Annotated in this window: 98 protein-coding genes, 1 tRNA gene and 2 pseudogenes (2 of these 101 running past the window's edge); 56 read left to right on the top strand and 45 right to left on the bottom strand. The window is 71.1% G+C overall.

Translation table 11 applies throughout. The features are described 5' to 3' along the window. Nucleotides 1–753: the 5' portion of a hypothetical protein gene (locus ACIBI9_RS17360; RefSeq protein WP_397223320.1), read on the bottom strand. It extends 51 nt beyond the left edge of the window; 753 of the gene's 804 nt are visible here — the first part of the coding sequence; it begins with the start codon at nucleotides 751–753; its stop codon lies beyond the left edge, outside the window. 274 nt (nucleotides 754–1,027) lie between these two features. Next, a pseudogene (locus tag ACIBI9_RS17365) lies at nucleotides 1,028–1,348 on the bottom strand (protein kinase); the annotation flags it as partial. On the opposite strand from ACIBI9_RS17365, the gene ACIBI9_RS17370 reads away from it, so the two are divergent. The 3 genes from ACIBI9_RS17370 (at nucleotide 1,251) to ACIBI9_RS17380 (ending at nucleotide 3,308) form a co-directional block, all read left to right on the top strand. Then, nucleotides 1,251–1,571, top strand: a complete 321-nt coding sequence (locus ACIBI9_RS17370) for a hypothetical protein (RefSeq protein ID WP_397223321.1) — start codon at nucleotides 1,251–1,253, stop codon at nucleotides 1,569–1,571. The pseudogene ACIBI9_RS17365 and the gene ACIBI9_RS17370 overlap by 98 nt on opposite strands. A gap of 291 nt (nucleotides 1,572–1,862) precedes the next feature. Continuing rightward, nucleotides 1,863–2,720, top strand: a complete 858-nt coding sequence (locus ACIBI9_RS17375; protein WP_397223093.1) for a protein-L-isoaspartate O-methyltransferase — start codon at nucleotides 1,863–1,865, stop codon at nucleotides 2,718–2,720. Between the two features lie 51 nt (nucleotides 2,721–2,771). Further along, nucleotides 2,772–3,308: a GNAT family N-acetyltransferase gene (locus ACIBI9_RS17380; protein WP_397223094.1), complete on the top strand. Its 537-nt coding sequence runs from the start codon at nucleotides 2,772–2,774 to the stop codon at nucleotides 3,306–3,308. 39 nt (nucleotides 3,309–3,347) lie between these two features. On the opposite strand, the gene ACIBI9_RS17385 is transcribed toward ACIBI9_RS17380, so the two are convergent. Next, nucleotides 3,348–3,791 (bottom strand): DUF6194 family protein, encoded by a 444-nt coding sequence (locus ACIBI9_RS17385; protein WP_397223095.1) that lies wholly within the window; start codon nucleotides 3,789–3,791, stop codon nucleotides 3,348–3,350. Between the two features lie 94 nt (nucleotides 3,792–3,885). Here ACIBI9_RS17385 and ACIBI9_RS17390 point away from each other — a divergent pair, with 94 nt between their 5' ends. Then, a complete protein-coding gene (locus ACIBI9_RS17390) occupies nucleotides 3,886–4,194 on the top strand; it encodes a hypothetical protein (protein WP_397223096.1) in 309 nt (102 codons plus the stop codon). On the opposite strand, the gene ACIBI9_RS17395 is transcribed toward ACIBI9_RS17390, so the two are convergent. Continuing rightward, on the bottom strand, nucleotides 4,128–5,651 hold the full coding sequence (locus ACIBI9_RS17395) for a M48 family metalloprotease (RefSeq protein WP_397223097.1): 1,524 nt from the start codon (nucleotides 5,649–5,651) through the stop codon (nucleotides 4,128–4,130). The genes ACIBI9_RS17390 and ACIBI9_RS17395 overlap by 67 nt on opposite strands. Nucleotides 5,652–5,732: 81 nt before the next feature. Between ACIBI9_RS17395 and ACIBI9_RS17400 the strand changes: the two genes are divergently transcribed. Both ACIBI9_RS17400 and ACIBI9_RS17405 read left to right on the top strand, forming a co-directional pair. Continuing rightward, complete coding sequence (locus tag ACIBI9_RS17400; RefSeq protein WP_397223098.1) at nucleotides 5,733–6,953, top strand: deoxyguanosinetriphosphate triphosphohydrolase; 1,221 nt, start codon at nucleotides 5,733–5,735, stop codon at nucleotides 6,951–6,953. A gap of 66 nt (nucleotides 6,954–7,019) precedes the next feature. Beyond that, nucleotides 7,020–8,177: an NAD(P)/FAD-dependent oxidoreductase gene (locus ACIBI9_RS17405; RefSeq protein ID WP_397223099.1), complete on the top strand. Its 1,158-nt coding sequence runs from the start codon at nucleotides 7,020–7,022 to the stop codon at nucleotides 8,175–8,177. Here the strand turns inward: ACIBI9_RS17405 and ACIBI9_RS17410 are convergent. Beyond that, nucleotides 8,143–9,051 carry a M23 family metallopeptidase gene (locus tag ACIBI9_RS17410; RefSeq protein ID WP_397223100.1) on the bottom strand — a complete coding sequence of 303 codons (909 nt, stop codon included), beginning with the start codon at nucleotides 9,049–9,051 and terminating at the stop codon, nucleotides 8,143–8,145. The genes ACIBI9_RS17405 and ACIBI9_RS17410 overlap by 35 nt on opposite strands. Before the next feature lie 142 nt (nucleotides 9,052–9,193). On the opposite strand from ACIBI9_RS17410, the gene dnaG reads away from it, so the two are divergent. The 4 genes from dnaG to rpoD all read left to right on the top strand — a co-directional run bounded on the left by dnaG (nucleotide 9,194) and on the right by rpoD (nucleotide 14,569). Next, nucleotides 9,194–11,035, top strand: coding sequence for a DNA primase (gene dnaG / locus ACIBI9_RS17415; protein WP_397223101.1), 1,842 nt, complete (start codon nucleotides 9,194–9,196; stop codon nucleotides 11,033–11,035). A 225-nt stretch (nucleotides 11,036–11,260) separates the two neighbouring features. Beyond that, a complete protein-coding gene (locus ACIBI9_RS17420; RefSeq protein WP_397223102.1) occupies nucleotides 11,261–12,247 on the top strand; it encodes a YncE family protein in 987 nt (328 codons plus the stop codon). After that, nucleotides 12,244–13,125, top strand: coding sequence for a hypothetical protein (locus ACIBI9_RS17425; RefSeq protein WP_397223103.1), 882 nt, complete (start codon nucleotides 12,244–12,246; stop codon nucleotides 13,123–13,125). Before ACIBI9_RS17420 ends, ACIBI9_RS17425 begins: the two co-directional genes overlap by 4 nt. A gap of 340 nt (nucleotides 13,126–13,465) precedes the next feature. Next, complete coding sequence (gene rpoD / locus ACIBI9_RS17430) at nucleotides 13,466–14,569, top strand: RNA polymerase sigma factor RpoD (protein ID WP_185072039.1); 1,104 nt, start codon at nucleotides 13,466–13,468, stop codon at nucleotides 14,567–14,569. Nucleotides 14,570–14,635: 66 nt separating this feature from the next. On the opposite strand, the gene ACIBI9_RS17435 is transcribed toward rpoD, so the two are convergent. From ACIBI9_RS17435 to ACIBI9_RS17465, 7 genes are read right to left on the bottom strand one after another with little or no spacing between them, the layout of a single operon-like run. After that, a complete protein-coding gene (locus ACIBI9_RS17435; RefSeq protein WP_397223104.1) occupies nucleotides 14,636–15,442 on the bottom strand; it encodes a transporter substrate-binding domain-containing protein in 807 nt (268 codons plus the stop codon). Beyond that, nucleotides 15,439–16,824 carry a hypothetical protein gene (locus ACIBI9_RS17440; RefSeq protein WP_397223105.1) on the bottom strand — a complete coding sequence of 462 codons (1,386 nt, stop codon included), beginning with the start codon at nucleotides 16,822–16,824 and terminating at the stop codon, nucleotides 15,439–15,441. The genes ACIBI9_RS17435 and ACIBI9_RS17440 overlap by 4 nt, the downstream gene beginning before the upstream one ends. After that, nucleotides 16,821–17,450: an FHA domain-containing protein gene (locus ACIBI9_RS17445; protein ID WP_397223106.1), complete on the bottom strand. Its 630-nt coding sequence runs from the start codon at nucleotides 17,448–17,450 to the stop codon at nucleotides 16,821–16,823. The genes ACIBI9_RS17440 and ACIBI9_RS17445 overlap by 4 nt, the downstream gene beginning before the upstream one ends. Then, nucleotides 17,450–18,736: a VWA domain-containing protein gene (locus tag ACIBI9_RS17450; protein WP_397223107.1), complete on the bottom strand. Its 1,287-nt coding sequence runs from the start codon at nucleotides 18,734–18,736 to the stop codon at nucleotides 17,450–17,452. Before ACIBI9_RS17450 ends, ACIBI9_RS17445 begins: the two co-directional genes overlap by 1 nt. Further along, entirely contained in the window at nucleotides 18,729–19,550 is an 822-nt protein-coding gene (locus ACIBI9_RS17455; RefSeq protein ID WP_397223108.1) for a protein phosphatase 2C domain-containing protein, read from the bottom strand. Before ACIBI9_RS17455 ends, ACIBI9_RS17450 begins: the two co-directional genes overlap by 8 nt. Before the next feature lie 11 nt (nucleotides 19,551–19,561). Next, the gene (locus ACIBI9_RS17460; protein WP_397223109.1) at nucleotides 19,562–21,694 is read right to left on the bottom strand and encodes a tetratricopeptide repeat protein; all 2,133 of its coding nucleotides are present in this window, start codon (nucleotides 21,692–21,694) and stop codon (nucleotides 19,562–19,564) included. After that, entirely contained in the window at nucleotides 21,691–22,857 is a 1,167-nt protein-coding gene (locus tag ACIBI9_RS17465; protein ID WP_397223110.1) for a hypothetical protein, read from the bottom strand. The genes ACIBI9_RS17460 and ACIBI9_RS17465 overlap by 4 nt, the downstream gene beginning before the upstream one ends. A 179-nt stretch (nucleotides 22,858–23,036) precedes the next feature. Here ACIBI9_RS17465 and ACIBI9_RS17470 point away from each other — a divergent pair, with 179 nt between their 5' ends. From ACIBI9_RS17470 to ACIBI9_RS17480, 3 genes are read left to right on the top strand one after another with little or no spacing between them, the layout of a single operon-like run. Further along, nucleotides 23,037–23,195: a hypothetical protein gene (locus tag ACIBI9_RS17470; protein ID WP_350725179.1), complete on the top strand. Its 159-nt coding sequence runs from the start codon at nucleotides 23,037–23,039 to the stop codon at nucleotides 23,193–23,195. A 32-nt stretch (nucleotides 23,196–23,227) separates the two neighbouring features. Next, nucleotides 23,228–24,502, top strand: coding sequence for an amylo-alpha-1,6-glucosidase (locus ACIBI9_RS17475; protein WP_397223111.1), 1,275 nt, complete (start codon nucleotides 23,228–23,230; stop codon nucleotides 24,500–24,502). Then, nucleotides 24,499–24,975: a hypothetical protein gene (locus ACIBI9_RS17480; RefSeq protein WP_397223112.1), complete on the top strand. Its 477-nt coding sequence runs from the start codon at nucleotides 24,499–24,501 to the stop codon at nucleotides 24,973–24,975. The genes ACIBI9_RS17475 and ACIBI9_RS17480 overlap by 4 nt, the downstream gene beginning before the upstream one ends. 70 nt (nucleotides 24,976–25,045) lie before the next feature. On the opposite strand, the gene ACIBI9_RS17485 is transcribed toward ACIBI9_RS17480, so the two are convergent. Beyond that, entirely contained in the window at nucleotides 25,046–25,363 is a 318-nt protein-coding gene (locus ACIBI9_RS17485; protein ID WP_397223113.1) for a YtxH domain-containing protein, read from the bottom strand. Nucleotides 25,364–25,489: 126 nt separating this feature from the next. Here ACIBI9_RS17485 and ACIBI9_RS17490 point away from each other — a divergent pair. The 3 genes and pseudogenes from ACIBI9_RS17490 to ACIBI9_RS17500 all read left to right on the top strand — a co-directional run bounded on the left by ACIBI9_RS17490 (nucleotide 25,490) and on the right by ACIBI9_RS17500 (nucleotide 26,042). Beyond that, nucleotides 25,490–25,561, top strand: a tRNA-Asn gene (locus tag ACIBI9_RS17490). Between the two features lie 152 nt (nucleotides 25,562–25,713). Beyond that, nucleotides 25,714–25,866, top strand: a pseudogene (locus tag ACIBI9_RS17495) (flavin reductase family protein); the annotation flags it as partial. Between the two features lie 32 nt (nucleotides 25,867–25,898). Continuing rightward, complete coding sequence (locus ACIBI9_RS17500) at nucleotides 25,899–26,042, top strand: hypothetical protein (protein ID WP_397223322.1); 144 nt, start codon at nucleotides 25,899–25,901, stop codon at nucleotides 26,040–26,042. Nucleotides 26,043–26,064: 22 nt separating this feature from the next. Here ACIBI9_RS17500 and ACIBI9_RS17505 read toward each other — a convergent pair whose 3' ends face one another. Further along, the gene (locus ACIBI9_RS17505; RefSeq protein ID WP_397223114.1) at nucleotides 26,065–26,241 is read right to left on the bottom strand and encodes a hypothetical protein; all 177 of its coding nucleotides are present in this window, start codon (nucleotides 26,239–26,241) and stop codon (nucleotides 26,065–26,067) included. Nucleotides 26,242–26,316: 75 nt separating this feature from the next. On the opposite strand from ACIBI9_RS17505, the gene ACIBI9_RS17510 reads away from it, so the two are divergent. From ACIBI9_RS17510 to ACIBI9_RS17525, 4 genes are all read left to right on the top strand, one after another. Then, nucleotides 26,317–27,459, top strand: coding sequence for a sensor histidine kinase (locus ACIBI9_RS17510; protein ID WP_397223116.1), 1,143 nt, complete (start codon nucleotides 26,317–26,319; stop codon nucleotides 27,457–27,459). Continuing rightward, nucleotides 27,447–28,487: a response regulator gene (locus ACIBI9_RS17515; protein WP_397223117.1), complete on the top strand. Its 1,041-nt coding sequence runs from the start codon at nucleotides 27,447–27,449 to the stop codon at nucleotides 28,485–28,487. Before ACIBI9_RS17510 ends, ACIBI9_RS17515 begins: the two co-directional genes overlap by 13 nt. Before the next feature lie 213 nt (nucleotides 28,488–28,700). Beyond that, nucleotides 28,701–29,834: a nitric oxide synthase oxygenase gene (locus tag ACIBI9_RS17520; RefSeq protein ID WP_397223118.1), complete on the top strand. Its 1,134-nt coding sequence runs from the start codon at nucleotides 28,701–28,703 to the stop codon at nucleotides 29,832–29,834. A 42-nt stretch (nucleotides 29,835–29,876) separates the two neighbouring features. Next, complete coding sequence (locus tag ACIBI9_RS17525) at nucleotides 29,877–30,650, top strand: enoyl-CoA hydratase-related protein (RefSeq protein WP_397223119.1); 774 nt, start codon at nucleotides 29,877–29,879, stop codon at nucleotides 30,648–30,650. A 5-nt stretch (nucleotides 30,651–30,655) separates the two neighbouring features. Here the strand turns inward: ACIBI9_RS17525 and galK are convergent, their stop codons facing one another. Then, entirely contained in the window at nucleotides 30,656–31,768 is a 1,113-nt protein-coding gene (galK, locus tag ACIBI9_RS17530; protein WP_397223120.1) for a galactokinase, read from the bottom strand. Nucleotides 31,769–31,811: 43 nt separating this feature from the next. On the opposite strand from galK, the gene ACIBI9_RS17535 reads away from it, so the two are divergent. After that, nucleotides 31,812–32,612, top strand: a complete 801-nt coding sequence (locus ACIBI9_RS17535; RefSeq protein ID WP_397223121.1) for a 1-aminocyclopropane-1-carboxylate deaminase/D-cysteine desulfhydrase — start codon at nucleotides 31,812–31,814, stop codon at nucleotides 32,610–32,612. On the opposite strand, the gene ACIBI9_RS17540 is transcribed toward ACIBI9_RS17535, so the two are convergent. From ACIBI9_RS17540 to ACIBI9_RS17550, 3 genes are all read right to left on the bottom strand, one after another. Beyond that, nucleotides 32,585–33,256 carry a DUF6766 family protein gene (locus tag ACIBI9_RS17540; protein WP_397223122.1) on the bottom strand — a complete coding sequence of 224 codons (672 nt, stop codon included), beginning with the start codon at nucleotides 33,254–33,256 and terminating at the stop codon, nucleotides 32,585–32,587. The genes ACIBI9_RS17535 and ACIBI9_RS17540 overlap by 28 nt on opposite strands. Nucleotides 33,257–33,335: 79 nt before the next feature. Further along, nucleotides 33,336–33,716, bottom strand: a complete 381-nt coding sequence (locus tag ACIBI9_RS17545; RefSeq protein ID WP_397223123.1) for a hypothetical protein — start codon at nucleotides 33,714–33,716, stop codon at nucleotides 33,336–33,338. Nucleotides 33,717–33,749: 33 nt separating this feature from the next. Next, nucleotides 33,750–34,298, bottom strand: coding sequence for a hypothetical protein (locus ACIBI9_RS17550; protein WP_397223125.1), 549 nt, complete (start codon nucleotides 34,296–34,298; stop codon nucleotides 33,750–33,752). Nucleotides 34,299–34,427: 129 nt separating this feature from the next. On the opposite strand from ACIBI9_RS17550, the gene ACIBI9_RS17555 reads away from it, so the two are divergent. Beyond that, nucleotides 34,428–39,383: a tetratricopeptide repeat protein gene (locus tag ACIBI9_RS17555; RefSeq protein WP_397223126.1), complete on the top strand. Its 4,956-nt coding sequence runs from the start codon at nucleotides 34,428–34,430 to the stop codon at nucleotides 39,381–39,383. Nucleotides 39,384–39,428: 45 nt separating this feature from the next. On the opposite strand, the gene ACIBI9_RS17560 is transcribed toward ACIBI9_RS17555, so the two are convergent. Continuing rightward, the gene (locus tag ACIBI9_RS17560; RefSeq protein WP_397223127.1) at nucleotides 39,429–39,989 is read right to left on the bottom strand and encodes a TetR/AcrR family transcriptional regulator; all 561 of its coding nucleotides are present in this window, start codon (nucleotides 39,987–39,989) and stop codon (nucleotides 39,429–39,431) included. A gap of 90 nt (nucleotides 39,990–40,079) precedes the next feature. Between ACIBI9_RS17560 and ACIBI9_RS17565 the strand changes: the two genes are divergently transcribed. Both ACIBI9_RS17565 and ACIBI9_RS17570 read left to right on the top strand, forming a co-directional pair. Then, a complete protein-coding gene (locus ACIBI9_RS17565; RefSeq protein ID WP_397223128.1) occupies nucleotides 40,080–42,017 on the top strand; it encodes a fumarylacetoacetate hydrolase family protein in 1,938 nt (645 codons plus the stop codon). Further along, nucleotides 42,014–42,439, top strand: coding sequence for a DUF6463 family protein (locus ACIBI9_RS17570; protein ID WP_397223129.1), 426 nt, complete (start codon nucleotides 42,014–42,016; stop codon nucleotides 42,437–42,439). Before ACIBI9_RS17565 ends, ACIBI9_RS17570 begins: the two co-directional genes overlap by 4 nt. Here the strand turns inward: ACIBI9_RS17570 and ACIBI9_RS17575 are convergent. Then, nucleotides 42,423–44,063 (bottom strand): bifunctional metallophosphatase/5'-nucleotidase, encoded by a 1,641-nt coding sequence (locus ACIBI9_RS17575; protein ID WP_397223130.1) that lies wholly within the window; start codon nucleotides 44,061–44,063, stop codon nucleotides 42,423–42,425. The two genes, ACIBI9_RS17570 and ACIBI9_RS17575, sit on opposite strands and share 17 nt — an antisense overlap. Before the next feature lie 113 nt (nucleotides 44,064–44,176). Here ACIBI9_RS17575 and ACIBI9_RS17580 point away from each other — a divergent pair, with 113 nt between their 5' ends. The 12 genes from ACIBI9_RS17580 (at nucleotide 44,177) to ACIBI9_RS17635 (ending at nucleotide 55,872) form a co-directional block, all read left to right on the top strand. Next, entirely contained in the window at nucleotides 44,177–45,040 is an 864-nt protein-coding gene (locus tag ACIBI9_RS17580; protein ID WP_397223131.1) for a MurR/RpiR family transcriptional regulator, read from the top strand. A 9-nt stretch (nucleotides 45,041–45,049) separates the two neighbouring features. Then, nucleotides 45,050–46,282 carry an extracellular solute-binding protein gene (locus ACIBI9_RS17585; protein ID WP_397223132.1) on the top strand — a complete coding sequence of 411 codons (1,233 nt, stop codon included), beginning with the start codon at nucleotides 45,050–45,052 and terminating at the stop codon, nucleotides 46,280–46,282. Then, nucleotides 46,273–47,157: a carbohydrate ABC transporter permease gene (locus ACIBI9_RS17590; protein WP_397223133.1), complete on the top strand. Its 885-nt coding sequence runs from the start codon at nucleotides 46,273–46,275 to the stop codon at nucleotides 47,155–47,157. Before ACIBI9_RS17585 ends, ACIBI9_RS17590 begins: the two co-directional genes overlap by 10 nt. Further along, nucleotides 47,154–47,957, top strand: a complete 804-nt coding sequence (locus ACIBI9_RS17595; RefSeq protein WP_397223134.1) for a carbohydrate ABC transporter permease — start codon at nucleotides 47,154–47,156, stop codon at nucleotides 47,955–47,957. The genes ACIBI9_RS17590 and ACIBI9_RS17595 overlap by 4 nt, the downstream gene beginning before the upstream one ends. An 11-nt stretch (nucleotides 47,958–47,968) precedes the next feature. Continuing rightward, nucleotides 47,969–48,715, top strand: coding sequence for a sugar isomerase domain-containing protein (locus ACIBI9_RS17600; RefSeq protein ID WP_397223135.1), 747 nt, complete (start codon nucleotides 47,969–47,971; stop codon nucleotides 48,713–48,715). After that, nucleotides 48,712–49,737 (top strand): hypothetical protein, encoded by a 1,026-nt coding sequence (locus ACIBI9_RS17605; protein ID WP_397223136.1) that lies wholly within the window; start codon nucleotides 48,712–48,714, stop codon nucleotides 49,735–49,737. Before ACIBI9_RS17600 ends, ACIBI9_RS17605 begins: the two co-directional genes overlap by 4 nt. Next, on the top strand, nucleotides 49,734–50,651 hold the full coding sequence (locus ACIBI9_RS17610) for an N-acetylglucosamine kinase (RefSeq protein WP_397223137.1): 918 nt from the start codon (nucleotides 49,734–49,736) through the stop codon (nucleotides 50,649–50,651). The genes ACIBI9_RS17605 and ACIBI9_RS17610 overlap by 4 nt, the downstream gene beginning before the upstream one ends. A 34-nt stretch (nucleotides 50,652–50,685) precedes the next feature. Continuing rightward, nucleotides 50,686–51,669: a MerR family transcriptional regulator gene (locus ACIBI9_RS17615; protein WP_397223138.1), complete on the top strand. Its 984-nt coding sequence runs from the start codon at nucleotides 50,686–50,688 to the stop codon at nucleotides 51,667–51,669. A gap of 64 nt (nucleotides 51,670–51,733) precedes the next feature. Continuing rightward, entirely contained in the window at nucleotides 51,734–52,453 is a 720-nt protein-coding gene (locus ACIBI9_RS17620) for a TetR/AcrR family transcriptional regulator (RefSeq protein ID WP_397223139.1), read from the top strand. A gap of 1 nt (nucleotide 52,454) precedes the next feature. Next, nucleotides 52,455–54,929: a PEP/pyruvate-binding domain-containing protein gene (locus ACIBI9_RS17625; RefSeq protein ID WP_397223140.1), complete on the top strand. Its 2,475-nt coding sequence runs from the start codon at nucleotides 52,455–52,457 to the stop codon at nucleotides 54,927–54,929. 56 nt (nucleotides 54,930–54,985) lie between these two features. Continuing rightward, nucleotides 54,986–55,135, top strand: a complete 150-nt coding sequence (locus tag ACIBI9_RS17630) for a hypothetical protein (RefSeq protein WP_397223141.1) — start codon at nucleotides 54,986–54,988, stop codon at nucleotides 55,133–55,135. A gap of 107 nt (nucleotides 55,136–55,242) precedes the next feature. Further along, on the top strand, nucleotides 55,243–55,872 hold the full coding sequence (locus tag ACIBI9_RS17635; RefSeq protein WP_397223142.1) for a phosphotransferase family protein: 630 nt from the start codon (nucleotides 55,243–55,245) through the stop codon (nucleotides 55,870–55,872). Here the strand turns inward: ACIBI9_RS17635 and ACIBI9_RS17640 are convergent. Then, complete coding sequence (locus tag ACIBI9_RS17640; protein ID WP_397223143.1) at nucleotides 55,772–57,754, bottom strand: amino acid transporter; 1,983 nt, start codon at nucleotides 57,752–57,754, stop codon at nucleotides 55,772–55,774. The two genes, ACIBI9_RS17635 and ACIBI9_RS17640, sit on opposite strands and share 101 nt — an antisense overlap. Nucleotides 57,755–58,051: 297 nt before the next feature. On the opposite strand from ACIBI9_RS17640, the gene ACIBI9_RS17645 reads away from it, so the two are divergent. Then, nucleotides 58,052–60,043: a GTP-binding protein gene (locus tag ACIBI9_RS17645; protein WP_397223144.1), complete on the top strand. Its 1,992-nt coding sequence runs from the start codon at nucleotides 58,052–58,054 to the stop codon at nucleotides 60,041–60,043. Here the strand turns inward: ACIBI9_RS17645 and ACIBI9_RS17650 are convergent. Then, complete coding sequence (locus ACIBI9_RS17650; protein ID WP_397223145.1) at nucleotides 60,040–60,936, bottom strand: intradiol ring-cleavage dioxygenase; 897 nt, start codon at nucleotides 60,934–60,936, stop codon at nucleotides 60,040–60,042. The two genes, ACIBI9_RS17645 and ACIBI9_RS17650, sit on opposite strands and share 4 nt — an antisense overlap. Before the next feature lie 108 nt (nucleotides 60,937–61,044). Next, entirely contained in the window at nucleotides 61,045–61,836 is a 792-nt protein-coding gene (locus ACIBI9_RS17655) for an intradiol ring-cleavage dioxygenase (RefSeq protein WP_397223146.1), read from the bottom strand. 327 nt (nucleotides 61,837–62,163) lie between these two features. Between ACIBI9_RS17655 and ACIBI9_RS17660 the strand changes: the two genes are divergently transcribed. Next, complete coding sequence (locus tag ACIBI9_RS17660) at nucleotides 62,164–63,552, top strand: glycoside hydrolase family 43 protein (RefSeq protein ID WP_397223147.1); 1,389 nt, start codon at nucleotides 62,164–62,166, stop codon at nucleotides 63,550–63,552. Next, entirely contained in the window at nucleotides 63,549–66,788 is a 3,240-nt protein-coding gene (locus ACIBI9_RS17665; RefSeq protein ID WP_397223148.1) for a discoidin domain-containing protein, read from the top strand. Before ACIBI9_RS17660 ends, ACIBI9_RS17665 begins: the two co-directional genes overlap by 4 nt. A gap of 301 nt (nucleotides 66,789–67,089) precedes the next feature. Here ACIBI9_RS17665 and ACIBI9_RS17670 read toward each other — a convergent pair whose 3' ends face one another. Further along, entirely contained in the window at nucleotides 67,090–69,285 is a 2,196-nt protein-coding gene (locus tag ACIBI9_RS17670) for a pectinesterase family protein (RefSeq protein ID WP_397223149.1), read from the bottom strand. Between the two features lie 249 nt (nucleotides 69,286–69,534). Between ACIBI9_RS17670 and ACIBI9_RS17675 the strand changes: the two genes are divergently transcribed. After that, nucleotides 69,535–72,564 carry an endo-1,4-beta-xylanase gene (locus ACIBI9_RS17675; protein ID WP_397223150.1) on the top strand — a complete coding sequence of 1,010 codons (3,030 nt, stop codon included), beginning with the start codon at nucleotides 69,535–69,537 and terminating at the stop codon, nucleotides 72,562–72,564. A gap of 257 nt (nucleotides 72,565–72,821) precedes the next feature. Here ACIBI9_RS17675 and ACIBI9_RS17680 read toward each other — a convergent pair whose 3' ends face one another. Both ACIBI9_RS17680 and ACIBI9_RS17685 read right to left on the bottom strand, forming a co-directional pair. After that, complete coding sequence (locus ACIBI9_RS17680; RefSeq protein WP_397223151.1) at nucleotides 72,822–73,751, bottom strand: inositol monophosphatase family protein; 930 nt, start codon at nucleotides 73,749–73,751, stop codon at nucleotides 72,822–72,824. Between the two features lie 17 nt (nucleotides 73,752–73,768). Beyond that, the gene (locus tag ACIBI9_RS17685; protein ID WP_397223152.1) at nucleotides 73,769–74,560 is read right to left on the bottom strand and encodes a hypothetical protein; all 792 of its coding nucleotides are present in this window, start codon (nucleotides 74,558–74,560) and stop codon (nucleotides 73,769–73,771) included. A gap of 787 nt (nucleotides 74,561–75,347) precedes the next feature. Between ACIBI9_RS17685 and ACIBI9_RS17690 the strand changes: the two genes are divergently transcribed. Together ACIBI9_RS17690 and ACIBI9_RS17695 are read left to right on the top strand one after the other, a co-directional pair. Beyond that, nucleotides 75,348–75,560: a DUF397 domain-containing protein gene (locus tag ACIBI9_RS17690; RefSeq protein WP_397223154.1), complete on the top strand. Its 213-nt coding sequence runs from the start codon at nucleotides 75,348–75,350 to the stop codon at nucleotides 75,558–75,560. Between the two features lie 181 nt (nucleotides 75,561–75,741). Then, nucleotides 75,742–76,053 carry a hypothetical protein gene (locus tag ACIBI9_RS17695; RefSeq protein WP_397223155.1) on the top strand — a complete coding sequence of 104 codons (312 nt, stop codon included), beginning with the start codon at nucleotides 75,742–75,744 and terminating at the stop codon, nucleotides 76,051–76,053. 354 nt (nucleotides 76,054–76,407) lie between these two features. Here the strand turns inward: ACIBI9_RS17695 and ACIBI9_RS17700 are convergent, their stop codons facing one another. Beyond that, nucleotides 76,408–77,130, bottom strand: coding sequence for a TetR/AcrR family transcriptional regulator (locus ACIBI9_RS17700; protein ID WP_397223156.1), 723 nt, complete (start codon nucleotides 77,128–77,130; stop codon nucleotides 76,408–76,410). A 115-nt stretch (nucleotides 77,131–77,245) separates the two neighbouring features. Between ACIBI9_RS17700 and ACIBI9_RS17705 the strand changes: the two genes are divergently transcribed. Beyond that, nucleotides 77,246–78,526: a hypothetical protein gene (locus ACIBI9_RS17705; protein ID WP_397223157.1), complete on the top strand. Its 1,281-nt coding sequence runs from the start codon at nucleotides 77,246–77,248 to the stop codon at nucleotides 78,524–78,526. A gap of 133 nt (nucleotides 78,527–78,659) precedes the next feature. Continuing rightward, nucleotides 78,660–79,682 (top strand): LacI family DNA-binding transcriptional regulator, encoded by a 1,023-nt coding sequence (locus ACIBI9_RS17710; RefSeq protein WP_397223158.1) that lies wholly within the window; start codon nucleotides 78,660–78,662, stop codon nucleotides 79,680–79,682. A gap of 417 nt (nucleotides 79,683–80,099) precedes the next feature. Here ACIBI9_RS17710 and ACIBI9_RS17715 read toward each other — a convergent pair whose 3' ends face one another. Next, complete coding sequence (locus tag ACIBI9_RS17715; RefSeq protein WP_397223159.1) at nucleotides 80,100–81,416, bottom strand: S41 family peptidase; 1,317 nt, start codon at nucleotides 81,414–81,416, stop codon at nucleotides 80,100–80,102. Between the two features lie 87 nt (nucleotides 81,417–81,503). Between ACIBI9_RS17715 and ACIBI9_RS17720 the strand changes: the two genes are divergently transcribed. Together ACIBI9_RS17720 and ACIBI9_RS17725 are read left to right on the top strand one after the other, a co-directional pair. Next, nucleotides 81,504–82,157: a response regulator transcription factor gene (locus ACIBI9_RS17720; protein ID WP_397223160.1), complete on the top strand. Its 654-nt coding sequence runs from the start codon at nucleotides 81,504–81,506 to the stop codon at nucleotides 82,155–82,157. Beyond that, the gene (locus tag ACIBI9_RS17725) at nucleotides 82,154–83,257 is read left to right on the top strand and encodes an ATP-binding protein (RefSeq protein ID WP_397223161.1); all 1,104 of its coding nucleotides are present in this window, start codon (nucleotides 82,154–82,156) and stop codon (nucleotides 83,255–83,257) included. Before ACIBI9_RS17720 ends, ACIBI9_RS17725 begins: the two co-directional genes overlap by 4 nt. A gap of 1,042 nt (nucleotides 83,258–84,299) precedes the next feature. On the opposite strand, the gene ACIBI9_RS17730 is transcribed toward ACIBI9_RS17725, so the two are convergent. The 4 genes from ACIBI9_RS17730 to ACIBI9_RS17745 all read right to left on the bottom strand — a co-directional run bounded on the left by ACIBI9_RS17730 (nucleotide 84,300) and on the right by ACIBI9_RS17745 (nucleotide 92,107). Then, a complete protein-coding gene (locus ACIBI9_RS17730) occupies nucleotides 84,300–84,716 on the bottom strand; it encodes a prevent-host-death protein (RefSeq protein ID WP_397223163.1) in 417 nt (138 codons plus the stop codon). 459 nt (nucleotides 84,717–85,175) lie between these two features. Beyond that, nucleotides 85,176–86,228: a LacI family DNA-binding transcriptional regulator gene (locus ACIBI9_RS17735; RefSeq protein WP_394492308.1), complete on the bottom strand. Its 1,053-nt coding sequence runs from the start codon at nucleotides 86,226–86,228 to the stop codon at nucleotides 85,176–85,178. A 159-nt stretch (nucleotides 86,229–86,387) separates the two neighbouring features. Then, nucleotides 86,388–90,710 (bottom strand): caspase family protein, encoded by a 4,323-nt coding sequence (locus tag ACIBI9_RS17740; protein ID WP_397223164.1) that lies wholly within the window; start codon nucleotides 90,708–90,710, stop codon nucleotides 86,388–86,390. 146 nt (nucleotides 90,711–90,856) lie between these two features. Continuing rightward, complete coding sequence (locus ACIBI9_RS17745; RefSeq protein ID WP_397223165.1) at nucleotides 90,857–92,107, bottom strand: C39 family peptidase; 1,251 nt, start codon at nucleotides 92,105–92,107, stop codon at nucleotides 90,857–90,859. A 95-nt stretch (nucleotides 92,108–92,202) separates the two neighbouring features. Between ACIBI9_RS17745 and ACIBI9_RS17750 the strand changes: the two genes are divergently transcribed. Then, a complete protein-coding gene (locus ACIBI9_RS17750) occupies nucleotides 92,203–92,856 on the top strand; it encodes an adenylate kinase family protein (RefSeq protein WP_397223166.1) in 654 nt (217 codons plus the stop codon). Between the two features lie 4 nt (nucleotides 92,857–92,860). Here ACIBI9_RS17750 and ACIBI9_RS17755 read toward each other — a convergent pair whose 3' ends face one another. Continuing rightward, nucleotides 92,861–93,595 carry a class I SAM-dependent methyltransferase gene (locus ACIBI9_RS17755; protein WP_397223167.1) on the bottom strand — a complete coding sequence of 245 codons (735 nt, stop codon included), beginning with the start codon at nucleotides 93,593–93,595 and terminating at the stop codon, nucleotides 92,861–92,863. Between the two features lie 192 nt (nucleotides 93,596–93,787). Between ACIBI9_RS17755 and ACIBI9_RS17760 the strand changes: the two genes are divergently transcribed. Beyond that, nucleotides 93,788–94,963 (top strand): hypothetical protein, encoded by a 1,176-nt coding sequence (locus ACIBI9_RS17760; protein WP_397223168.1) that lies wholly within the window; start codon nucleotides 93,788–93,790, stop codon nucleotides 94,961–94,963. 3 nt (nucleotides 94,964–94,966) lie between these two features. Here the strand turns inward: ACIBI9_RS17760 and ACIBI9_RS17765 are convergent, their stop codons facing one another. Continuing rightward, nucleotides 94,967–95,425 carry an Lrp/AsnC family transcriptional regulator gene (locus ACIBI9_RS17765; protein ID WP_397223169.1) on the bottom strand — a complete coding sequence of 153 codons (459 nt, stop codon included), beginning with the start codon at nucleotides 95,423–95,425 and terminating at the stop codon, nucleotides 94,967–94,969. Nucleotides 95,426–95,580: 155 nt separating this feature from the next. Between ACIBI9_RS17765 and ACIBI9_RS17770 the strand changes: the two genes are divergently transcribed. From ACIBI9_RS17770 to ACIBI9_RS17780, 3 genes are all read left to right on the top strand, one after another. Further along, nucleotides 95,581–98,931, top strand: coding sequence for an indolepyruvate ferredoxin oxidoreductase family protein (locus tag ACIBI9_RS17770; protein WP_397223170.1), 3,351 nt, complete (start codon nucleotides 95,581–95,583; stop codon nucleotides 98,929–98,931). After that, a complete protein-coding gene (locus ACIBI9_RS17775) occupies nucleotides 98,928–100,067 on the top strand; it encodes an acyl-CoA dehydrogenase family protein (protein ID WP_397223172.1) in 1,140 nt (379 codons plus the stop codon). Before ACIBI9_RS17770 ends, ACIBI9_RS17775 begins: the two co-directional genes overlap by 4 nt. A 395-nt stretch (nucleotides 100,068–100,462) precedes the next feature. Next, on the top strand, nucleotides 100,463–100,939 hold the full coding sequence (locus ACIBI9_RS17780; RefSeq protein WP_397223173.1) for a GPGG-motif small membrane protein: 477 nt from the start codon (nucleotides 100,463–100,465) through the stop codon (nucleotides 100,937–100,939). A gap of 128 nt (nucleotides 100,940–101,067) precedes the next feature. Here ACIBI9_RS17780 and ACIBI9_RS17785 read toward each other — a convergent pair whose 3' ends face one another. After that, entirely contained in the window at nucleotides 101,068–102,306 is a 1,239-nt protein-coding gene (locus ACIBI9_RS17785) for a benzoate/H(+) symporter BenE family transporter (protein WP_397223174.1), read from the bottom strand. Nucleotides 102,307–102,403: 97 nt separating this feature from the next. Between ACIBI9_RS17785 and ACIBI9_RS17790 the strand changes: the two genes are divergently transcribed. Further along, nucleotides 102,404–102,946, top strand: a complete 543-nt coding sequence (locus ACIBI9_RS17790) for a helix-turn-helix domain-containing protein (RefSeq protein ID WP_397223175.1) — start codon at nucleotides 102,404–102,406, stop codon at nucleotides 102,944–102,946. Between the two features lie 210 nt (nucleotides 102,947–103,156). On the opposite strand, the gene ACIBI9_RS17795 is transcribed toward ACIBI9_RS17790, so the two are convergent. Further along, nucleotides 103,157–103,624 carry a hypothetical protein gene (locus ACIBI9_RS17795; RefSeq protein WP_397223176.1) on the bottom strand — a complete coding sequence of 156 codons (468 nt, stop codon included), beginning with the start codon at nucleotides 103,622–103,624 and terminating at the stop codon, nucleotides 103,157–103,159. A gap of 286 nt (nucleotides 103,625–103,910) precedes the next feature. Between ACIBI9_RS17795 and ACIBI9_RS17800 the strand changes: the two genes are divergently transcribed. The 3 genes from ACIBI9_RS17800 to ACIBI9_RS17810 all read left to right on the top strand — a co-directional run bounded on the left by ACIBI9_RS17800 (nucleotide 103,911) and on the right by ACIBI9_RS17810 (nucleotide 106,598). Further along, nucleotides 103,911–104,084 (top strand): hypothetical protein, encoded by a 174-nt coding sequence (locus ACIBI9_RS17800; protein ID WP_394492336.1) that lies wholly within the window; start codon nucleotides 103,911–103,913, stop codon nucleotides 104,082–104,084. 103 nt (nucleotides 104,085–104,187) lie between these two features. Further along, on the top strand, nucleotides 104,188–104,718 hold the full coding sequence (locus ACIBI9_RS17805; protein ID WP_397223177.1) for a TlpA family protein disulfide reductase: 531 nt from the start codon (nucleotides 104,188–104,190) through the stop codon (nucleotides 104,716–104,718). Beyond that, nucleotides 104,715–106,598, top strand: a complete 1,884-nt coding sequence (locus tag ACIBI9_RS17810) for an ABC transporter ATP-binding protein (protein WP_397223178.1) — start codon at nucleotides 104,715–104,717, stop codon at nucleotides 106,596–106,598. Before ACIBI9_RS17805 ends, ACIBI9_RS17810 begins: the two co-directional genes overlap by 4 nt. Here ACIBI9_RS17810 and ACIBI9_RS17815 read toward each other — a convergent pair. The 9 genes from ACIBI9_RS17815 to ACIBI9_RS17855 form a co-directional block, all read right to left on the bottom strand. Next, a complete protein-coding gene (locus tag ACIBI9_RS17815; RefSeq protein WP_397223179.1) occupies nucleotides 106,523–107,002 on the bottom strand; it encodes a S26 family signal peptidase in 480 nt (159 codons plus the stop codon). The two genes, ACIBI9_RS17810 and ACIBI9_RS17815, sit on opposite strands and share 76 nt — an antisense overlap. A gap of 582 nt (nucleotides 107,003–107,584) precedes the next feature. Further along, on the bottom strand, nucleotides 107,585–108,331 hold the full coding sequence (locus ACIBI9_RS17820; protein WP_397223180.1) for a sulfite exporter TauE/SafE family protein: 747 nt from the start codon (nucleotides 108,329–108,331) through the stop codon (nucleotides 107,585–107,587). A 66-nt stretch (nucleotides 108,332–108,397) separates the two neighbouring features. Beyond that, nucleotides 108,398–108,601: an alpha/beta fold hydrolase gene (locus tag ACIBI9_RS17825; RefSeq protein ID WP_397223181.1), complete on the bottom strand. Its 204-nt coding sequence runs from the start codon at nucleotides 108,599–108,601 to the stop codon at nucleotides 108,398–108,400. After that, nucleotides 108,598–109,158, bottom strand: coding sequence for an alpha/beta fold hydrolase (locus ACIBI9_RS17830; RefSeq protein ID WP_397223182.1), 561 nt, complete (start codon nucleotides 109,156–109,158; stop codon nucleotides 108,598–108,600). Before ACIBI9_RS17830 ends, ACIBI9_RS17825 begins: the two co-directional genes overlap by 4 nt. 33 nt (nucleotides 109,159–109,191) lie before the next feature. Continuing rightward, complete coding sequence (locus ACIBI9_RS17835) at nucleotides 109,192–110,154, bottom strand: branched-chain amino acid ABC transporter permease (RefSeq protein ID WP_397223183.1); 963 nt, start codon at nucleotides 110,152–110,154, stop codon at nucleotides 109,192–109,194. Next, complete coding sequence (locus ACIBI9_RS17840; RefSeq protein ID WP_397223184.1) at nucleotides 110,151–111,011, bottom strand: branched-chain amino acid ABC transporter permease; 861 nt, start codon at nucleotides 111,009–111,011, stop codon at nucleotides 110,151–110,153. The genes ACIBI9_RS17835 and ACIBI9_RS17840 overlap by 4 nt, the downstream gene beginning before the upstream one ends. After that, the gene (locus tag ACIBI9_RS17845; RefSeq protein ID WP_397223185.1) at nucleotides 111,008–111,667 is read right to left on the bottom strand and encodes an ABC transporter ATP-binding protein; all 660 of its coding nucleotides are present in this window, start codon (nucleotides 111,665–111,667) and stop codon (nucleotides 111,008–111,010) included. The genes ACIBI9_RS17840 and ACIBI9_RS17845 overlap by 4 nt, the downstream gene beginning before the upstream one ends. Further along, complete coding sequence (locus ACIBI9_RS17850; RefSeq protein WP_397223186.1) at nucleotides 111,664–112,419, bottom strand: ABC transporter ATP-binding protein; 756 nt, start codon at nucleotides 112,417–112,419, stop codon at nucleotides 111,664–111,666. Before ACIBI9_RS17850 ends, ACIBI9_RS17845 begins: the two co-directional genes overlap by 4 nt. 3 nt (nucleotides 112,420–112,422) lie before the next feature. Continuing rightward, on the bottom strand, nucleotides 112,423–113,604 hold the full coding sequence (locus ACIBI9_RS17855) for an ABC transporter substrate-binding protein (protein WP_397223187.1): 1,182 nt from the start codon (nucleotides 113,602–113,604) through the stop codon (nucleotides 112,423–112,425). A gap of 107 nt (nucleotides 113,605–113,711) precedes the next feature. On the opposite strand from ACIBI9_RS17855, the gene ACIBI9_RS17860 reads away from it, so the two are divergent. Further along, on the top strand, nucleotides 113,712–114,491 hold the 5' portion of the coding sequence (locus ACIBI9_RS17860; protein ID WP_397223189.1) for a PaaX family transcriptional regulator C-terminal domain-containing protein. It continues 12 nt past the right edge of the window; the window shows 780 of its 792 coding nt (coding positions 1–780); the start codon lies at nucleotides 113,712–113,714; its stop codon lies beyond the right edge, outside the window.

Consider the following 114,491-nt stretch of genomic DNA (forward strand, 5'->3'; position numbering starts at 1 on the left):
CCCGCACAGCCGGTCCATGGGGCGCGAACCGCCGACCACGAGGCGTACCTTCTCGACCGCCGTCCGGCCGTCCTGATCGGTGTACGAGCGGAACACCACCTCGAGCTCGCACGTCCGGTCCTCCCGGTCCGGCCGGACGAAGGCGCGGTAGCCGTTGATCCGGGTCGCCGTCCCGTCCTCGGCGGTGGGCGGCTGGTCGCGGTCGAAGTCCAGGTCCACCCAGGTGTCACTGGTGGTGCTGTCCCACTCGCAGTCCCAGCCGCCGAACCCGACGTCCGGGTCGGCGGCGTCGATGCCCGGGACGGCCTCCAGGGCCCTGCCGGACAGCAGCGCGCAGGCGTCCCGCTGCGCCAGCGACGTGGCCGGGAGCGGCGGGGCACGGCGCTTGAGCGGGCCCCGGCCGAGCGCCTGCGCCGCGACGGTGGCGGCGTCGTCGGCCATCTCGCAGAGCTCGGCCTTGCCCTCATCGTCCTCCCACCGCGCCCGGACTTTCACGATGACGTCGTCCACGCCGGGCAGCACGAGCGTCCGCGAGCACTCGCCGCTCTCGGCGGGGTCGTCGGCCACCGTGATCCCGGCCACGGTCCGCGCCGTCCCGAGCTGCTCGGGAGGCGCGTCGTGGTTGAGGTCGACCATGACGTCCACGACTCCGCCGCCCGGCGGGGACACTCTGACGTCGCACCGGTCGAAGTTCCCGTAATCGCGGTCGAGTTCGGTCCTGCCGAACCGGCCGAGCGCGGTGGCGTCGGTCATGGCGCAGGGGTGGGCGGTGCGGGGGTCGCCGAGCACGAGGTCCGCCGTCGGCGCGGGGGCGGCGGGGGGTCGAGGCTCTGGGCGGCGGTGTGCCGCGCTCTCCGAGGACGGACACGGCGGTGATCAGCAGCGCCGCGGCGGCCACTACGGCCGCGAGGAGCGGCAACCGTCGCCATGAAGGGGGCGGCAGGGGTGTTCCGGCGATCTCGGCCAGCCGTTTCCGCACCTCCTCGACCCCTGGCCGCTCCCGGAGGTCCAGCCGCAGCATCTCCCGGAGCAGCCCCTCCAGCGGCCCCACGTCCGCCGTCAGCGAGACGTCCGAATGCGCGGCCCGCCACGCCACGACGTCGGCGTCCGACTCCGCCTCGCCGGCTCCCCGGCGCGGCGGAGGCCCGGTGACCAGCGCGTAGAGGGTGGCCCCGAGGGAGAACACGTCGGACCCGGGGCCGGGCTGCCCCCTGATGACCTCGGGGGCGGCGTAGGCGACGGTGTAGCTGATGGCGCCGTTCGACGTGATCGTGTCGCGGCCCCCGACCCGGTACGCGGCGCCGAAGTCGGCCAGCTTCACGACGCCGTCGCCGGGCACGTGCTCCATCACGAGCCAGAACGTGCCCGTCTCCGGATCGTCCACCGTGTCGTGCAGCGTGACCACGTGCCGGTGGTTGAACGCGGCGAGGGCGCGCGCCTCGGCGCGTAACCGGCTGGAGCCGGGGCTGTCGGCCAGCAGGCGTTTGACCACGACCTCCCGGTTGAGGCCCAGGTCCAGAGCCAGCCAGACCTCGGTCGCGCCGCCGCCCAGGCAGGTGACCAGCCGGTAACGCCCGCCGATCGCCGAGCTCCCGGGCACCCCGATTCCCCCTCTACCGGTGTTTGGCGCGATGGTTCCGAATTTACTGGGTGATCGGAGAGATACGCAGCGTTTTGCTGGTGCTTTTGACGGCATTCCTTCACTCGGCGCGAGACCCGGGTGTCAGCGCGCCCACTTCGCGGAAAAACCTTGCCCCATCCGGATCGTAGTCGTACCGTCACGGATAGCGTTTCCCGAGGTGTGGAGGTGGAGCTGTGGGGAGGCACGAATGCGGGCATCCTTTCGCGAACGGGGAGGTGTGATGTTCACGCACATCGCGTGGCGGCTCGACGCGATGATCGCGGCGATCACCGACCACCGCCCGCCCCTCGCCCGCCCGATCGAGCAGGCGCTGCGGGCGGTCCCGCGCCACTGGTTCGTGCCGCCGGTGGGTGAGTCGATCGAACACGACGGGCGTGGCGCGCCGATCGACCGGGACGCCGACCCGCCGGCCTGGTGGGACGCCGTTTACGCCGGGCGCCCGATCGCCGCCGCCGACGGGTGCTCGTGTCCCGCGCCCAGCGCGGTCGCCGACCTGCTGGAGCTGCTCGGGCCGGCGCCGGGCCAGAGGGTGCTGGAGGTGGGCACGCGTACGGGATGGACCGCCGCCCTGCTGTGCCGGCTGGTCGGGCAGTCGGGGAGCGTGACCTCCGTCGAGGCGGACCCCCCCGTGGCCGAGCAGGCCGCCAAGAACCTGGCCGCCGCCGGCGCCCTCCCGCACCTGGTCGTGGGCGACGGCACGGCGGGCTGGGCCGAGCGGGCGCCGTACGACGGGGTGCACGCGACGTACGCGGTGCGCACCGTGCCGTACGCCTGGATCGCGCAGACCAGGCCGGGCGGGGTGGTGGTCATGCCGTACGGCGACGGGCACGCCCTGCGGCTCGTGGTCGGCCCCGACGGCACGGCCGGCGGCCGGTTCTCCCCGCTCACGACCATGACGTGGACGCGGCGCGACACGCCGCCGGGCGCCGTCCTGGCCGAAGACGTCCTCGACGATTCGGGTGACGCCCGCCGGACGTGGGCGGGCTGGGGCGAGCCGGAGCGGGAGCGGTTCGGCGTGACGATCACGCCTGACGGGCAGCGGGTCTGGCTGGACAGCCCCGAGCGAGTGATCGGCTGACCCGCTGAAATTCGATTGACCCCGCGCGGATTCCGTCAGAAGGATGCGGGGGTGCATATCGAGTTCACGCGATTCTCCCCGGACGACGTCGAAGCGCTCGTCGGCTTCCTCACCGGGCAGGAATGGCCCTTCCACGCGGGTGTCCAGGATCCGGAGACCGTGCGCAAGCGCGCCGCGGACGGCCTCTACGACGACGAGGAGTCCAGGACGTTCTGGGTGCTCGCCGACGGGGAGCGCGCGGGCCTGGTGCGGCTGCAGGACCTCGCCGACGACACCCCTCTGTTCGACCTGCGGATAGGGCAGGAATGGCGGGGCCGGGGCCTCGGCACCGCGGCGGTCGCCTGGCTGACCGGATACCTCTTCGCCGAGCTCCCGCACATCACCCGCATCGAGGGCACGACCCGCCAGGACAACCACGCGATGCGAACGGTCTTCCGCAGGAGCGGCTACGCCAAGGAGTCGCACTACCGGGAGTCGTGGCCGGGCCTGGACGGCGCGGTCCACGACGCCGTCGGCTACGCGATCCTGCGTCGCGACTGGCTCTCCGGCACGGTGACGCTCCCCGACTGGGACGACGAGCCCCGCTGACCGCGGTGCGCCTGGCCGGAGACCGGCCAGGCGCGAGGGTCAGGAGGTCTTGCGGGGGCGGTGGCGGGCGACGGCGCGGGCGTGGGCCTCGGTCAGGAGGGGGCGGGCCTGCTCGCCCGGGTTCACGATGGCGATCCAGCCCTGGGTCGCGTACTTGGGGTGGGGGAGGACGCGGTCCTCGGCCGTGTAATCGACCTCGGAGTCGTCGCCGACGAGCCGCTGGAGGGTGGCGCGCCCGACGGCGATGTTGAGCCGGAACACGCCCGGCCTGTTCAGGTCGGAGAAGGTGTCCCAGTCCGGGTAGTCCTTGATGACGATCGTGGCGAACGGCTGCCGGGGATGGGTCTCCAGGGTGCCTTCGGGGTCGTAGAAGAAGAACGTGTCGCCCCAGGCCACCTCGGGGGCCTCGCTGTTCTCCTCGACGGTCTGGGTCACGACTCCGGGGAAACCGGACACGAGCTGAATGATGTCGTTCTCAGTCATACCTTCAAGTGTTTCATTGCACCGCCCTGTGAGACTTTGCATGCTGAACAGGCCCTCGACCACAGAAAAGCTTCAAACCGCGAGTCTGGAGACCATGTCCGGGACACGCCTTCCTGGGGGTTTCGTCAATGCTGTCGTCCGCGTCGGCGACACCGTCCGCCGCGCGCCCGGGCAGCGGGCCGCGTACGTGCACGAGCTGCTGCGCCACTTCGAGCGGAGCGGGTGGGCGGGCGCGCCCCGGCGGGTGCGGCTGATCTGCGACGCCTACGGGCCGCAGGTGCGCGCCTGCCACGACCGGGTCGCCGAGCACCGCGCCGCGTTCGAGCGGGCGCTGCGTCAGAACGAGGGCGTCGCGGCCTGGGCGGCTGGATGCCCGGGGGAGGGCTCCTCGATCGGGACGTAGTCGTGGCGCATGCCGTGGTCCCCCAGCCACCGCCGGAGCCCGGCGACGGCCTCCGGATTGGCCGACACCTGGGCCGCGTACTCCGACAGCGCCACCTCCTCCCCGTCGTCGAACAGCAGCCGCGCCGGCCCCGACCACGACAGCGTCCACTTGGCCTCGCCGAGCTGGATCAGCACCGCCTCCAGCGCCTGCCCCAGCACCCCGGCGAGCAGGGTCTCCGACGTGTTCCAGCCCTGCTCGCGCAGGACGGCCTCCAGCTCCGCCTGCCGGCCGCGGGCGATCGCCTCGAAGGCGGCGTCCAGGTACGGCCGCGCGGCCCCCATCACCCGCTGGCCGGCGACCGCCAGGTCGTGGAGGGCGTCGGCGTTGCGGCCCGCGTACATGGCGTGCGCCACCAGCTCCTCCCATGACACCGGCCGCAGCCCGGTCAGCGCCTCCGGCGTCCACATGGCCTGCTCCACGGCCTGCACCGCCACGTTCGCGTCGCGCAGCAGCGTCAGGGCCGAGCGGGGATCGGGGACGTGCGGCGGCTCCGGCAGGTGCTCGATGGCGGCCAGGCGCTCGGCCAGGCTCGGATGGGAGTCGTACGGCGAGACCTCCTGCGGCTCCTCGCCCAGCTTGGCGATCTCGGCCTGCCGGTCGCCGTCGCTCATGAGCGCGTGGAAGCCCCCGAACACCGAGGCCGGCCTGGTGCCGCCCGCGCCGGTGAGCGACAGGTAGTTGTCGACGTAGACGTCCCAGCCGGTCGCGGTGGTCTGGATCTTGCGCAGCGCCCCCGCCATGGCCTGCCGCCCGCCGATCGCGACCGCGAACTGGTCGGCCTCCAGCTCCTGCTTGCGCGAGACGGCCTGCGAGACCCGCAGGTAGAACTTGGCGTACCAGGTGAACAGGCGCTGCACGAACGGGTGGTTGCGCAGCCCCTGGACGGTGGCGAGGAGCGAGACCCGCCCCCGGTAGACCGGCGCGCCGAGCCGCGTGTGCGCGCCGCTGTAGTGGCCCAGCTCGTGACCCAGCACCGCGCGCATCTCGTCCACGGTAAGCGTCTGCAGCAGCGGCAGCCCGATGAACATCCGCCGCCGCGTCGCCTTCATCCCCAGCCAGCGCGTGTCCTCCGAGACGGCCGCGTTGACCTCCGCCACCAGCCGGATCTCGTCCGGCGGCGCCGTGCGCACGCGCTGGGCGAGCTCCTCGACCGTCTGCCACAGCACGGGCTCGTGCTCGCGTCCGATCGGCACGCCAGGCTGGTCACCGCCCTGGCGGCGGCTCACCACGAACAGGGCCCGTACGAGGGCGCCCGCGACCAGGGTGAGGACGATCGCGGCCTTGAGGGCGTTGGCGTGGAAGTCCACGAGGAGCAGGACGTCGAAGAAGATGGCGGCGACCAGGAAGAGGCCGACCAGAACATAGAAGCCGGCGAGCAGGATGAAGGCCAGCACTGCTCGGAACGCTGTCGTCATGGGGTGAGGGCTCCCGGGGAAGGGGTTCTCGCGAGGCTTGACCTTAGCGGAGACCGGAAACTGGATAAAATCACCAAAGCAATGCCTTACTACGACGACCATGATCAGGAGCGTTGGGTTCCGGAACCTCCCGGCAATCCTGAACGCTCCGCGTTCGAGCGCGACCGCGCCCGGGTGCTGCACAGTGCCGCCCTGCGCAGGCTGGCCGCGAAAACGCAGGTCGTGGGCCCTGCCGAGTCCCTCGGCGGCGGCCAGCACATCCCGCGTACGAGGCTCACGCACTCCCTCGAATGCGGTCAGGTCGGCAGGGAGATGGGCGCCACGCTCGGCGTCGATCCCGACCTGGTGGAGACCGCGTGCCTGGCGCACGACCTGGGGCACCCGCCGTTCGGCCACAACGGGGAGATGGCGCTCAACGCGCTGTCGGCCTCGTGCGGCGGCTTCGAGGGCAACGCGCAGAGCCTGCGCCTGCTCACCAGGCTGGAGGCCAAGGTCCTCACCGAGGACGGCCGCAGCGCCGGGCTCAACCTGACGCGGGCGGCACTCGACGCTTCCATCAAATATCCCTGGACATGCGAAAAATCCGCAAAATTCGGCGTATACGACGATGATCTACCCGTGTTCCGGTGGATCCGGGATGGCGCGCCGGACGGGCGGGTGAGCTTCGAGGCGCAGATCATGGACTGGGCCGACGACGTCGCCTACTCCGTGCACGATCTCGAGGACGCGCTCCACTCCGGCCACGTCACCCCCGAGGCGCTGCGCTCGCCCGCCGAGCGCACGCTGGTGTGCGAGACCACCCGCACCTGGTACGCCCCCAACGCCGACCTCGGCGAGCTGGAGGAGATCTTCGCCAGGCTGATCACCGATCCGCTCTGGCCGCGCCGCTTCGAGGCCACGCTCGCCGACCTGGCCGGGCTCAAAGCCCTCACCAGCGGCCTCATCGGCCGCTTCTGCCGCTCGGCCCAGACCGCCACCAAGGAGGTGTACGGCTCCCGCCACCGCGCCGACCTCGTCGTGCCCCACGCCACCCGCCTGGAGTGCGCCCTGCTCAAAGGCGTCACCGCCCACTTCGTCATGGCCACCAGGGACCACAACGCCAACCAGGCCAGGCAGCGCGAGCTCATCACCGAGCTGGCCTCGATGATCACGCTGGGCGCGCCGGGCACGCTGGAGCCCGCCTTCAGACCGGCGTACCTGGGCGCCGCCGACGACGCGGCCCGCGTCCGCGTGGTGATCGACCAGATCGCCTCGCTCACCGACACCTCCGCGGTGGCGTGGCACCGCAGGCTCTCCCGCTGACCAAGTTTCCCCATGAGCTGGGACACCCGGCTTTCCCCGTGACCCGCGCGGGCGGATACTGCGGCCATGGCCACATATGTGATCGTCGGAGCCGGACTCGCGGGGGCCAAGGCCGCGGAGACGCTGCGCGAGGAGGGCTTCGACGGCGAGATCGTGCTGATCGGCGCGGAGAGCGAACGGCCCTACGAGCGACCGCCCCTGTCCAAGGAGTACCTCCAGGGCAAGAGCGAACGAGAGACGATCTTCGTCCACGGCCCGGAGTGGTACGCGGACAACGCCGTCGATCTGCGGCTCGGCACGCGCGTCACGCGCATCGAGCTCGACAACCACCTGGTCAGGCTCGGCGACGGGTCGCGCCAGCCGTACGACAAGCTCCTCATCGCCACCGGCGCCACGCCGAGGCGCCTGCCGGGGCCCGCGTACTACCTGCGTACCGTGCACGACAGCGAGGCGCTCAAAGAGCGCCTGGCCGGCGCCGGCAGCGTGCTCATCGTCGGCGCGTCCTGGATCGGGCTGGAGACCGCGGCGGCGGCCCGCGCGGCCGGCTGCGAGGTCACCGTCGTCGAGCCCGAGTCCACCGCGCTCAACCGGTCGCTCGGCAACGAGCTCGGCGACCTGTTCGCCCGCCTGCACGTCAGCAAGGGCGTGGACCTGCGCTTCGGCACCGCCGCCGCTGAGATCACCGAGACCGGGGTGCGGCTCAGCTCGGGCGAGCGGCTCGCCGCCGACTTCGTCATCGTCGGCATCGGTGCCGCGCCCGAGGTCGGGCTCGCCCGCGACGCCGGGCTCGACGTCGGCCAGGGCATCCTCACCGACGCAGCCCTGCGCACCTCGCATCCCGACGTGTTCGCCGCCGGTGACGTGGCCGAGCCCTTCCACCCCCTGTACGGGCGCCGCCTGCGCGTCGAACACTGGGCCAACGCCCTGCACGGCGGCCCCGCCGCCGCCCGGTCGATGCTCGGCCAGGACGTGGTCTACGACCGGATCCCGTACTTCTACACCGACCAGTACGAGCTGGGCATGGAGTTCTCCGGCGACATCGAGGGCTACGACGAGATCGTCTACCGCGGCGAGCCCCAGAGCCTGGAGTTCATCGTGTACTGGCTGCGCGAGGGCCGCGTGATCGCCGGCATGAACGTCAACGTCTGGGACGTCGTGGACGAGATCCAGGAGCTCATCAGGTCACGCGTCATTGTTGACCAAAAGGAGCTATCGACGGGGTGACGGTGACCACGCCGTCGTCGGTGTGCTTCGGCTTCGGTCCCTGGGTCTTGCCGGCCTGCGGGACCTTCTTCGACCCGCACTGCACGGCGCATCCCGGCGTCTCGCCCAGCTTGCCGCGCAGCGCCAGCGTCTCCTCCCTGGGCGAGTACGTGCGGTTGCCCGTCGCCCAGGCGTCGAGGTAGTCCCACGGCTCGACCATGCCCCTGCGTACCCACCAGAAGGCCGGGCCCGTCTTCCACGAGATCGCGAAGTACAGGTTGGGTCCGGTGTCGCGGGCGTTGCCCGTCCGGCCCACCCGTCCGAGCAGCTGGCCCGCCTTGACCCGGACGCCCGGCCTGACGCCGTCGGCGATCGCGTCGAGGTGGCCGCCGAGGTAACGCACGCCGTCCTCACCGATGATCGTGACGAACCTGCCCTCGCGGGCGGCCCCCGCGTCGGTGGACGCGCGCCACTTGTCCTGGATGTTCACCTCGTCCACGACGCCGCCGATCGGCGCCACGAACGAGCACCCCTGCGCCGCCCAGATCGTCGTCTTGGGCAGCACGAGGAGTTTGCGCTGGTAGGTCGTCTTGCAGCCCTTGACCGGGAAGGTGTACTCGTACTTCGACAGCTTCGGCGGCGGCACCTTCACCGGGTCGTCGCCCTTGGGCGGCTGCTCGGCCGCCTGGTGCTCGGGCTCCGGCTCCGCCGACTCGCCGGGCTGCGTGGCGGCCGGCGGGCTCGTGGCCGGCGGGCTGGAGGGCGACGTCGCGTTGACCCCCGCCAGGCCGGTGGCCTGGGAGCAGGCGCCGGTCAGCAACAGGGCGGCCGTGACGGCCGCCCATCGTCCGAGATGCCCCGTACGCATGATCTCCACCCGTGTCACCGTTTCCACCGACAACCTTTACCTTTGTAGCCGACCGGGAGCCCCCGCAGAGCCGGTTTCCCCCTTTAGCAACCGACAGGTAATGCCCGCCTATCCCCGTACCGCGCCTGGAGGGGCGGAACCGTCGGTGGGGCGGAATAGACTCACCGGCGTGGCTGGCCGGATCCGTGATGTCGACATCGCGCTCGTACGTGAGCGTTCACCCATCGCCGACGTGATCGGCGAACACATCCAGTTGCGCAACGCGGGGGGCGGCAACCTCAAGGGCCTGTGCCCCTTCCACGACGAGAAGAGCCCGTCGTTCAACGTCACCCCCGAGCGCGGGATGTACTTCTGCTTCGGCTGCTCCGAGGGCGGCGACGTGATCACGTTCGTCGAGAAGATCGAGCATCTGTCGTTCGGCGAGGCGGTCGAGCGGCTGGCCCAGCGGGCCGGGATCACACTGCAGTACGAGCAGGGCGGTTACGTCCCCAGGCGCGACCACGGCGAGCGGGCCCGGCTGATCGAGGCGCACAAGGCGGCGGCGGAGTTCTACGCCGACAAGCTGCTCGTGCCGGACGCGGCGCCCGGGCGGCGGTTCCTGTCGGAGCGGGGCTTCGAGCGGGCCGACGCCGAGATGTTCGGGGTCGGCTACGCGCCGGCCGAATGGGAGGCGCTGACGCGGCATCTGCTGGGGCGCGGGTTCACCGCCGAGGAGCTCGTCAAGGGCGGGCTGGCCAAGGAGGGCCGGCGGGGGCCCATCGACCGCTTCAGGGGGCGGCTGATCTGGCCTATCAGGGACGCCACGGGCGATGTGATCGGTTTCGGCGCGCGGAAGTTGCTCGATTCCGATGATGGTCCGAAATATCTGAATACGCCTGACTCGCCGCTTTACAAGAAGAGCCAGGTGCTTTATGGGATTGATCTCGCCAAACGGGAGATCTCCAAGCGGGCTCAGGCCGTGATCGTCGAAGGCTATACCGATGTGATGGCCTGCCATCTGGCCGGTGTGCCGACGGCGGTGGCCACCTGCGGCACGTCGTTCGGCGAGGAGCACATCAAGATCCTGCGCAGATTCCTGCTCGACCAGGCCGAGTTCCGGGGCGAGGTGATCTTCACCTTCGACGGCGACGCGGCCGGGCAGAAGGCGGCGCTGCGGGCGTTCGCCGACGAGCAGAAGTTCGTCACCCAGACCTACGTCGCGGTGCAGCCCGACGGGCTCGACCCGTGCGACCTGCGGGTCAAGCAGGGCGACGCGGCCGTGCGGGACCTCATCGCGAGCCGCGAGCCGCTCTTCCAGTTCGCGATCAGGAGCACGATCTCCCGCTACGACCTGCGCAGCAACGAAGGCAAGATCGCCGCACTAGACGCCGCCGCGCCGATCGTGGCCGGGATCAAGGACGTCGGGCTGCGCAAGCGCTACGCCATCGACCTCGACCGGTGGCTGGGGTTCATGGACGAGCGGTTCGTGATGCAGCGCATCGCCGAGGTGGGCGGGGCGCAGCAGGGCCGCCCGCGCCGCGCGCCCCAGGCGGCGCCCGTCGATCCGAGCGTGCGGGTGGAGGGGGAGCTGCTCAAGCTCGCCGTCCAGCGCCCCGCGCTGCTCGGGCCGCGCTTCGACGCGCTCGATCCGCAGGCGTTCACGGCTCCCGACCATGTGACGCTGCACAAGGTCATCGTCGCCGCGGGCGGCGTGGTGGCCGGCGCCTACGGCGGGCGTGAGTGGGTCGACCGGTTGCTGGAGCACGCGCACGAGGAGGGGGCGCGGGGGCTGGTGACCCGCTTCGCGGTGGAGCCCATCCAGGCGGACGCGCACGCCGAGGAACGCTACGCCGGCGCCATGCTGGCGGCCATCGAGGCCATCGCGGTCGACCGGGCCATCGCGCAGGCGAAGTCGCGGATGCAGCGGCTCAATCCGGTGGAGGAGCAGCAGGAGTACAACAAGCTCTTCGGGGAGCTGGTGGCGCTGGAGCAACAGCGCCGCGTCCTCCGCGACCGCGCCGCCGGCAGCTGACCCCCGCGCCGCCTGCCCGGCCGTGGTGCTGCAGGTTGTCGCGCGACCGTGGGCCCGCATGATGCGCTCCATGCGCGATGCCCGCTCGGCGGCGACGTCCGCGTCTGGCCGGTCGTGGGGCGCAGCTGCCAGCCGGCGCTTGCCGCTTGCCGGGGTGCGGGCAACGGCGGGCGGTGTGATGTGTTCGTGATCAACCTTTGCGGCGGTGAAGCGGTCTAAAACGGCGTGAGAGTCAAGATCGCGTCGGCCCTTGGGGCGCTGGCGGCCGTGGCGATGGTGGCCGGAACGGTTGGTGCGGCGGGGGCGAGTGCGGCCGAGGGGGCGCCGGTCCGGGCCGTTCATCTGCCCAACTGCGGCGGTGACTACTTCATGCCGTGCAAGAAGGCCCCCTGGTACCTCTACCTCCGCGACGGCCGCTGGGTGAAGTTCCCCGACGCCGCCCGGTACGCCACCGAGGCCGACGGGGCGCGGGCCGACGAGGTGGAGGACGATCCGGCGCCGTTCGAGGTCAGCGGGGACGGTGGCACCATCGCGTACGTCAGGGCCCGCGACAACCGGGTGGTCGTCGAGCGGTGGCCCGGCGGCAAGGCGACCGTGCTGCCCTCCTACGGCAAGGGCGTGGGCACCAAGTACGTCGACCTGTTCCTGTCGCCCGACGGCCGCCGCCTGCTGGTCGGCTTCGCGGAGGCGGCGAAGAAGCGGGCGGCGCTGGTGGTCGACGCGGCGACCGGCGAGACGGTCAGGACGCTGCCGGTGAGCGACGTGCCGAAGGGGTTCGGCGCCGACGGCGATGAGGTGCTCGCGACCAGGGCGAAGGACGACAACACGATCGAGGTGCTCGCGTACCCGCTGGACGGCGAGCCGGTCGCCGACACGCCGCCCCAGGAGGTCGTGTCCAGGAACTCCGAGCTCGCGCTGGCGGCGGACGGCCACACGCTCCTGGTACGGCTGCCCACGGCGGGCAAGCAGCCCGAGCGGGTGCGGACGTACGACCTGCGGGCCCGCGCATGGGCGGGCAAGGCCAAACCGGTCAAGGCGAAGCAGGGCACGTCGAGCCTGGCCTGGGGGCCGGGCGGGCGGCTCGAGCTCCGCCGCGACGAAGGCTCCGACGAGGAGGGGCAGTGGACCACCTGGGTCTACGCGCTCGACGCCGCGACGGGCGCCACCAAGCTGGTCGACAAGTACACGATTCGCGCGGGGGTGCCGAAGTGAGAGTGAGCCACCTCGCCGTCGTGGCCGCCCTGCTGGCGCCGTTCGCGGTCATGCCGGCCGCAGGGGCCGCTGGCGACCCGATCCGCTACGCGGAGGCGCTCAAGGGCCGGACGCTCCAGGTCGTGCTCCGCAGCGGCGCCACGCGCACGCTGAAGGCGCTGGGGGAGGGCCACCGGCCGGTCGCGGTGAGCGCCGACGGGGCCCGGATGGCCTACTTCAGGGCCGGGGACAGAGCGCTCGTCACCTACCCGTCGGGCAAGCGCGTGGGATCGGTCAAGCAGCCCAGGAACGAGGTGGGCGCGGACGAGACGACGCTGATGCTGTCGCCGGACGGCCGCCGGCTGGCCTATTACGGCAACGACGGCACCAACCGGGGCCGCGTGTTCGACGCCGTCACCGGGAAGAGGATCGGCTCGCTCCCGGCCCCCTTCGACTGGAACCCGGCCGGCTTCAGCGGCGACGGCGGTGAGATGCTGCTCGTCCGGAGCGCCTCGACGACCGACCTGGCCGTCACGGACCTGCGCGGGCGCGTGCTCCGCCGCGACACGCCGCCCCAGATCGTCGGCTTCAACCTGCCCGAGTGGCACGGCGACGGCAAGGTCGCGGCGCTGGCGGCCGACGGGCGCAGGATCGCCGTGTACGTGCCGGGCCAGGCCCCGGGCCTGGTGGTGTACGACCTGGCGAGCAGGCGGGTGAGCGAGAAGATCGCCGTACAGAAGCCCGCGGCCGCCACCTGGACGGGGGAGCGGGAGGTGACGATCCGTGTGGACGGCGGAGGCCGGACGCGGCAGGTCCGCATCGATGTGGACTCCGGCGCGAGCCAGGTCGCGGACGACTACCAAACCCCTGTGAAGCGGGCATACCACGCGGGCGGTTGATAACAGTTCGGCCGCGATGACAAGCGGCATACCAGGGCGGTTGACCAGGGAACCTGGCTCGGTCCAATAAGCGACAAAGAGGATGTGCAACGACTTCGGGGCAGCGAAAGAGTTGCGTCCGACCGGGGGGTGTCGCCGGGCGCCGGGAATCCAGACCGCGTAATTGACTTTACTTTCCTGATCAAACTCCGGCTAAACCTTTAAACGATCTCAATTCGGTAAGGACGTTCGCCTTACCTTCGGTGACAAAAATGGGTCTGCCATTTGATGGAACCAATACTGCAGACTGTCTCCCGTGGGTGCATCGGTGCTGCCAAGCAGTCCGCCATCGGTAGATCAGGTGGCGGACCTCGTCGCGAAGGGAAGAGAGCGCGGGAGCGTAACCGTCGATGACGTCGCAGCCGCGCTTGACCGATCCGAGTTGCCGTCCGACGCGCTGGAACGTGTCGTGCGCATGCTCGCCGAGAACGGCGTGGAGGTCCTCGAGCCCCAGGGCGACGAGGAGACCACCCGCGCCGATGAGGAAGACGTTGGCAAGCGGGCGCCGACCAGTGATCTGGTCCGTATTTATCTACGGGAGATCGGCCGTGTGCCTTTGCTGACCGCAGAGGAGGAGGTGGAGCTCGCCAAGTCGATCGAAGCCGGTCTGTTCGCCGAGGACAAGCTGGGCAGCGGGGTCTCGCGCCTGGCCTTCCCGGAGTTCAGGGAGCTCGTCTGGCAGGGCACCCGGGCCAAGCAGCGGCTCATCGAGGCCAACCTCAGGCTCGTGGTGTCGATCGCCAAGCGGTACGTGGGCCGCGGCATGCTGTTCCTGGACCTGATCCAGGAGGGCAACCTCGGGCTCATCCGGGCGGTCGAGAAGTTCGACTACACGAAGGGCTACAAGTTCTCCACCTACGCCACCTGGTGGATCAGGCAGGCGATCACGAGGGCCATCGCCGACCAGGCGCGGACGATCCGCATTCCCGTGCACATGGTGGAGACCATCAACAAGCTCGTGCGAGTGCAGCGCCAGCTCCACCAGGACCTCGGCCGCGAGCCGATTCCCGAGGAGATCGCCAAGGAGATGGACCTCCCTGTCGATCGCGTGGTGGAGATCCAGCGCATCGCCCAGGAGCCCGTGTCCCTGCAGTCGCCGATCGGTGAGGAGGACTCCGACCTCGGCGACTTCATCGAGGACGCCGACGCTGTCGTGCCTATGGAGGCCGCGGCCTTCATCATGCTGCAGGACCAGCTCGACGACATCCTGGCCACGCTGTCCGACCGCGAGCAGCGCATCATCCAGCTCCGCTTCGGCCTGGCCGACGGCCATCCGCGCACGCTGGAGGAGGTGGGCAGGGAGTTCGGGGTCACGCGTGAGCGCATCCGGCAGATCGAGTCGAAGACCCTGGCCAAGCTCCGCCACCCGACGCGGGCGCAGATGCTGAGGGACTATCTGGACTGATCCGGAGGGATCCCAAGGGAACGGGCCCGGGCCTGATCGCCCGGGCCCTTCCCATGCCGAAAGCCGTCAGGAGCAGCCCTCGAACTGCGGCACCGCGACCGTCGACAGGTCCAGCCCCGACTTGCCGAACCACTGGTGCAGCAGCCGCCCGGCCGTCCCGTCCTGGTACATGTCGGTGATCGCCCGGTTGACCGCCTCGCACCCGGCCACGTCGCCCCTGCGCATGCCCACCCCGGTGCGCTGCTCGTTGAACTGCGCGTTGGCCAGCTTCAGCCCCGTCCCGTCCTGGTTGGCCAGCCCCGCCAGGATGACGTCGTTGGTGGTGACCGCGTCGACCTGCTTGCTCTTCAGCGCCGTCAGGCACGCCTTGTAGTCGTCGAACGGCACCAGCTCCGCCGGCACCTCGCGCTCCTGCACGACCCGCTGGGCCGCGTTCGAGCCCTTGACCGCGCAGATCTTGCGGCCCTTGAGCTCGCGCACGTTCTTGATCGTCTCTTCGGGCCGCTGCAGGATGTCCTGGTAGGAGATGTGGTACGGCCCCGCGAACAGCACGCCCTTCTTGCGCTCCTGGTCGATCGTGAACGTGGCCAGCACCAGGTCGGCCTTGCCGTCCGTGAGCACCTTCTGCCGGTCGGCGGCCAGCACGGGGATGTAGGAGGCCTGCTTGTGCAGCTTGCGCGCGATGTAGGCGGCCACGTCCACGTCGAAGCCCTCGAACCCGCCGTCGGGGCGGCGGAACCCGACCGACGGCAGGTCGGGCCGTACCGCGATGACGATCTGGTCCTTGTCCAGGACCGATTCCTGCCCGTCCGTCCCGCAGCCCGCGACGACCGTCGCGAACAGGGCCAGCACCGCTGCCAACGCCCGCTTCACCGGTACTCCTTGAGTCGTGGCCACACCCCTGCGATCACCAGCAGGCCGATCGCGCCGATGGCGAACGGCAGCAGCCGCCACAGGTTGTCCAGCGAGCCTTCGCCGGTCTGGATCGCCCGCGTGAACACGGCCTGGTGCCCGGCGGACAGCGACACCAGCGCGCGGTCATAGGCGTCGAACGCCTGGGTCACCGGCCCGAGCCGCTCCGCGACCGCCTCGTTGGTCCTGCCGCCGGCCACCAGCTCGCGGAACTTCCCGTCGGCGGCCTGGAAGCTCCGGTACGCCTCCATCGCCTGGTCGCCCTGCTCGCCGACGAGCTCGGGCCCCAGCAGGCCGAGGACGTCGTCGCCGCCCTTGGCGACCTGGTCGTGATAGGTCCGCAGGTTGCCCGCCGTGAGGTAGACGACCGACATCGCCTTGTCCAGGAACGTGTGCTCGTAGGTGTCGGCCCACTCCTTGTCGAGCAGGTAGCGGCTCTGGTCGCCCTGCATGCTGTTGCTGATCGAGCGCGCCTTGGCCAGCGTCAGCACCGAGTCGAACCCGGCCGACTTCGCCGTGCGCAGCGCGTTCTCGTCCTGCGCGAGCACGTTCATCCCGGAGATCAGCGCGACCGCGGTCGTCACGGTGGCGACCAGCAGCGCGGGACCGAACACCCGGCGGAAGCGCCGCGCGAGGAAGACCTGCAGCCAGATCAGGCAGCCCAGCGCGAGCAGCCCGGCCAGCACCACGGCGACCCGCAGGAGGGGCACCATGACGGCTTTCTCGTCGTAGGTGGCACGCACGATCGTGCCGCTCTCCAAGGTCAGGTTGTACGCCTGGGGCAGCAGCTGGACCCGCATCAGCTTGGTGGCCTCGCGGTAGGTGAGCACCACGTCCTGGGGCGGCGGCCCCGGCGCGTGCTTGGAGCGCTCGTCCAGCAGCAGGGCCTGGCCGGTCAGCCGTTCGTAGCGGCCCAGCCGGTCGAGCACCGAGTGGACCGTCTCCTGTTCGGCCTTGGTGTCGGCCAGCGAGAGCGCCTGCATCAGTGCCTGGTTGGCCCTGGAGCGCGCCGCCTCGTAGCGGTCGAGCGCCTGCGCGCGCTGCGGCGCGTACTGGTCGCCCATCACCAGCACGTTGGCCACCTGCGCGTCCATGTCGCTCAACGCCAGGTAGAGATCGGCGGTGGCGACCACCTGCGGACCCGCGTCACGCCCGATGACCTGCAGGCCCTCGCGGGCGGTCATGCTGCCGACCGCGATCGCCCCGAACAGCAGCGCCAGCGAGGCGACGGTGATGCCGGTGATGACCCGGATCCTGCCGGGCACGCTCCGGCGCGCCGGCGGCGGGCCGCCCGCCGCCTGCACCGCGGGCGCCTGGGGCGCCTGGGGCTGTGCCAGGGTCACGGCGTGCCCTCCCTGATGGTGATGACGGTCCACGCGCCCAGGTGGATCCTGTCGCCCGCGCCGACCCTGACGGGCACGTTGACCTTGACGGGCTTGCCGTTCACCTGGGTGCCGTTGGAGGAGCCGGGATCGACCAGCATCCACGAGCCGTCCGGCTGCGCCAGCAGCACGGCGTGCAGGTGGGAGACGCCGGGGTCCTCCGGCGGCCCGGTCAGGTCGATCTCGGGGGCCAGGCTCCTGGCCCTGCTGCGCCGCCCGATGCGTACCTGCTCGCCCATCAGCGCGAACGAGCGCTCAGGGCAGTAGGGCGGGAACGCCATCGTCGCCGCGTCGGGCCCGCCCTCGGCGACGACCTTCTCGTAGTAGGTCCGGTCGGCCGCCGTGACGGCCTCGAACCGGACCCCTTGCACGGGGACCGAGACAGGCGCGCTGCCGCCGGTGTAGTCGTGCCCGCACACCTCGCAGAACTGCCCGGCACGCGGCGTCTGGCAGACCGGGCACGCCTCGGCCGACGGGCCCGGCGCCTGGGGCTGGGGCGCCGCCGCGGGCGCGCCCCCCATCTGGGCGCCGCAGACGTCGCAGTAGTCGTCGGCGCCTGACGGGTGCCCCTGCGGACAGGTGGCCATCAGTTTCCTTCCTTGCGCAGCCGGCTGGTACGGATGGAGTCCGTGTCGAGCTCGAGCTCGTCGGCCTTGCCCACGTTCCTGCGCAGCCTGGCCGTGCCGGTGGCCGGATCGACCTCGACCACCTTCTCCAGCAGCCTGGCCGTGTCCTCGCGGCCCGACTGGGCGGCCAGCTGCTGGGCCTTGGCCAGGCGGGCGGTCGCGGTGTCGACGTCGCCCATCGCCCGGGCGCTGAGGCCGTCCTGGATGAGCTCGTGCAGCTCGGCCTGGCCGGTGTAGTGGGCGACCTTGCCGTTGATCCGGGTGGACTGCGCCAGGTCGTCGGTCCACTGGGCGAGCACGTTCCCGCTGGCCACGACCTCCTGGGTGTCGGGGCGTACGAGCTTGACCCAGCCGGCCCTGATCTCGTGCCCGATCTGCCCCGGCGGCACCTCCACGCAGATGTGGTACTCGCGCTCCTCCGCGCCCCAGGAGCCGGTCGGGTAGTCACCGGTCAGCGGGTTCACGTCGGTGCGCTTGCCGGTCAGGTCGAGCAGCGTGGGGGAGACCTGCTTGACGAACTTCAGCGTCGCGGTCTGCGGCACCCACACCCGCAGCGACAGCTCGGCCACGGTCTTGCTCATCGACGTCTGCGTCAGCCTGCGGAAGTACTCCGACAGATCCCCTTGGTTGCGTACGAAGTCGAACGAGCCGAGCATGGCCTCCGCGACCTTCCGCAGCTCGCCGGGCACCCAGTCCTCGCCGATCCCCAGGGAGTCGCACACGAACTTGCCGCTCCAGCCCGCCAGCACCGAGGCGAACACCTCGGGCCGCTCGTTGTTCTGGCCGTCGGTCATCAGCAGCGCGTGCCGGATCGCCGACGGGTGCGCCGAGAGGAGGTGCCCCGCCAGCTTCAGCCACTCGCCCATGGCGGTGCCGCCGTGCGCGCTCAACCGGCTGATCGCCCGCTCGGCCTCGGCCCTGGTGGCCGAGCTCGCCTTGGCCAAATTGGTGTTGCCGCCGGGGTAGACGACCTTGGCCCGCTCGGTGCCGGCGACCACCGCGAAGTAGACCCCGTCGCGCAGGGTGTGGACGGCGGTTGTGGCCGCCTGCCTGGCCTCGCGGATCTTGCTGCCGCTCATCGAGCCGGACGTGTCAATGATGATCACTTCGGCGGCCTCGGCGGCGACCGACTGGGTGGTGACGCCGCCGCTGGAGCTGACCGTGAGGATGGCGTGCACGTCGCGGCCGTCGGTGGAGAGGTACTTGTTCTGGTCGATGGTCAAGGTGAAAGTCGGCTGGTCACCCATGCGTCACTCCTAGGGGGATCAAGGCAATGGTCACGTTGTCCTGGCCGCCGGAGTCGAGCGCGTGGCGCAGCATCTCGCGGGCCATGTCGATGGGGGTCCCGGAGCCGGGGAAGGCGTAGCCGTCCAGATAGCGCCACAGGCCGTCGCTGCAGACGAGCAGCAGGCCCGGCTCCTCCGGGGTGAGGGTGCGTATGTGGAGCGGGACGTCGACGGCGTCGGCGCCCAGCCAGCCGGTGATCTCGCCGGTCTCGATCGCGTCGTCCACGGTCAGCATGACGCCGGGCCGGCCCGCCGGGGCCGGCAGCCAGTAGGCCCTGGTGTCGCCGGCCCAGCCGAGCGTGATCCGGCCCCGCTCGACCACGGCGGCGATGTACGTACAGGCGGGGGCGTCGTCCACGGACGTGGCGAGCTTGGTCACCGCGCGCCCGGCCAGCTCGAACGCCTCCTCCTGCCCCAGCCCCCTGGCCAGCGCCGCCGAGGCGGTCTCGACGGCCACCGCGGACGCCTCGTCGGCCCTGGGCGAGCTGCCCACGCCGTCGCAGACCACGGTCACGATCGCGTCGCCGGACGTCAGCAGCGCCACGGCGTCCTCGTTGCGGCTGCGGCGCAGGCCCTTGTCGGTCACGGCCGCCGCGCCGCCGTCGATCACGCTCTCCGCGTGGTCCCTGTCGGTGGGCTGGCGCAGGCCGCACCGCTCGCAGTAGCCCTCGGCGTCCACGGCCGCCGCGCCGCACGACGCGCAGGTCGGCGCCCCCAGGGTGTGCCCGCACGCCTCGCAGTACGTGTCACCCGCGAGCACGGGCGCCTCACACACGGGACAACTCATCAGACCCACGTCCTCGGCCGTACGGCGTTCGCCTGGTCGATGAGGGCGTGGCGCTCCTGGCGGGACTCGGCCGCGACGGCCAGCTTGCGGAAGATCGACTCCAGCCGCCTGCGCAGCCCCTGCTCGGTGAACGGCGCCTCGGCCAGCCGCGCGCCCTTCGGCGGCGAGCTGCTCTCGAGCCAGGTCAGCGCCGAGGTGAGCAGCTCGGCGGTCAGCACGTCGCGGCGGCGCGGGTCGAGGTCGGCCTGCTTGGCCAGCCGGTCGGCCGAGCCCACCAGGTCGTCCGTGGTGAGCCTGCTCAGGTCGGCCCCCCGTACGACGGAGACCGCCAGCGCCACCTGCGCCCGCGCCCGGTAGACCGAGTGGGTGGGCACCTCGTCGAGGACGCTCATCCGGCCAGACCTGGCCAGCCCGAACACCGCGCTCACGTACGAGTGGTCGGTCCGCCAGACGGCCTCGTACCAGCCGGCGGCGGGCTTGCCCGCGCACTCCAGCGCTAACGCCAGCGCCAGCTTCGGCGCCAGCTCGCCGGGCAGCGCCGACAGGCACGCGTCGAACATCGCGACGGCCTCCTCGGGCCGCCCCGTGGTCAGCGCCAGGACTCCGCGGTACCAGGTGACCCGCCAGTCGCGGGGCAGCTCGATGTCCAGCTCGTGCAGCGCGACGGGGGCCTCGGCCGCGGCCCCCTCGGCCAGCAGCCTGGCCCGCATCAGCTTCGTCTCGGGCGTCTTCGGCAGCGCGGCGAGCTGGTCCATCAGCTCCTTGCCGTCGCTGCCCAGCAGCCCGGCCAGCGCGCCCGCGGCCGCGTCGGCGGGGTCGACCAGCGGCACCGGCAGCGCCTGCGCGACGGCCACCGGGTCGAGCGGCCCGAACACCACGTCGCTCTCCTCCGCCAGCGCCGTGCCCACGGCGGTCCGCTCGGGCCCGAACATCGGCGAGGGCGCCGGGTACGGGACCTTGTCCTCGATGGCACAGACCTCCCGCAGCACCCCGACGAGCTGCTCCTCCATCTCCTCCGCGCTCTGGAACCTGTCGGCGGGATTGACGGCGGTGGCCTTGCGCAGCAGCCGGGTGAACGACGGGTGCCCGCAGTCCTCGGGCAGCGGGTTGGCCACGCCGTTCGCGTACGGGGAGAAGCCCGGGATCGCCAGCACCGCCAGCGTCCTGGCCACGGTGTAGAGGTCGGCGGTGGCGGCGGCGGCGTGGCTCTCCACCTCGGGGGCGTGGTAGCCGGGCGTGGCCCAGCCCGAGCCCGGCGGCGCGCCGATGGGCAGCACCGCGCCCAGGTCGATGAGCTTGAGCCGCTTGCCGACCCGGATCACGTTGGCCGGCTTGAGGTCGCAGTAGACAATGCCGCGCTCGTGCAGGTAGGCGAACGCCTGCAGGATCTCCCGGCCGTACATGAGGGTCTCGCGCAGCGGCAGCGGGCCCTGGCGGCGCAGGTCGAGCAGCGACTGGCCGCCGACGTACTCCATGACGATGTAGCCGAAGCCGCCGGAGCGCTGGAAGTTGAGGATCTTGACGATGTTGGGGTGGTCGACCGTGGTGAGGAACTTCCGCTCGGCCTCCGCCGACTTCAGCGCCTCGGCGTCGTTGGTGTTGAGCAGGCCCTTGAGCACGACCCACATGCCGTCGAGGTTCTCGTCGGAGGCCAGGTAGATCCAGCCGAGCCCGCCGTGCGCCAGGCAGCCCAGCACGCGGTACTGGTCCCCCACCAGGTCGTCCTTGTCCAGCTTGGGGGTGAACGAGAACTGCGTGCGGCAGTGCGGGCAGAACCCGTCCGCCAGCCCCGGCCGGCCCTCCCTGGAGCGCCCGACCTCCTGCTCGCATGCCGGATTGGCGCAGAACCGCTTGTTCTCGGGCACGACGGGGTCGGCCATCACGGCGGTGGCCGGGTCGCGGTAAGGCACTGACGGCAGGTCGGCGATGGTGGCCAGCACGCCGGCCCGCGACCTGCCGCTGCTCACCGGAGAGGTGACGGATCTGCTCACCGGCTGGGTCTGCACGGGAACAGAGGCAGGCCCGGAAGCAGACACCGGCGCCGGCGCCGGGGCGCTCGCCGAGTGGCCGCACAGGTCGCAGTAGCCGTCCTCGATCGTGCCCGTGCAGCCCGGCTGCGCGCAGCGGGTCATGGCTTACCTCCGTGAATCGCGCGCTGGTACGTCTCGACGGCCGCCGCCGCCCTCGTCAGATCGCAGGGCGCGGTCCACAGCAGCACGCGCGCCCGTTCGAACAGCTCGGAGGCCGCCGGGTCCTCCGCCAGCCCCTTCCGCACCGCCATCACCTGGCAGGCGCCGAGCCGCCCGCGCAGCTCGTCACGCCTGCTGACCAGGCCGTAGAGCGCCTTGGCCGTCATCTGCGACTGCTCGGCGGCCTTGCGGGCCTCCTCCTCCAGCGCCGCCAGCCGCTTGGCCCGCAGCACCCAGGTGTCGGCCGAGGCGTCGAGCGCGTCCAGATCGGCGGCCAGGGACTCGGCCCGGCCGCGCGGCTGGGCCTGGGGCGGCAGGGCGATCTTCACGACGACCGCGCCGTGGGCCAGCCTGGCCTCGCTCTCGGCCGCCCGCACCCGGTCGAGCGCGGCCACGAGGTCCTCCCGCCGCCTGCCGAACTCGTCCTTGACGGTGAGCGCCAGCTCCAGCTCCGCGCGGGAGCCGGCCAGCAGCCGGGTCAGCCGGTCGAGGTCCGGCTCGGCGGAGGGGCCCAGGGGGTCTTCGAGCACCGAGCCGCGCAGCCGCTTCAGCTCGGCCTCCTGCGCGGTCAGGTCGGCACCCTCGCCCAGTTGGCGTTCGAGGTCGCGGATGTGGCGCAGGTCGCTGTCGGCGCCGTCGAGGCGGGGCAGCACGGCGTTCCACACCGCGTCGATGTCGTTGAGGGCGGAGGTGACCTCGCGGAAGGCGGCGTCCATCCGCGTCAGGGTCTGGTCGAGGGTCAGCCGCTCGTCCTTCTGGGGGAGCAGCGAGCGCTGCTCGACCGGCTTGGCGGTGGCCCGCAGCACCACGGACGGGCCCACGAGCAGCTCCGTCAGCCGGCTCAGCTGTTCGGGGGTCACCCTGGCGCGCGTGGCCCTGATCTGCTCAGCGTCGCGCAGCACCCCCCGGTACGCGTCGTTCAGAGACCACAGCGTGACCAGCGACTCCTGCGCCGCGGCCCATCTCCGCTGCGTCTCCCCGCGTAAGGAGGCTCCCTTGAGCAGCTGATAGGTGGTGTGGGATTCGAGATCGAGCAGGTCGCCGGAGACGCGGTCGCGTTCGTCGGCTCGAGCGCGCAGCGCGTGCTCGACGCCCTCCCTGCTCATAGGTGGTCCCAGGCTCATCACGCTCCCCGTGAAGCAGGCCGCCCCCGAACCCTTGCTCCTACCGGCACAACGGGGGGATCGGCCGGTTGGTTCCAAGAGTAGGGGTGACCCCTGACTTGTCCCTGATTCAACCCTGCATCGCCTGCAATTCGCTTAAAGGATCTTTTACCGTTGCGGGCATGGGACGAATTCTGCTGATCATCGCGGCCGTCGTGGCCGCACTCGTACTCCTCGGCCCCCTTGTGGGCTTCGCTCTCACGCTGCTCAAGTGGGGACTGATCATCGGTGCCGTGGCGTTCGGGGTCATGCTCCTGTCGAAGTGGGTCAAGAGGACATAGCGTCCTGGCGTTTCCCCAGGCATAGTTGTGTGATGGAGGCGCGGCCCGCGGTCGACGATGCCGCGCTCGGGCGCGAGGCTCTGGCCGTGCTCGAGGCGAACTGGACAGGCACGGGCACCGTGCCCGCGCCAGGTCTCTATCCGCACCAATGGAGCTGGGACTCCGCGTTCGTCGTGATCGGCCTGGCCAGGCACCGGCCGGACCGGGCCCGCGACGAGCTGCTCAGCCTGCTGCGGGGGCAGTGGGCGACCGGCATGGTGCCGCACATCGTCTTCCACACGCGCGAGGCGTACTTCCCGGGGCCGTCCGTGTGGCGCTCGCAGGAGCACGAGGCCGCGCCACGTGTGCTCACATCGGGGCTCACCTCGCCGCCGCTGCACGCGCTGGCTCTCTGGTGGTTCTACCGGCACACCGGCGACGTCGCGTTCGTCAGGAAGGCGTACCCGGCGCTGGTGGCCCAGCACGCCTACCTCTCCTCGGCCCGCGATCTCGGCGGCGCGGGCCTGGCGGCGATCGTGCACCCCTGGGAGTCGGGCATGGACGACAGCCCCTCCTGGGACGAGGCCCTGAACGCGCTGCCCGCGATCAGGTACGGCTACCGCCACGTGGAGCTGGAGGAGCGCCACCCCGACAGCGACCACGACCGCTACGTCTGGCTGGCCATGCGCTACCGGGACGCCGGGTATCGGGCCGAATACCTGCGGGACGAACATCCGTTCGCCATTGAGGACCCGATGTTCAACGGGATCTGGCTGGCCTCCTGCCAGGCCCTGGCCGAGCTGGCGCCGCTGGCGGGCGCCGACCCCGTACCCCACGCCGAGCAGGCGGACCGCATCAGGCAGGCCATGCTCGACCGCCTGTGGGACGGCTGCTTCTACGCCCGCGACCTGCGGACCGACCGGCTGATCCGGGTCTGCACGGTAGGCGGGTTCGGGCCGCTGCTGGATCCCGGGCTGCCCAGCGACCACCTGCACGCGGCGGTGGAGGTGCTGGAGTCGGCCAGGTTCATGGGGGCCACCGGCTATCCGGTGCCGAGCTGCGAGATCCGGGCGCCCCAGTTCGACCGTACGCGCTACTGGCGCGGCCCTTCCTGGGTGAACACCAACTGGCTGCTGCGCAGGGCCGCGGCCGTGCACTCGCTCGACCAGCTCGGCCAGCAGCTCGCCAACGGCACCCTGCGCCTGGTCCGGCAGGCCGGATTCCGGGAGTGCTTCGACCCCTTCGACGGCAGCGGGCGCGGGTGCAGGGACTTCTCGTGGAGCGCGGCGCTCACCCTCGATCTGCTCGCCGATAACGTGGAGGAATGAGCATTTTCCGTCGCCTGCCCGCCGACGTGCGCAAGTCCCTGGCCACCGAGCCCGGGGAGCGGGTGCTGACGTTCGCCGCCGGGGCGGTCTCCGGCTATGTGGTTGCCACGAACCTCGCCCTCTACCTGACGGACGGGACGCGGGTGCCGTACGAGAAGGTCGACAAGGCGTCGTGGGACGACGACGGGGTGCGGATCCTCACCACGGACGGCACGTGGCACGCCGAGCGGGTCACCGAGCCGCGGATGCTGCCCGAGACCGTGCGGGAGCGCGTCAACTCCACGATCGTGGTCAACAAGCACGTGAAGCTCCCGGGGAGGGGCGGCGTGCGGCTGGTGGCCAGGCGCCGGCCCGGCGGCGAGGTGCGCGGCTGGACCTTCGTCTTCGACGACGGCCTCGACCCCGAGGACCCGGGCCTGCGCGCGCAGGCCGAACAGGCCCTGGAAGGGCTGCGGCGGAGCATGGGCGTGTGACGCCCGCCCAGCTGTGGACGCCCGTACGGAGCCGTGTGGGGCGTCCACGCCCATGCCCTGCTCTGCCGGATCAGTAAGGGATGCCGCTCTCGCGGGCCTTCTTGTCCACGATGTCCTCTTCAGGCCAGCCCGTGCCCGTGTCGGGATGGTGGTTGTCGGCACTGAGGAACGGGATGCGGTGCTGCAACGTCGCACCCACCTTCGACCTGGCCGCCCCGGCCAGCCTCGACGCCTGCGCGCCCACCACCCCGGCGACCTCCTGCACCCGGGGGCTGTCGGCGACGCGCTGTGCCGTCCGCTTGATCTGCTCGTACCGCTCGCGCCCGGCCCGGCTGCCCAGCACGTAGCCGATCGCCAGACCCGCAGCGAATGTCACTCGATAACGCATTTTGCACCTCCGCTGTCTCCGGGCCTACCCCGCTTGCGATGCGACACGCACTCCAGGAGTGCGCTAATCTATTCCTGCGCACGACGAAGGGGCCCACAACCCCCGACGAAATGCGCAGACGCACGATCCCGCGTAGCTCAACGGCAGAGCAGCCGGCTGTTAACCGGCAGGTTATAGGTTCGAGTCCTATCGCGGGAGCTTCGGTTCCACAGCTCGGGCCCCCTTCCTGGATCAAGGACAGGGGGCCTCAGTCGTTCCTGGAGCCCGGTCTCTCCGCGTGGCGGCCACTACGCTCGGTCGTCGTTCCGCGGCCGATCGCGTGGGTCTCCACGGTCACCCCCGACGGAGCGGTGGAGAACCTCGCCCCGCACTCCTTCTTCAGCATCGCCGGCACCGACCCGCCGATCGTGCAGTTCACCTCGATCGGCCGCAAGGACTCCCTGCGCAACGTCGAGGACACCGGCGAGTTCGTGGTCAACTTCTCCTGCGAGCCGATGCTGCACCTCATCCGCGACACCGCCACTTCCTCGCGGCGGTGCACGAGGAGTATTTCGTCAACGGCCGGCCCGACGCCGAGCTCCTGCACGCGCCGGCCAAGCTCGGCGGCGACCAGTGGGGGACGCTGGGCGAGATCCTGCACCTGAACCGCATCCCTTACGAGGAGCCGCAGGCCGAATGATCCCCGGGGGAAGCGGGACAGGTCAGGAGGGGCGTTTGGCGACGACGCCGGTCAGCGCCCGGCCGAGGCCGACGACGAGGCCGCCGACGATGGCGACGACGCCGACGCCGCCGGTCTGGAGCACTGCGAGCAGGGCGATCACGACCCCGTAGACCATGGTCAGGGCGAGCATCAGGCGGAGATACGTCTTCTGTGTCATACGCACACGATCGCGCGGCGCGGGACAGCGGTCTGTCCCCCGATCGGTGGACATGTCCCCGCTAAAATGCCGATCATGGGCAGTCCCGTGGACGCGCGGGCGGAGAACGCCTGGCTGCGTTCCTATCCCTTCTGGGACGCGTACTTCGCGATCGTGCTGATCGCCACCATCATCACCGTCGTGGTGGACGACGGGGCGCCGGTCGCCGTCATCCTGTTGCTCCTGATCACCGCCTCGTACGCGCTGTGGGGCCGCAAGGCCGTGCGGGCGCCGGTCGCCCCCACCAGGGAGGGCTGGTGGCACGCCGCCGCGATGCTCGTCCTGTTCACCCCGGCCGACCTGCTCGCGCCGCAGTCCGCCGTCGCGCTGTCGGCGCTGATCCCCATGACGTTCATGGCGCTGCGGCGGGCGCGGGCCGTGGCCGTGACGGTGGCCATGTTCACCGGGCCCGCCATCCAGCTCATGGCCGAGAACGGCTCGCACCCGCTGCTGATCGCGGTGGCGATCGTCCTGGGATTGTCGGCCAGCACGCTGCTGGGGGTGTTCATCGACCGGCTCGGGCGGCAGAACACCGAGCGGGCCCGGCTGATCGCGGAGCTCGACCGCACGCGGGAGGAGCTGGCCGAGGTGAGCAAGGAGGCAGGGATGCTGGCCGAACGCGAGCGGCTGGCCGGTGACATCCACGACACGCTGGCCCAGGGGTTCGCGAGCATCGTGATGCTGCTGCAGGCCGCGGGGGACGAGCACGACCCGTACGTGCGGCGGGCCATGCGGACGGCCAAGGAGAACCTGTCCGAGACCCGCGCGCTCATCGCCGCCCTGGCGCCGCCCGCGCTGGAGGGCGCCTCGCTGGAGGAGGCGCTGGAGCGGCTGGCCAAGGGATTCGAGCTGCCCGTGGAGGTGAGCGTCGCGGGGGCCGCCGACGTGCCCGCCCTCGTGGCGGAGGCGCTGGTGCGGGCCGCCCAGGAAGGGCTGGCCAACGTGCGCAAGCACGCCCGCGCCCGCTCCGTACGGCTGGCCCTCGAACACGTGCCGGGCCCGGCCGTACGGATGTCGATCGCCGACGACGGGCGCGGCTTCGACCCCTCGACCGGCGGCGACGGGTACGGCCTGCGCGCGATGCGGAGCCGGGTGATCCGGCTCGGCGGCACCGTCCTGATCACCGGCTCGCCCGGCCAGGGGACCACGCTCGCCGTGGAGCTGCCGTGCTCCGGGTGATGATCGTCGACGACCATCCGATCGTCCGCGAGGGGCTGCGCGGGATGCTGCTGGCCGAGCCGGACATGGAGGTGGTCGGCGAGGCCGGGTCGGGGGACGAGGCCGTGGTCGTCGTGCCCCGGCTGCGGCCCGACGTGATCCTCATGGACCTGCGCATGCCGGGCGGGGACGGGGTCAGCGCCATCGAACGGCTGGGGCCCGGCCACCGGGTCATCGTGCTGACGACGTACGAGGACGAGGGGGAGATCCTGCGGGCCGTCTCCGCGGGCGCGGCCGGATACCTGCTCAAGGACGTGTCACGGGCGGACCTGGCCTCGGCCGTGCGGGCGGCGGCCGGCGGCCGGACGGTGCTCTCGCCCTCGGTCGCCGCGCGGCTGGCCGGGCGGCGGCCCGCCGTGCCCGTGCTGTCGGAGCGGGAGCGGGAGGTGCTGGAACTGGTGGCCCAGGGGCTCACGAACGCCTTGACCCGCCCCGCGCACACCGTCCCTTTCCTCGAAAAACCGCGGTCACATCGGGGTCGGCGAGCTGGTGAACCTGAAGATCTCTTCGGGTGCCTTAAGCCCCCCTTCAGGTGCGCCGCGCCACCCTCGGGCTGTCTCATCGACTCGGGGAAGGAGACCCCAATGTTCAAGCGACGCGCCGCCGTCGTCCTCACCGCCGCCGCGCTCGCCCTGGCCGGCATGGCCGGGTCCGCGCTGGCCGACGACGGTCCGATCGAGGTGCGCGGCGAGGGGCTGGTCAGGGTCCACGGCGAGCCGGACTTCCCGGCCGGCCCGCTCACGTGCTGGCTGACCGACGGCAAGGTCGTCAAGTTTTCCAAGGCCAAGGTGGCCGAGCTCGTGGACGAGGAGTACATCGAGCCGGCCCAGCCCGTGACCGTGGGCGGCGTGACGACCGTGCCCGCGGACCGGCTGTCGATCAGCGTCCCGGCCGGGGAACTGCCCTACAAGGTCAAGGCCGGCAAGCGCTGGCACCGCAGCCGCGTCATCCACCTCACGTGCGTCTGGAGGGACCACGCGAGCCGGTAGCCGCTCACCGCGCCCCGGGGCCTCCCGGGGCGCGTTCATTTCGTGGTTTGGCGGGACAAAGCAGAGGGCGGCAGGTAAGGATGGGTTACCGGTCCTCTGGGCCGGGAGCCGCGGGCAGGTCGACGGGGGCGAGGAGAGGGCGCCGCCACCAGGACGTGTCGCCGACCCGGAATCGGCGGGGCGATCCGATGACGGAGAAGTGTGGATTGCCGCGTGCGTACCTGGATTACGAGCCTGCGCCCCTTCGATGCCCTGACCGTGCAGGCGGTGCTTGAGCGAACCACCGACTTCCGCGAGGCGGAGCGCTTCATCAGGCTCTTCCACGCCGAGAACCCCCAGGCCGGAGGCCTGCACGCCCGGTTGCGCGACGTCTCCCGGGACGTGGCCCGCCACGGGACCTACACGCACACGTACGAGGAGCTCGAGTTCGGCGCCCGGGTCGCCTGGCGCAACAGCAACCGGTGCATCGGGCGGCTCTACTGGCGCTCGCTGAAGGTGCGCGACCGCAGGCAGGTGACCACGGCCGAGGGGGTCGCCCTGGAGTGCGTGCAGCACCTGCGCGAGGCGACCGGGGGCGGCAAGATCAGGCCCACCGTCACCGTCCTGCCGCCCGACACCCCGGCGCTGCGCGGGCCCCGGATCCTGAACGACCAGCTCATCCGGTACGCGGGCCACCGCACCCGGGAGGGCCGCATCGTGGGGGACCCGCACAACGCGGAGCTCACCGACCTGGCCAAGGCGCTGGGCTGGCAGGGCAGGCGCACCCGGTTCGACGTGCTGCCGGTGATCATCCAGCCGAGCCTGGGCGATCCGCTGCTCTGCAACCTGCCGGGGGACGTCGTGCTGGAGGTGCCGCTGGTGCATCCGGAGTATCAGTGGTTCGAGGAGCTGGGCCTGCGCTGGCACGCCGTACCGGCCATTTCGGATATGTGCCTGGAGATCGGCGGCATCTGCTACCCGTGCGCGCCCTTCAACGGCTGGTACATGGGCACCGAGATCGGCGCCCGCAACTTCGCGGACGCCGACAGGTACGACCAGCTCAAGGTCGTCGCGGAGCGGCTCGGGCTGGACACCTCGACCGAGCGGACCCTGTGGCGGGACCACGCGCTGGTGGAGCTGAACGTGGCGGTGCTGCACTCGTTCGAGCGGGAGGGGGTCACGATGACCGATCACCACACCGAGTCGCGCCGCTTCCTCACCCACCTGTCGCGCGAGGAGAAGGCCGGGCGGGTCTGCCCGGCGGACTGGTCGTGGATCGTGCCCCCGATGTCGGGCGGCGTCACCCCGGTCTTCCACCGCTACTACGACACCAGCGTCCTGAGCCCCGCCTTCGTCCATCACCGCTAGCCGTCCTTGCCTTCCCGGGCTAGAACATGGTTCGGTTAGGGCATGGCAGAACTCGTGCTCTCATCCCTCGACCAGGGCGTACTCACGCTGACCTTCAACCGTCCCGACACCCTCAACGCGTGGACGGACGCCATGGGGCGGCGCTACTTCGACCTGCTGGCGGAGGCCGAGAAGGACCCGGAGGTGCGGGCCGTCGTGGTCACGGGCGCGGGCAAGGGGTTCTGCTCGGGCGCGGACTTCAAGGCGCTGGCGGCGATCCAGAACGGCACCTACGACCAGGAGCCCGATCCGCGGCCCAACACCTTCCCGACCACCATCGGCAAGCCGATCATCGCCGCCGTCAACGGGGCCTGCGCGGGGCTGGGCATGGTGCACGCGCTCGTCTGCGACCTCGTCTTCACGGCCGCGGACGCCAAGTGGACCACGGCGTTCCCGCGCCGGGGGCTGATCGCGGAGTACGGGCTGTCGTGGGTGCTGCCCAGGCTGATGGGGCAGCAGCGGGCCATGGACGTCCTGCTGTCGGGGCGGGTGTTCACCGGGGCCGAGGCCGACGAGCTCGGGCTGGTCAACCGGGTCGTGCCGGGGGAGGGCGTGCTCTCCGAGGCGCAGGCGTACGCCCGGGAGCTCGCGGCCTACAGCTCGCCGGCGTCCATGGCGGTGATCAAGCGGCAGGTGTGGCACGACTGGGACGCCACCCTGGAGGACTCCGCCGCGGCGGCCGTCCGGGAGATGATCGCCTCCTTCGGCCGCCCCGACTTCGCGGAGGGCGTCGCCAGTTTCCTGGAGCGACGCCCGCCGAACTTCCCGCCCCTGTAAGCGGCTCAGGCCAGGCGGTGGGCGCCGCGGGCCGGGGTGGCGGGAAGGAAGCGCGGAGCCTGGAAGCCGTGCTCCGCGTACGCGGCGGTCACCGACTCCTCGACACTGGACAGGCGGTCCACCGGCACCAGGGCGATGGCGGAGCCGCCGAAGCCGCCGCCCGTCATCCGGGCGCCGCGCGCCCCGCCCTTGATGGCGGCCTCGACCGCGACGTCCAGCTCCGGCGACGAGACCTCGTACTGGTCCCGGAGCGACAGGTGCGAGGCGTTGAGGAGGGCGCCGATCTCGGTGACGGCGCCCGCCCGCAGGAGGCCGATGAGGGCCTCGACGCGGTGGTTCTCGGTGACGATGTGCATCGTGCGCTTGCGCTCGTCGCCCTGGAGCTGGTCGAGGGCCGCCGCCAGGTCCGTGACGTCGCGCAGGGCCGGGACGCCGAGCTTGCGGGCCGCCGACTCGCACTCGGCGCGGCGCTTGGCGTACTCGCCGTCGGCGTGCTGGTGGTGGACCTGCGTGTCGATGATCAGGATGCTCAGCCCGTGGGCGGCCAGGTCGAGCGGGATGTTGCGGGAGCCGAGCGAGCGGCAGTCGAGGAACAGCGCCTGCCCCTCCTCGCACAGCGCCGAGGCGGCCTGGTCGAGGATGCCGCAGGGCATGCCGACGAAGTCGTTCTCGGCCTTCTGGCTGAGCAGGGCGATCTCCATGGGCGTCATGCCCAGCCCGTGCAGGTCGTTGAGCGCCGAGGCGACGGCCACCTCGAGGGCGGCGCTGGAGCTGAGGCCGGCGCCCGGCGGGACGTCGCCGTCGATCGCGATGTCCGCGCCCCGCACGCGCTCGCCCAGCATGGCGAAGACGCCGACGACATAGCGCGTCCAGCCCGTCGACTGGTCGCGGCTGGTGAACGTGACGGGCTCGCCGGGAGCCTGGAGGGAGAGGAGCCGGATGGTGTCGTCCGTGCGCGGCGTGATCGCGGCCGTGACGCCCCACGGCACGGCGAAGGGGAGGACGAAGCCGTCGTTGTAGTCGGTGTGCTCGCCGATCAGGTTGACGCGGCCGGGCGCACGCCAGACGGTCTGGGGGGCCGCGCCATAGGCGGCACGGAAAGCTTCAACAACGCGCATAATCGAACACTCCTCAACACAGGCTCGACCGTAGACTAGCGCCATGGAAGAGCTCCTGGATCCCGGGCTCGGCCAGGTCCGGTTGTTCCTGATGCAGGACGACAACAAACCTCGCAAACTCCGGTACAACCTGGGCCATTCCCGGCTGCTGACCTTCGGCGGCGCCCACTCCAACCACATCAGGGCCGTGGCCGAGGCGGGGCGGCGGCACGGCATCGAGACCATCGGGGTCATCCGGGGCGAGGAGCACCTGCCGCTGAACCCCTCGCTCGCCCACGCGAGGGAGTGCGGGATGACCCTGACCTACCTCGACCGGGCCTCCTACCGGCTCAAGCACACCGAGGGAGTGCTGGCGGGGCTGCGGGCGCGCTGGGGCGACGACGTGGTGATCCTGCCCGAGGGCGGGAGCAACGCGGCCGCCGTGCGCGGGTGCGCCGAGCTGCCGGGGGAGATCTCCGCGGAGTACGACGTCATCTGCTGCCCGGTCGGCACCGGCGGGACGCTGGCCGGGATCTCGGCGGGGCTGCCGGAGGGCAAGCGGGCGATCGGGTTCGCGGTGCTGAAGGGGGCGGGCTTCCTGGCGGACGAGGTGGCCAGGCTGCAGCGGGAGGCGTACGGGCGGACCTGGGCGAACTGGGAGCTCAACCTGGACTACCACTTCGGGGGCTACGCCAAGTCGACGCCCGCCCTGGACGCATTTATCCGGAAATATCGTGTTGAAGGCATCTATGTGGCCAAGATGCTCTACGGGATCCTCGACCTCGCCCGGCAGGGCGCCTTCCCCGACGGCACCCGCATCGTCGCCGTGATCACCGGTCAGCCCTCCACGCCCGTATCCGCGTGAGCGGCCCCCACCGGCTTCGACTCGGGTGAGCCCCGCTGCCGGAGGTAGATCGAGAGCACCACCATCGACAGCACCGCGAGCAGCTCCGACTGCCAGTTCTGCAGGGTCCGGTCCCAGAACTCGGGCGAGGTCACGTATGACCACCACGAGACCGCGTCGCGCAGGTCGCCGAGCCGATCCGAGTTGTACGCCGCCTGCCCCGTCACCGACTGCGCCAGCCACGACAGGACGAAGATGGCCCCCATGACCAGCCCCAGGGAGTTGCTGTAGACCCACAGCCTGAGCCCATCGGACCTGGCCCACCGGGGAGAGCTCGGGCCGGCATGCGCCCCGATCTGCTGCTCCTCCTCGGACTCCGTTCCCGCCCGATCCAGCTCCTTGGACTCGGGCGACCCCTTCTGCACGAGCCAGACGGTCAACATGATGAACAGCAGGAACTGCAGGTACTCCGACTGCCAGTTCTCCGCCACGTCCACCGCGAAGGGGGACGACGTCACGTAGTGCGCGAACGAGACCGGCTCCGCCCCCTCGGCCCGCTGCACGTCGTTGTACTGCAGCATCCCGGCCACGGCCTGGCCGCCCAGCGAGAGCAGGAACATGACGAGGAACGCCAGCGCCAGCGAGTTCTCCCTGGCCCATCTCATAGCCGCGAGAACCCCACGACGAAGAAGTACGCCAGGCCGACCACGATGATCAGCATGATGATCGTGAACATCACGCGCATCAGTCCTCCACCTCGCACCTGTAGGGGAGGTCGCGCACCGGCTCGCACCCGGCGGCCGTGACCCGCCAGCCGTCGGTGAAGCGGTGCAGGAACAGCGTGTCGCCGACCAGCCGCACCTGCGCGGCGTCTCCCCACACGCTGACCGACGTGACGGACCCGCCCGGCCCCAGCTTCACCTCGCGCAGCGCCTCGGCGCAGGTCTGGCCGGGATCGGGGAGCTCCTCGGCGGTCTTGCGGGTGAGCATCGCGCACGCGGCGTCCTCGTGGTGCGCGGAAAGTGCCGCGTGGAAGCGCTCGGCCGCCCGTGCCGGGGCGGCCGTGTCCGGAGCGCAGCCTGCGGCGGCCAGCACGAGCGCCGGCCAGATGAGCAGGTTCCTCATGGACCTCCGCTACCCACGGATCATCCGCGCATGCTAGCCGCCGAGCTGGTCGAGGACCGGCGACACCAGCGCGTTGAGCTCGCGGGTCAGCACCACCACCGCCCGGTGCGCGCGCTGCTCGACCTCGTCGTGCGGCCCCTCGGGCTCGGGTGGCAGGTCGTCCAGGGGCACGGGCACCTCCAGGAGCAGCGAGGCCCGCAGGAACGGGTGCCGGGCCAGGTCCTGCTGGGTCGGCTCGACGTACTGGCCGAAGGTCTCCTGCCAGCCCAGCCACCCGCGGTCGCGCCACCAGGTCCGCGAGCGGGTCAGCTCCTCGGGCAGCGGCGAGACGACCCTGACCCGCGCGTAGAGCGAGCCGTCCCAGGTGTTGCGGTGGCAGGTGGCGTCGAGCACGCGCCGGTCCCACCGTACGTAGCCGGGGGTCAGCGCCGGCGGCGTGGCCAGCCGCCACGCGGCGCACGCGAACCTGATGGGCGCGATGTCGCCCCACTCGAACTCTTCGAGGTTCTTGCGAACGTGTACGGCATAGCGCCCGTCACGGTCTCTGTCGAACTCTTGATCGATCCAGAACGCCTTGCCCATGAGGACTACGCTACGGCCTCCCCCGCTCCGCCGGGGCTCCAGGCCGCACGGCCATCTCCACAAATGACCTGTGACGGACGTGACACATGTGTAGTTTTTTCACATTGTTGGATGACTTTGGAGTGAGCAATGGCGTCAGAACAGCTCGACGCGGCCATGAGCCACTGGAAAGCGGGAGATCTCGACCAGGCCGCCGCGCTGTTCAGGCAGATCGCGGCCACAGGGGATCCCGAGGCCTCCCACCTGCTGGCGGGTCTGCTGCAGGAGCAGGGGGACCTTGACGGCGCCGAGGCGGCGCACAGGTCGGTGATCCAGTCGGGCGACCCCGTGTTCGGGCAGCGCTCGGCCATCGCCATGGGCATGATGCTGGTCGCGGCCAAGGAGTGGCCGGCGGCGCACCGGGTGCTGACGATCGCCTCGGACGGGGCCGACTTCGAGGTGGCCGCGCTCGCCGACACGGCGATGGTGCTGGTGCTCACGCAGCTGGGCGACGTGGAGGGCGCGCAGGAGGCGCTGGAGCGGGCCCGCAGGTGTGACAGCGCGGCGGTGGCCGAGCTGGCCGCGCGGCTGGAGCTGCCCGAGTTCCACTTTCAGGACCCGGCCTCGGCCCGCGAGCTCTATGAGGAGGCGGAGGACGAGGACGACTTCCGGGCGCTGCTGACCTGCGGCGACCCCGACGTGGTGTCGCTGTCGGCGTTCCGGCTGTACCAGATCTACGCCGAGGAGGAGGAGTTCGAGCAGGCCAGGCAGGTGTGCGAGCACGCCATCGCCGTCGGGCACCCCGACCACCTGGCCATGGCGCACAAGCTGCTCGGCGCGGTGCTGGTGGACCTGAGCGAGTACGCCGAGTCCGCCGCCGCCTACCGCGTGGCCGCCGAGGACCCGAGGCCCGACATCCGCCTGCCGTCGCTGATCGAGCTGGCCAAGGTGACCGCGTCGCTGGGCGACGTGGAAGAGACCAAGGCGATCTTCCGCCGGGTGATCGCCAGCGGGCAGCGCGAGTACGTCGTGCAGGCCCAGGCGTGCCTGGCCCAGATGCACGTCGAGGCGGGCGAGACGGCCGAGGCGCTGGCCGCGCTGCGCACGGTGCTGGAGGCGGGGGAGGACGAGTGGGCGTCGATCTGCGTCGCGCTGCTCGGCCTGCTGCTCGACCAGCATCCGGAGGTGTACGACGAGGCCATGGAGCTGGCGCGGTTCGCGACCGGGCACGACGACCCCGACGCCGCGTTCAAGGCCACGCTGCTGATCGAGCACGCCGCCAGGCAGCAGCCGCTGGCCGACCCCGTCGAGGAGCAGGCGCTCCAGGACATCGACGCGGGGCTGGCCCGGCTGCAGGCCGGTGACGTGGCCGAGGCCAGGCGGCTGCTGCGCGGGGCCGCCGACTCGGGCGCGGCCACGCAGTCGCTCAGGGCCATGGCGACGCTGGCCCAGCTGGAGATCGGCGAGGGCGACCGGGAGCAGGCCGACGAGCTGCTCGCGTACGTGGCCGAGGGTGACGACGTGCTCCAGGGCTTCAGCGCTACCTTCCTGCTGCACCTGCTGCGCGAGTCGGGCGAGGAACCGCACCCCGTGCTGGGTGCGATGCTCGACCACCAGCGGCTGGGCAGGGAGGAGGGGCTGGTCCGCTACCGCGCGGCCATGGACCATCCGGATCCCGCCGTCGCCGCGATCGGGGCCGCCGTGTTCGGCCAGGTGCTGGCCTCGATCGGGTACGACCTGTCGGACGCGGCCAAGCTGTTCGAGTCGGCGGCCGAGAGCGGGGACCCGCTGGCGCTGTCGTACACGGCGGTGATCTGCAAGGAGGTGCTGTCCGACGAGGAGGCGTCGCTCGAGCTGCTGCGCCGGGCCACGGCGGAGGGCCATCCGGGGCTGGCGCCGTGGGTGGGGTACGCGCTGGGCGGGCTCGTCACGGAGCACGACCTGGGCGAGGCGCGGGCCGCGTACACGGCGGCCCTGGAGGGCGGCAACCGCGGGCTGCGGGTCGAGGCGGCCGCCTCGTTGTTCACGGTGCTGGAGCGGCAGGGCGACCTGCTGGCCGTCTGCCGGCTGCACGAGAGGCAGATCGAGGAGGAGACCTCCGCGGACGACCGCTCGCGCAGCGCCTGGCTGCTCGGGCTGCACCGGGTGCGGGTCGACGACCTCGCCGCCGCGCGGGCGGCCTTCGAGCTGGCGACGGGCGAGCCGCAGGAGATGGGGCGCTTCGCCCGGTTCCTGCTCGATCGGGACCTCGACGCCGCCGCCGAGGCGCTGGCGGAGATCGACGACGAGGGCAACGCCTTCCTGGTGAGCATGCTGGCCATGGAGAGCGCGCACGCCTGGCAGCGGCGGGGCGAGATCGCCGCCGCCGACGCGGCGCTCTCGCTGGTGCTGGCCGCCGGGCACCCCAACTACCGGCAGGAGGCGGGCTGCTACCTCGGAGCGCTGCGGAACGAGGCGGGGGACAAGCGCGGCGCGCTGGAGGCGTGGGAACGGGCCGCGGAGGGTGACAACGAGCGCCTGGCCGCCATGACGCTGCGCGACATCGGGCAGGTGCGACAGGAGCTCGGGCTGCGGGCCGAGGCGGCCGCCGCCTACCGGGGCGCGCTCCGGGAGCTCGGCGAGGCGCGCAGGAAGGACGCGACCGTGCGGCTCGCCGAGGTGCTCGTGGAGAGCGGGGAGGCGCAGGAGGCCGGCGAGCTGATGACGGAGGAGTTCGGCGCGGCCGGGCGGCTCCAGTTCGCCGCGATACTCCGTGACCACGGCGACCTGAGCGCCGCCCTGTCCCTCCTGGCGCCCGGCTCGGGCGAGGCGGTCGAGGAGCTGCTGCTCGGGGAGCTGCTGGCCAGGACCGGCGACGTGGCGGGGGCGCGGGAGGCGTTCGAGCGGGCCGTGGCCGCCGACCCCGACTCCGCATCGGGCTCGCTGGCGTCGGCGGGCCGGGCGCTGGCAGGGGCGGGCGACGAGGAGTACGCCCGCTCCGCCTACGAACGGGTCGTCGCCCTGGATGACGACGAGTGGTTCACCGCCGTCGCCCGCGTCCGGCTCGGCACGGCCTCGGCCAAGGAACGCGGATGGGTGCTGGCCGACGACGGCGACCGGGAGGGGGCGGTCGCGGCGCTGACCGAGTTCGCCGGGTCGGAGCTGATGGCCGAGGTGCTGCTCGCGCTCAACGAGGACGACGCGAAGGCCGTACGCCGCCTGGTGGCCGCGGCGGACCCGCAGGACCGGCGCGAACCCCTCGCCGAGACCCTTGAGCGGGCCCGCGGGCTGACCGACGAGCACGCGGCCGCGGCGCTGTGCCGGGTGGTCGTCGAGCTGGGCGAGCCCGACCTCGCCGCGCAGGCCGCGGTGGACCTCGGCGTGGTCCTCGCCGAGCGCGGCCACCACTGCCGGGCCGAGCTGAGCACCCTGCCCGCCACCGGACACCCGCGGACGGCCGAGATGGCCTGGCGCAACATCGCCATCCTCCGCCACCGCCGCGGCGACCTCGACGGGGCGGTCGAGGCCGCCCGCGCCGCGATGCCCGCCACCGCCGTCGTGCTGGCCGACCTCCTCAACGCCCGGGGCGACACCGAGGGCGTACGCGAGGCGCTGACCGCCGGGGCGGCGGCCGGGGACCTCGAGAGCCGGCGTCACCTGATCGCCCACCTGCTCCTCCTGGAGGACCACGACGCCGTGGTGGAGGAGGCCGAGCGGGCCGTCGGCACCGGCGACCCCGAGACCGTGTCGATGGGCTACTGGGCGTGGGGCGACGCGTACAAGGCGCGCGACGACCTGGAGAACGCGGCCCTCATGTACGGGCGGGGCGTGGACACAGGCTTCCCCGGCACCTCGGCCGGCATCCGCGTGGACCTCGCCAAGACCCTGCGCGGGCTGGGCGACACGGCCGGCGCCGTCCGGGAGGTGCGCCTGGCCATCGAGTCCGGCGCGCCCGACGCGGTGGACCGGGGCGGCGTGCAGCTCGGCATCTGGCTGTACGAGGAGGACGACCACATGGGAGCCGCCCAGGCGTTCGCGGCCGCCGCGGGCGCGGGCTCCGAGGTCGCGGCGGGCAACCTGCGCGTGCTCGCCCACCAGGCGTCCGACCGCGGCGAGCACGACCTGGCCGTGCGGATCCTGCGGCTGATGGGCGACGAGGCCGCCGGCGTGGCGCGCGAGCTGGGCGGGCAGTGCGAGGACCCGGTCGCCGTACGGGCGTACTACGAGCTGGCCGGGCGGGGGACGTTCGCCGAGCTGGACGTCGCCGACCGGCTGGCCGAGCTGGGCGAGCACGCCGAGGCGCGGGCGATCTACGAACGGCTCAGCCGGGACGACGACGCGGACGTACGGTTCATCGCCGGCGGCAGGCTGCTCGAACTGCTCGACGACGAGGGGGACGCCGACGCGTTCTTCGACGTCGCGCAGCGGGCGGCGGCCGACGCCGACAGCCCCGTCCGCGGGGTGTTCGGCAGCCTGCTCGGCATGCTGCAGGGCAACCGCGGGGACACCGAGGCGTCCCTGGACACGTTGCGGGAGGCCGCCGCCGGGGGTGAGCCCATCGCGGTGGCCATGCTGGCGCAGACGCTGATCGGGGCCGGGCTGGTGGACGAGGGGCGGGAGGCGTACCTGCGGGTCCTCGACGCCGGCGACGCCGACCTCGCGGCCCGGGCGATGATCGCGCTGGGGCAGACGTACCACGAGGAGGACGAGGAACGCGCCCGGCAGTGGTACCTGCGGGGTGTGGAGGAGGCCGAGGGGCACTACAGCGCGCTCGCGGCGATGTACCTGGGCGCGCTGGCCAAGCGGAACCGGGACTTCCCCGAGGCGCTCACCTGGTACCAGCGCGTCATCGACGCGGGGCACAGCGAGTCGGGGCTGGCCGCGGCGCACCTCGGCGAGCTGTGCTACTGGCTCGGCGACCACGACGGCGCCCTGCGGTACTACGAGCTCACGCTGGGGCTGACCGAGCAGGCCGACCTGGTGGCCGAGGCCGCCTGCCGGATGGGGGAGATCAGGTACGCGCGGGGCGACATGGACCTGGCCCGGCGGTTGCTGGTGACGGCGGTGGAGACCGGCGACCCGTCCTTCGCCTCCCCGGCCTCGTCGCTGCTCGCCAAGATCGGGTAAGCCTGGTGGAGCCCGCCGCCGGGGGCGGGCTCCACCAGCCAGGCGTCAGATGTGCCCGAGACCCGCCGGCAGCACGGCGCGGAGCGTGGCCTGGACGGACTCCAGGTCCACCGCCTCGGGGGCGACCCGCCACTGGGCGTGGACGCCGATGACGGCCCCCACCAGCAGGACCGCGTACGCCTCCGGGTCGGTGCCCGGGGGCAGCGCGTCCGCCGGAATCAGGGCCAGCACCCCCTGCCGGAGCGCGGCGTGGAGCCGGGCGTAGTGCTCGCGGATCGGCGAGCCGACCTCCACGGCCTCGGCGAGCAGGGTGATGAACAGCCGCGTGGCGGGCACGCGGATGAAGCCCATGACCTGGTCGAGCGGATCATCGGCGGGCGGCGGGAAGCCGCTCAGCACGGACTGGAGCTGGTCGTCGACCACCGCTTCCAGCAGGCCGAGCTTGTTGCCGAAGTGCCAGGGGATGGAGCCGCGGCTGATGCCGGCCTTGTCGGCGATGTCGATGAAGCTCGTCTGCCGGTATCCCTTCTCGGCGAAGAGCTCGGCCGCGGCCGTCACCAGCAGCCGGCGGCTCTCCTGAGTCCTCTCGATACGTCGCGTGGCCATGCGGTCCATCTAACCAGGCATGCCGGATGACAGAGGATATGCTGATCGATATAGCCTGTGTCAGCCAACATAGAAACCGAGGAGGTTCTCATGCGTTGGGTGACCTATGCGACGGACGTCGGGGACCGCGTGGGGGTGATCGGCGAGGGGGACCGGATCCACCCCGTCGCGCCGGGCGTGAGCCTGATCGAGCTCATCGGCCGGGGCGCGGAGGAGCTGCGGGCGACGGGGGAGGCGGCCCTGGCGTCGGCGGCGCGGACGGTCCCGCCGGCCGAGGCCAGGCTGCGCGCGCCGATTCCGCGCCCGCCCTCAATCCGCGACTGCCTGTGCTTCCTGGACCACATGCGCAACTGCCGGCAGGCGACCGGATCGCCCCGCACGCTCGAGGACGCCTGGTACGAGATCCCGGCCTTCTACTTCGCCTGCCCCTCGACGATCGCCGGCCCGTACGACGACGTGACGATCTCCCCCGGCAGCGCCTGGTTCGACTTCGAGCTGGAGATCGCCGCGGTCATCGGGCCGCGCGGCCGGGACCTCACCCCGGAGCAGGCCGAGGAGCACATCATCGGCTACACCGTCTACAACGACTGGTCGGCCCGCGACCTGCAGCTGCGCGAGATGCCGCTGGGGATCGGCCAGGCCAAGGGAAAGGACGGCGCGACCACGCTCGGCCCGTTCCTGGTCACCCCGGACGAGCTGGCGCCCTACCGCCGCGACGGAAGGCTCGCCCTGCGGGTCGAGGCGAGCGTCAACGGCAGGACCATCGGCTCGGGCCGTACCGACGCCATGGACTGGAGCTTCGGCGAGGTCATCTCCTACGCCTCGCGCGGCGTGGACCTGGTGCCTGGGGACGTGTTCGGCTCGGGCACGGTGCCCGGCTGCTGCCTCATCGAGCACCTGTCCCTCGCGGATCCGGCCGCGTTCCCCGGCTGGCTGCGGGACGGGGACGTCGTCGAGCTGGCGGTCGAGGGGCTGGGCCGTACCCGGCAGACCGTCCGCGCGTCCGCCGCGCCGCACCCGCTCGCGCCCCGGCACAACCCCGACAGCCGGCCCGCGCGCCCGCGCGTCAACCGCGCACCGTCGAAGCTGCCCTACACGCGCGGGCTGCACGAGGTCGCCGCGGGCGTGTGGGCCTGGCTGCTGCCCGACGGCGGGTACGGCTGGAGCAACGCGGGACTGGTCGCGGGCGAGGGCGCCTCCCTCCTGGTCGACACCCTGTTCGACCTGCCGCTGACGGCCGAGATGCTCGACGCCGTGCGCGGGATCACCGATCGGCACCCGCTCACCCGAGCCGTCATCACCCACTCCAACGGCGACCACACCCACGGCAACCAGCTGCTGGGCGACTCGGTCCAGATCATCGCCGCGGCGGCCACCTGCGCGGAGATGCGGCATGAGCTGCCCCCGGAGATGCTGACCGCCGCCCAGGTCGCAGACATCGGCCCGGCCACCCCCTACTTCCGCGAACGCTTCGGCGCCTTCGACTTCAGCGGCATCCGCCCGCGGCTGCCCGACCTGGCCTATGACGGGGAGCTGACCCTGGACGTCGGCGGCCGCGAGGTGCGCGTGATGGACCTCGGCCCCGCCCACACCACCGCCGACTCGGTCGTGCACGTGCCGGACGCGGGCGTGCTGTTCGCGGGCGACCTGCTGTTCATCGGCTGCACCCCGATCGTGTGGAGCGGCCCGATCGGCAACTGGATCGCCGCCTGCGACAGGATGATCGCCACCGGCGCCGGCACGATCGTCCCCGGCCACGGCCCGGTCACCGATCCCGACGGGATCCGCGCGGTGCGCGGCTACCTCACGCACGTGGTCGAGCAGGCCGACGCCGCCCACGCCCGCGGCCTGTCCTTCCCCGAGGCGATCGAGGCGGTGGACCTCGGCGAGTACGCCACCTGGCTGGACGCCGAGCGGATCGTGGTCAACCTCCACCGCCGCTACCGCGAACTCGACCCCACCGGCACACCTCAGCTGGACCAGCTGACGTTGATGGCCATGATGGCCGAAAGGGCGCTGACACGATGAACACCGGGAAGCGGCTGCTCCGCTGGGCGAGCGGGATCATGCTGGTGCTGGGAGCAGGGCACCTGTCCCTGCTGGCGCTCTCCGCCTGGGACGAGGTCACCGGCTGGGCGGACCGGGGGCTGTGGGCGGCCGTGCCGCTGGATCTCACGGGCGGGGTTCAGACGGCGGAGTCCCTGCAGAACAAGCTCGCCTTCTGGGCCGGTCCGGGGAGCTTCGCCGTCCCTCTGATCCTCCTGGGGTGCCTGATCTGGCACCTGGCCGGACGAGGGGTGGCGGTGCCCGCCGGACTCGGCTGGGGCGTCGCGGCGTGGTGCGTGCTGGGCGGCGTCCTGCTCGTGCCGTCCCCGTTCTTCGCCGGGACCGTCTCCGGGGCGCTCATCGTCGTGGCGGCCCGGCGGGCCCGCGCTAGTTCAGGCGGGTGACCCGGCCCAGGGCCGGGGCCTGCAGCGGGGTCTTAGCCCGGATGTAGGACTCGAACGCCTCGATGTCGCGTACCTTCTCCACCCGCTCGGTGCCCTCGGTCAGCACCGAGAAGCCGTCGCCGCCGGTCGCGATGAAGGAGTTGGCGGTCAGGCGGTATTTCGCGGCCGGGTCGACGACGGTCCCGTTGAGCTTGACGGTGGCCGGGTCGATCCGGTCGCAGGCGGGTTTGGCGTTGTCGTAGGTGTACGTGAGTCCCTGCGAGATGCCGAGCACGCGGGCGGTGCCCTGGCCGCACCACTGCTGCTCCAGCAGCCGTTCCAGCTGGGCGCCGGTGAGCGTCATGGTGACGAGTATGTTGCCGAACGGCTGCACGCGCAGCGCCTTGCCGTGCGTCACCAGGTTCGACATCTCGTTGCCGGTGGGGTTCACGATCAGGTCGCCGCCGATGCCGCCGCCGTAGGGCGGCTGGATGCCGATCTGGGCGCCGCCGTTCTCGGGGGCCGAGGTGGCGAAGAGCCGGGCGTCGGCCAGGGCGTGACCGACGGTGGACTCGCCGGCGGCGTTGCGCTGGGCGGTCAGGTCGCGGGCGAGCAGGCCGACCGGCCGGTCCAGCAGCTTCTGCCCCTGCTCGTCGGTCCTGCGGCGCAGGGCGGCGATCTGGCCGTCGGGCTTGATGTCGTGGGTGACGGTGAGGTTCTCGGCCTTGGAGGCGGTCGGGTTTCCGGTCGCCCGGTCGACGGTGAGGGCGATCCTGGTGAGCTCGCGCGTGTGGCCGGAGGTCTGGGTGACGGGGATGCCGTTGATCACGCAGTTGTACGCGTTGTGGGTGTGCCCGGAGATCACCGCGTCGACCTCGGGGTCGAACCTCTGCACGATGTCCTTGATCGGCCCGGCCAGGTTGTTGCACTGGTTGGGCAGGCCGCCGCCGGTCTGGCCGCCGCCCTGGTGGATCAGCACCACGACGGTCCGCACACCCTTGGCCTTGAGCTCGGCCGTGTAGGTGTTGACCGCCTCGGCCTCGTCGCGGCCCTCCAGCGGCGCGGTGGGGCCGGGGGCTTCGTTCAGCGTGTTCTTGTAGCTCACCCCGATGATGCCGACCTTGACGCCCTTGACCTCCTTCACGATGTACGGGGTCATCGCGGGCTTGCCGGTGGTGGTGTCGACGATGTTGGCGCCCAGGTAGGGGAAGTCGGCGCCCTTGAAGTTGGGGAGGGCGCACCCTTCGATCGGGTGGCAGCCGCCGTTCTCCATCCGGCGGAACTCGGCCAGGCCCTCGTCGAACTCGTGGTTGCCGACGCTGGAGGCGTCCAGGCGCATCAGGTTGAGCGCCTGGATGCCCGGCTCGTCGTGCAGGGCGGTGGAGATCATGGTGCTGGAGGAGATGTTGTCGCCGGCCGCGAGCCGCAGCGTGCCCTGGGGGTTGTCGCGCTGGAGCCGGTCCATGTGGGCGGCCAGGTACTCGGCGCCGCCCGCCGGGACCGGCCCGGACGGTGTCATGGCGAAGCTGGTTGGGAAGCCGGAGTGGAAGTCGTTGAAGGCCAGTAACTGGATGTCCACCGCGTCGGCGCGGGTGGGCAGCAGGCCGGCGCTCCCGAGCACCAGCGCCAGGAGGAAGTTCCGCATGGCCTCGAAAGTGACATACTCCCAACAGATCACACAAGGGGGAAATTTTCTAACATCGCCCGTTCAATGTGAACTATTGACATACATGCCCGTAAAGCGGGATGGTTCCTCCCATGTCACCGATCCTGGCCAGAATCCGGGGGGTCGAGCCCACCCTCACCGCGACCCACCGGCGCATCGCCGAGACGATCCTCGCGGACCCCGCCGCCGTGGCCGCCTCGACCATCGGCGAGCTGGCGGAGCGGTGCGGCACCTCGCTGACCACCGTCACCCGCTTCTGCCGCGAGCTGGGCCTGGCCGGCTACCCCGAGCTCAGGCTGGCGCTGGCGGCCGAGCTCGGGCGCAACGACGCGGCCCCGCGCGAACAGAGCCTGATCGCCTTCTCGCCGGACGACCCCGCGAGCCTGGTGCTGCGCAGCCTGCTGGCCAGCGACATGCGCGCGATGGAGGAGACGGCGGCCCAGCTCGACCTCGAGGCGGTGGACCGGGCGGTCTCCGCCCTGGTGCGCGCCAGGTTCATCGACTTCTTCGCGGTCGCCGGCAGCGCCGGCGTGGCCATGGACCTGCACCTGCGGCTGCACGCCGTCGGCCGGCCGGGCGCGCTGTGGACCGACGTGCACAGCGCCGTCTGCAGCGCCAACGCGCGCGACGCCCACGACGTGGCGCTCGGCATCTCCCACTCGGGCACCACGGCCGAGGTCGTCGAGCCGCTGACCATCGCCAGGGAGCGCGGCGCCACCACGATCGCGGTCACCAACTTCCCCCGCAGCCCGCTGGCCGAGGCCGCCGACATCGTCCTCACCACCGCCGCGCAGGACACCCCCTTCCGCGCCGGCGGGGTGGCCGCCCGCCACACCCAGATGCTCGTCCTGGACTGCCTCTACATCGGCGTCGTCCAGCGCACCCATGAGACCAGCAACCAGCTGCTGACCGCCGCCACCGACGCGGTCGCCAAGCACCGCCTGCCCCCACGCTAGGAGCCCCCCATGCGCCTCGCCGCCGCTGTCGCGCTGGCGATAGCCGTCACCGCCTGTGCCCCTTCGACCACCACCCGTGCCGCCGAGGGCAAGGTCACCCTCTCGGTCTGGGGGTGGGGTCCCGAGGCCAACTACGACAAGATGTTCGCCGAGTACGAGAAGCTCAACCCCGGCGTCGACGTCGACGCCCGCTCCTTCACCACCGCCACCGAGTACGACACGATCCTGTCCACCGGCCTGGCCGGCGACAGCGGCCCCGACCTGGCCTGGCTGCGCGCCGGAGCCCAGCTGCAGCCGCTCGTCGAGGCGGGCCGGCTGCTCCCGCTCGACACCAAGGACGTGCCCGGCCTGGCGAGCTTCGACGAGGGCGTCCTGCGTGCCGCCAAGGGCGACAAGGACGGCAAGGTGTACGGCGTGCCGTTCGCCGTGCAGACCCTGCAGGTGATCTACAACAAGAAGATCTTCGCCGACAACGGCGTCACCCCGCCCAAGACCTACGACGAGATGATCTCCTCCGCCGAGAAGCTCAAGGCCAAGGGCGTCATCCCGTTCGCCTTCGGCGGCAAGGACGACTGGATGCTGCCGATCGTGGCGAGCATCTTCGGCACCGCCCACTGGGGTGGCGACGAGTTCCTCGACGCCGTCAAGGCCAAGCGGAAGAAGTTCGCCGACCCGCGCTTCGTCGAGGGCATCGACCAGCTCAACAAGCTCAAGCCGTACTTCCCCGAGAACGCCGCCGGCGTCTCCTACACCGACGCGCAGATCCTGTTCTCCTCCGGCAAGGCGGCCATGTTCCCCGGCGGCCTGTGGGAGCTGAACTTCTTCAGCGAGAACGCCAAGGGCGTCGAGCTGGGCGTCTTCACGCCGCCCGCGCAGGAAGGCCAGGGCCTCATGCCCGGCTTCACCGACGGCTCCTACGGCATCAACGTCAAGACCAGGCACAAGGCCGAGGCGCTGAAGTTCGCCGCCTGGCTGGCCTCCAAGGACTACGGCCAGCTCTACACCGACACCGTGCGCACCTTCTCCGCCGTGCCCGGCGTCACGCCCAAGGACCCCCTGCTCGGCGAGGTGGCTGCCACCTTCGGCCAGCACGGCGCGACCTACTTCATGAACGAGTTCGCCTACGGCAACCCCTCCTCGGCCGCCGTGTTCTCCAAGGCGCTGCAGGAGATGCTGCTGGGCCGGATCACCGCCAAGGAAGCGGCCGAGCGGCTCGACAAGAGCGTGTCCACATGGCTCTAGGCACGCGGCGGGGATCCTCGTACCTGTTCCTGATCCCCGCCTTCCTCCTCTACTCGGCCTTCGTGGTCTACCCGCTGTTCACCGGCCTGACCTACAGCTTCTTCTCCTGGAAGGGCACGCTGCGCGACGACTTCGCCGGGCTGGACAACTACGCCGGCCTGCTGTCGGGCGCCTTCCTCGACCAGCTGCTGCCGGCGCTGGGGCACAACTTCCTGCTCTTCGGGGGCACCATGCTGGTGCAGAACACGCTGGGCCTGGCCTTCGCGCTCGCGCTGTCCCGCGTACGGCGCGGCAAGCGGGCGCTGCAGACGATGTTCGCCCTGCCGTACCTGGTCAACCCCCTGGTCATCGGCTACCTGTGGACGCTGCTGCTCAGCCCCGCCTTCGGCCCGGTCAACGCGTTCCTCAAGCCGCTCGGCCTGGCGATGCCGTGGCTGGGCGACCCGGACACCGCGCTGCCGACCGTCATCGTGATCACCACGTGGCAGTGGGTGGGCTTTCCGATGCTGCTGTTCAGCGCCGCCCTCGGCGGCATCCCCCAGGAGTACGGCGAGGCCGCCAGGACCGACGGCGCCGGCTCCTGGCAGGTCTTCCGGCGCATCACGCTGCCGCTGCTCAAGCCGGCCATGGCCACCGTCACGATCCTCAGCTTCATCGGCAGCATGGGCACCTTCGCCCTGGTCTACGCGCTCGGCGGCTCCAACGGCGCCCCGGCGGGCGCGACCGACGTGCTCGGCCTGCTGTTCTACCGGACCGCCTTCGCCTCGGGCGACGTCAACGCGCTGGGCACCTCCTCGGCGCTGGCGGTCTTCATGTTCACCTTCATCTTCGGCTCGACGCTGCTGCTCGAGCGGGTCCTGAGGAGGAAGGCGTGAAGGCGCTGGCGATCAAGGTCCTGCTCTGGGGCTACGCCGCCTTCTCCATGGCGCCCCTGCTCGTCATGGTGCTCAGCTCGTTCCGGCCCACCAGCGAGATCTTCGACCAGCCGCTCGGCCGGCCCACCGGGTTCGGCAACTACGTCAAGGCGTGGACGGAGGCGTCCTTCTCCACCTACGTGGTCAACTCGGCGGTCGTGGTGGTCGGCGCGGTGCTGCTGGGCGCCGCGGTCTCGCTGCTGGCCGCGTACCCGCTGGGCCGCAGGGAGTTCCGAGGCCGCGGCATGTTCGCCGCCTACTTCATCTCCGGCATGACGCTGCCCGCCCACCTGGGCGTGCTGCCGCTGTTCTACCTGCTGGAGAGCATGGGGCTGGTGGACTCGCTGACCGGGCTGGTGCTGGTCTACGCGGCCGGGTCGGTCCCGTTCAACGTCTTCGTGCTGACCGCCTTCTTCCGCCAGCTGCCGCACGAGCTGGACGAGGCCGCGGCCCTGGACGGAGCCGGGCCGTTCGCGACCTTCTGGCACGTGATGCTGCCGCTGGTCCGGCCCGCGCTCGCGACGGTGGTGGTCTTCCAGTTCGTGCCGATCTGGAATGACTTCTTCTACCCCCTGGTCCTGATGCGGGACGAGAGCAAGCTGACCCTGCCGGTCGGCCTCACCCACTTCTTCGGCCAGTTCCAGAACGACTGGGGGACGCTCTTCGCCGGCCTGGTGATGACGACGATCCCCCTGGTCGTGCTCTTCGTCCTGGCCACGCGCCAGATCGTCGCCGGGCTGACCGCCGGCATGAACCGTTGAGGAAACAATCCATGGATCTTGTGATGGCCTTCGCCGACGAGGCGCGCTCCCGCCTGGACCGGCTGGTGACCGGCCAGCTGCCCGCCATCAGGCAGGCGGGGGCGCTGGTCGCCGCGACCGTGCGCGCCGGCGGCGTCGTGCACGCGTACGGGACGGGGCACTCGGAGGCGGTGGCACTGGAGGTGGCGGGCCGGGCGGGCGGTCTCATCCCGACCAACCGGCTCACCCTGCGCGACCCGGTGGTGCTGGGCTCGGCCGACCCCGGCGAGTTCGACCCGCTGGCCGAGCGCGACCCGCGCACCGCGCACCAGGTGCTGGCCCTGCACACGATCGAGAAGTCCGACGTCTTCGTCATCGCCTCCAACTCCGGCGGCAACGGGTCGACCGTGGAGATGGCCCGGCTGGTCAAGGAGCGCGGCCTGCCGCTGATCGCGATCACCTCTTTGGCCCACTCCGGCGCCATCACCTCGCGCCATCCGTCGGGGGAGCGGCTGTTCGAGCTGGCGGACATCGTGATCGACAACCTCGCCCCGTACGGCGACGCCGTCCTGCCGACCGAGCACGGCCCGGTCTGCGGCATCTCCTCGATCACCTCGGCGCTGGCCGTACAGCTGATGGTCGCCGAGGCGATCGGCCTGCTCCAGGCGGATGGAACGGTCCCGCCGGTCTACCTGTCGGCCAACATCCCCGGCGCCGACGCGCACAACGACGCCCTCGTGGCCCGCTACGCCGGGCGGATCAGGACAGGAGCGCTGTGAACCTGACGATCGCCGCCTTCTGGCCGCCGCCTCCTCACGAGACGACGGCCGCCCGCTACCGGGAGATCGCAGATGCCGGCATCGACCTGATCATCACCGGCAACTACCTCAACGACCGCGTCATCCTGCGGCACGCGCTGGCCTGCGCCGAGGAGGCGGGGCTCGGCGTGCTGGTCGCCTCCGACCCGCGCGTGGACGTGCTCATGCGTGACCTGGACGTGGACCCCGCGCCGCTGATCGGCCGGGTGGTCGACGACTACCGCCCGTTCCGCTCCTTCCGCGGCGTCAGCCTCATGGACGAGCCGCACGCCGAGCAGTTCCCGAGGGTGGCGGCCGGGGTCGCCGCCGCGCGCGCGGCAAGCGCCTTCGCCTACGCCAACCTCTTCCCGAGCCACGCCACCGGCCCGTACGACGCGTACGTGGGGGAGTTCGCCAGGATCGTGCGCCCCGACGTGCTCTCCTTCGACCGCTACCCGTTCCTGGCCGACGGCTTCGACGAGGGCTACCTCGCCGACCTGGCGACCGTGCGCGAGCACGCGCGCCGGGCCGGCCTGCCCGCCTGGATGTACGTGCAGACGCTGGCCTACGACGGGCACCGCGAGCCGACGGCCGCCGAGCTGGCCTGGCAGGTCAACACCGCGCTCGCCTACGGCTACACCGGCATCCAGTACTTCACCTACTGGACGCCCGACCCGGCGCGCGGCGAGGGCTTCCAGCCGGCGCTCGTCGACGGCGACGGCGTGCCGACCGAGCGCTACGGCATGGTGCGCGACCTCAACACCCGCTGGCTGCGCCCGGTGGCGGCGGAGCTGTCCGGCTGGACGTCGGCCGACCACGACGGCGACGTCCTGGTGGGCCACTATGGCGAGGGCCTGCGGTTCGTCTGCAACGCCCGCTACGACGAGCCGGTCGAGGTCACGCTCGACGGGATCACCGAGGCCTTCGACCCGGCGACCGGCTCCTACGAGGCGTGCGGCCCGGCCTTCACCCTCGCGCCGGGTGCGGCCAGGCTGGTCCGATGATCCTCTTCGCCGGCGTCGACGCCGGCGGCACCACCACCAGGGCCGCCCTCCACGCGGCGGACGGGACCAGACTCGGATACGGCACCGCCGGACCGGGCAACCCGGCCGCACACGGCGACTCGGTGGCCGGGGCGGCGATCGAGCAGGCCCTGCGCCGCGCGCTCGACGGCCTGGATCCATCGCTGGTGGCCGCCTCGGTGGCCGGGGTGGCGGGCGCGGACGACGGTTTCGCCGAGGTGCTGCGGCGCGTCTGGACCGCGTGCGGCATCGCCGCCCCGCCCAGGCTGGTGGGTGACGTGGACGTCGCCTACGCGGCCGGCACCCCGGCGCCCTCCGGCACGCTGCTGCTCGCCGGGACGGGGGCGGCGGCCGCCCGCTTCTCCGGTCGCGCGGTGGCGGCCGTCGCCGACGGGCTCGGCTGGCTGCTCGGCGACGAGGGCGGAGGGTTCTGGATCGGCCGGGCCGGGGTGCGCGCGGCCGTCCGCGCGCTCGATCGCGGCCTGCCGTACGGGCTGCTGGTGGAGCTGGTCAGCGCGCACTTCGGCGTGGCGGGGGAGCCGCGGCGACGCGCCGACCGCATCGTGCGGCTGGCGCAGGCCGACCGGATGCTGGTGGCGGCCGCGTCGCCGCTCGTGGCGGAGGCGGCGGCCGGGGACGAGCGCGCGGCGGGGATCGTCGGCGAGGCCGCGCGGCGGCTGGCGGCGACGGCGGGTCGCGTGCACAGCGAGGGTCCGATCGTGCTGGCGGGCGGCGTGCTGGCCGCCGACGGCCCGGTACGCACGGCGGTCATGGCGCTGCTGACCGGGCGGGAGGTGGTCACCGCGCGGGACGGCGCGGCCGGGGCGAGCTGGCTGGCCGCGCTCGACCGGCTGGGCGACCTCGGCGCGCACGGGCGCTTCACGGCGACGGCTTGAGTCTCAACCTGCTTGAGACCCCATAGTGGACGCCGTGGACGACGACGACGAGCTCTACTCCATCGGGGACGTGGCGCGCCGCACCGGCCTGAGCGTCAGTGCCATCAGGTTCTACTCCGACGCCGGGATCATCGCGCCCACCGGCCACACGGACGCCGGGTACCGGCTCTACGACATCGAGGCCGTCGCCAGGCTGGAGCTCGTCCGCACCCTGCGCGAGCTGGACGCCGGCCTGGACGACATCCGCCAGGTGCTGGCCGGCGAGCTGACGCTGCACGATCTCGCCACGGCACATCTCTCGCTCGTCGAGCGCCAGGCACGTCGCCTGCGGGCCAGGCGGGCCGTCCTGCGCACCATCGTGAGACAGCACAGCCCCGCCGAGCAGGTGAGCCTCATGCACAAGCTGGTGTCCATGTCCGACGACGACCGCGACCGGCTCATCGACCAGTTCTGGAACGAGGTCAGCAACGGCCTCGACGTCGACCCCGCCTTCGTCGAGCGGCTGCGCGAGCTGCGGCCGAACCTGCCGGAGGAGCCCACCACCGAGCAGCTCGAAGCCTGGATCGAGCTGGCCGACCTGGTGCGGGACGACGGCTTCCGCCGCTCGGTCCGCGAACACCTCCACGAGACCTACTCCACCGCCCAGGGCCGCATCATGACCGCACCGGCGACGCTGGGCTGGATCGAGCAGGGGGCGGCGGTCATCCGGGAGGCCCAGGCGGCGCACCGGGCCGGGCTGCCCGCGGACTCCCCGCAGGCCCGGGACATCGCCGGCCGCTTCCTGGCCGCGATCGCCGAGGCCGCCGGGCAGCGCGACACCGTCGAGTTCAGGCGCCGGCTGGCCGCCAACCTCCTGGTCGCCAAGGACCTCCACAACGCCGAACTCCGGCGCGCCGCGCACGAATCGTCCCGCTTCGGCAGGTACCTGTCACTGGTGGCCGCCGTCAACGGGACGACGCGCGAGGACGAGGCTTCCGTGCCCTATGAGTGGATCGCCGCGGCTCTCAACCATCACTGAGTGAACTTGTCATTAATTAAATGACCGATTAGTCTCATCTGGTCAAACAAATGGGGTGAGACGGATGGTCAAGGTAGGACGGCCGCCGCAGGACCCGGCCCGGCAACTGGAGCGGGCCCACCGGATCCTCGACGCCGCCGCCGATCTGATCCTGCGCTGGGGCTACGGCAAGACCACGATCGACGACGTGGCCAAGGCGGCAGGCGTCGCCAAGGGCACCATTTACCTGCACTGGAAGACGCGCGACGAGCTCTTCGCCGCGTTGCTGCGCCGCGAGCGGGTGCTCATGCTGGCCGAGGTCCGCCAGGGCGCGCCGGCCACGCTGGGCGAGCTGTACGGCGGTTACGCCCGCGTGCTGCTGCGCAGGCCGCTGCTCCAGGCGCTCATGCGGGGCGATTCGGAGCTGCTGGGCAAGTTCACCCGGCAGAAGCAGCAGGCGGGCCAGTCGCCGACGATGGGCGCGCCCCTGGAGGCGTACGTGGCGGAGCTGGTCAAGCTGGGCGCGGTGCGCGCGGAGCCGGGCGACCACGCCATGATGGCCAACGCCGTCCTGTACGGCTTCCTGTTCGTGCCGGACAGCCTGCCCAAGGAGGACGACCGGATCGCGTTCCTGGTGGCCGACACCATCGACCGGACCATGAGCACGGGCCGCCCCCTGTCCGGCGACGACGCGGACGCCGTCGCGCGGGCCACCATCGACTTCCTCGCCGCCGCGCAGGAGATCGCCGAGCAGCGGCTGGCGGCCTCCATGGGCGGGACGCAAAAGGCTCAAAGGAGCGTGTGACGTGAAGGCCGTACTCCCTCTCGACGACGCGGCGGCCGACCTCGCGACCGTCGGCGGCAAGGGCGCGTCGCTGGCCAGGCTGACCAGGGCCGGGCTGCCCGTCCCCGCCGGGTTCCACATCACGACCGAGGCCTACCGGGCGTTCGTGTCGGCTTTCGGCGACGAGCTCCGGCACGCGGAGGACCCGCGGGCGCTGTTCGCCGCCCACGACATGCCCGCCGAGCTCGCCGCGGAGATCCGCAGGGCGTACGAGGCGCTCGGCGACGACGTGCCGGTGGCCGTGCGCTCGTCCGCCACCGCCGAGGACCTGCCGGACATGTCGTTCGCCGGCCAGCAGGACACCTATCTCAACATCAGGGGCGACGCCCTGCTCGACGCGGTCAGACGCTGCTGGGCCTCGCTGTGGAACCCGCGCGCCATCGCCTACCGCGACCAGAACGGCGTCCCCCACGACGACGTGGCGCTGGCCGTGGTGGTCCAGGAGCTGGTGGACGCGGACGCGGCCGGCATCATGTTCACCGCCGACCCGATCAGCGGCGCCCGCGACGAGACCGTCGTCAACGCCTCCTGGGGGCTCGGCGAGGCGGTCGTCGGCGGCCAGGTCACCCCCGACACGATCGTCGTGTCCGGCGGCGCCGTGACGCGGGAGCAGGTGAGCGACAAGACGGTCATGACCGTCCGCACCTCCGACGGCACCCGCGAGCAGCCCGTCCCGGAGGAGCTGCGGCGCGCGGCCGTGCTCGACGCCGCGCAGGCCGTGGAGCTGGCCGCGATCGGCGCGCGCATCCAGAGCCTGTACGGCACGCCGATGGACGTCGAGTGGGCCAGGCGCGACGGGAAGTTCGCCATCGTCCAGGCCCGCCCGATCACCGGCATCAAGCCGCAGGTCGAGGAGTGGAACGACAGCCTCAAGGGCGAATACCTGTGGACCGGCGGCAACCTGGGTGAGGCCATCCCCGACGTGATGACGCCCATGACGTGGTCGTTCGTGCGGCTGTTCATCCACGAGGCCATGTCCGCCTCGGCCCTGCCCGGCTTCGACCTGGTCGGCAACATCGGCGGCCGCTTCTACATGAACCTGAGCGTCGTCCACTCCATCGCCGGGGCCCTGGGCATGCGCGGCAGGCTGAGCGCGGTCGAGCAGGTCTTCGGCAAGCTGCCGCAGGGGCTCGTCGTGCCGATGGTGCCGGTGTCGCGCTGGGAGATCATCAAGCGCGTCCTGCCCATGGCGATCGGCATCCAGCGCCGCGTGCGTACCAACCTCAAGGGCATGCGCGCGTTCCTGGCCACCTCGCAGCGGCGCTGCGAGGAACTGCGCGCCACGATCGCCGCCACCGGGTCCGGCCCCGAGCTGGCCGAGCTGTGGGAACGCGAGATCAGGCCCCACATGGTGACCTCCTGCCGCATGCTGGAGGCCGCCGGCCGCCAGGGCGGCGCCACCCTGGTCTGGACCCGCGACCGGCTGCACAAGATGATGGGCGAGGTCGACGCCGAGGCCATGCTGACCGGCGTCAACACCGGCGGCGAGCTGGCCAGCCTGGGCCCGGTCATGGGCCTGTCCAGGCTGGCGCGCGGGGAGATCACCAGGGACGAGTTCGCCCGCACGTACGGGCATCGCGGCCCCCACGAGTTCGAGGTGTCGATCCCGCGGCCCGGCGAGGACGACGGCTGGATCGACGCCCAGCTCGCGGGCCTGCGCGACCTGCGGGCCGACACCGAGGCGCTGCTCGCGCGGCAGCGGAAGGCCAGGGAGGAGGCGTGGGCGCGCTTCGCCGGGCGTCACCCGCGCCAGGAGGCCAAGATGCGCGCCAGGGTCCAGCGTTGGAACGCCGTCGTGCGGGACCGCGAGTCCACGCGCTCGGAGAACATGCGGGCGTTCTGGGTGCTGCGGGCCTTCGCCGTACGGGCGGGGGAGCTGTCGGGGCAGGGCGACGACGTGTTCTTCCTCTACCTGGATGAGCTGCTCGCCTTGCTGCGGGGCGACCCGTCCGCGCTGGAGCGGGTCCCGGTGCGGCGGGCCACCTATGAGCAGTACGCCGCCCTGCCGCTCTACCCCGCGCTGATCGTCGGCCACTTCGACCCCGTGCGCTGGGCCGCCGACCCCGCCCGGCGGACCGACATCTACGACGCGCGCGGCACGGTCGTGCCGGTGAGCGACACCGTGAAGGGCTTCCCCGGCGCCCCCGGCATCGTCGAGGGCATCGCCCGCGTGATCTCGGGTCCCGAGGAGGGCGACCGGCTCAAGCCGGGCGAGATCCTCGTCACGACGCTCACGAACGTGGGCTGGACCCCGATGTTCCCCCGCGCGGCGGCCGTGGTGACCGACATGGGCGCGCCGCTGTCGCACGCCTCCATCGTGGCGCGCGAGCTGGGCATCCCCGCCGTGGTCGGCACCGGCAACGCCACCATGCGCGTGCACGACGGCGACCGGATCAGGGTGGACGGCGAGCGGGGCACGGTCGAGTTGCTGGCGTGAAAAGTCTCCGCCAAGTCGATCGCTTCAACGGGTGGCATGGGATGACCTTGGTGCCCATGATCGAATGGTGGACTCCAGAGGACGTACACGAGCTCGAGGCGCGCTGCGCCCGATTCCGCATCGCCAAGCTGGCGCTCGATCGCGGCGCCGCGGAAATGGACAGGCGCGAGTGGGACGGGGAGGATGAGGCCGATCCGGCGGCGTGACTTCGCCGAGCTGCCCCCGTCGCTCGTGGCCGAGGTGGAGCGCAGGCTGGGCGCCGTGCGCGGGTTCGAGGAGCGGCGGGGGGGGCTTCTCGGACGGCGTGCTCGGCGTGGCCGCGCTCGCCGGCGGAAAGCGCGTGTTCGTCAAGGCCGTCCCGGCGGACGGCGGGGACGCGGACGCCTACCGGGAGGAGGCGGCCGTCAGCGCGGCGCTGCCTCCCGGGGTGCCCGCGCCGCGCCCGCTGACCCCGGCGCCGGTCGACGGCCTCCCGACCGTCGCCGCGCGCATGAAGGGCCGCTGCGAGCTGTGGCAGGGCCCGGGCGCCGCCCGCCTCGGCGCGTGGGAACGCGACCACCTGGCCAGGCTGGCGGAGGTCGAGCGGGAATGGGAGTCGCTGGTCACCGGCGACACGATGCTCCACTTCGACCCGCGGTTCGACAACATCCTCATCGACGAGCGCGGCCCGGCCCGGCTCGTGGACTGGGGGCGGGCGTGCGTGGGCCCGGACTGGGTGGACCTCGTCTGCCTGCTGCGCACGCGCCGCACCTGCGGGAGCGGCGCGAGCGCTCACGCCGCGCCACCCTCGCCTGGCTCAGCGGCCGCTGGGCGTGAAGGGGCCGCTGGGCGTCAGGAGCGCGCTAGCCGCCGACGTGGATGCCGGGCCGCTCGGCGGGGTCGGGCTCGCTCTTGCGCAGGATCTCGCGTACGACCGGCGCCGTGTCGCCGCGGCCGAGGATGAGATAGCGGAACAGGTGCACCAGCGGCGAGCCCTCTGCCCACGCGAAGTAGCAGTGCGGCCGCACGCCCCCGGCGTCGCGGAGCGCGAGCAGGACGGCGGCGATGGCGTTGGGCGCGGCCGGGCTCTCGGCGCGCAGGATGCGGTACTTGTCCACCTCCACCCCGCGCACCTGGAGCACGTCACTGAAGTCGGACGGGTCGATGACGTCGATCTCCAGGAACAGGATGTCCGCCCGGCCCGGGACCGGGTTGACCCCGCGCTGCTCGACCTCCTTGTCGGCGTACTCGGCCGCGTCACCCGCCTGACGGCGGTTGGCGATGATGTTGAGCGCGCCGTCGTAGTCGAGCGAGTCGGCGACGAACCGCCGCGCCGCCTCGTCGAACTCGATCCGGTCGGCCCGCAGCTCGGTGGTCCTTGAGACCCGCGAGATCAGCGAGATGGCGATGATGCCCAGGATGAACAGCGCGGAGATGGCGATGCCGTCGGGCTTCTCCCGGATGTTCTCCACCAGCGCGTACACCAGCACCAGGGTGAGCACCGTGAACCCGGCCGAGGCGGCCCGCTGGCGGCGGCGGACGGCCGAGATCGTCACCGCGACCGCGCCGGAGACCATCATGGCCAGGATGCCCGTGGCGTACGCGCCGGCCTGGGCGTCCACGTCGGCGTCGAACGCGATGGTGAGCACCACGCAGATGCCCGTGTAGACCAGCACCACGGGACGCACGGCGCGGCCCCAGTCGGGCGCCATGCCGTAGGAGGGCAGGTAGCGCGGCACGATGTTGATCAGGCCGGCCATCGCGGAGGCCCCGGCGAACCACAGGATAAGGATCGTGCTGATGTCGTAGACCGTGCCGAACATCTCGCCGAGCCGCTCGTGCGCCAGATAGGCCAGCGCCCTGCCGTTGGCCTCGCCGCCGGGCCGGAACTTCTCGGCCGGGATGAGCACCGTGGTCACGAAGCTGGTCGCGATCAGGTAGACGCTCATGATGAGCGCGGCGCAGGTGAGCAGCTTGCGCGTGTTGGCGACGCGGGACTCCAGCTGCTCCTCGGCGGTCTTGCCGGAGGCGGCCACCAGCGGCATCATGCTGACGCCCGTCTCGAACCCCGACAGTCCCAGCACCAGCAGCGGGAAGGCGAGGACGGCCGGTCCGATGAGGCCGCCGAAGCCGCCCCCGCCGCTGGTCAGCGCGTCGGTCCAGCGGGAGAGCGCGTCCGGCGAGGAGAAGACGTCGCCCAGGCCGACGGCGACGACGACCGAGTTCAGCAGCAGGAAGACCGCGACCAGCGGGATGGCCACGCCGACCGCCTCGCTGAACCCGAGCAGGAACACCCCGCCCAGCACCAGCAGCAGCACCACGGTCAGCAGGACCTCGTGGCCGTGCAGGAAACTCGGGAAGAACGGGTTCTCCACGACGTGCACGGACGCGTCGGCCGCCGACAGCGTGATCGTGATGATCCACGACGTGGCCACGAACCCCAGCAGCACCAGCACGAACAGCTTGCCCCGCCAGAACGGCAGCAGCCGCTCCAGCATCGCCACGGAGCCCTGCCCGTGCGGGCTCTCCCGGGCCACCCGTCGGTACATCGGCAGCATGCCCAGCAGCGTCAGCGCCACGATGAGCAGCGTGGCCAGCGGCGACAACGCGCCGGCCGCCAGCGCGGCGATGGCGGGCAGGTAGGCCAGCGTGGAGAAGTAGTCGACGCCGGTCAGGCACATGACCTTCCACCAGGCCTGCGGCTCGGCGTGCCCCTCGGCCGCCTCCGGGCCCGTCGGCTGCACGCGAAGCTGGAGCAACCAGCGCGCCAGGCCGTTGGACGGGGGCGCTGGAGGGGTCGGGCTTTCGACGACCGCGGGGATCGTACGCCCACCGGTACCGCTCACCGGATCTTCCTCTCTCATCGAGAACGCACCCCACCCTAGGGGGTCCGGCACGCTACCACGCGGCTGGTCCGGCGAATCCCCCCGCACCCACCCGAACACCACATACCTCCAGCCCTCGCACCCCCTTCCCGAAGGACCTCAGCCGGAGTACGGCGGTAATTGGGTTGCTCCCGCCGAAGCCCTCTGATGTGCTGACCCCGAAGCCAGGACGACCAAGGGAGCAGCAGATGCGGGCAACGTTCATGTCCCCCCGGATCGAAAGAGCCGTCTATTCAAAGGACATGACGTTCGTTGCGTATGCTCAACTTGGGGATCTTGGCGCATGTAGACGCCGGTAAGACCAGCCTGACCGAGCGGCTCCTCTACGCCGCCGGTGCCATCGACGAGGTCGGCAGCGTCGATGACGGCAACACCCAGACCGACTCACTCGCCCTCGAACGCCGCCGCGGCATCACGATCAAGTCCGCGGTCGTCTCGTTCGCCGTCGGCGGCACCACGGTCAACCTGATCGACACGCCCGGCCACCCCGACTTCATCGCCGAGGTGGAGCGGGTGCTCAACGTGCTCGACGGCGCCGTGCTGGTCGTCTCGGCCGTCGAGGGCGTGCAGGCGCAGACGCGCGTGCTCATGCGCACGCTGCGGCGCCTGGGCATCCCCACGCTCGTCTTCGTGAACAAGATCGACCGCCGCGGCGCCCGTCAGGACGGGATCGTTCGGGAGCTCGCGGACAAGCTCACCCCGTCGGTGGTGGCCATGGGCGCCACGGCCGGCCTGGGTACGGGCGCCGCCTCCTTCACGCCGTTCGACGGCGCGCCGGCCTTCGCGTCGCGGCTGGTGGACGTGCTGGCCGAGCAGGACGACGGGCTGCTGGCCGCTTACGTGGCCGGCGAGGAGATCCCGTACGCCAGGCTCCGCGCCGAGCTGGCGGCGCAGACGGGGCAGGCGCTGGCGCACCCGGTGTTCTTCGGCTCGGCGATCACCGGCGCGGGTGTGGACGCGCTGATGGCCGGGATCGAGGAGCTGCTCCCCGCCGCCCAGGGCGACCCCGCCGGGCCCGTTTCGGGCACGGTCTTCAAGGTCGAGCGCGGCCAGGCGGGCGAGAAGATCGCGTACGCGCGGCTGTTCTCGGGCACGGTGAGCACCCGCGACCGCCTGACCTTCGGCGGCGACCGGGAGGGGAAGGTCACGGGGATCAGCGTGTTCGACGGGGGCGCGGCGGCACGCTGCCCGTCGGTGGGCGCCGGCCGGATTGCCCGCCTCTGGGGCCTGGCCGACGTCCGGATCGGCGACGCGATCGGCCTGCCGGGCAAGGCCGGGCCGCAGGAGCACTTCGCGCCGCCGAGCCTGGAGACGGTCGTGGTCCCGCGCCGCCCCGCCGACCGGGGCGCGCTCCACCTCGCGCTCGCCCAGCTCGCCGAGCAGGACCCGCTGATCGGCCTGCGCCAGGACGACCTGCGGCAGGAGGTGTCCGTCTCCCTCTACGGCGAGGTGCAGAAGGAGGTCATCCAGGCCACGCTCCTCGACGACTTCGGCCTCGACGTCGCCTTCCGCGAGACGACCACGATCTGCGTCGAACGCCCGATCGGCACCGGCGAGGCGTTCGAGCTGATCGGCACGGACTCCAACCCGTTCCTCGCGACCGTCGGGCTCCGCGTCGAGCCGGCCCAAGGGGTGGAGCGGCGCGCGACCATGAGCACAGAGTTCCGGCTGGAGGTGGAGCTGGGCTCGCTGCCGTACTCGTTCATGAGGACGATCGAGGAGACGGTACGCGAGACGCTCCGGCAGGGCCTGCACGGCTGGCAGGTCGAGGACTGCGTGGTCACCCTGACCCACTCCGGTTACTGGGCCAGGCAGAGCCACATGGGCGGCGTGTTCGACAAGAGCATGTCCAGCACGGCCGGCGACTTCCGCAACCTCACCCCGCTGGTCCTGATGGCCGCGCTGAGGCGGGCCGGGACCAGGGTGTTCGAGCCGGCGCACCGCTTCCGGCTGGAGCTGCCCGCCGACACGCTCGGCTCGGTGCTGCCCGCGCTGGCCCGCCTGGGCGCCGTCCCCCGCACCCGGACGGTCGGCCCGGCGGGCGAGGTCGGGGTGGAGGGCGAGATCCCGGCGGCGAGCGTGCACGAGCTGGAGCAGCGGCTGCCCGGGTTGACCCGTGGTGAGGGCGTGCTGGAGTGCGCGTTCGACCGGTATCAGCCCGTACGCGGACCGATCCCGGAACGCCCGCGCACCGACCACAACCCGCTCAACCGGAAGGAGTACCTGCTGCACGTGGTGCGCAGGGTCTAGGCGCCGTCCTTGTCGGAGTCGGCGGAGAAGACGATGGCCCCGAGGTAGCCGTCGTCCTCCTGGGTGATCTTCATGAGCATGCTGTCGTCGTAGATGTTGTCGTTGTCGTTGAAGGTGTCGCGTCCGGTGTGCTCGGAGTACGGCGACTTCGCCATGACCGCGCTGTTGAGCTTCTCGTCGAACATCATCTGCGTGGTCAGCACGCGCTGGTTGCTGAAGTGGACCATGGCGTGGATGTGGATCGTGCGCCCCCGGTACCAGCCCGGCCAGATCGTGGTGAACTCCACGATGCCGTCGCCGTTGGTGACCTGCGCGCCGCGGAGGTAGCGCTTGTCGTCGGTGGGGGTCAGATCCGCCATGTCGCCCCCACCGCTGTTGGACTGGCCGCCGGGGCCGCCGCTCGGCGGGGTGCCGGTGGGCGCGCCGCTCGGGGGATTGCCTCCGCCGGGCGGGTTGCCGCCGCCCCCGCCGGTCGAGGCCGCCTCGGCCCCCGAGTAGAGCCCGGCCGCGTCGCAGTGCCAGATCTCCACGACCGCGTTGCCGAGCGGCTTGCACGTCTCGCTGTCCTGCACCTTGATGGCCACCCGCAGCCGCACGCCCTGCTTGTCCTCGCGGATGTCGCTGCGGACCTTGTCGGCGTCGAAGTAGTAGGGGCCCTGCGTCGTGGTGCTGGTCAGCTTGCACGTGCCGGCCCCGTCGAACAGCGAGGTGAGGTCCTTGGCCGTGGTCGCGGTCGCGGTCGGCGTCACGCTCGCGCCCGTGGACGTCGTGACGGTCGTCGCCGTGCCCTCGGCGCCGGAACAGGCCGCCAGCAGGCTGCCGAGCCCGAGCGAGCTGATGCCGGCGAACAGCCGTCTGCGGCTGACGCGCTGACCTTCGTGATCGTGTCCCACTATGGTGTCCTTGTCCGGGATGCTGGGATGTTCCGGACCTCACCGTAGGACGGGACCCCTTGGGACCTCCTTTACCGTGGATGAAGTTCTCATGAGTTGGGGACGGGGTCAGCCGCCGTCCCGATCGGAGTCGGCGGACAGGATGATCGTGCCCAGGTAGCCGTCGCCGTCCTCGACGACCTGCAGCGTCATGCCGTCGCGGAAGATGTTGTCGGCGCTGTTGAAGGTGTCGCGCCCGGTGTGCGCCGCGTAGGGCGGCTTCGCCAGCACCTTGGCGTTGAGCGCGTCGTCGAACATGATCTGCGTGTTCAACACGCGCCGGTCGCTGAAGTGGACCATGGTGTGGATGTGGACCGTGCGGCCCGGGTACCAGCCCGGCCAGATGGTCGTGAACTCCACGATGCCGTCGCCGTTGGTGACCTGCGCACCCCGCAGGTAACGGTAGTCGTCCGAAGGCTTCATGTCGCTCATGAAGGCCGTGTCGGTGAAGCCGCCCGGGGGAGGGCCGCTGGCGGCGTCGTCCTTCGACTCCTTCTCCGCCCCCGAGTAGACGCCCGCGGCGTCGCAGTGCCAGATCTCCACGACGGCGTTGCCCATGGGCGAGCACGTCTCGCTGTCCTGCACCCTGATGCCCACCCGCAGCCGCACGCCCGGCTTGTTCTCCCGGATGTCGCTGCGGATCTTGTCGGCGTCGAAGTAGTAGGGGCCCTGCGTCGCGCTCGGAGTCAGCCTGCACACCCGCGAGCGGGCGAGCATCGAGGCGAGATCCGCGGCCGCCGGACTCGACGCCGCCCCGGCCCGGGCGCCGGGCGCCGACAGTACGGCGCCGAGCCCGAGTGAGCTGATGCCGGCGATCAGCCGCCGCCGGCTGACCCGCTGACCTTCGTGATCGTGTCCCACTGGAGTTCCTTCTTGCGTTCCTTCACCCAGACGAACCTCTCATGGGAGGGCGGCCTTTCCGCGGAGGCGCGGCCTGCGGTCCGCGACAATCAAGTCGAAACCGTTTTCGGTGATATGAAACTGTAACCAGACAGCTCGCTAGCTGATCAGCGACCGTTCGGCCAGATAGGCCCAGCTTAAAGGCCCTGCACACAGTTGCAGTGGCCGATTGACAGCTCCTGTCTGGTCGTTCTACTTTCCCGAAAACCTTTTAGGTTCACCGCTTCGATCCCTGTCCGTGATGTTAGCGCTAACAAAAGCAATCGCTAGATTGTAAGGGGCGAACACATGAGACGACGCTGGGCAGCGGCCCTCACCGCGGCACTCGTGCTCATCCTCGGCAACGCGACGCCCGCCTACGCGGGCGCGCCGATCACCACCGCGATCTACACGGCCGACCCGGCCGCGCTGGTCGTGGGCGACACCCTGTACCTCTACACCGGCCACGACGAGGCCCCGGCGGGCGGCACGAACTTCGTCATGCGCGACTGGCACGTCTTCACCTCGACCGACGCCACCAACTTCACCGACCAGGGCGCCAAGCTCTCGATCTCGAACTTCTCCTGGGCGGGCGCCGACGCGTGGGCGGGCGAGGTCGAGCGCGGCGCCGACGGCAAGTACTACTGGTACGTCCCCGTCAACGGCAACGGCGCCGGCTGGATGGACATCGGCGTGGCCGTCGGCGACACCCCGCTCGGCCCGTTCCGCGACGCCAAGGGCGGCCCGCTGATCAGCGACAGCACCCCCAACTCCTCGCCGCTCAACATCGACCCCACCGTCTTCACCGACGACGACGGCCAGGTCTACATGTACTGGGGCTCCTACTACGGCCTGCGCGCCGCCAAGCTCAACTCCAACATGACCACGCTCAACGGCTCGGTCATCACCCCGAGCGGCGTGTCGAACTTCTGGGAGGCCCCCTGGATGTTCAAGCGCAACGGCGTCTACTACCTCGCCTACGCGGCCAACGACTCGGCCTGCTCCGCGCCGGGTTACGCCTGCATCAGGTATGCCACGGCCAGCAACCCGCTCGGCCCGTGGACGCACCGCGGCGTCGTGCTCGACCAGGTCAGCTCGACGACCAACCACCCGGCGATCATCGAGTACAAGGGCCAGTGGTACATGGTCTACCACAACGCCGCCGCCCCGGGCGGAGGCAACTTCCGCCGCTCGGTGACCATCGACAAGCTCTACTTCAACGCCGACGGCACCATGCAGAAGGTCGTCCAGACCGGCGGCCCCACCACCCCGGGCAACCTGGCGTCCAGCGCGACCCCGTACACCTCGTACGTCTCGCCATGGGAGACGCTCGGGGCGATCAATGACGGCTACACCCCGGCGAACTCGGCCGACCACAGCCACGGCGCCTACGGCAACTGGGACCACCAGGGCACCGAGTGGATCGAGTACCGCTGGTCCAGCGCCCAGAACATCTCCAGGATCCAGACCTACTGGTTCGACGACGACCTGGGCATCGACCTGCCGGCCTCCTGCCAGGTGCAGTACTGGAACGGCAGCGCCTACGTCAACGTGCCCGGCCAGTCGTCCTGCGGCGTGGCCGCCAACACCTTCAACACCACGACGTTCACCTCGGTCAACACGACCCGGCTGCGGCTGAACATCACCTCCAAGTCCGGCTTCTCGACCGGTGTGCTCGAATGGAGGGCCTTCTCATGAGGCGCGCCCTATTAGCTCTGCTGCTCGTGGCGGGCTTGATCGTCGCCGGTGCTCCGGCGCACGCGGACCAGACCATCGGCTACCCGACCTTCAGCGGCCCGGCCGTCCCCGCCCCGCCGGGGTCGTACACGCCCGGCAACATGATGCAGGCCATCTACAACGCCGAGAGCTCCGGCACCGACTTCTGGATGGACCGGCTGCTGGCCCGCCCGGGCAACGACCCGGCCGGCACGTGGCTCATGACGCGCGGCCGCGCGCTGTTCATGAAGACCCACACGCCCGGCACGCTCGGCTTCGCCGGGCAGGCGGCGTACTGGGAGAGCATCAGCAACAACAACGCCTTCACCGTCGCCGTCACCCCCGGCACGTTCACCGAACAGGTGAACTCGCGCTGGCAGGCGCCCAGCTACTGGAAGAGCCGGCACACCAGCGGCTCGATCACGATCGACCAGACGAAGTTCATCACCGACAACAACGTGGCCGTGGCCAACCTGGCCATCACCAACGGCGGCTCCGGCTCGACGACGCTGCAGCTGCGGGCCACCTCGCCGTACGCCACCAGCGGCAGCGGCAGCGAGCTGACCGGCCAGGTGAACGCCTACAACAACCTCACCACCCTCTACCCGAGGCTGACCGGTGACGGGTTCACGGTCTCCAGCGGCGGGCTGAACAGGTCCGTCACGATCGCCGCCGGGGCGACGGTGACCGTCAAGGTCGTCATGGGCTTCGTCACCAACGAGATCGCGGCCTCCCGCACCGACTACGACGCCTACGCCGGCTACACGCCCGCCACCGCGTTCGCCACGCACGTGCGCGCCTACAACAAGTGGTGGGCCGACAACGTCCCCTACATCGACGTCCCCGAGCCCGGCATCAAGAAGAACATCTACTACCGCTGGTGGCTGATGCGCTTCAACCACCTGGACGCGGACATCCCCGGGCAGACCTTCCAGTTCCCCACCTCCGTCGAGGGCGCGCTGGGCTACAACAACGCGATCGCGCTGACCCAGCCCATGCACATCGACGACCTCAAGTACCTGCGTAACCCGATCTACTCGTACGGCGACTGGCTGAGCGTCGGGCAGATCTCCAAGAACGGCCGCTTCATGGACAACCCAGGCGACCCGGAGAACTGGTCGAACAGCTACACGCAGTACATCGCCGAGGCGGCCTGGAAGAGCTACCAGATCCACGGCGGCCAGCCCGCCATCGCCGCGAACCTGGCCCGCTACGCCGAGCAGGACGTCAAGGGCCAGCTGTCGTACTACGACACCGACAACAACAAGCTCATCGAGTACGACTGGGGCGCCCTGACCGGCAACGACGCCGACGCCGTGTCCTTCCACTGGAAGCCGGGGCGCATGGACCGCGCCGAGGCCGCCTACCAGTACAGCGGGGCGCTGGCCGCCGCGCAGGCGTACGACGCGGTCGGCAACACGGCCAAGGCCAACGAGATGCGCACGCTGGCCACGCAGATCCAGAACGCCATCGTCAACGTGCTGTGGAACCCGAGCAGGCAGCTCTTCGAGCACCGGCTGAAGTCCACCAACGAATGGGTGCCGTGGAAGGAGATCAACAACTACTACCCGTTCGCCGTCGGCGCGATCCCCAACACCTCCACCTACAAGCAGGCCCTGCGCCTCTTCGACGACCCGGCGCAGTATCCGATCTTCCCCTTCTACACCGCCAACCAGGCCGACAAGGCGGCCTCGGGCACCGGCAGCAACAACTTCTCCACGATCAACTCCACGGTGCAGTTCCGCCTGCTCTCCTCGGTGCTGCGCAACTACTCCAACGAGTGGATCGACACGACCTGGTACAAGAAGCTGCTCTACTGGAACGCCTGGGCGCAGTACATCAACGGCAACACCCAGTGGCCGGACGCCAACGAGTTCTGGGCCGACTGGAACGGCTCGTCCATCACCTACCGCTCGTGGATCCACCACAACATCCTGGGCAGCAGCAACTGGACCGTGATCGAGGACGTCGCCGGCCTGCGGCCGCGCAACGACGCCAAGGTGGAGCTCTCGCCGATCAACATCGGCTGGACCCACTTCACCGTCAACAACCTGCGCTACCGCAACGCCGACCTGACCATCGTCTGGGACGACCCGTCCGACGGCGTCGTGCGCTACCCCGGCGTGCCCGAGGGCTACTCGATCTACATCAACGGCAGCCGGGCGGCCACGGTCTCGTCGCTGGTGCCGTTCACGTGGGACCCGGCCACCGGTGACGTCACCACCAGCGGGTCCGTCACCTACCACGTGGCCGTGCCCGGGCTGCAGACGCCCGCGCAGGTCACCCAGAACAGCGCCCGCATGGTCGACATGCTGGCCAAGGCCGGCGTCGACCTGACCGCCAACCTCACCAACCTCGCCACCGGCGCCACCGTCACGGCCTCCACCACCGCCTCGGGCAGCAACACCGCGGGCGCGGTGGACGGCTTCCCGATCAACGAGCCGTTCTGGGGCGGCACGACCGCCGGGCAGGACTGGTACGAGCTGAACTTCGGCTCCGCCAAGACGCTCAACGAGGTGCGGCTCTACTTCAAGGACAGCCGTCCGGCCAGCGCCACCTACCGGGCGCCGGCGTCGTACGACATCCAGTACTACAACGGCAGCGCCTGGGTGAGCGTGCCCGGCCAGGCCAAGACGCCGTCCGCGCCGCGGGCCAACTACAACGTGGTGCAGTTCTCGGCGATCAGCACGCAGCGCCTGCGGGTGCTGGCCACGGCTGCCTCCGGGGCCAGGACGGGGCTCACCGAGGTCAAGGTCTTCAACCGGGGCGGACCCCAGCAGCCGCCCACCACCAACCTGGCGTCGACGGCCACGCCGTCGGCGTCGTACACCTCGTCGTGGGAGAGCGTGGCCGCGATCAACGACGGGATCGACCCGCCGTCGTCCAACGACACCGTCAACCCGCGCTGGGGCTGCTGGCCGGAGACCGGGCAGCAGTGGGTGGACCTGACCTGGTCCGCGGCGCAGAACCTGAACCGCGCCGAGGTGTACTTCTTCGACGACGACGAGGGGATCGACATGCCCGCGTCGTGGAAGCTGCAGTACTGGAACGGCAGCGCGTACGTGGACGTGCCGGGCGCCTCGGCGTACACGCTGACCAAGAACGCCTACAACAGCGTCACCTTCAACGCCACGAGCACGACCCGCCTGCGGGTGCTGCTCACCGGCAACGGCAGCAACTCCGTCGGCCTCCTGGAGGTCAAGGCCTACGGTCCGTGACACCACGTGGGGGCGCGCCTCTGCGCGCCCCCACCCCGCTCCACCCCGTCAGCGTTGCCTGGCGGGGCGGTTCACGTCCACCTCCGGCGGCTGACTGATCGCGTACGCGATGGCGTCGGCGATGGCCTCCGGCGGGATCGACGCCGCCCGGTACGCGCGCATCGGTGCTCACGCCCGCGAGCCGCGCGACCTCCTCATGGCGCAGCCCCGCCACGCGGCGCCGGGTCGTGACCGGCACGCCGGCCTCCTCCGGCTGGAGCAGCTCGCGGCGGGCCCCCCACCTTACGGAGCGTCATCCGTCTCAGCGAAGGCGGCCCGCTCCGGCTCTGGCCGGGACGAGGGCGCGCAGCGCCTGCGGCGGGTGGACGCGGGTGACCAGCGCCGGGGTCCAGCCGGCGTCCGACCCGATGGTCGTGCCGTGCGCGGCGTTGTACGCGGCCACCACGTCGGCCGGGGCGCCGTTCACCAGGTTGCCCTTCGCGGTGATCGCGGTGCCGTTGAACACCGACAGGACCTTCTCCGCCGCGATGCCGTCGAAGGCGTTGTTCTCGGCGTAGACCTTGGAGCCGAAGCCCACGCCGATGCTGTAGCCGTGGTCGTCGCCGCCCGTGTAGTAGTTGTTGTAGACGTGCACCTGGCCGAAGCGCACCCTGGGCGTGCGCTGGCCGAGGCCCTCGAAATAGCTGTGGTGCAGGGTGACCTTGAGCTTGTCCTCCTCGCCGTACCGCGTGGGGTTGTCGGTGTTGCCGATCAGGGTCACCTTGTCGTGGTCGCTGAGGTGGTTCCAGGAGAGCGTCACGTACGTGGAGGCGCGGACCACGTCCAGGAGGCCGTCGTGCACCTGGTACGGGCGGTCGAAGTAGCGCGGCTGGCCGGAGTCCGGGTTGTCGCCGTCGTTGAGCGTGTTGTGGTCGAGCCAGACGTGCGTGGATCCGGAGACCTCGACGTTGTCGAAGGAGGCGTTCCAGTTGCCGTCCGCGCCGTCGGTCGGGTCCCACTGCGGGAAGCAGTCGGAGGTGTCGGTGATGGTGAGGTTGCGGACGATGACGTTGTCGGCGTTGCTGACGCGCACGCCGAAGCTCTTCAGCGCCGCGTCCGCGCCGAGGCCCATGAGGGTGACGTTGGAGCCGACGGTGACCGTGACGTGCCCGGCCATCTTCGCGTACGACGCCTTGCGGGCGTCCTCCAGCGGACCTGAGGGGACGCTGGTCCGGCCCCAGACGGCCGGGTCGTAGGCGGCCAGGTAGGCGGGCAGGCTGTAGCCGTTGACGGCGTAGTCCGCGCAGGTCAGCGGGGTGCCGTCGGCGCCGGTGTCGGCGTCTATGGCGCCCTTCACGTACACGATCCTGGGGGTGTTGTCGGCCGGGTCGCCGAGCGCCGCGACCAGCTCGGCCCTGGTCCTGACCACGTGGACGTCCTCGGGGCGGGCGGCCGAGCCGCCGGTGGTGCCGGTGGTGGCCGCCGCCCAGCCGTCGTCGCGGGGGAGCACCTCGCGGCCGGGCTCGCGCGGGACGGGGCGGTGGCGGCGGATCGGGTTCCAGCCGTCGGCGCCCGCCAGGTACCGCTCCGGGGTGAAGGCGGCGGCCTGGTCGGGGGTGAGCTGCGGCCGGTCGTCGTTGACGGTCGCGCCGGGGCCGTGGTTGCGGTACTCGGACAGGCGGGCGTCCCGCCAGCTCAAGCCGGACATGTCGGTCCAGGGCGCGTCCTTGATCTGCTGGCCCAGCCACGACTCGCGCACCAGCACCTGGCCCCGGGCCGTGGTGGAGCCGCCGGCCGGCCAGGGGCGGCCCAGGTGGAAGGTGCGGGCGGGCGCGTCGCCGGCGAGGTGGCTGCGGTAGATCAGGAAGCCGTACGGGTTGCTCAGCTCGGTGCTGGCGGCGGTGACGTAGCCGTTGTTGTCCGCGCTGCCGCGCGTCCTGCCCTTGATCAGGCAGTGGTCGAAGACGGCGGTGGCGCGGCCGAAGATGAAGTCGACGTCGCCCTCGACGTAGCAGTCGGTGAAGTACTGCCTGGCGACCGTCGTGGCCGAGGCGGTGTTGGCGTACAGGGTGTCCTGGTTCCCGATGAACCGCACGTTGTCGTACACCTGCCGGTCGCCCGTCGTCCGCACGGCCACCGCCTGGCTGTAGCCGTGGGCGGCCTCGTCGTAGGCGTTCTCGAAGGTGAGGTTGCGGGCGGTGAAGTCGGGGGCGCTGATCGTGTACGAGGCGCTGCCGGAGGTGCCGTACGGTCCCGAGCCGTCCGGCTTCTGCGTGGCCGCCGAGGCGTCGAACGTGAGCACCACCTCGCGCGGGTCCCGCGTGGCGCCGACCAGGGAGATGTGCGGCTTGTCGGCCGGGATCACCACCTGCTGCCTGTACGTGCCCTTGCGGACCAGGATGGTGACCGGGCGGGCGTTGCCGGCGGGGACGGCGTCGACCGCGGCCTGCACGGTCGTGTGGTCGCCCGAGCCGTCCGCCGCGACCACGATGGTGGCGGGCGCCGGGGCCGCTGTCACAGGAGGCAGGGCGAGCAAGGGGAGAAGCAACAGGAATCGCATGAGGCGACCTCGCCGAGGGGGTGCGGCAATCGGTTGCATGAAACGCTGACCTAACGGCCTCACTCCGTCAATGGCCTGCAGTGAAACTGCACCACGCCGCAACAAGCGATTGCAAGATTACGGGTGATCTTGACCGTCGGAGCGTGCCGCATCTACAGTCCGCCTGATATTTATCGGCGCTTCGCTGAAACTTTCATCGGGAGCATCGTGCGCACCCTTCGAGCCCTGGTGGCCGCCGCCCTGTTATGCCTCGTGCCCGCGGTCTCCGCGCAGGCGGCGGCGGACCTCACGTACGACTTCGAGAACGGCACCACCCAGGGATGGGGGCCACGCGGCGGCGGCGTCTCCGTCACGGTGGCCTCGGATGCCGCCCACGGGGGCACGAGCAGCCTCCTGACCACCGGCAGGACCGCCACGTGGCACGGCGCGTCCATCGCCGCGCCGTTCGTGAGGGGCGTCGGCTACACCGTGGCCGCGTACGCGCGGCTGGTGAGCGGCCAGCCGTCGAGCACGATCGCGCTGACCGTCCAGCGCACCCCGGCCGGAGGGAGCACCACGTACGAGCGGGTCGCGGCGGCCACCGTGACCGACGGCGGGTGGACGCGGCTGTCGGGGAACTACCTGTTCACCGCCGAGTCCACCGACGTGCAGCTCTACGCCGAGAGCTCCGACGCCACCGGCCAGTTCTACCTGGACGACATCGTCGTCACCCCGCTGGGCGATCCCACGCGCGAGCCCGTCAGCAGCGACTTCGAGGACGGCACCGCGCAGGACTGGGCGTCCAGGGCCGCCGCCACCCTCCAGCCGAGCGCGGAGGCCGCCCACGCGGGCAGCCGCTCGCTGGCCGTGAACGGCCGCTCGGCCTCCTGGGACGGACCCGCCCTCAACGTGCTCGGCCGGATGGCCAAGGGCGACAAATACGCGCTGTCGGTGTGGGTGCGGCTCGGACCGGAGGCCACGGCGGGCCGGCTCGGCCTGGCGATCGAGCGCAGGACCGGCGGCACCCCCAGCTACGAGCGCGTCGTCTCGCCGAAGGACGTGCCGGCGGGGGAGTGGGTGCAACTGTCCGGCACGTACACGCTCGCGTACGACGTCGACTTCCTCAGCGTTTACGTCGAGTCCGACACCGGCACGTTCCCCTTCTACCTGGACGACTTCTCGATGAGGTACATCCAGCCCAAGCCGATCCAGACCGACATTCCGGCGCTGAAGGACAAGGTGCCGTTCGTCATGGGCTCGGCGCTCACCAGGCCCGACGCGCTCGGCGTGCACGGCGAGCTGCTGGCCAGGCACTTCAGCGGCGTCACCCCCGGCAACGAGCTCAAATGGGACGCCACCGAGCCCCGTGAGGGCGAATTCGCCTTCGCCGACGGCGACTTCCTGGTGGACTTCGCCACCCGGCACGGCATGACGATCCGCGGCCACACGCTCGCCTGGCACAGCCAGACCCCCGACTGGGTCTTCCAGAACGCCGACAAGGAGACGCTGCTCAAGCGCCTGGAGACGCACGTGCGCACGCTCGTGACCAGGTACAAGGGCAAGATCGCGGCCTGGGACGTGGTCAACGAGGTCGTGGACGAGAACCAGCCCGACGGCCTGCGCCGCTCCAAGTGGTACGAGATCGCCGGCCTCGACTTCATCCGCACCGCCTTCCGCGTCGCCCACGAGGCCGACCCGGACGCCAAGCTCTTCATCAACGACTACAACACCGAGTTCCCGCGCAAGCGCGAGGCCCTGCACGCGCTGGTCAAGCGGCTCAAGGAGGAAGGGGTGCCGATCGACGGCGTGGGCCACCAGCTCCACCTGAACATCGAACACCCGCCCGCCTCCGCCGTCGAGGCCACGATCGAGCGCTTCGCCACGCTGGGGGTGGACCAGCAGATCACCGAGCTGGACGTCAGCATCTACACCGACTTCGTCTCCTCGTACGACACGATCCCGCCCGAGCTGCTCGTCCAGCAGGGCCACCGCTACAAGGAGCTGTTCGACGTCTTCCGGCGGCAGGCCGCCAAGCTCAGCTCCGTGACCGTCTGGGGCGAGTCCGACGACGTGAGCTGGCTGCGGTCATGGCCGATCCCGCGGCTGAACGCGCCGCTGCTGTTCGACGACGACCTGCAGGCCAAGCCCGCCTACTGGGGTGTCGTGGACCCGTCGCGGCTGGCCCCGCTGGTCCACAGGCTGGAGGCGCCCGCCGGGGCGCCCAAGGTGGACGGCAGGCGGGACCTCGAGTGGGACCTGCTGCCGGACTCGCCGATCGCGCGGGTGGGCGACGTGTCGGCCGGGTTCCAGGCGCGCTCGTCCGGCAAGGGGCTGTACGTGCTCGCCGAGGTCACCGACCCGACGGTCGGCAAGGACGACCGGGTGACGTTCACCGTCGACGGCACCCCGTACGTCGTCAAACGGACCGGCGGCCCCAAGGCGGCCGTGCGACCGACCCCGACCGGCTACCGCGTCGAGGCCCTGCTCGGCACCGGCACCGACGTGAACGTGACCGTCCGCGACTCGGGGACCGGAACGGGCACCGACGCGGATGTGACCGTCCGCGACTCGGGGGCCGGGACCGGCACCGACGCGGTCGGGACCGTCCGCGACTCCGCCGGCGCGAGCATCTCCTCGACCAGCACCTCCTGGACGGGGAAGGTGACCGCCACGCCCGCGGTCAAGCTCACCTCCGCCGCCCACCGCACGCCCGTGCTCGACGGCACCGTGGACCGCGTCTGGTCGGCCGCGCCGGAGATCCGCACCGCGACCTGGATCCAGGGCACGTCCGGCGCGACCGCCAAGGTGCGCTCGCTGTGGAGCGGATCCACGCTGTACGTCCTCGCCCAGGTCGCCGATCCGACACTGAGCGAGGAGTCCCCGAACCCGTGGGAGCAGGACTCCGTCGAGATCTTCGTCGACCCGGGCAACGACAAGACCAAGGGCTACGGGGACGACGACGGCCAGTACCGGATCAGCTTCTCGGGCCGGATCACGGTCGGCGGGACGTTCGACGCGGGCGGGGTGAAGGACCACGTGAAGGCGGTGGCCAGGACGGTGCCCGGCGGCTACGTCGTCGAGGCGGCCATCGACCTGCCCACGATCACACTCGCCCCGGGAACGCTGCTGGGCTTCGACGCCCAGGTCAACGACGCCACAGGCGCCGCCCGTACCAGCGCCGTGACCTGGAACGACAGCACCGGCCGAAGCTACCTGGACACCAGCCACTGGGGCGTCCTCCGCCTCACCCAGGGGTAGGTGGGCCGGCAGCCACCCACCCGTTGCCCGGTTACCGGGTGGGCCTGCTGACACCCGCCCCGGGCCAAAGGGCCTCGCTGCGCTCGGGCTGCCCTTCCCGGGGCGCGCCTCCGGCGCGACGACACCTCCGGTGTCCGGTCGAGCCCGCCCGTTGCCCGGTTACCGGGTGGGCCTGCTGCTGCCCACCCCGGACCGGGATGCCTTCGGTCCTGGCGGTGGCCAGCCCGGTTAATCGGGCCAGCTCGTCATGCTCGCTCTCAAAGGGTCATAGCGGACAGGGCGTCTCGAGCCAGAGGCAGGCTTGATGCAGCAACGAACTTGTATCGGTGGCCCATGGCTTTCGTGATGTCGGCCACGCTGCCGAACTTGTAGTCGAGCGGAATGGGACGGCCTTCCAGATCCAGGACCGCCCCTCCCGCCGCCTGAAGGATGTAGTGACCAGGAGCGAGATCCCACGTGGCGAACCCCTTGGCGAATTCGATCATGGCGTCACTGAAGCCTGCTGCGATGTGGCACAGCCCGATAGAGCCGAAGTCCACACCAATACGGCCTCGACTCGTGCCGTCTGCCGCTGGGCGGCTCAACGCCTCTATCAGCCCCGTTTGCTGCGCGAGCGGTACGAAGCGCTCGCTGGGCTTCATAGAGAAGTTCGTAATCAGGGACTCCGCCAGCGGAGCGGATCGGTTCAGCCTCAGGACGTGAGGCGTCCCATCCTGGGTGAAAAGGAAGGCGCGCTCCTGCCCGTCGTCGTCACGGGCTGCGGCGTAGATCTGCAGGTGATGGAAGATGTCACCCACTACGGCCGCGATTGGACGCGCCAGGCTTCGCGAGTAGACCAGGACATGCGTGTAGCCGTACAGCGCTCGGACTGCCATCTCGCTCGTGTCGAGTGGGTCGACCAGGATGCAGAGGTCTGGGTCCGGATCGTCTCCAATGACTTGCGGGTCTGCCTCCTCGGAGGCATAGACGTATGACGGGATGACCTCTGTCAACAACTCCCGGTATCGCTCATGCAGCATAAGATCGTACTCTGACAAGAAGTTGTCGGCGTGCCGGATGTTGCGGCTCTCTGAGCGGTCGCCCGACAGTGCTGCCTCGATGAGCCGAGGGCGGATTTCACGGATCACTGTTCCCACGAGCTCGGCAAGCTGCTGAGCGATGCCGGCGAGAGAGGGCTGGGCTGTCACGACATACCTCCGTGCCGTTAGCGTAGTTCCAGGGGTGGCTCTATCCCAGGGGGACTCATCGTCGCGGCCATGAACACGGCCTTGAAGTCCGCGGCTCGCATGATGTCTGCGCCGGTTAGGTCGTCGAAGCTCGCTACCTCAAGGTTCCGCTCTTTCGTCATCGCGCCGAAGACAGCGAAGTAGATTTCTGCGCCTGGGTATCGCTTTCGGATCTCTCGCGTGATGAAGCCAACGACATCGGCGTGCTTGACCTCGAAGTCGCACAAGAGAATCGAGGGTGCCTCCGGTAGGTGCGGGTACATGGACGCCTGATCGAGAGCGATGAAGTCGCGGGCCTTGTTGCACCGGAGGTATCCGATGGGGCAGCGCCCGAACTGGGCGGATGCAAGGAAGGCCGCCATGACAAGGCCGGCCTCGTTGATGCCGAAGCAGGCATCGACGTCTATCCGACGTCCGACGTTCTTGATTTGGTGGATGAGCCTTTCAATCCCGTAGCCGAACGAGGACCAGCTCTGGTTGAGCAGTTGCCCGGGTTTGGGGTTGGGCAGGGTGTAGAGCCATCTGTCTGGACTGCCGTACTCCATAGTCGGGACGGCAAGGTTGAAATCAGGACCGATGATGCTCTCTTCACTGATGTTCACCTGTCCGCTCGGCCTGGCCTGGCGCCCTCCGAGGTCTGCTCTCGGCCCCTGCCCCGCAGAGGGTGAGTCGGCCCCCGCGTACCTCCTGAGTGAGAGCTGATCTTCTGGTGTGAGCCGTTCATATGCCTCTGCCACCAGGTCAATAGGGGAGATGTGCTCATTTGCCACGCCAAGAGGTCCACTACCGTATGCAGTGGCGAGGACCAGCAGGCTAGAGAAGCTTGGAGGCGATCCTGCTCTGCCGCGTTCACGTGCCCAGGTCTCCCAGGCGTTGATTGTTGTACCACCCAGACTGGTCTGATTGCCGGTGGCCTGGTTATACCTATCAGCCGCTTGAACCTGAGAAAGCCCGCACACGTAGCGGTACGCCTGAAGGCTAGGAATGTCCGGATATTGGGCGAGTAGCTCGATTGCAGCCTTTTTGGGAGAACCTTTCTCTTGTCACAGTTCTCGACCGATGCGAGCTAGTTTGCGCCCTTGTGTCTGAGGGCTTTCTTCTATTCCTCGTCGGGTAGGCATCCTTCGGCTCCTCATCGGCTCATCGTCAGATTACCCATTTCAATGGGTAATCTCTTGAGATCCGTGAAAGTGCGCAGGCCAGAGCTACCTTGAAATCCGATTGGCTGTGGACCGCCTCCTAGGTGTGAGTGAGGCTCACGCGCTCCTACCGTCAAGGGCATGGGCGTCGCACACACAACCGCATCAGCCGATGACCTGGGACAACCTGACCTGTCCGCCGAACATCTCCGGTACCCGCCATCGCGTACACCCTGGCCTGGCAGGCATACCTGATTCACAACAGGGTCCGGACCCGGATCGGGCCGTTATGAGCCGCCCCTGACCCGCAGGTCGCAAGTGCCGCAGGCGGCGGGCCGGGGTTCCAAGACCCCAGGCGTATCCGCGCTTGGGAAGCCGCCCCACGATCCCAGGGGCCGAATGAAAGGAGACTCGCGCCATGGATCTGTACCGGCAACAGCTTGACGACGTGCCGTTCACCAAGCTGTGCGGCGGCAACCAGCAGGAAGGAGAGATGGAGTCCTGCGTCCTGATCGCTCCTATCCCGGGCGTCGACGACGCCTATGCCGTGCGTGACTCCAAGAACCCGGACGCCGGAACGCTGCGTTTCACCGGAGCCGAGCTGCGCGCCACCGGCATGACCACCATCTAGCGCGACCGAAGGCGCGGCCCCTGCCTGATTGAAGCAAGCAGGGGCCGCCCTCAGCACCCTACGGGAGCACACCGCCATGCATTGGCACGCCTACCAGTGGGCGGGCAACGGCGCAGACCGTAACAACGAGGCAGAGCGCCGCCCGTCGTCACCAGACTTTCCCACCTCTCCGCTACCGCCCATGCGGACCGGTGATTGGCTGGCCAAGCCCGCCTCCCGGCTCGCGGCCACATTCGACGACGTACAGCAGGCCCGCGAGTGGTTGGCGGCCGAGTACGGCAAGGTGCGCGACGCGCTGCTGCTGCCCGAGCGAATCCCCCTTGAGGATCGGCTGGAGTACGCACTCGACGCGCTGCCGCGCGGCGTCGATGTCCAGTGGGGCGAGTGGTTGCAGGGCGGGCGGTTCGCCAGCATCGGCGTGATCTGCTGCCCGAACCGCCACGTCCCCCATCCCTGCCCGATCCGGCGAAGCGTTGGGACTGTCATGCCATGAGCAGGAGTGACGGTGACGCGGCTCCCGGAGCCCTCGACCCTCCTCAGCCTATGCCTGGCCTTGAGTGGGTTCCGTACAGCTCCCGGGGGACCCGAACGAGGGTCAGGGACTTCGTCAGCCGTGGAGCCGTCGAGTACGAGTACTGCATGGAGGGCGGCTCGTACCTGATCCGGCGGACGGAACTCCACAACGACGGGGGACGCACGGTCAAGGAAACCGGCCGTGGCAAGACACGGATCGCCGTACTTGACCTATGGAAGTCGATCGTCATGGGCGCGTCGAGCCAAGACCGCCCTCCACATCGCGTAACCGAAGGTCGTCGACGTCCGAAGTGAATGCCGCCGGGGGAGTCGTTCACGGCAGGCGCAGGTTGGGGCTGCGCTGGAGTCCGAGGAGGCCGAGCAGGTCGTCGATCATGTGCTCGAACAGCGGCTGCGGGTCCTCGAAGGCGAACTTGTGGTGTCCGTAGACCGCCATGCAGAGCAGCCCGTAGATCTGCCGCCAGCAGATGACCATGAGGAACACCACACCGATGGGGAACTCCAGGCCGACTTCCGTGCGGTAGGTGCGCAACTGTGATGCCAGGACCGGGTCGATCTCCTCGTCCGCCGGGCAGGTCAGCCGCCCCTCGTTCCACAACCGGGCGAACAGCTGCCCGAACAGGCCGCCCAGCTCGCGCGCGATGACCACCGGGATGCCTTCCTCGGAGTCGGCGATCTTGGGGAAGCCGGCACCCATGAGCAGGTCGAACTCGACCTTGTTGGCCACCGACCAGTCCAGCACGGCCTGGGTGGCGGCGTGCAGCTGGGCGCTGACGTCGTCAGGGTCCTGGCGCCGCACGGCCCGGGCCACGGTGTCGATGAACTCCGCGGTGATGTCGTCGTAGATGGCGCGGACGAGGCCCGCCCTGCCGTTGAAGTAGCGGTAGAGGGCCGGGGGCGTCACGCCGACGCCGCGGGCCACGGCGGCGAGGGTGAGGCCCTCGATGCCCTCCTCCGCGGCGATCCTGCGGGCGGCGGCCTTGGCGTCACGTTCGAGCTCGGCCCGCAGTCGTTCCCGTCTCGTCAACGCTGTCACCCGACCATCTTCTCTGTTCTTGCCTGCCGCGGTCACTTGCGGTGAAGGGGCGACACATGGTTAATGGTATTCACTCTTTTATGGATCATCATTGAAGGTGTGAAGGAGATCTTGGATGAGTTCCCGTAGAGGTGGCCGGCCGGCGACGGCGGTCGCGCTCTTCCTGGCGGTCATCGGCTGTTCGGCGGTCTCCGACCCCGTCGCCCGGTCACAGCCGAGCCCGCGCGTCTCCACCGCCGCTCCGGACCCCAGGAAGACGGCGCTGGCCGAGACGGCGAAGAGCCTTCCGGCCCTGCTCGCCGCCCAGGGGCCGGTCGCCTGCTCCTGGAATGACGACGGGTGGCGGGTCACGGCCTACGACGACGCCTTCCGTACGAGTGTCGCGAGCTTCTCCAGCGTCACGCTCGCACCGCTCCTGACCGAGATCGCCGCGAAGGCGGACGGAGAGGAGGCCGTCGTCCGCAGCCTGTGCGGTGACGAGGGAGATCCCGGCGTCAGCCCGGTCTCGCCGGACGGCCGCCGGATCGCCGTCCAGGTGGACTTCCCGTCCAGCGGCGACCCGACGCACGTCGGCTGGCTCGACCTCGGCACCGGGACGTTCGTGGACCTCACCGACAGGTCGAACAAGAAGGGGTACGTCAAGGAGACGTTCTCCGACAAGTACCCCGGATTCGCGCCCGACGGGTCGTTCTGGTTCCTGCGCGACTCCCAGCAGTACTTCTCGGCGGACCCGAACGGCCGGCTGACTCCACGCAAGCTCAGCCTGGCCTGTTTCACCAACAGCAACGAGGACACCTTCTACCGCGTCGTGGGATCGGTCGCCGTCATGTGCCCGGGCACCGTCCATCCCTCCGGGAGGTTCGCGGCGAACCCCAGCCGGGCGGCCGTGGGGATCAATCTGGTCCAAGGGGCCGAGCTGGACATCCTCGCGAACACGGTGGACCGCTATGGGGACGCTCCGCTCCAGCTGCCGTTCGGCATGAAGATCGTCGTGCGCGACGGTGGCCTGCGTCACTGCGACCCGCTCGCCTGGATCAACGCCACCGACCTGCTCTGCGCGGGCGGAAGCAACGACTTCTACACCGCGCGGATCAACAGCCGGCTCGCCCGGAACGACATCGAGTACGTGCAGCACACCGAGGTGAAGGTGAAGGACGAGATCGCCCCGGCTACCGAGTCGTCGATCATCACGGTGGCCGTCTCCCGGGACCGCCGCTCACTGATCATCGCGGCCGACGAGAACGACGACCCCGCCACGGCCAAGCTCTACCGCGCCAGCCTGATCTCCCCCTCCGCTCCCGTGGAGATCGGCCCGATCCCGGCGGAGTCACGGGAGCACTTCACCCTCCTGAACAACTACCAGCAGCCGGTACGCGCCGACGACACCTCGCACTGACCGGCACTTCAGGACACCGGCCGACGCCCTGGCGAGCCACGATCGCCCATGCCGACGTACTCTGCTCGAGACGGCCGCGATGGCGGACCTGGAGCTCCGGACCTCCACCCTTGGGCGCAACTACCATGTGACCGTGACCACGAGCCCCCGACATGTCCGTAAAGGGGCCGTCCCCAGCATCCGCGACGTCGCCGCCGCGGCCGGCGTCTCGCATCAGACCGTCTCCCGCGTGCTGAACGACTCACCCCGGGTGCGGCCCGACACCCGGGCCGCGGTGCTGGCCGCGATCGACCGGCTGGGGTTCCGCCCCAACCGGGCCGCCCGGGCGCTCGGCCTCGGCCGCGCCAGCGGCGTCACCGTCGTGACCTCCAACACCATGCTGTACGGGTACGCCTCCACGCTCCAGGGCATCGAGGAAGCCGCCAGGACCGAGGGCGTGGCGCTCGGGATCAGGGTCGTGGAGTCGGCCGAGGTCCGGCAGACGGTCGACTACGTCAGCGATCCGAGCGCGGGCGGCCTGGTCGTGATCGCGTTCGACCCGCTGGGCACCGCGGTGGTGCAGGCGCTGCCGCCGCACGTCCCGGCCGTGGTGGCCGCCGAGCCGGTCGCACCCGACCTGGGGCGGGTGGCGATCGCGCTGGACGAGCGCCGGGCCGCCGCCGACGCCACCCAGCACCTGCTCGACCTCGGGCACCGTACCGTCCACCACGTGGCCATCCCGTCCGAGGGCCGGGCCGGCGGGCGGCACGCGGGTTGGCGCGACGCGCTGCGGCAGGCGGGGGCGGAGCTCCCCTCGGTGCTGGGGTGCGGGTGGGACATCGAGTCGGCGTACGCGGCGGGGGAGCGGCTGGCCCGCTCACCCGGGGTGACGGCGATCCTGTGCGGCAACGACGACATCGCGCAAGGGGTGCGGCGGGCGCTCTACGACGCGGGCAAGGACGTTCCCGGGGACGTCAGCATCGTGGGCTTCGACGACATCCCTGGCTCGGCCTTCTGGACCCCGGCGCTGACGACCGTGCGCATGGACTTCGTGGGGCTGGGCCGGGCGTGCTTCCACGCGGCGCTCGCCGAGCTGAGCGGCCAGCCGCAGCCGGACATCTCCCTGGTCCCGCCCCGCCTGATCGTCCGCGAGTCCACCGCCCCTCCGCGGCAGTAGGTGGGCCGGGGCTCACCCTCCCGTTGCCCGTCTGGGTGGTTGGCCTGTTGGACCCCGCCCCGGGCCAAAGGTCTTCGCCATTGAGAGCGCTTCGCGCTCGGGGGCTCAGGCGTTCTTGTTGAGGCGCCTTCGGCGCGACGACACCTTCGGTGTCCAGTCGCGCGCCCACCCCTTGACCGTCTGGGTGGTTGGCCGGCTGATGCCCACCCCGGACCGAAATGCCACCGGCACTCGGACCCCGTCTGCAACAACACCTCTACTTGGGGGCTCGTCGCACCGACCCGAGCGGAGAGCCATGGTGAGCGGGTCGGCCAGCCCGGCCGACGCGGCCGCGATCAGCTCGAGACAGAACTCCGCCAGGTCGGGTCTTGGCCAACCCACCTCGGCGACTCGCTATTGGCGGTTGCGGCAAGCGCGTCAAAGAAGCGTCAGCGCCTTGGCCACGCCCGGGTCGCGCCCGGTGGCAAGGTCGAGGGCGGTCATGGGGGCGTAGTGGTCGACCGGGACGCCGATCGTGTCGATGATTTCGCGGCCGGGCCCGAGATGCCGAATCTTGGGCAAGAGCAGGATGCTGCCGTCGTCGAGGAGGTATCCCTCGCTGGGGCCGGAGACGGCCCCAGCGGTGCGGGTCCCGATGAGGGTGCCCAGGCCGTTGTCCTTGACGGCCGCGCTGAAGTCCTCGCAGGCCGAGGCGCATCCACGGTCGGTGAGGACGACCAGGCGCGAGCCGAGCAGGGGGACGCTGTCGTCGGTCCGATTGGGCACGCAGTCGCCCTTGAGCGGGCAGAAATAGCTGGTGACCTTGCCGTGCGCGAACGCGCCGAGCAGCCGCGTCACTTCGCGCGGCGACCCGCCGCCGTTGCCGCGCAGATCGAGGACCGCCGCCTTCGGCTTGCCCTGCAGCTTGGCGATGACCTGGTCGGCGGCGCCTTCGTAGAATCCGGGCAGTTGGATGTACGTGACGCCGTCGGCGAGCTTCTTTGACGTCACCGCCGGAGGCTGCCGCGTGATGGGGCCCTCTCTGAGCTCGACGGTGCGGGTCCGTCCCGTTGTGGGGCGCTTGAGCGTGAGCGTCACCGTGCCGGCGGTGAAGGCTTGGACGATGCTCTGGTTCACGGTGTCCCCGATGAACGGCGGCATGCCGTTGACCTTGACGATGATGTCGCCGGGCCTGAGGTCGGCCTTGGCGGCGGGGCTGCCGGGCAGGACGCGGGTGATGAACAACGGCGGCTTGGCCGCCGGGTCGAGTTGCGGGCCCTGCTGGGCCGACACGCCCACGATGCCCGTCCCGGTCGGCCCGCCTTCCGGTGGGGGAGTCGGCCTGACCGCGCGGGCGTGGTCGTCGTGCAGTCTGGCCACCATCGCGGTGATCGCGGCGCGCAGCGCGGGCACGTCACCGGCGCCGAGGACTTTCGCGAAGGCGGCCCAGTCGGTGTCGCGGTTCCCGGTCAGTTCGGGCAGTTGGAGGCCGGGCCGATCGGCGCCGCGCCGCATCAGGTCCTGGGTATAGGCGGCGAAGGCGCTCTTCAGCAGCGCCTTCGAATCCATGGCCGGACCGCTGTAGTAGTTGTCCAGCACGCAGAAGTACGCCTGCCGGAGCGTGTTCACCGAGGTCGGCGGCGCCGACTCCGGCGGTGGCCCGGTGACGGCGGTGCAGCGCTCAGCAGGCGCGGACGCGGGTGCGGACATCGAGCAGGCCGCCATCAGGATGGCGGCGCAGAGGGATTTGATCATGCCGCCAGCCTGGCCGGAAGCGGGTTGCGCGGCTGTGAACGGATCCGTTAACGCCGCTGTTACCCAGATTCGGGTACGAACATCGCTATGCGGGTTCTGGTGGCCGAAGACGAACGAGACCTGGCCGATTTTGTGGCGGTGGGGTTGCGTCGCCACGCCATGGCCGTCGACGTGGTGTACGACGGGGTCGCCGCATCGGAGCGGCTGGCAGTGAGCGACTACGACGTTCTCGTACTGGACCGGGACCTGCCCGAGATGCACGGCGACCTCGTGTGCCGTGAGCTGGTGGCGCGCGGGAGCCGTGCGCGGATCCTGATGATGACGGCGGCCGCGGCGGTGCCGGAGCGGGTGGCCGGCCTCGGGATGGGGGCCGACGACTACCTGCCCAAGCCGTTCGACTACGCCGAGCTGGTCGCACGGGTGCAGGCGTTGGGGCGGCGCAGCCAGGCGCAGGTGCCGCCGGTGCTGACGCGGCACGGGATCGTGGTCGACACCCACCGGCTGCAGGCGTCGCGGGACGGGCGGCATCTGCATCTGTCGCTCAAGGAGTTCGCCGTCCTTGAGGTGCTGATGAGGGCGGACGGCGCAGTCGTGAGCTCTGAACGGCTGCTCGAAGAGGCATGGGACGAGAACGTCGACCCGTTCACGACGGTGGTGCGGGTCGTGGTCAGCCGCTTACGCGCGAAGCTGGGCGATCCGCCCTGCATTCAGACGGTTCCCGGCGCGGGTTACGTGCTGTGACGACGGTCCGGGTACGGCTCACCCTGATCTACTCCGGATTGTTCTTGCTGACCTCGACCGTGCTGCTGGTCACGGTCAACCTGCTGCTGCGCCACGCGCTGGACAGGAGGATCGGGCGGATCGGGCCGATCCCAGTGGCGCCGGCGGCGCCGGGCCTCCCGGACCATCAGCTGCCGACGCTGCCCGATCTGGTGGACGAGGTGATCGACTACCAGTGGGGGGTGACCGTGGCGACGGTCGGAATCCTTACACTGGTGTCAGTGATCGTCGGCTGGCTGGTTGCCGGGCGGATCCTGCGGCCCGTCCACCGGATCACCGCCACGGCGCAGCGGCTGTCCATGTCGACCCTGCACGAACGCATCGCGCTCATCGGGCCGAAGGACGAACTGAAGGAACTGGCCGATACGTTTGACGCCATGCTCGACCGCCTCCAACGCTCCGTCGAGGGGCAGCGGCGGTTCATCGCGAACGCGTCCCACGAGCTACGGACCCCGTTGGCCGTCCAGCGAGCGGCGATCGAGATCGGCCTTCCTGAAGACGTCGGTGAGATCCGCGACAAGCTCCTATTCCACAACCACCGCACTGAGAGCCTCATCAACGCCCTGCTGGTCCTGGCCCAGGCGGAGCACGGCCTTGAGAACAGGGCGCCGGTGGCCCTAGACGAGGTGGTGTTGCTCGTACTGGCCGACGGTGGCTCGGACGAGGTCACCGTGACGACGCGGATCGAACCGTTGGTCGTCGATGGGGATCCGATCCTGCTGAGCCAGCTCGTCACGAACCTCGTCGACAACGCGACCCGCTACAACCATCCCGGCGGAACCGTTGAAATAACGCTCTCCCGTGGAGTTTTGACGGTCCGTAACACCGGCCCGCACGTGCCCCAGGAACGTTTCGGTGATCTCTTCGAGCCCTTCCGGCGGCTGCAAACGACCCGTGGACAGGGCGCCGGGCTCGGGTTGTCGATCGTCGCGTCGATCGCGAAGGCTCACGGAGCCGACGTGCGAGCGAGCCCCAACCCGGGGGGCGGGTTGGAACTCGTCGTGGTTTTCGCGGGAGCTGACCCCCCCGAGCGCGAGCATGATGGTGATTGGGCAGGGTGAGCGTGGCGCCTGACTCGATCCCAACCCTTGCCGCCTATCAGCAAATGCAACTGTACGCGCTCGCCGTAGTCATGGGATGCCACGTTCCGTGTCATGGGGTCCCGGTAGCAATGGCTGTGAATCCAACTCTGTTGATCCCGACCTGTAGAGGTGCCTCGGGAACACGGTCACCGCCCGGCCAGCCAAGGACGGGCAGCCGAGAGAGGCAAGCACACTGATCACGGTGTCGCGTGGGGAGGCTTCCGGCAACCCGGGGTGTCGGCAAGACTGCTGCCACCAGGTACACGCGATTGCGTTAGTGCAGGTAAGTCCTCTCGCTTCGCGGCCGAAACGGCCCGGAACTCCTCTAGCGGTGGCGAGCCGCCACTGGGGTTGATTAGGGGGTACGGCGACGGGATGCCACAACCTCGGTCACCATGGCGATGGCTTCAGCACCGGGGTTGGCGTAGCGCATGGCGGTGCGGGGGTTCTTGTGCCCGGTCCTGCCCATGATGAGCTGCAGCGGCACTTCGGCAGTGGCCGCTTGTGCCCGTTTCTGCCAAGGCCGAAGCCGTGCCAGCTCGTCTGATTCGCCGGGGCGCCGACGAGCGTACGGCCTGCCCTCACTGGATGCGGGATAGATCAGACGCCTTCAGCCCCAGTATTTTGCATCCTGGCCACGGCGTCTTCCTTGCTCATCACTGCGACCTCGGCCTCATCAAGACCCACCTTGAAGATCAGCAGCTGAACAGGATCAGCGGGCAATGCGTTGGAGGCAGCTTGGGCGTTCCGCGATCGGGTACAGCGCCGTCCTTGACGCATGCCCAGAACGTCGTTTCGTCCACCTGCAGCTGATCACGCAGTGGGTGACTCCACATGCTCCGGCCGTAGGTGCTTCGGTCGACCGGATGGGAGATCCGGGTACTCAGGATCCGGCCATCGGGAAGATCGAGCTCATAGGTGACAGGGTGAGTCCCAGTTCGTTCGTGAGCGTCCCGTACCGGACGCCAGCCTTCGATCCGACAGAACCGATCGTGGTCCTCGCGCGTGGGTTGGGGCCAGATCACCGGGCCTTCCCTACCAGCCATTCACGCAGCTGATCGTCATCACTGAGACTGATCAACTGCACCAGTCCCCAGTTCTCGCGGTGGTTGGGGGCGTCGAGCAAGTGGTCCTGCCAGTCTTCGGCGTATTCGCGCAGCGCATCGACCATCTCGATGACGGCCTCATAGAAGGTCCGGCCGTCGGCTGCGAGGGGCAGGCCGGGAATGAAGATCGACCAACCGCCGTCCTCGGGAACCGCTTGTGCGCGAGATGGAGTCACCGCGGCGAGATAGTGGCGCAATCTGTCGACGTCTACGAGGGCGGTCGTGGCCGACTCGCGACGCACTGTGGCCACACGGCCGCGTTCAGCCGCGTCCAAGAGTGCTTTGAGATGCGCACGAGCCTCGGTATAGCTGTCGAAATGCACGGCAGTCATTGTGACACCTCCACTGAACGTGCCTCTATGATTGCCCTCCGTTGTTAAGCGCGCCAAGTGCGCTACCTACCTGCTACGACGCCTCGGATGACGTCCGAACTTTGGCTCGCCAATGCGACTGAGCCACTTCAGTCGCCAGTTCGCACTTGAGGTGGCCGGTGGGTACTTCAGGCCTGTGGTCGTGTGCTCTTGTCGGCCGCCAACTACGCCATTGCCCGTCGGTCAACGGTGCCGGTGGCATTCCGGTCCGGGGTGGGCATCAGTCGGCCAACCACCCAGACGGTCAAGGGATGGGCGCGCGACTGGACACCGAAGGTGTCGTCGCGCCGAAGGCGCCTCAACAAGAACGCCTGAGCCCCCGAGCGCGAAGCGCTCTCATGGCGAAGACCTTTTGGCCCGGGGCGGGGTCCAGCAGGCCAACCACCCAGACGGGCAACGGGCGGGTGAGCGCCGGCTCACCTACTGCCCTCGCAGCGGGGGGCGGACGGAGTTGCGGACGACGATGTGGGTGCCGAGGACCACGTGCTGGCGTTCCTCGCGGTTGAGCGCGAGCCGGACCGCCGTGCGCCCCAGCTCCTCCGTCGGGATGTGCACCGTCGTCAGCCCCGGCTCCAGGTCGGCGGCGAACGGGATGTCGTCGTAGCCGACCAGCGACACGTCGTCGGGCACCCGCAGCCCCGCCTCCCGCAGTGCCGCCAGCACCCCGATGGCCACCATGTCGGTCGCGGCGAACACCGCGGTGAACCGTGCCCCGAGCGCGATCAGCCGCCGCGTGCCCTCGTAGCCGTCGGCCCGGCCGAACCCCGCCGGGATGACCAGGTCAGGGTCGTACGGCACCCCGAAGGACTCGTGTGCCCGCACGAACCCGCGTTCCCGGTCGACCTTCGTGGTGCTGCGGTCGGCGGGGGACGAGGCGCCGAGCAGGGCGATGCGCCGGTGGCCCTGCGACAGCAGGTGGCTGGTCATGGCGTAGGCGCCGCCCTCGTTGTCGTACTCGACGACGGTCGTGGGCACGTCGTCCCCGAGGGGCGGCCGCCCGCACAGCACCAGCCGGGAGCCCGCCTTGTCGAGGGCGTGGGCGAAGTGGGACATGCGCTCGCGGTAGGTGTCGTCCAGCGAGCCGCCCCCTACCAGGATCACCGCGTCGGCCCGCTGCTCGCGCATCGCCTCCACGACGGCCAGCTCCCTGGCCGGGTCGCCGTGGGTGGTGCACACCATGCACAGCCGGCCCTCGGCGGTGGCCTGCTGCTCGACGCCCTTGGCCACGTACGCGAAGGACGGCCCCGTGACGTCGTCGAGCACGAACGCCACCATCTTCGTGCTCGCCCCCGACAGGGCGCGGGCGTGCACGTTGAGCACGTAGTCGAGGTCGCGCATCGCCCGCAGCACCCGCGTCCTGGTGGCCTGGGCGACCGGGTAGTCACCCTTGATCACCCTGGAGACCGTGGTGGCCGACACGCCTGCCCGGGCGGCCACGTCGCGGATCGTGACACGCTCGTCGTCGGTGAGCACCCCTTTTGTGCTTACTTTTCGCGACAAGGTCGGCCCTTCACGGTTTTCGGCAGACGGAGCAGTGCGGGTGGGTCATGGGAGATTACGCCATCTCACCGAAGTCTATGGCCAGGGAGATCCGCGGGCGCAAGACGTACGATCTCCCTGCCTCCGACGGCGTCATCCCGCCTGGCAGGGCGGGCTGTACGGGAGCCCCGGCACGTACTGGGCCCACTCGCTCCGGGTGATGGTCATCCCGGACACCTCGCAGACGTGCTGCCGCGCCTGCTCCACGTCCATGCTCCAGAGCTGCGCCGTCCCGCTGCCCGACGCGCTGGCCAGGACGTTCCCGTCCGGCGTGAACGCCACGCCGTTGACCCAGTTGGACCCGGCGAGCACCGCCCACGTGACCGGCCGGGCCCGGTCGGCGAGGTTCCAGATCCGGATGGTGCCGTCGCGCGCCCCCGTGGCCAGCCTGCGCCCGTCGGTGGTGAAGGCCACGCTGGTGACCGCGCGCGTGTGCCCCAACAGGACCGCCACCTGCGCCGGTCGTTCGGGGTGGGTGAGGTCCCAGAGCCTGGCCGTCCCGTCGGAGCCCGCCGACGCCAGCGTCCTGCCGTCCCGGCTGTACGTCAGCCCCAGCACGCTGTTGGTGTGCGCGGGGTAGTCGGCCAGCAGTCGTGGAGCGGCGGGCTTGGACACGTCCCAGAGCCGGATGGCCCCGGTCCCCGAGCCGATCGCGAGCATGCGGCCGTCGGGGCTGAACATGGAGGCGTTCAGCCAGTTGTCGGCGTCGCCCGGCGAGGAGACCAGCTTGGGGGCCCGGGGATCGGCCAGGTCCCACAGGTACGTCCGGCCGTCCCGCGACGTCGTCACCACCGTCCGCCCGTCCGGGCTGAAGGCGCCGGATTCCACGGCGTTCACGTGCTTCTCGATCGTCGCCACGAGCTTCGGGGCGGCCGGCCGGGAGACGTCCCACAGCTTGGCCGTCTGATCGGAGGAGCCGCTGACGAGCCTGCGGCCGTCCGCGCTGAACCGCACGGTCAGGACGATGTCCGTGTGGCCGGACAGCGTGGACAGCGTCCTGGCCAGGCCCGGGTCGGAGACGTCCCAGAGCTTGACGGTCTTGTCGCCGGAGGCCGTGGCCATGATCCGGCCGTCCGGGGAGATCGAGAGCGCGTTGACGGGGCCGGTGTGCTCGGCGAGGCCGGCCCGGTAGGAGACGCGGGCGGGATCGGAGACGTTCCACAGCCTGGCCATGCTGTCCGCCGACGACGTGGCGAGCGTGCGGCCGTCCGGGCTGAACGCGGCCGCGGTCACCGTGTTCGCGAACCCGGTCAGGGCGCTCGTGCGCCGCGGCTCGGCCGGGCTCGAGACGTCCCACAGGGTGACGGAGGCGTCGGTGGCGGCGCTGGCCAGCAGCTTGCCGTCGGGGCTGAACGTGACGTCGTACACGAAGGAGCCCCGGCCCCGCGCGGTGCCGACGCGCTTGGCGGCGGTGACGTCCCAGAGGTGGAGCGTGCCGGTGGTGGAGGCGGTGGCCAGATGGAGGCCGCCGGGGGCGAAGGTCACGCTCCAGGTGCCGCCGTCGTCCGGCGCGCTCAGCACCGTCGCCTCGCCGGGCCGCGCCGGGTCCAGCACGTCCCGGATCGTGGTGGTTCCGTCGCCCGCCGCGGTCGCCAGCAGCCGCCCGTCGGGGCTGAAGGCGACGTCGTTGAGCACGTACTTCTGCCGCAGGAGGGCGATCTGGGCGGGCCGGGCGGGGTCGGTGATGTTCCACAGCCGGGTCGTCCCGTCGTAGGAGACGGTGGCCAGGACGCCTCCCTTGGGGCTGAACGCGACCGAGCTCACCTTGTTCTTGTGGCCCTTGAGCGTGGCCAGGGCACGTGGCCTGGCCGGGTGGGAGACGTCCCAGAGCCGGGCGGTCCGGTCCACGGACGCGGTCGCGAGCACGCGCCCGTCCGGGCTGAACACCGCTCTCACCAGGCTCGCGGTGTGGCCCTTGAGCTCGCTCACGGCCTTGGGGCGGGCGATGTCGGAGACGTTCCAGAGCCGGGCGGTGGCGTCGCTGGAGGCGGTGGCGATCATGCGGCCGTCGGGGCGGTAGGACACCCACTCGACCGGGCCCCGGTGCCCGATCAGGCGGGCGCCGATCGGGTGCGCGAGTGTGCCGAGCAGCGCGCCGCGGGCTTCCGGGGTGTCGGCGATGCGGTAGGAGACCAGGGAGAGCTGGGCGCCGAGCGAGGCGTCGGCGGCGCCGTTGGCGGAGTCGGCGATCCGCGTGGAGACGGCCTGGTCACGTTGCCTGGTCACCTCGCCGGTCTGCCGCAGGGCCAGGACGCCGGCGGTCACGGCGGCGAGGAGGAGGATCGTGAGGGCGGCGATCACCTGGCGGACCACCCAGGTCCGCCGCCTGCGCCGCCGCAGCGCCGCGTCCAGGAACTCCCGCTCGGTCGCCGTGAGCCCGCCGCTCCAGCCGCCCTCCCCGGCCTTCGTCGCCGCTCGCGTGGCCTGGGCAGCCTGGGCCGCCCGCACGGCCGCCTGTGCCGCCGCGAGGCGGCTGTCCGCGTACAGGTACGCCGGGTCCCTGCCCTGCCGCTGCCACGTCTCAGCGTCCTCGGCCAGGCGCTGGCGGACGAGCAGGTCGACCCGGTTGGTGTCGATCCAGTTCCTTAGCCGGGGCCAGGCGCGGATGAGGGCCTCGTGGGCGATCTCCGCCTCGTCCTCGTTCACCGTGAGCAGCCGCGCGCGCACGAACTCGTCCAGGACCTGCCGCGGGATGCCCGCAGGAGCCAGGTCGGCCAGGGCCACCCGCTTCCTCGTGTCGTCGGTCTGCTCGTCGAGGTGCACCAGTCGTACCAGCAGGTCTCGCGCGATCGGCTCCACGTCCGCGCCGAGGTGCCGCAGCGTCTCCTCCGCGCTCGTGGCCAGCGCCCGCGCGATGCCGCCCGAGGCCCGGTACGCGGCCATCGTCAGCGTCCCCTGCGTACGGCGCTGCCAGGTGGCCAGCAGCGCGTGGGACAGCAGCGGCAGCACGCCGCCGGAGTGCTCCACGTCACCGGCCCCGACGTCTTCGAGCAGCAGGTCGGTGAGCCCCGGCTCCAGGGAGAGCCCCGCCCGCGCGGCCGGGCCCTCGATCGCGGCCCGGAGCTGCGTCACGGTCATGGGCCCGACGATCGCGGGCCGCTGCATCGCCTCCAGCAGCCCCGGGTACGACGCGCAGTGCCCGAAGAAGTCGGCCCGGACGGAGGTCACCACGGCCGCCGACCTGGAGAGCGCGACCAGCTCCTCGACGAAGCGCCGCCTGGCCCGCTCGTCCGCGCACGCGGTGAAGACCTCCTCGAACTGGTCCACCACCAGCAACAATCGCCGGGCGCCCGGGCTCAGCCTGCGGGCCAGCTCCGCCGACGGGTCCGCGCCCGGGGCCAGTACGACGCACGACAGCTCCTCCGCCACCTCGTGCCGCAGCGCCGGGATCAGCCCGGCCCGCAGCACCGACGACTTCCCCGCCCCGGAAGGACCCGTCACGATCAGCGGGCGCCCGCTCCCGAACGCCTCCCGCACCCGCGCCACCAGCGACCTGGTCAGCTCCTGCCGCCCGAAGAACACCTCCGCGTCCTCGGTCCCGTACACGGCCAGTCCCCGGTACGGGCTGGCCTCGTCGCCGGCCTCCGCCACCGGCGGGACCGGCTGCGAGCGCGGGGCGACATATGCCGGGTTGACCGCGAAGGCGCGGCGATCGCCCAGGTCGGTGGCCTGGCGGCGGGGCCGGGGGAAGCCGGCGTCGGGGAGCCTGCGGGCGAGGGTGTGGTAGACGTGGTCCAGCGTGAACACCGAGGGCCCCGCCGGGTCACCCGCGTTCAGCAGCCTCAGCAGCGCGCCGCTGAAGGCCGTGTGCCGGACGCCGGGCAGCGCCCAGGAGTTCTCGCCCCTGCTCGACGACGTGAGCAGGTACGCGCCCTGCCACATCGAGTCGAACACCCGCTCCACCGCCTGTGACGACGCCCCCTGGGCGCGGCCGGCGAAGCAGCAGTCCAGGACCACGACGACGAGCTCGGCCCGCGACGCGGACAGGATCTGGCGCACGACTCCGTACGGCAGCGCCTGGTATCCGGGCGCGCCCCGGCCGAGGTCCACGGTGGCGCGGGTGGCCAGGTACAGCTCGTTGTCCGGGCCGATCAGGCCGTGGCCGACGTAGTAGAACATCAGGACGGACGTCGCCTCCTGGGCCAGCCGGTCCAGCGCCTGCCCCAGGTCGGCGGGGGTCGGCGGGTCCAGCAGTACGGTCAGGTGGGCCGGCGCCAGCCCGCCGCGCTCGACCAGGCACCGCCCGACGTCCGTGACCGTCGCCGGCACGGCGGGCACCGCCGGCAGCGGTGACGCGGGCCGATGCGTCCCCGTGCCCGCCACCAGGACGCGGGCGCCACCGGACGACAACAGGAGGGATGGACCGTTCCAGCGGGGTCGTGGCCTTTCGACGGTTGCGGATTCGTCGTCGGTCATCCGGCGCTCCACGGCGAGGAAGGTCGGCGGGCGGCACGTGCTGAGAGGCGCCACCCCGAGTGCGCCTCGTGATCCCCCGACAACTCCCGGTTGCCAGGGTACGCACCTTTCCGACCTTCCGTCGAGATCCCGTGCCGGGCCGGGGATCACCAGTTGGCGGGCAGCCCCGGCGTCGTGGCGGGCAGCGCGTGGCCGGGCGGGTGGATGATGTACGTGACGCCGCCGCTGCTGGAGCTCCGCAGCCACACGTTCTCGAAGTCCGCCCGGGGATAGACGTGCCGCACGGCGGCGTTGTCGGACGACGCCGGGTCGTTGGCGATCACGTCACCCGACGACGTGAAGCCCACGATCGCCATGAGGTGCCCGTTGGTGCCGTAGCCGGCGCCGGGCAGCTCGCCCTTCTTGAACGACTGCGAGGTGATGACCGGGACGCCCGCCTTGATCAGCAGCTCCAGCTCGGTCAGCGACCGCAGCCGCGTGACGAACCCGTCCATCCCGTAGCGTCCGGCGTAGGCGGTGTTGAACGGCCAGTTGCCGGCGCCCTGGTAGGCGTGGTCGTAGGTGTAGCGGGCGGCGTAGTCGACCTCGGGGTTGGGGTCGGAGGGGTCGACCCAGGAGGTGTCCTGCGCGCTCGGCCACTTGTCCCAGTAGCCGAGGACCATGGTGGTCGAGGTCGGGCTGCACCAGGCCTCGCCGCCGCCGTCCCATTCGGGGTAGTGGCCCTGGTGGACGTTCTGGGAGCGGCGCGGCACGGCGAGCTCCGTCCCCCAGGCGATCCCGCCCGGGCTGACCGGCACGGTCTTGCGCTCGGGCACGTTGGAGGCCATGACGCCGGACGTGCGCACGCGCGGCGTGACCGCGGAGCCGGGCGCGCGGTAGAGGGTGAGGCGCAGCTGGTAGGCGGTGATGGGCTTGCCCGCCGCCGCGACCAGCGTGTCCACCGACACGTTCGCGTCGGCGTCGCCCTGTCCCGGCACGGAGGTGCGGCGGATGTCGCCCTCCGCGTACGCCCAGCGGCCGAGCGAGAACCACTTGGTCAGCCCCTCGGCGTTCCTGGCCCTGGCCTCGACCTGCATCCAGCTGCCCGGGGGCACGTCGGCGGTCCAGGACGCGACCAGCTCGGTGGCGTCGAACCCGATGGCCCGCTCGGGGCCGGTCCAGCGGGCGTACTCCCAGGTTTTGGTGCCGAGCGCGTCGGTGTAGGAGACGGTGCCGGCGGCCGTGCCGAACGACAGGCCGTCGCCGGCCGTGGTGCCCTCGTACGTGCCGGTGGCGAAGTCGGCCCGCTGGAAGACGACGTCGGACGTCAGGGCGGTCGGTTTCGCCCCAGCTTCGGCTGGGGCGGAGAGCGCCGTGGCAAGGAGCAGGCTGGACAGGAACACGGTCAGCGCGCGCATGAACCCACCTTCCGGTACAACCGCTGTGTGAAGCATCCGGAAATCTACGTATCAACTCACGCTGCGCAAGTTTCTCGGCGGGGAACGGGGGACATATGCGCAAATACGTGATCCTCGGCGTTCAGGGCAGCGGCAAGGGCACCCAGAGCGCCATGCTCGCCGGCGACCTCGACCTCGTGCACATCAGCGTCGGCGACATCTTCCGCTGGCACGTCAAGAACCACACCAAGCTGGGCGCCCAGGTCCGCCGCCTGGTCGCGGCCGGCGAACTGGTGGGGGACGACCTGGTGGAGTCCGTGGTCCGGGACCGGCTCCAGCAGCACGACTGGAACTACGGCTTCATCATCGACGGCTTCCCCCGCAACCGCCGCCAGGCGGAGTTCTTCCTGGAGAGCTACGACATCGACGGGGTGATCCACCTGGACCTGCCGGACGAGGAGGTGCGCCGCCGCGTCCTGGCCCGCCGCCTGTGCTCACGCTGCGGCATGGACTACAACCTCATCGCCCACCGGCCGGCGGAGGAGGGCCGGTGCGACGTCTGCGGCGGCGAACTGGTCACCCGTGCGGACGACACCCCGGACGCCCTGGCCAGACGCCTGCGCGACTACCACAGCAAGATCGACCCGGTGGTGGAGCTGTTCCGGGGCAAGGAGTACGTGATGACCGTCGACGCCCGGGAGGACAAGGCGACGGTCCAGCGGACCATCCGCACCCGCTTCAACCTCCCGCCCTACACCCCGCCTCAGTGAAAGATCAGGGTGGTGACACCCCCGATTCCCGTAATTCCTTGACGCACCTTATGACGAGGAACACGGGGAACCGGGCCGCTCCCGGCCGTTTCGCCGCCCACACGGGAGCCGGCTCGGGCTCGGCGAACTCGTCCACCCACAGTCCGTGGCGGCGGAAGGTGTTGACGTACGTCGAGAGCGTACGGTGGTTGGCGCCCACCTGGCGGCGCAGCGTGGACAGCTCCCCGTCGGCGCGCCACCAGCCCTCGGCGTGGTAGCGCGCGTCCCCGGGCCAGGAGCCGGACACCCCCGGGCCGCCGGGAAAGCACGGGTGCAGGATCGAACAGGCGAAGACCCCTCCGGGCCGCAACGCGCCGGCGGCGGTGGCGACGGCGCCTTCGAGGTCGTCGATGTCGGAGAGGCCGAAACTGCAGACCACCGCGTCGAACGGGGGAGGATCCAGGAGGCCGGGCCGGGAGACGTTCGCGTGGAGATAGCGGATGCCCAGCGGGGCGTCCCGCTCGGCGGCCCTCGCCTTCGCGATCAGGGCCTCGGAGACGTCCACGCCCACGACGGCGGCGCCCCGGCGGGCCAGCTCGCGGCTGATCCGGCCGTGGCCGCAGGCGATCTCCAGCACCCGCGCGCCCGCGACCGGCCCCAGCAGCTCGAGCAGGCGCACGGAGGCCGGGTCGTCGATGACGTCGGTCCAGCCGGAGGCGTAGAAGTCGGCGATCTCGTCGTAGCGCGCGGCATCGGACATGACCCCGACGGTACGCGTCCTTGATCCCCGGCGGGCGGGTGTTCGTCCAGCGCGGAACGCCTGCCGGGCGGCCGGGCAAAGGGTTCGCCACGGCGGCGCATGGTTCCGGTCGGACCGCCCCGTGAGCAGGGCGGTTGAGAGGAGGATCGTCCCCGGTCGAGCGGCACGGCGCGGTCAGGCGGGGAGGACGACATGGGCATGCCCGGGATCGCGGCGGTCATCGCGCTCCTCGCCGTGGGCGGGTGGACCGGGGTGTACGGATCTTCCTCGCCGCCGCCGCTGCCGGCCGCGGCCCGCGTGCCCGGGAGCCCGGACCTGCGGATCACCGGGGTCGTGAGCCCGGAGCCGATGGTGATCGGCGGGGAGTCGGTCTACTCGGTCACCGTCACGAACGCCGGGGACCGGGCCGCCCAGAACGTGACGGTCATCGACACGCTGGACCGCAACGCGATCCCGGGCCCGATCCCCGACGACTGCTCCCTCATCAGGCACGGCAGCGCCGTCGCCTGCGGCGGCCCCGGGCTGACGCTCCCCGCCGGGCAGAGCGTGAGCTACGAGATCCCGGTCACGATCGACCCGGGCGTCCCGGAGGGCGCGCACGTCCTCAACCGCGTCGAGGTCACGGCCTGGGGGATGGGCAGCGGCTCGACGCGGATGGTCAGCCCGACCCGGGCGCGGGTCAAGGGACGTCCGGAGGCCGCGGGCCCGGACGGCGCCGTCGACGACTGCGCCCACGGCAACACGGGCGGTTCGGAGGACGCGCCGGTGGAGGGCCCGGCCGGGGGCGGCGGATGCGCAACCGCCATTCCCGATCCGGCCCCGGCTCCGCGGCCGACGCCGAGCCCCGACACCCCCACGGAACCGGCCCCCGGGCCCACGGCCGATCCGGTGCCCTCCGTCACGGCGGAGCCGGGCCCCGCTCCGGGCCCCACGGCGGTCGACGACGCCGGGCCTCCGCAGCCCGTCCCCGGCGAGGGCTACGTTCCGCCCCCGCCCGGCCCGGGTTCGCTCCAGCCCGTCCCCGGTCAGGGGCCGGTCCAGCCGGGTCCCGGTCCCGCGGGTTTCGGCGAGAAGGCAGGGCCCGGCCAGGTGCCGTACCCGGAAGGTCTCCATGAGGGCGGATACCAGGTGGGGGTCGGCGGGGAACCCGCCCATCGCGGGCCCCGGCCGGCGTCCGGCGGTGAGGACCCGGAGCCGGAGGGCGACGACCTTCCGCTGGCCGGCGTGTCGGGCTGGGGGCTCGGCCTGGGCCTCGCCGTCCTCCTGGCGATCAGCCTGCTCGTACGGCACTTCTCCCGCCGGGACCATACTCGGAACCCGGCCCCTCCCCGGAAGGAGGCCCCCGCCGAAGCAGGCAAGAAGCGGTGATAATCAGCGAGCGCGAGGGGACAGCGCGTCGCGGGTCCACGAGCCGAGCACCAGCAGCGTCTTGGTCCCGGTCACGTCCCCGGCCCGCCGCAGCCGGTCGATGACCTGCTGCAGATGCCCGAGGTCGCGTACCCGCACGTGGATCAGGGCGTCCGGGTCGCCCGCGATCGTGAACACCGCCTGCACCTCGGGCACGTCCGTGGCGGTGCGGACGATCTCGCTCACGGGAGTCGTGCCCGGATAACGTAGCTCCGTGAACGCCTCGATCCCCCACCCCAGCTTGGCGTAGTCGATCTGCACCGTGAACCCCGTGATCACGCCGAGATCCCTGAGCCGGTCGACCCGCCGCTTCACCGCCGCGACCGACAGCCCGACCAGCTCCGCCATCTCCGAGAACGTCCTGCGCCCGTCCTCCCGCAGCAGCCGGAGGATGCGGTGATCGATGTCGTCCACATCAGGCATGCGAGAACCCCTTCCTCAGGCGCAAAGAACGTCAGCTACCAAGCCCAAGTGTTCACATAGTTTGCGTCTTCCGGGCACTTTCTCATCTAATACTTGCGCATATCATCCCGCGTTGCTGTGCTTGGCACACAAGTACGAGGCCAGGAGGTTCGAGCGTGAGCGAGCCAACAGTGTCGCTCGACGACAAGTACACGGCACACGACGGCCGGGTGCTCATCTCCGGCATCCAGGCCCTGGTGCGCCTGACGCTGGAGCAGCGCCGACTGGACGAGGAACACGGGCTGGACACGCGTGTGTTCGTCACCGGCTACCAGGGTTCGCCGCTGGGAGGCGTGGACCTGGAGATGAAGCGGGCTGCGCGGTTCCTGGAGCCGGCCGGCGTGGTCTTCCAGGCGGGCCTGAACGAGGAGCTGGCCGCCACGGCGGTGGCCGGCACCCAGCTGCTCGACCAGGTGCCGGGCCGCCGCCACGACGGCGTCACCGGCTTCTGGTACGGCAAGAACCCCGGCCTCGACCGCGCCGCCGACGCCATCCGGCACGCCAACACGGCCGGCACGGCGCCCCTCGGCGGCGCGGTGGCCTGGATCGGCGACGACCCCGGCTGCAAGTCCTCCACGCTGCCCAGCACGTGCGAGCCCATGTGCCAGAGCCTGTCCATGCCGCTGCTCGCGCCCGGCTCGGTCGCGGAGATCGTCGAGTTCGGGCTGCACGCGGTGGCCCTGTCGCGCGCCACCGGGCTCTGGGCCGGGCTGAAGATCGTCGCGGACATCGCCGACGCGTCCGCCACGGTGGACCTCGGCCCGCTCCGCACCGGCATCCCGATGCCCGACAAGCGAGACCGCGGCGCCGCCCCCCTCCTGCTCGGCCCCGCCGCGCTGGACGCCGAGCACGACATGCTCACCCGCCGCCTCGACCTGGCCCGCGAGTACGCCCGCGAGCACGGCCTCAACCGGGTGATGTCGGGAGCGGGCAACACCGCCCTGGGCATCCTGGCCTCCGGCACCACGTACGCGGTGGTCCTGCGCGCCCTGGCCGACCTCGGCCTGGACGCGGCGGCGCTGGACGAGCGCGGGATCCGGCTGATCCGGCTCGGGATGCCGTTCCCGCTCGCCTACGACGACCTGGCCGCCATGACCGCCGACCTGGACAAGGTGCTGGTGGTCGAGGACAAGGTGCCGTTCCTGGAGGGGCAGCTCAAGCAGGCCCTGTACGGGAGGGCGCGCGTGCCGGCGGTCGTGGGCCGCGACCTGCTGACCGCCCGCGGCACCCTGGGCGCCGAGGACGTGGCCAAGGCCGTCGCCACCTGCCTGGGCATCGACCTGGTCCCGCGCGCGAAGGTCCGGCCGCGGCGCATGCTGCCGCTGGTGGCCGCGCGCACCCCGTACTTCTGCTCCGGCTGCCCCCACAACACCTCCACCCGCACCTCCGACGGCACGCTGGTCGGGGTGGGCATCGGCTGCCACGCCATGATCGCCCTGGACGGTCACGGCCGTGGCACCCAGGTGGGCCTCACGCAGATGGGCGGCGAGGGCGCGCAGTGGTTCGGGCTGGCGCCGTTCACCGAGGACCGGCACTTCGTGCAGAACCTCGGCGACGGCACCTTCCACCACTCCGGCTCCCTGGCGATCAGGGCCGCCGTCGCCGCCGGGGTGACGATGACGTACAAGCTGCTCTACAACGACGCCGTGGCCATGACCGGCGGCCAGCGCGCGGAGGGCCGGCTGGACGTGCCGGCGCTGACGCACGAGCTGGCCATCGAGGGCGTGCGCCGCATCGTGGTCACCTCGCCGGAGCCGGAGACGTACCGGGACGTGCGGCTGGCGGGGATCGCGTCGGTGCGGCACCGCGACGACCTGCCCGAGGTGGAGAAGGAACTGGCCGCCCTCGACGGCGTGACCGTGCTGATCCACGATGACCGGTGCGCGGCCGAGGAGCGGCGGCTGCGCAAGCGCGGCAAGCTGCCCACGCCCACGGAGAAGGTCGTGATCAACGAGCGGGTCTGCGAGGGCTGCGGCGACTGCGGCGAGGTGTCGACGTGCCTGTCCGTGCAGCCGGTCGAGACCGAGTACGGCCGCAAGACCCGCATCCACCAGGCCTCCTGCAACTCCGACCTGAGCTGCCTCAAGGGCGACTGCCCGTCGTTCCTGCTGGTGGAGCCGGGTACCGTACCCCGTCGCCAGGCTCCGCCGCCGCCCGCCGAGGTGCCGGAGCCCGCGAGCCGGCCCGGCGAGGCCCTGATCCGGATGCCCGGCATCGGCGGCACCGGCGTCGTCACCGTCTCGCAGATCCTGCAGATGGCGGCCCACCTCGACGGCCTGCACGCGTCCGGGCTCGAACAGACCGGGCTCGCGCAGAAGGGCGGGCCCGTGGTCAGCGACGTGCGGATCTCGGCACGGCCCCTGGAGGGCTCCGTGCGGGCCACGCCGGGGAACGTGGACGTGCTGATCGGGTTCGACCTGCTGGGCGCGGCGGCCGAGTCGAACCTGGCCACCGCCTCGCCCGAACGCACGGTCGCCATCCTGAACACCTCCGTCGTCCCGACCGCCGCCATGGTGACCGGACGCGTGGCCGTGCCGGGGCACGCGGACGCGGTCGCCCGCGTCGAGTCCGCCACCAGGCGCGTCGAGTGCCTGGACGCCCAGGGGCTGTCGGAGAGCCTGTTCGGCGACCACATGCCGGTGAACCTGCTCCTCCTCGGCGCCGCCTACCAGCACGGCTGCCTGCCGGTCTCCGCCGCCGCCATCGAGCGGGCCATCACGCTGAACGGGGCCGCCGTCGAGCAGAACCTCGCCGCCTTCCGCTGGGGCCGCGCGACCGTGGTCGAGGTCCCCTCTCCTGAGGTCACGGTCACCGAGGGGCTGGACGAGGTGGTGGCCACCCGCGTCGCCGACCTGACCGGCTACCAGAACGCCGCCTACGCCCGTTCGTACGAGGAGGACGTGCGGCAGGTGGCGGCCACCGCGGTCAAGCGGGCGGGCGAGGAGGCGGGCACCCGCATCGGGCTCGCGTACGCCCGCGCCCTGCACAAGCTCATGGCCTACAAGGACGAGTACGAGGTCGCCCGCCTGCACCTCGACCCCGTGGAGAAGGAGCGGAGGGAGCGCGAGTACGGCCCGGACGCGGTCGTGTCGGTGCTGCTGCACCCGCCGCTGCTGCGGGCGATGGGGCTCAAGCGTAAGATCAAGGTCCGCCGTTCCGCCGGGGTCCTGTTCCGCGGGCTGCGGGCCGCCAAGGTGCTGCGCGGCACGATGTTCGACGTCTTCGGCCACGCCCACGTACGGCGGGTCGAACGCGAGCTGGTCGTCGAATACCGCGACCTGATGCGGACCGCGCTGGACAAGCTCACCCCCGGCGGCGCCGAGGTGGTCGCGGAGATCGCGGGCCTGCCCGACCTGATCCGGGGGTACGAGGACATCAAGCTCGCCCGGGTCGCCGAGTTCCGCGACCGCGCCAAGGCCGCGCTCGCGCGGCTGGACGAGCCCGTTATGAGCCAGGAGAGATCGTGACCGTTGACCGGCTGCTGCCCGACCAGGACGCCAGGGATCTCATCGAGCTGACCCGCGAGATCGCCGACAAGGAGCTCGCGCGCCGGGTCGACGAACACGAGCGCGCCGAGACGTACCCGGAGGGGCTGTTCGCCACGCTGGGCACGGCGGGGCTGCTCGGGCTGCCGTACCCGGAGGAGCTCGGCGGCGGCGGGCAGCCGTACGAGGTCTACCTGCAGGTGATCGAGGAGCTGGCGATGCGGTGGGCGGCCGTCGCGGTCGCCACCAGCGTGCACACCCTCGCCTGCTTCCCCGTCTCCGCCTACGGCACCCCCGCGCAGCGCGAGCGGTGGCTGCCCGACATGCTGGCCGGGCGCCTGATCGGCGGCTACAGCCTGTCGGAGCCCCAGGCCGGGTCCGACGCCGGGGCGCTGACCTGCAAGGCGGAGCGGGTGGAGACCGGCTACCGGATCACCGGCAACAAGGCGTGGATCACCCACGGCGGCCTCGCCGACTTCTACGCGCTGTTCGTCCGGACCGGGGAGGGCTCGCGGGGCATCTCCTGCTTCCTCGCGCCGGGGGCCGCCGACGGGCTGACGTTCGGGCGGCCCGAGGAGAAGATGGGGCTGCACGCCGTGCCGACCACCAGCGCCCACTGGGACGGGGCGATCCTGGAGGAGGACCGCCTGATCGGCGAGGAAGGCCAGGGGCTGCAGATCGCCTTCAGCGCCCTCGACTCGGGGCGGCTCGGCATCGCCGCCTGCGCCACCGGCCTCGCCCAGGCCGCGCTCGACGAGGCCGTGGCCTACGCCAAGGAGCGCCAGACGTTCGGCAAGCGCATCATCGACCACCAGGGGCTCGGGTTCCTGCTGGCGGACATGGCGGCGGGGGTGGAGAGCGCGCGCGCCACCTACCTCGACGCGGCCCGGCGGCGCGACGCTGGCCTGCCGTACAGCAAGCAGGCCAGCATCGCCAAGCTGGTCGCGACGGACGCGGCGATGAAGGTCACTACGGACGCGGTGCAGGTGTTCGGCGGGTACGGGTACACGCGGGAGTTCCGGGTCGAGCGTTACATGCGCGAGGCCAAGATCATGCAGATCTTCGAGGGCACCAACCAGATCCAGCGCCTGGTGATCAGCCGCCACCTGGCCATGTAACCGCTGACATGCGAAAACCCCGCCTGCCGGTGCTGGGAGGCGGGGTTCGCTGTTTTGTGCGTAGGGCTTAAATGATCACTGTTCCGTGAGAGACCTCGCGCGGACGGAACAGCCGGTCGTCGATCGTCGACCGAGACGCCGCCGGCCAGCATGACGCTCGCACTGTAGTGCCGGCGCCGGTGCGGCCCCTCCTTGTGGGAGGTGGTGTAGAGCCTCGGGTCGCGCGGGCTTTCTGGCATTACTCCGTCCTCCATGGGACGCTAACGGGACCGTCCCTCGGAGCGATGTTGTTGAGATTGGCGCCGTCCCCCGGATCCGGCACCGCGGAAACGGGGCTACGGGCTATGGACCACGGGTTTCGTGCTGCGCCAGAGATCAGTGTGAGGATGGGACGAATGTCGGACGGTTCGCGCAGACCACGTCTCACGGTTCTTGCCGAGATCTCTGCGGTGTTGGCAGTCCTGCTTGCCGTGGTTGCCGTCGTCATCGCCTATCTCGCCTACCAGCATGATCGGGAGGTGACGGCAACCGGCACGCCGAAAGCCTCGGTGTCGGTTACGCAGTCAAAGCCGGCTTCAACGCCAAGCGCGACAGAAAGATCCCCCAGCAAGACCGCAGGTCCAAGCGCGCCGACAAACGACTCGGCGCCTGTTTCCTTCATGGCGATCTTGCTTTGGGTCCTCGCCATCACGCTCGTCATCGCTGGGATCTACGTGATCCTTGCCAGGCGCGACCTCCTCTGGGGGATCATCCTCATCATCCTCGGTTTCCTGGTCGGCAGGAACGGCGCCGGCCCCCACGGCTTGAAGTGCACGCCGACTGACCGGGTCCCGGTGGATAGCCGAACTCGACGGCGCGGGTGGGTGTGGTGACCACGTAGCCGTCGGCGTACTCGGCCGTCTCGATGTCGGTGCCGGCGTGGATGCGGAACGGTGCCCCGAGGCCCGCTCGGACGATCGCCCGATGTGGAGCATCAGGACGAATCGCGGGGATATTTCCACTACGACGACTGATCGGCCGACATGGCAGCCACCCGGCCATCGGGACGTTCCGCTCCGGCTTCCGCGGTGGATGACGATTGCTGTTCCAACAGTGGTCGCCTGTGCAGCAGGAGTGCGGTCAGGCCGCCCGCGACCAGGCCCCAGAACGCCGCGCCGATGCCCAGGATCGTCATCCCCGACGCGGTGACCACGAAAGTGACCACCGCGGCCTCCCGTCCCTCCGGCTCGGTCACCGCGCCGGCCAGCGACGAGCCGAGCGCCGACAGCAACGCGAGGCCGGCCACCGCGGTGACCAGGACGGGTGGGGACAGCAGCACCAGAGCCATGGCCAGGCCGGCGCCGAGGCCGAGCGCCAGCTGCCCGGCGCCGAGGGCCACCGTCGCGATCCACCGGCGGCCGGGGTCGGGGTGGGTGTCCGGGCCGGCGGTCAGCGCCGCGGTGATCGCTGCCAGGTTGACGGCGTGACCGCCGAACGGCGCCGCCGCCGCGCTCGCCAGGCCGGTCGCGACGAGGACCGGGCGCAGGGGCGGCATGTACCCGTATGTCGCCATGACCGCCATACCGGGGACGTTCTGCGCGGCCATGGTGACGAGAAACAGCGGGATGGCGATGCTCACCACCACGGACGGGTTCAGCGTCGGGGTGGTCAGCTCGACCGCGGGCCGCAGCGCCGCGCCGGACAGGCCGTTGCCGGGCCCGTGCACCGCGATGGCGATGACCGCCACGACGAGCGCGCCAGGAACTGCCCACTGCCGCAGGTACCGCTGCAACACCGCCCAGGTCAGGACGACGGGCACGGCCAGCAGCGGGATGTCGACGACGGCGCGGACCGGTGCGGTGCACAGGCTGAGGATGACGCCCGCCAGCATGGCACCGGCGATCGGACGCGGGATGGCGGCGATCGCCCGGGCCGGCCAGGGCGACAGGCCGGCCAGGACGATGAGCCCGGCGCAGACGATGAACGCGCCGACCGCGGCCGGGAAGCCGCCGGGCACGGGACCGGTCGCCACCAGCAGCGCCGCGCCGGGGGTGGACCAGGCGATGCTGATCGGCATGCGGTATCGCAGCCCGAGGAAGAGCGCCGCCGCCCCGATGCCGCAGCAGAGGGCGAGCAGCCCGGACGCGGCCTGCCCCGGCGTCGCCCCGACGGCACGCAGCCCGGCGAGCACGACGGTGAACGAACTGGCGTAGCCGACCACCGCGCTGACCAGCCCCGCCATGACGGCCTGCACCCGCACGCCCACCCCTCGTTCCCCATCGTTCCGTTTACGGAACGAACCATAACCACGTGGCCACCGCGGGACAAGCCCGGCGGCGGAATGCAAGGATTGCCGGGTGGACGGCCGTGAGACGGATATAGGGAGCCGGCTGCGGCGATTGCGGGAGGCCCGCGGCATCTCCCTGTCGGCGCTGGCCCGCAGCGCAGGCATCGGCAAGGCCACCCTGTCCGGCCTGGAACTGGGCACCCGCAACCCGACGCTGGAGACGCTCTACGCGGTGGCAGGAGCCTTGGGCGTACCGTTGACGGCCCTGGTTCTGGAGCCCGGCGCACCGCCCGCAGAGGCCGTCCACGTGCCCGGCGCCGCCGTAACGGCCACACTGCTGGAGGTCTTCGAGGAGCCGACCGCGACGTTCGAGTTGCTGCGCATGCGCGTCCGCCCCGGCATCGTGCAACACTCGCCGCCCCACGCCCCCGGCGTGACCGAACACGTCACGGTCTACGCGGGCGTGCTGCGCGCCGGCCCGGCCGACGCCCCCCTGCTGGCTGCGCCGGGCGAGCACATCTCCTGGCAGGCCGACGTCCCACACATCTACAGCACTGTCGGCCCGAACGAAGCGCTGGCCACCCTGCTGATCCGCTCCCCCCGGCAGGCCTGAGCCACCGAATCCACGCCGCACGGCGGCCACCAAGGAACGCGCTCCGAAAGCCTGACAACCGGATTCACCGGATGGCCTCTCCCATGCCCGAGCCGGACCGGCCAGAGCACCACTTCCGATACGACCCCGGCCGAGAGCGAGGCCTACACGGCGACGACGCTGGCGACAGCACCTGTTGAGCGGCCAACGCGTGCTGCGGGGCTGATCCTGCTACGGATCAGAAGGTGCCCGGTTGGCGGTCGGCGCGTCTCGACTCCAGATCTGAGCGCCTCGGGGGAGGTCTTTGATGCCGCCGCCTTCCGGGATCATGCCCCAGAGGAAGGGGATCAGGTACTGAGGCGATTCGCCCAGGAGCGCGGCCAGTTCGTCATCGGTAACGGTGAGGGTGAATCCCGGGCCCGGTTGTCCCGCGTCCCATCCCTGTTCGACGGCCCGCCGGATGCATCCGGCGACCAGGACGGGACGGGCGGCGATCGTTCGCTCTCCTAGCCAGTTGTCCGGCCGGGCGCAGGGGAGTGACACCACGAGAACGCGTCCCGGCTTCTCGGCTCGCTCGACGGCGAAGCTGAGCGGCGACCAGGCCATGCCCTCGTCGTAGGTCGGCTTGTGGCGGACACGCCACCGGAAGACGATGCCGTCGACGGTGATGAGCCGGGAGCCCTTCTTCGGTATCGCCACAGCCGCCTCCAATCTCAGCGGGACGTCCGCAAGCGTAACCGCTGCTCGCCGACATGATCGAGCGGTTTTCGCGGGTGATCAGATCACGCGTCGAGAACATGCGGATCTTCGAGGACACCGACCAGATCCAGCGCCTCGTGATCAGCCGTCACCTTGTCATGTGGCCTCTGTCAAGATCTTGAACCGCCGAACGATGTTCCGCAGTGTCGGCCAATCTCTCTATTAACACGGTGCTCTTGCTGGGTGACGGTGAGCGCGTAAAGATCCCCCATGCAAGGAGGTCGCCATGATCCGCGCACTCAACAAGCTGGGAGACCGACTCCTCGACAAGTTCCTGCCGTCGGCGAACGCGTCGGCCGCGTGCTGGACCGACTGGTGCTGCCAGGGCAAGTTCTGCCGGACCTGCTGCTACCACGACGCCAGCAACACGACCAGCTGCGGCAGCTTCGACTACTGCTGACGCGCCCTACCGACAGCCCCAGGACAGTGCGGGCCGGCCTGGTGTCGGCCGGCACCGTCCTGGTGGTTTTCCGTGCTTCGCCGCCCACCCCTGAGGAGCTCGCATGCCGTATCTCGTCGCCGCCGTAGTCGTCGTCGGATTGCTGTGCCTGGTGGATCTGGTGCTGACCCTGGCGGTGATCCGCCGCCTGCGCGTGCACACGCTGCGGTTGGCCGAGCTGGCGCCGACGGGCGGGGCCCCGATGGTGCAGCCGGGAACGACGCTCGGCGATTTCAGCGCGACCGCCCTCGGCGGCGAGAGCGTGTCGCGGGCGTTCTTCTCGGGGCCCTCCGTGGTGGCGGTGTTCTCCACCGAATGCGCGTCCTGCCACGAGCGGCTGCCGGAGTTCACGTCCTACCTGGCCGACAACCGGCCCGAACGCGTGCTGGCCGTGGTCACGGGCGACCCCGACGAGGCCCGGCGGTTCACCGGGGAGCTGACCTCGGCCACCGTCGTGGTCGAGCCGATGGGCGGCCCGGTGAGCAGGGCGTTGCAGGTCTCCCGGTTCCCGAGCTTCTACCTGGTCGACGGTGACGCGGTGGTCGTCGCGGCCGACACCGCCCCGGGCAGGCTGCCGGCGGCCACGCGCCGATGACCTCTCCTGCCGGGTACGGCGGCGCCGCCCGGCGACGGCGGTTCCGGGCGGCAGCGGCGCCGGCCTGGCGGGCGCACCCCGCCGCCGTACTGGCCTCCGGGCTCACGGTGCTGCTCATGGGCCTGGTCCCGGTGGTCACCGCGTGGCTGACCAAGCTCGTACTCGACGGCCTGGCGGCCGGGGCGGGCCTTGCCGAGCTGCTCCCGTACGGCGTGGCTCTCGGCGTGACCGGCCTGGCGGGCGCGGCCCTGCCCTCGGTCGCGGAGTACGCCCAGGAGCAGCTGCGCCGCGCGCTCCAGGTGCTGATCCAGGACCGGCTGTTCCAGGCCGTCAACGCCCACCCGGGGCTGAGCCGATTCGAGAACCCGGCCTTCCACGACCGGGTACGGCTGGCGCAGGAGGCCGGCCAGAACGCGCCGCAGCGGATCGTCCGCTCCTCCCTGGGGATCGCCCAGGGAGCCGTCACCCTCGCCGGATTCACCGCGGCGCTGGCCGTGCTGGCTCCGGGGATGATCCTCGTCGTGGCGCTCTCCGCGATCCCCTCGGTCCGTGGCCAGCTCGACCTGTCCCGGCGCCGCGCCGGGATGATGTGGGGCGTCAGCTCGAGGAGCCGGCGGCAGATCTTCTTCGCCAGCCTGCTCACCAGCCCCGACGCGGCCAAGGAGATCCGGCTGTTCGGCCTGGGCGACTTCCTGCGCGCCAGGATGCTGGGCGAGCTGCGCGCGGTCAACGCCGCCGAGCAGGGGCTCGCCCGCAGGACGCTGCGTACCCAGGGGTCGCTGTCGCTGGTCGGGGCGGCCGTCGCCGCGCTCGGCCTGCTCTGGGCGATCAGCGGCGCCGCGTCGGGCACGCTGAGCGTCGGCGACGTCGCCGTGTTCGTCGCGGCCGTCGCCGGGGTGCAGTCCGCGCTCACGTCGATCGTCGGTCAGTCGGCCGACGCGCACAACGCGCTGCTGATGTTCGGGCACTACCTCGACGTCGTGGCCGACACGCCGGACCTGCCCGTCCCACGGCATCCCCGCCCCGTCCCCGCGCTGCGCGAGGGCATCGAGGTGCGCGACGTGTGGTTCCGGTACGACGACGCGCATCCGTGGGTGCTGCGCGGGGTCGACCTCTTCATCCCGCGCGGCGGCTCCCTCGCCCTGGTCGGCCTGAACGGCGTGGGCAAGAGCACCCTGGTCAAGCTGATCTGCCGGCTGTACGACCCGGTACGCGGGTCCATCCACTGGGACGGCGTCGACCTGCGGGAGATGGACCCCGCCGAGCTGCGCGGCCGCATCGGCGCGGTGTTCCAGGACTACATGTCGTACGACCTGACCGCCGCCGAGAACATCGGGCTCGGCGACGTCGCGGCGCTCGACGACCGGGACCGGGTCGAGGCCGCCGCCAGGCTGGCCGGGGTCCACGAGACGGTCTCCGGGCTCCCGCGGGGCTACGACACGCTGCTGAGCCGGATCTTCTTCGGTGACAGGGACGACCCCCAGGCCGGAGTGGTGCTGTCCGGCGGGCAGTGGCAGCGCCTCGCGCTGGCCCGCGCCCTGATGCGGGAGGGGCGGGACCTGCTCGTGCTCGACGAGCCGAGCTCCGGCCTGGACGCGCAGGCCGAGCACGCCATCCATCAGAGCCTGCGCCGACACCGCGCGGGGCGGACCAGCCTGCTGATCTCGCACCGGCTCGGCGCGGTGCGGGAGGCGGACGTGATCGTCGTACTGGCCGAGGGGCGGATCGCCGAGCGTGGCTCCCACGTGGAGCTGATGACGCTGGGAGGGGAGTACGCGAGGCTGTTCACCCTGCAGGCCCAGGGCTACGAGCCGGCGGATCCGGAGGAGGGGGCGAGCCTGCGCACGACGACGCCGAGCACGCGGTCGAAGGGCACGTAACCCCACGCCCGCGAGTCCTCGCTGACCGGCCCGTCACCGAGGACGACCAGCCGGCCCGCCGGGACCGTGTCGCCCGGCGCCGCCTCCACCCGAGCCATGACCTGCTCGGGCACCGGGTCACCCGGCACGGCCACCGCGCGCTTGATGAACCACATGGCCGCCCCCGGCTGCGGCAGCGGCCCCGTACGCCACTTTCCCCCGGGCAGCGCGGTCTGCAGCACCACGACCTGGCCGCGCCTGACGCCCGCCCCCGTGGTCCTGCGGACGAGCACCCGGTCGCCCGTGCGGTAGGTAGGCAGCATGCTCGCCCCGCTGATCCGGACGACGACGAACCGCCGCCGGGCGACGATCAGACCGGCGGCCAGGGCCGCGATCGGGGCCAGCAGGATCATGACGCGCCGCACGGCGCCCTCCAAAGTCGATCACCACCAGTGGACTGCCGACACTAACGCCCGATCTCCTCCTCCGACAGCTCCCTCGGGGCGGGAGCCCGGCGCACCCGTACGGCCAGCACGATCAGGACGAGGGGGGAGCCTGCACAGTGCCCACGGGAGCGTGACCGGATCGGCCGCCCCCTCCGAGGACCGCGCGCACCCGAGCACGGGCATCCAGTTCATCAGCATGTCCCTGAGCAGCGGAAGCAGCTCCCGCCTCCCCCGGACGGCCCGGCCGAGCGCCGGCAGCAGCGCCGCCGCGGCGAGGAAGGCGAGGGCGAGCAGCAGCAGGTCGCCGGAGTCCCAGGGCAGGACCCGCAGCGCGGCGCGGCGCCCATCGCCGGCGGCGCAGCACCACGACGGGCACGATCAGGAGGGCGGCGACGGCGGCACCGATGAGGACGTTGGCGGCCTTGGGCACGATGACGGCGGGAGCCAGCGGCACCAGGATCGCCGCGGTGCATAAGGCAGGCACGGAGATTTTCGACGACACCAGCGACGCATTTATCGCTCGCGATGCGATCATGTCAAGCCGCGCGTTCGCGGCCTGCTTCAGCGGACGAGCAGGTGGATGAGGGCGACCCCGCCTACGGCCACGATCAGGAAGCGTAGCGTCGCGGGGCTGAAGCGGCGGCCCACCTCGGCGCCGAGGCGGCCGCCGAGGGCGGAGCCGGTCGCGATGAGCGCGACGGCCGTCCAGTCGTAGTCCGCGACGAACAGGAAGAGCAGCGCGGCGGCGGCGTTGACCACGGCGACCAGGACGTTCTTGGCGGCGTTGAGCCGCTGGGGTGTCTCGTCGAGGAGCATGCCCATGATGGACATGTAGATGATCCCCTGGGCGGCGGCGAAGTAGCCGCCGTAGACGCCGGCGAGCAGCAGTCCGGCGAAGAGCCCGCGACCGGGCGTCTCACGGTGGCGGTGGCGCAGGAGCTTGCTGATGCGGGGCTGCAGGATGACCAGGACGAGGGCCAGGGCCACCAGGACGGGGACGATCCTCTCGAACGCCTCGGCCGGCAGGGTCAGCAGGAGCACGGCGCCGCAGAGGCCGCCGAGCAGGGCGGCGACGCTCAGTTTCAGGAGGCGCCGGAACTGGCCGTGGAGCTCTCGGCGGTACCCGATGGCTCCGCTGATGGAGCCGGGGATCAGGCCGAGCGCGTTGGTGACCGTGGCGGTGACGGGCGGGAGGCCGATGGCGAGCAGTACGGGGAAGGTGATGAGGGTTCCGGAGCCGACGACGGTGTTGAGGGCGCCGGCGCCGATGCTCGTCGCGAAGACGGCGAGCATCTCCCAGGGGGTCACGACGTTCCCGTGGGATGGGGGGAGGCGCTGCTCGTGGCTGGCGGGGTCGGCGTCATGCGGCCGACGTTAGGCGGGAAAAGCTTCGGTGCTCGCCAAAGTGTCGGTGCGGTGGGCGAGGGTGGCGATGTGGGAGGCGAGGTCGGGCCAGAGCGGCTTGGGCAGGTCGTGGCCCATGCCGTCGATGACCACCAGTTCGGCGCCCGGGATGGCGGCGGCGGTCGCGCGGCCGCCGCTCGGGTCGCACAGGGCGTCCTCGGCGCCGTGGATCACCAGCGTGGGGACGCCGACGGAGCGGAGCCGGGCCGTGCGGTCGCCCGAGGCGATGACCGCGGCGGCGCCGCGAACGCGGCCATCGTCTCGGGCCGGGCCTGGCCCACGGACGGGTCGCCCGTGGTGGACATCATCGACGTCAGCGACCGGACCCGGCCGGGGTGCTCGATCGCGAGAGTCTGGGCGATCATCCCGCCCATCGAGGCGCCGACGACATGGGCGCTGTCGAGGCCGAGCGCGTCGAGCAGGCCGACGATGTCGGCCGCCATGTCGGAGAGCGTGTACGAGGCCGAGGAGGCGTCGCCCGCGAGCGCCGCCTCCAGGTCGGGCTGCGGCGCGTCGTGCAGGTGCGTGGACAGGCCGGAGTCGCGGTTGTCGAACCGGATGACGTGCAGACCGCGGTCGACGAGTTCCGCGCAGAGGCCGTCCGGCCAGTTGATCAGCTGCCCGCCGAGGCCCATCACCAGCAGCACGGGCGGGGCCTCGGGGTCGCCGAGGCGCTCGTACGCGACCTCGATGCCCGACGGTCCGACGTTCAACGCCTTTTCAACGGTCACCGGTGAATCATTCCCCGGAAATGCCGGGAAGGATCAGCGGGGCGGGCGGTCCCGGGTGAGGCGGCCGGAGACGGCGGGGAGCAGGCCGCGGGGCAGGTAGAGCACGACCAGGATGAGGACGAGCGCGTACACGGCGTACGACAGCACGCTGGGCGCGTACGACGGCATCCCCGGCAGCGCGGCCAGGCTGTTCAGCCCCTGGACGAGCAGCGTGATCGCGGTGGCGCCGACCACGGCGCCCCAGATCGTGCCCAGCCCCCCGACCACGGCCATCACGATGTACTGGATCGAGATGAGCACGGGGAACGAGCCCGGCGCCACGTACCCCGTGTAGAAGCAGTAGATCCCGCCCGCGAGCCCCGCGAACGCCGCCGACAGCGCGAACACCACCAGCTTGTACCGCCCGACCGGGATCCCCGAGGACGCGGCGGCGGTCTCGCTGGTGGCCAGCGCGCGCAGGGCGCGGCCCGGCCGCGAGGTGATCACGTTCCGGGTCACCAGCATCACCAGCGCCAGCCCGATCCAGGTCATGTACGCGTACGCGGACGCGCCGCCCGCCTCGAACGAGCCGACCGAGAACTGCGGGATGGCCTGCAGCCCGATGTCGCCGCCGGTGACCTCCAGCTGTCCGGCCAGCGAGAGCAGGATGAGCTGCATGGCCAGCGTCGCGAACGCCAGATGGTGCCCGCGCAGCCGTAGCAGCGGCACGCCGATCACCAGCGCCGACGCGGCCGCCACCACGGGCGCGGCGACCAGCCCGGCCAGCGGTGGCACGCCGTGCAGCGTCAGCAGCGCGGCGGTGTAGGCGCCGACGGCGTAGAAGGCGCCCTGGCCCAGTGACACCTGCCCGGCGTACCCCATCAGCAGCGACACCCCGACGGTGACCATCGCGGCCAGCCCGAGCAAGATGTACACGGCCAGCGCGCTGTCGTCGAGCACCGCGGGCAGCGCCAGCGTCACGGCCGCGACCAGCAGCCCGGCCACCAGGCGGATCATGTCGGCTCCTGCGAGATGGCCGAGCGCCGGCTCGCCTGTACGATCATGACGACGATCATGAGACCGAGCGCCACCTCCAGCTGGTGCGATCCGTAGCCGTACCCGGCGGCCATGGTCTCGGCCACGCCCAGCAGCAGCGCTCCGGCCAGCGTGATCACAGGCCGGGTGAGCGCGCCGAAGACGGCCGCGGCGAAGGCGTTCACGATGAGCGTGACGTCGGTGTCGAACGAGATCGGCCGCAGCGGCGTCACCAGCACCCCGGCGATCCCGCCGAGCAGCCCGCCCAGCGCGAACGCCAGCAGCCCCATCAGCCGCGTGTCGATCCCGACCACGCGGGCGGCGTACGGGTTGGAGGCACATGCCGTCAGCGCCTTGCCCAGGTAGGTGCGCCCGAAGAAGAGCGCCAGCAGGGCGAACGCGGCCGCCGTCACGCCGATGACCAGCAGGTGCTGCGTCTGGATGCGCGCGCCCGCCAGCGTCACCGAGCCCGCCAGGCCGGGCGCCGAACGCGGCTGGTCGCCCCAGAGGACGATCTCGACGGCGTACGCGAGCACGCCCACGCCGAGCGTCACGATCAGGGACGACAGCGGCGTGGTGTCCCGCCGGCCGATGGCGGCCAGGCCGGTCAGCAGCCCCGCGAGCGCCGCGGCCAGGACGGCGGCCAGCTCGCTCAGCCCGTGCGGGAACCCCAGTCCGAGCAGCGACGACGTGCACAGCCCGGCCACGACCGCGAACGTGCCCTGCGCGAAGTTCACCACGCCCGTGACCCGGTGGATCACGACCAGGCCGCTGGCGATGAGCGCGATCGCGCACCCGACCGCGAGCCCGTTCAGCAGGTACGTGAGGAAGGCGCTCATGTGATCGCCCCGCCCAGGTACGCGCTGGCCACCCGGGGGTCGCCGGCCAGCTCCGCGCACTCGCCCTCGGTCACCACCCGCCCGGACTCCAGCACGTACGCGCGCCGGCACAGGTCGAACGCCAGCCGCGCGTTCTGCTCGATGAGCAGCACAGTCAGCCCCTGCTCCCGGTTCAGCTCGGCGAGGTGCTCGGCCAGGTCGGCGGTCACGTTCGGGGCCAGGCCCAGGGAGAGCTCGTCGACCACGAGCGCCTCGGGCCGCGACATCAGGGCCCGCCCGAACGCCACCATCTGCTGCTCGCCCCCCGACAGCACCCCGGCCCGCCGCCCGGCCAGCTCCGCCAGCCGGGGCAGCAGCTCGTACACGGACGAGGGGTCCCGCAGGCCAGACCTCCACCCGCCCAGCGCCAGGTTGTCGGCGACCGACAGGTCGGGGAAGAGCTGGCGGCCCTCCGGGATGAGCGCCAGCCTGCCCCCGATCCCCACCGCGCCCGAGGCGGGCCGCAGCAGCCCGGCGAGCGTGTTGGCCAGCGTGGACTTGCCCGCGCCGTTCGGGCCGAGCAGGGCGACCATCTCGCCCCGCCCCACCGTGAGCGTGACGTGGTCCAGCGCGGTCGCGGTGCCGTACGAGACGACCAGGTCCTTGACGTCGATCATGCGCTCTGCCCGAGGTAGGCGGCGAGCACCAGCGGATCGGCCCGCACCTCGGCGGGCGAGCCGTCGGCGATGACCCGGCCCAGGTCGAGCACCACCACGCGGTCGGCCAGCCGGGTCACGAACGCGACGTCGTGCTCCACGAGCAGGATCGTCAGCCCGTCCGCGCGCAGCTCCTCCACCAGCGCCGCGAGCCGCTCGCGCTCCTGGCCGCGCAGCCCCGAGGCGGGCTCGTCGAGCAGCAGCAGCCGGGGCCGCGCGCACAGGGCGCGGGCGAGCTGGAGCGCCCGCTGCTGCCCGATGGGCAGCAGGTCGGCGGGCCGGTCCGCCCACTCGGCCAGCCCCACGCGGCTCAGCACGGCATCCGCCTCGGCGGTGATCTCGCGCTCGTCGCGCCGGTGCCGCGGCAGCCGCAGCGCCGCCGACACGAACCCCGCACCGGTACGGCCGTGCATCCCGACCATGACGTTCTCCCTGACCGTCATGCCGCGGAACACCCTGGCCGCCTGGAACACGATCGACATGCCGAGCCTGGCCCGCCGGTGCGGCGCGAGCCGGTCCACCCGGTGCCCGCGGAACGAGATCTGGCCGTGGTCGGCCGTCAGATGCCCGGTGATGAGGTTGAACAGCGTGGACTTGCCCGCCCCGTTCGGCCCGATGACGCCGCAGACTTCGCCGTCCGCGACGGTCAGGGACACGTCGCGGACGGCGTAGACGCCCCCGAAGGAGCGGGAGAGCCCGGTGACCGTCAGCACCCGCTACCCCGCGCTGACCGTCTTGGTGAGCTGCTCCTTGGCCCAGGTGGTGGGAACGAACTTCCCGTTCTGCACCGTGTTGACCGAGATGAACTCGGGGGAGAGCCCGGAGTGGTCGGTGGGGGAGTAGCGGAAGCGGCCGTTGGGCGTGACCAGGTCCATGGTCTCCAGGGCCTGCTGCACCTTGGCCTTGTCGGTGCTGTTCGCCTTCCTGATCGCCTCGAAGAGCAGCAGGCTCGCGCTGTAGCCGTCCTGCGCGAACTGCGGCGGCGGATAGCCGTGTTTCTGCTGGTACGGCTTGGCCATCTGCTCGATGATCTGCTTCTGCTTGCCGTCGGGCAGATATTCGCCGACGACGCCGATGGCGCTCTGCACGGTCATGCCCTCGGCCGCGCTGCCCATCGGCTCCAGCCACAGCTTGCTGGCCTGCGACGCGGTCAGGAACAGCGGCGTCTTGAGCCCCGAGGCCACGTACTGCTTGGCCGCCGTCACGCCGGGCGCGCCCGAGCCCCAGAACACCAGCGCCTCGGCGGCGGAGTCGCGCACGTGGGTGAAGAGCGGGCTGAAGTCGGAGGTGGTCGTCTCGTACGGCTCGTCCACGGCGACCTTCACGCCGTACTTGGACGCGAGGGCGATCATCGACTTGTGGCCGGAGACCGAATAGGCGCTCTTGGAGTCCCAGGCCACGGCGATCGTCTTGATGCCCTTGGCCTGGATGTACTGCAGGTAGCGCTCGGCGTACATGCTGGACAGGGCGGGGGTGACGAAGATGTACGACTTGATCGGCTCGACCTGCTCCTGGGCGGGGGCCAGCGACAGGTACGGCATCTTGTCGCGCTGCGCGAGCGGCTCGACCGCCAGCGCCGAGTTGGAGAACACCGGGCCGATCAGTACGTCGATGTCGCCCTTGATCTGGTTGTAGGCCACGATGCCCTGGTCGGGGGCGGTCTTGTCGTCGCGTGTGACCAGCTCCACCTTGCGGCCGAGCAGCCCGCCCTGGGCGTTGACCTGCTCGACGGCCAGCTCGACGGCCTTCTTGTCCTCGCTGCCCAGCGGGGTGTAGTTGCCGGTGAGGGAGACGATGAGGCCGACCTTGATCGGGTCTTGAGCACCGCCGCCGGCATCACCGCCGCAGGCGGTCGCGGCTAACGCGAGACAAACCAGAGACGGGAGCAGCCTGCGCATTCAGGACCCTCCAAGCTGGGATGTGGCCCTGAATGTAGGCAGTTATATTACTGCTGTCAATAGATTGCCCAATATCCCCTGGAAGGGCTTAGATGCGGCCTCAGTCGGTGATTCTGACGTTCCTCGGTGATCACGTGTACGGCCGCGGGATCTGCGTGTCCTCGGGCAGCTTCATCGAGGCGTTCGCCAAGGTCGGGATCTCGGAGGAGGCGACGCGTTCGACGCTGACCCGGATGGTCGGCCGCGGCCTGCTGCGCCGCCAGCGTTCGGGCCGCCGCATGTACTTCGGCCTCACCCCGACGAGCGCCGAGGTGCTCAAGGACGGCGAGCGGCGCATCTGGCACAGCGGCGTCGTCAACGACGCGGACGAGGACCGCTGGACCCTGATCGGCTTCTCGCTGCCCGAGTCCTGGCAGCGGGAGCGGCACGAACTGCGCTCGCGGCTGGTCTGGGCCGGGTTCGGGCCGCTGCAGAACGGCCTGTGGATCGCCCCCGGTGACGTGGACGCCGCGCACGTGATCGAGGACCTCGGCGCGAACGTGAAGGTCTTCTCCGCCGAACCCCGCCACCCCACCGACATGCAGGCGCTGGTCGGGGACGCCTACGACCTGTCGGGCCTGGGCGAGCGCTACCGGGAGTTCCTGCGCAGCTGGGACCGGGCCGACCCGGCGGCGGACGCGCCCGACGACCTGGCGCGCTCGCTGACGCTGCTGACCGGCTGGCTGCAGATCATCAGGGCCGATCCGCGCCTGCCGCTGCGCTACCTGCCGCACGACTGGCCGGCGGAGAAGGCCCAGCGGGTCTGCCACACGCTGCACGAGCGGTTCAGGCCGGAGGCGGAGCGGATCGTGGAGCGGCTCCTCGACGTTGTGCCGGACGAAACTTGG

This window comes from Nonomuraea sp. NPDC050451 (genome assembly GCF_044458585.1).

Bases quoted from the DNA above. Each gene is read 5' to 3' on its own strand.
- ACIBI9_RS17370 (WP_397223321.1), top strand. From the start codon at position 1,251: ATGGCGCCGTTCGACGTGATCGTGTCGCGGCCCCCGACCCGGTACGCG.
- ACIBI9_RS17375 (WP_397223093.1), top strand. From the start codon at position 1,863: ATGTTCACGCACATCGCGTGGCGGCTCGACGCGATGATCGCGGCGATC.
- ACIBI9_RS17385 (WP_397223095.1), bottom strand. From the start codon at position 3,791: ATGACTGAGAACGACATCATTCAGCTCGTGTCCGGTTTCCCCGGAGTC.
- ACIBI9_RS17390 (WP_397223096.1), top strand. From the start codon at position 3,886: ATGTCCGGGACACGCCTTCCTGGGGGTTTCGTCAATGCTGTCGTCCGC.
- ACIBI9_RS17395 (WP_397223097.1), bottom strand. From the start codon at position 5,651: ATGACGACAGCGTTCCGAGCAGTGCTGGCCTTCATCCTGCTCGCCGGC.
- ACIBI9_RS17400 (WP_397223098.1), top strand. From the start codon at position 5,733: ATGCCTTACTACGACGACCATGATCAGGAGCGTTGGGTTCCGGAACCT.
- ACIBI9_RS17405 (WP_397223099.1), top strand. From the start codon at position 7,020: ATGGCCACATATGTGATCGTCGGAGCCGGACTCGCGGGGGCCAAGGCC.
- ACIBI9_RS17445 (WP_397223106.1), bottom strand. From the start codon at position 17,450: ATGGCCACCTGTCCGCAGGGGCACCCGTCAGGCGCCGACGACTACTGC.
- ACIBI9_RS17450 (WP_397223107.1), bottom strand. From the start codon at position 18,736: ATGGGTGACCAGCCGACTTTCACCTTGACCATCGACCAGAACAAGTAC.
- ACIBI9_RS17460 (WP_397223109.1), bottom strand. From the start codon at position 21,694: ATGACCCGCTGCGCGCAGCCGGGCTGCACGGGCACGATCGAGGACGGC.
- ACIBI9_RS17465 (WP_397223110.1), bottom strand. From the start codon at position 22,857: ATGAGCAGGGAGGGCGTCGAGCACGCGCTGCGCGCTCGAGCCGACGAA.
- ACIBI9_RS17470 (WP_350725179.1), top strand. From the start codon at position 23,037: ATGGGACGAATTCTGCTGATCATCGCGGCCGTCGTGGCCGCACTCGTA.
- ACIBI9_RS17475 (WP_397223111.1), top strand. From the start codon at position 23,228: ATGGAGGCGCGGCCCGCGGTCGACGATGCCGCGCTCGGGCGCGAGGCT.
- ACIBI9_RS17480 (WP_397223112.1), top strand. From the start codon at position 24,499: ATGAGCATTTTCCGTCGCCTGCCCGCCGACGTGCGCAAGTCCCTGGCC.
- ACIBI9_RS17485 (WP_397223113.1), bottom strand. From the start codon at position 25,363: ATGCGTTATCGAGTGACATTCGCTGCGGGTCTGGCGATCGGCTACGTG.
- ACIBI9_RS17505 (WP_397223114.1), bottom strand. From the start codon at position 26,241: ATGACACAGAAGACGTATCTCCGCCTGATGCTCGCCCTGACCATGGTC.
- ACIBI9_RS17510 (WP_397223116.1), top strand. From the start codon at position 26,317: ATGGGCAGTCCCGTGGACGCGCGGGCGGAGAACGCCTGGCTGCGTTCC.
- ACIBI9_RS17525 (WP_397223119.1), top strand. From the start codon at position 29,877: ATGGCAGAACTCGTGCTCTCATCCCTCGACCAGGGCGTACTCACGCTG.
- galK (WP_397223120.1), bottom strand. From the start codon at position 31,768: ATGCGCGTTGTTGAAGCTTTCCGTGCCGCCTATGGCGCGGCCCCCCAG.
- ACIBI9_RS17535 (WP_397223121.1), top strand. From the start codon at position 31,812: ATGGAAGAGCTCCTGGATCCCGGGCTCGGCCAGGTCCGGTTGTTCCTG.
- ACIBI9_RS17540 (WP_397223122.1), bottom strand. From the start codon at position 33,256: ATGAGATGGGCCAGGGAGAACTCGCTGGCGCTGGCGTTCCTCGTCATG.
- ACIBI9_RS17545 (WP_397223123.1), bottom strand. From the start codon at position 33,716: ATGAGGAACCTGCTCATCTGGCCGGCGCTCGTGCTGGCCGCCGCAGGC.
- ACIBI9_RS17550 (WP_397223125.1), bottom strand. From the start codon at position 34,298: ATGGGCAAGGCGTTCTGGATCGATCAAGAGTTCGACAGAGACCGTGAC.
- ACIBI9_RS17555 (WP_397223126.1), top strand. From the start codon at position 34,428: ATGGCGTCAGAACAGCTCGACGCGGCCATGAGCCACTGGAAAGCGGGA.
- ACIBI9_RS17560 (WP_397223127.1), bottom strand. From the start codon at position 39,989: ATGGCCACGCGACGTATCGAGAGGACTCAGGAGAGCCGCCGGCTGCTG.
- ACIBI9_RS17565 (WP_397223128.1), top strand. From the start codon at position 40,080: ATGCGTTGGGTGACCTATGCGACGGACGTCGGGGACCGCGTGGGGGTG.
- ACIBI9_RS17570 (WP_397223129.1), top strand. From the start codon at position 42,014: ATGAACACCGGGAAGCGGCTGCTCCGCTGGGCGAGCGGGATCATGCTG.
- ACIBI9_RS17575 (WP_397223130.1), bottom strand. From the start codon at position 44,063: ATGCGGAACTTCCTCCTGGCGCTGGTGCTCGGGAGCGCCGGCCTGCTG.
- ACIBI9_RS17580 (WP_397223131.1), top strand. From the start codon at position 44,177: ATGTCACCGATCCTGGCCAGAATCCGGGGGGTCGAGCCCACCCTCACC.
- ACIBI9_RS17585 (WP_397223132.1), top strand. From the start codon at position 45,050: ATGCGCCTCGCCGCCGCTGTCGCGCTGGCGATAGCCGTCACCGCCTGT.
- ACIBI9_RS17590 (WP_397223133.1), top strand. From the start codon at position 46,273: ATGGCTCTAGGCACGCGGCGGGGATCCTCGTACCTGTTCCTGATCCCC.
- ACIBI9_RS17600 (WP_397223135.1), top strand. From the start codon at position 47,969: ATGGATCTTGTGATGGCCTTCGCCGACGAGGCGCGCTCCCGCCTGGAC.
- ACIBI9_RS17610 (WP_397223137.1), top strand. From the start codon at position 49,734: ATGATCCTCTTCGCCGGCGTCGACGCCGGCGGCACCACCACCAGGGCC.
- ACIBI9_RS17620 (WP_397223139.1), top strand. From the start codon at position 51,734: ATGGTCAAGGTAGGACGGCCGCCGCAGGACCCGGCCCGGCAACTGGAG.
- ACIBI9_RS17630 (WP_397223141.1), top strand. From the start codon at position 54,986: ATGATCGAATGGTGGACTCCAGAGGACGTACACGAGCTCGAGGCGCGC.
- ACIBI9_RS17645 (WP_397223144.1), top strand. From the start codon at position 58,052: ATGCTCAACTTGGGGATCTTGGCGCATGTAGACGCCGGTAAGACCAGC.
- ACIBI9_RS17660 (WP_397223147.1), top strand. From the start codon at position 62,164: ATGAGACGACGCTGGGCAGCGGCCCTCACCGCGGCACTCGTGCTCATC.
- ACIBI9_RS17665 (WP_397223148.1), top strand. From the start codon at position 63,549: ATGAGGCGCGCCCTATTAGCTCTGCTGCTCGTGGCGGGCTTGATCGTC.
- ACIBI9_RS17690 (WP_397223154.1), top strand. From the start codon at position 75,348: ATGGATCTGTACCGGCAACAGCTTGACGACGTGCCGTTCACCAAGCTG.
- ACIBI9_RS17695 (WP_397223155.1), top strand. From the start codon at position 75,742: ATGCGGACCGGTGATTGGCTGGCCAAGCCCGCCTCCCGGCTCGCGGCC.
- ACIBI9_RS17705 (WP_397223157.1), top strand. From the start codon at position 77,246: ATGAGTTCCCGTAGAGGTGGCCGGCCGGCGACGGCGGTCGCGCTCTTC.
- ACIBI9_RS17715 (WP_397223159.1), bottom strand. From the start codon at position 81,416: ATGATCAAATCCCTCTGCGCCGCCATCCTGATGGCGGCCTGCTCGATG.
- ACIBI9_RS17720 (WP_397223160.1), top strand. From the start codon at position 81,504: ATGCGGGTTCTGGTGGCCGAAGACGAACGAGACCTGGCCGATTTTGTG.
- ACIBI9_RS17730 (WP_397223163.1), bottom strand. From the start codon at position 84,716: ATGACTGCCGTGCATTTCGACAGCTATACCGAGGCTCGTGCGCATCTC.
- ACIBI9_RS17740 (WP_397223164.1), bottom strand. From the start codon at position 90,710: ATGACCGACGACGAATCCGCAACCGTCGAAAGGCCACGACCCCGCTGG.
- ACIBI9_RS17745 (WP_397223165.1), bottom strand. From the start codon at position 92,107: ATGCGCGCGCTGACCGTGTTCCTGTCCAGCCTGCTCCTTGCCACGGCG.
- ACIBI9_RS17750 (WP_397223166.1), top strand. From the start codon at position 92,203: ATGCGCAAATACGTGATCCTCGGCGTTCAGGGCAGCGGCAAGGGCACC.
- ACIBI9_RS17755 (WP_397223167.1), bottom strand. From the start codon at position 93,595: ATGTCCGATGCCGCGCGCTACGACGAGATCGCCGACTTCTACGCCTCC.
- ACIBI9_RS17760 (WP_397223168.1), top strand. From the start codon at position 93,788: ATGGGCATGCCCGGGATCGCGGCGGTCATCGCGCTCCTCGCCGTGGGC.
- ACIBI9_RS17765 (WP_397223169.1), bottom strand. From the start codon at position 95,425: ATGCCTGATGTGGACGACATCGATCACCGCATCCTCCGGCTGCTGCGG.
- ACIBI9_RS17780 (WP_397223173.1), top strand. From the start codon at position 100,463: ATGTCGGACGGTTCGCGCAGACCACGTCTCACGGTTCTTGCCGAGATC.
- ACIBI9_RS17800 (WP_394492336.1), top strand. From the start codon at position 103,911: ATGATCCGCGCACTCAACAAGCTGGGAGACCGACTCCTCGACAAGTTC.
- ACIBI9_RS17805 (WP_397223177.1), top strand. From the start codon at position 104,188: ATGCCGTATCTCGTCGCCGCCGTAGTCGTCGTCGGATTGCTGTGCCTG.
- ACIBI9_RS17810 (WP_397223178.1), top strand. From the start codon at position 104,715: ATGACCTCTCCTGCCGGGTACGGCGGCGCCGCCCGGCGACGGCGGTTC.
- ACIBI9_RS17835 (WP_397223183.1), bottom strand. From the start codon at position 110,154: ATGATCCGCCTGGTGGCCGGGCTGCTGGTCGCGGCCGTGACGCTGGCG.
- ACIBI9_RS17840 (WP_397223184.1), bottom strand. From the start codon at position 111,011: ATGAGCGCCTTCCTCACGTACCTGCTGAACGGGCTCGCGGTCGGGTGC.
- ACIBI9_RS17845 (WP_397223185.1), bottom strand. From the start codon at position 111,667: ATGATCGACGTCAAGGACCTGGTCGTCTCGTACGGCACCGCGACCGCG.
- ACIBI9_RS17855 (WP_397223187.1), bottom strand. From the start codon at position 113,604: ATGCGCAGGCTGCTCCCGTCTCTGGTTTGTCTCGCGTTAGCCGCGACC.